106 protein-coding genes and 1 tRNA gene (1 of these 107 only partly in view) are annotated in these 111705 nt (G+C 68.6%); 44 read left to right on the top strand and 63 right to left on the bottom strand.

All coding sequences use genetic code 11. The features are described 5' to 3' along the window. Positions 1-453 precede the first annotated feature (453 nt). From ABIB15_RS08370 to ABIB15_RS08385, 4 genes are all read right to left on the bottom strand, one after another. A complete protein-coding gene (locus ABIB15_RS08370) occupies positions 454-1296 on the bottom strand; it encodes an anti-sigma factor (protein WP_354476859.1) in 843 nt (280 codons plus the stop codon). After that, positions 1286-1906, bottom strand: coding sequence for an RNA polymerase sigma factor (locus ABIB15_RS08375; protein ID WP_354477132.1), 621 nt, complete (start codon positions 1904-1906; stop codon positions 1286-1288). The genes ABIB15_RS08370 and ABIB15_RS08375 overlap by 11 nt, the downstream gene beginning before the upstream one ends. A gap of 78 nt (positions 1907-1984) precedes the next feature. Continuing rightward, entirely contained in the window at positions 1985-2617 is a 633-nt protein-coding gene (locus ABIB15_RS08380) for a class F sortase (protein ID WP_354476861.1), read from the bottom strand. A gap of 43 nt (positions 2618-2660) precedes the next feature. Next, positions 2661-3491, bottom strand: a complete 831-nt coding sequence (locus ABIB15_RS08385) for a DUF4397 domain-containing protein (RefSeq protein ID WP_354476863.1) — start codon at positions 3489-3491, stop codon at positions 2661-2663. Between the two features lie 159 nt (positions 3492-3650). On the opposite strand from ABIB15_RS08385, the gene ABIB15_RS08390 reads away from it, so the two are divergent. Genes ABIB15_RS08390 through ABIB15_RS08400 form a run of 3 tightly spaced genes read left to right on the top strand, consistent with a single transcriptional unit; the run spans position 3651 to position 5944 of the window. Further along, complete coding sequence (locus tag ABIB15_RS08390; protein ID WP_354476865.1) at positions 3651-4553, top strand: VOC family protein; 903 nt, start codon at positions 3651-3653, stop codon at positions 4551-4553. Next, positions 4550-5281 (top strand): SGNH/GDSL hydrolase family protein, encoded by a 732-nt coding sequence (locus tag ABIB15_RS08395; RefSeq protein WP_354476867.1) that lies wholly within the window; start codon positions 4550-4552, stop codon positions 5279-5281. The genes ABIB15_RS08390 and ABIB15_RS08395 overlap by 4 nt, the downstream gene beginning before the upstream one ends. A 30-nt stretch (positions 5282-5311) precedes the next feature. Beyond that, positions 5312-5944: a nucleoside/nucleotide kinase family protein gene (locus tag ABIB15_RS08400; protein WP_354476868.1), complete on the top strand. Its 633-nt coding sequence runs from the start codon at positions 5312-5314 to the stop codon at positions 5942-5944. Positions 5945-5965: 21 nt separating this feature from the next. Here the strand turns inward: ABIB15_RS08400 and ABIB15_RS08405 are convergent, their stop codons facing one another. After that, on the bottom strand, positions 5966-7138 hold the full coding sequence (locus tag ABIB15_RS08405; protein ID WP_354476870.1) for an AI-2E family transporter: 1173 nt from the start codon (positions 7136-7138) through the stop codon (positions 5966-5968). Between the two features lie 140 nt (positions 7139-7278). Here ABIB15_RS08405 and purS point away from each other — a divergent pair, with 140 nt between their 5' ends. Together purS and purQ are read left to right on the top strand one after the other, a co-directional pair. Beyond that, a complete protein-coding gene (gene purS, locus ABIB15_RS08410; RefSeq protein ID WP_354477135.1) occupies positions 7279-7581 on the top strand; it encodes a phosphoribosylformylglycinamidine synthase subunit PurS in 303 nt (100 codons plus the stop codon). Beyond that, the gene (gene purQ, locus ABIB15_RS08415) at positions 7581-8276 is read left to right on the top strand and encodes a phosphoribosylformylglycinamidine synthase subunit PurQ (RefSeq protein WP_354476872.1); all 696 of its coding nucleotides are present in this window, start codon (positions 7581-7583) and stop codon (positions 8274-8276) included. The genes purS and purQ overlap by 1 nt, the downstream gene beginning before the upstream one ends. A gap of 279 nt (positions 8277-8555) precedes the next feature. Here the strand turns inward: purQ and ABIB15_RS08420 are convergent, their stop codons facing one another. The 3 genes from ABIB15_RS08420 to ABIB15_RS08430 form a co-directional block, all read right to left on the bottom strand. After that, on the bottom strand, positions 8556-9863 hold the full coding sequence (locus ABIB15_RS08420) for an MFS transporter (RefSeq protein WP_354476874.1): 1308 nt from the start codon (positions 9861-9863) through the stop codon (positions 8556-8558). Between the two features lie 268 nt (positions 9864-10131). Further along, complete coding sequence (locus tag ABIB15_RS08425; RefSeq protein WP_354476876.1) at positions 10132-11610, bottom strand: catalase; 1479 nt, start codon at positions 11608-11610, stop codon at positions 10132-10134. A gap of 51 nt (positions 11611-11661) precedes the next feature. Continuing rightward, entirely contained in the window at positions 11662-12132 is a 471-nt protein-coding gene (locus tag ABIB15_RS08430) for a Fur family transcriptional regulator (protein WP_354476878.1), read from the bottom strand. Between the two features lie 42 nt (positions 12133-12174). On the opposite strand from ABIB15_RS08430, the gene purL reads away from it, so the two are divergent. Next, complete coding sequence (gene purL / locus ABIB15_RS08435) at positions 12175-14553, top strand: phosphoribosylformylglycinamidine synthase subunit PurL (RefSeq protein ID WP_502908928.1); 2379 nt, start codon at positions 12175-12177, stop codon at positions 14551-14553. A gap of 312 nt (positions 14554-14865) precedes the next feature. Here the strand turns inward: purL and ABIB15_RS08440 are convergent, their stop codons facing one another. From ABIB15_RS08440 to ABIB15_RS08475, 8 genes are all read right to left on the bottom strand, one after another. Next, entirely contained in the window at positions 14866-15192 is a 327-nt protein-coding gene (locus ABIB15_RS08440) for a chorismate mutase (protein ID WP_354476882.1), read from the bottom strand. Positions 15193-15251: 59 nt separating this feature from the next. Then, positions 15252-16031 (bottom strand): amino acid ABC transporter ATP-binding protein, encoded by a 780-nt coding sequence (locus ABIB15_RS08445; RefSeq protein ID WP_354476884.1) that lies wholly within the window; start codon positions 16029-16031, stop codon positions 15252-15254. Next, positions 16018-16677: an amino acid ABC transporter permease gene (locus ABIB15_RS08450; protein ID WP_354476886.1), complete on the bottom strand. Its 660-nt coding sequence runs from the start codon at positions 16675-16677 to the stop codon at positions 16018-16020. The genes ABIB15_RS08445 and ABIB15_RS08450 overlap by 14 nt, the downstream gene beginning before the upstream one ends. A 49-nt stretch (positions 16678-16726) precedes the next feature. Continuing rightward, on the bottom strand, positions 16727-17545 hold the full coding sequence (locus tag ABIB15_RS08455) for an amino acid ABC transporter substrate-binding protein (protein ID WP_354477138.1): 819 nt from the start codon (positions 17543-17545) through the stop codon (positions 16727-16729). Between the two features lie 90 nt (positions 17546-17635). Then, positions 17636-18298 carry a GNAT family N-acetyltransferase gene (locus tag ABIB15_RS08460; protein ID WP_354476888.1) on the bottom strand — a complete coding sequence of 221 codons (663 nt, stop codon included), beginning with the start codon at positions 18296-18298 and terminating at the stop codon, positions 17636-17638. Positions 18299-18421: 123 nt separating this feature from the next. Continuing rightward, positions 18422-20944, bottom strand: coding sequence for an ExeM/NucH family extracellular endonuclease (locus ABIB15_RS08465; RefSeq protein WP_354476889.1), 2523 nt, complete (start codon positions 20942-20944; stop codon positions 18422-18424). Positions 20945-21084: 140 nt separating this feature from the next. Continuing rightward, the gene (locus ABIB15_RS08470) at positions 21085-22371 is read right to left on the bottom strand and encodes an adenylosuccinate synthase (protein WP_354476890.1); all 1287 of its coding nucleotides are present in this window, start codon (positions 22369-22371) and stop codon (positions 21085-21087) included. An 89-nt stretch (positions 22372-22460) separates the two neighbouring features. Beyond that, a complete protein-coding gene (locus ABIB15_RS08475; RefSeq protein ID WP_354476892.1) occupies positions 22461-23510 on the bottom strand; it encodes an NADP-dependent oxidoreductase in 1050 nt (349 codons plus the stop codon). 53 nt (positions 23511-23563) lie between these two features. Between ABIB15_RS08475 and ABIB15_RS08480 the strand changes: the two genes are divergently transcribed. Then, the gene (locus tag ABIB15_RS08480; protein WP_354476894.1) at positions 23564-24226 is read left to right on the top strand and encodes a TetR/AcrR family transcriptional regulator; all 663 of its coding nucleotides are present in this window, start codon (positions 23564-23566) and stop codon (positions 24224-24226) included. Next, on the top strand, positions 24223-24432 hold the full coding sequence (locus ABIB15_RS08485) for a hypothetical protein (protein ID WP_354476896.1): 210 nt from the start codon (positions 24223-24225) through the stop codon (positions 24430-24432). The genes ABIB15_RS08480 and ABIB15_RS08485 overlap by 4 nt, the downstream gene beginning before the upstream one ends. Positions 24433-24687: 255 nt before the next feature. Here the strand turns inward: ABIB15_RS08485 and ABIB15_RS08490 are convergent, their stop codons facing one another. The 3 genes from ABIB15_RS08490 to ABIB15_RS08500 are packed head-to-tail and all read right to left on the bottom strand — an operon-like array spanning position 24688 to position 26697. After that, complete coding sequence (locus ABIB15_RS08490; RefSeq protein WP_354476898.1) at positions 24688-25113, bottom strand: DUF3151 domain-containing protein; 426 nt, start codon at positions 25111-25113, stop codon at positions 24688-24690. Positions 25114-25129: 16 nt separating this feature from the next. After that, the gene (locus ABIB15_RS08495; protein ID WP_354476900.1) at positions 25130-25771 is read right to left on the bottom strand and encodes a TrmH family RNA methyltransferase; all 642 of its coding nucleotides are present in this window, start codon (positions 25769-25771) and stop codon (positions 25130-25132) included. 26 nt (positions 25772-25797) lie between these two features. Next, positions 25798-26697, bottom strand: a complete 900-nt coding sequence (locus ABIB15_RS08500; RefSeq protein ID WP_354476902.1) for a TerC family protein — start codon at positions 26695-26697, stop codon at positions 25798-25800. Between the two features lie 93 nt (positions 26698-26790). Between ABIB15_RS08500 and ABIB15_RS08505 the strand changes: the two genes are divergently transcribed. Further along, a complete protein-coding gene (locus ABIB15_RS08505) occupies positions 26791-27621 on the top strand; it encodes an HAD-IIA family hydrolase (RefSeq protein ID WP_354476904.1) in 831 nt (276 codons plus the stop codon). 30 nt (positions 27622-27651) lie between these two features. Here ABIB15_RS08505 and ABIB15_RS08510 read toward each other — a convergent pair whose 3' ends face one another. Further along, a complete protein-coding gene (locus tag ABIB15_RS08510) occupies positions 27652-28968 on the bottom strand; it encodes a hypothetical protein (protein ID WP_354476906.1) in 1317 nt (438 codons plus the stop codon). Continuing rightward, positions 28968-29516, bottom strand: a complete 549-nt coding sequence (gene pyrE / locus ABIB15_RS08515) for an orotate phosphoribosyltransferase (protein WP_354476908.1) — start codon at positions 29514-29516, stop codon at positions 28968-28970. The genes ABIB15_RS08510 and pyrE overlap by 1 nt, the downstream gene beginning before the upstream one ends. Positions 29517-29639: 123 nt before the next feature. Here pyrE and ABIB15_RS08520 point away from each other — a divergent pair, with 123 nt between their 5' ends. Next, positions 29640-30476: an exodeoxyribonuclease III gene (locus tag ABIB15_RS08520; RefSeq protein ID WP_354476910.1), complete on the top strand. Its 837-nt coding sequence runs from the start codon at positions 29640-29642 to the stop codon at positions 30474-30476. Positions 30477-30496: 20 nt separating this feature from the next. Here the strand turns inward: ABIB15_RS08520 and ABIB15_RS08525 are convergent, their stop codons facing one another. After that, entirely contained in the window at positions 30497-31417 is a 921-nt protein-coding gene (locus tag ABIB15_RS08525; protein ID WP_354476912.1) for an AEC family transporter, read from the bottom strand. Positions 31418-31532: 115 nt separating this feature from the next. On the opposite strand from ABIB15_RS08525, the gene ABIB15_RS08530 reads away from it, so the two are divergent. The 3 genes from ABIB15_RS08530 (at position 31533) to ABIB15_RS08540 (ending at position 34680) form a co-directional block, all read left to right on the top strand. Continuing rightward, the gene (locus ABIB15_RS08530; protein ID WP_354476914.1) at positions 31533-32348 is read left to right on the top strand and encodes an alpha/beta fold hydrolase; all 816 of its coding nucleotides are present in this window, start codon (positions 31533-31535) and stop codon (positions 32346-32348) included. A 148-nt stretch (positions 32349-32496) separates the two neighbouring features. After that, a complete protein-coding gene (locus ABIB15_RS08535; RefSeq protein ID WP_354476916.1) occupies positions 32497-33903 on the top strand; it encodes a DUF6421 family protein in 1407 nt (468 codons plus the stop codon). 111 nt (positions 33904-34014) lie between these two features. Then, positions 34015-34680 carry an SDR family NAD(P)-dependent oxidoreductase gene (locus ABIB15_RS08540; RefSeq protein WP_354476918.1) on the top strand — a complete coding sequence of 222 codons (666 nt, stop codon included), beginning with the start codon at positions 34015-34017 and terminating at the stop codon, positions 34678-34680. Between the two features lie 188 nt (positions 34681-34868). Here ABIB15_RS08540 and ABIB15_RS08545 read toward each other — a convergent pair whose 3' ends face one another. After that, positions 34869-35918 (bottom strand): zinc-dependent alcohol dehydrogenase family protein, encoded by a 1050-nt coding sequence (locus ABIB15_RS08545; protein ID WP_354476919.1) that lies wholly within the window; start codon positions 35916-35918, stop codon positions 34869-34871. 102 nt (positions 35919-36020) lie between these two features. Between ABIB15_RS08545 and ABIB15_RS08550 the strand changes: the two genes are divergently transcribed. The 4 genes from ABIB15_RS08550 to ABIB15_RS08565 all read left to right on the top strand — a co-directional run bounded on the left by ABIB15_RS08550 (position 36021) and on the right by ABIB15_RS08565 (position 40017). Continuing rightward, positions 36021-36905 carry an ABC transporter ATP-binding protein gene (locus tag ABIB15_RS08550; protein ID WP_354477141.1) on the top strand — a complete coding sequence of 295 codons (885 nt, stop codon included), beginning with the start codon at positions 36021-36023 and terminating at the stop codon, positions 36903-36905. Next, positions 36902-38014: an ABC transporter permease gene (locus tag ABIB15_RS08555; RefSeq protein WP_354476921.1), complete on the top strand. Its 1113-nt coding sequence runs from the start codon at positions 36902-36904 to the stop codon at positions 38012-38014. Before ABIB15_RS08550 ends, ABIB15_RS08555 begins: the two co-directional genes overlap by 4 nt. Before the next feature lie 670 nt (positions 38015-38684). Beyond that, a complete protein-coding gene (locus tag ABIB15_RS08560) occupies positions 38685-39734 on the top strand; it encodes a threonine aldolase family protein (RefSeq protein ID WP_354476924.1) in 1050 nt (349 codons plus the stop codon). Between the two features lie 37 nt (positions 39735-39771). Continuing rightward, positions 39772-40017 carry a putative acetyltransferase gene (locus ABIB15_RS08565; protein WP_354476926.1) on the top strand — a complete coding sequence of 82 codons (246 nt, stop codon included), beginning with the start codon at positions 39772-39774 and terminating at the stop codon, positions 40015-40017. An 86-nt stretch (positions 40018-40103) separates the two neighbouring features. Here ABIB15_RS08565 and ABIB15_RS08570 read toward each other — a convergent pair whose 3' ends face one another. Next, a complete protein-coding gene (locus tag ABIB15_RS08570) occupies positions 40104-40775 on the bottom strand; it encodes a haloacid dehalogenase type II (RefSeq protein WP_354476929.1) in 672 nt (223 codons plus the stop codon). Positions 40776-40978: 203 nt separating this feature from the next. Between ABIB15_RS08570 and pgi the strand changes: the two genes are divergently transcribed. Then, positions 40979-42619: a glucose-6-phosphate isomerase gene (gene pgi / locus ABIB15_RS08575; RefSeq protein ID WP_354476932.1), complete on the top strand. Its 1641-nt coding sequence runs from the start codon at positions 40979-40981 to the stop codon at positions 42617-42619. Between the two features lie 40 nt (positions 42620-42659). On the opposite strand, the gene ABIB15_RS08580 is transcribed toward pgi, so the two are convergent. The 11 genes from ABIB15_RS08580 to ABIB15_RS08630 all read right to left on the bottom strand — a co-directional run bounded on the left by ABIB15_RS08580 (position 42660) and on the right by ABIB15_RS08630 (position 59987). Further along, the gene (locus ABIB15_RS08580) at positions 42660-44729 is read right to left on the bottom strand and encodes an acyltransferase family protein (protein ID WP_354476935.1); all 2070 of its coding nucleotides are present in this window, start codon (positions 44727-44729) and stop codon (positions 42660-42662) included. A 94-nt stretch (positions 44730-44823) separates the two neighbouring features. After that, complete coding sequence (locus ABIB15_RS08585; RefSeq protein ID WP_354476938.1) at positions 44824-47016, bottom strand: ATP-dependent Clp protease ATP-binding subunit; 2193 nt, start codon at positions 47014-47016, stop codon at positions 44824-44826. 381 nt (positions 47017-47397) lie between these two features. After that, on the bottom strand, positions 47398-48321 hold the full coding sequence (locus tag ABIB15_RS08590; RefSeq protein WP_354476942.1) for a MetQ/NlpA family ABC transporter substrate-binding protein: 924 nt from the start codon (positions 48319-48321) through the stop codon (positions 47398-47400). A 125-nt stretch (positions 48322-48446) separates the two neighbouring features. Continuing rightward, positions 48447-49214 (bottom strand): methionine ABC transporter permease, encoded by a 768-nt coding sequence (locus ABIB15_RS08595; RefSeq protein WP_354476944.1) that lies wholly within the window; start codon positions 49212-49214, stop codon positions 48447-48449. Further along, complete coding sequence (locus tag ABIB15_RS08600) at positions 49211-50278, bottom strand: methionine ABC transporter ATP-binding protein (RefSeq protein ID WP_354476947.1); 1068 nt, start codon at positions 50276-50278, stop codon at positions 49211-49213. Before ABIB15_RS08600 ends, ABIB15_RS08595 begins: the two co-directional genes overlap by 4 nt. Positions 50279-50887: 609 nt before the next feature. Further along, the gene (locus tag ABIB15_RS08605; RefSeq protein ID WP_354476950.1) at positions 50888-52384 is read right to left on the bottom strand and encodes an HNH endonuclease signature motif containing protein; all 1497 of its coding nucleotides are present in this window, start codon (positions 52382-52384) and stop codon (positions 50888-50890) included. Between the two features lie 132 nt (positions 52385-52516). Then, complete coding sequence (locus tag ABIB15_RS08610; RefSeq protein WP_354476953.1) at positions 52517-54400, bottom strand: glycoside hydrolase family 35 protein; 1884 nt, start codon at positions 54398-54400, stop codon at positions 52517-52519. A gap of 3 nt (positions 54401-54403) precedes the next feature. Continuing rightward, a complete protein-coding gene (locus ABIB15_RS08615) occupies positions 54404-55516 on the bottom strand; it encodes a class I SAM-dependent methyltransferase (RefSeq protein WP_354476956.1) in 1113 nt (370 codons plus the stop codon). Between the two features lie 4 nt (positions 55517-55520). After that, entirely contained in the window at positions 55521-56924 is a 1404-nt protein-coding gene (locus ABIB15_RS08620) for an LLM class flavin-dependent oxidoreductase (protein WP_354476959.1), read from the bottom strand. Positions 56925-57097: 173 nt separating this feature from the next. Continuing rightward, the gene (locus tag ABIB15_RS08625; protein WP_354476962.1) at positions 57098-58477 is read right to left on the bottom strand and encodes an LLM class flavin-dependent oxidoreductase; all 1380 of its coding nucleotides are present in this window, start codon (positions 58475-58477) and stop codon (positions 57098-57100) included. 316 nt (positions 58478-58793) lie between these two features. Beyond that, positions 58794-59987 carry an ROK family transcriptional regulator gene (locus ABIB15_RS08630; RefSeq protein WP_354476965.1) on the bottom strand — a complete coding sequence of 398 codons (1194 nt, stop codon included), beginning with the start codon at positions 59985-59987 and terminating at the stop codon, positions 58794-58796. Between the two features lie 147 nt (positions 59988-60134). Here ABIB15_RS08630 and ABIB15_RS08635 point away from each other — a divergent pair, with 147 nt between their 5' ends. From ABIB15_RS08635 to ABIB15_RS08650, 4 genes are read left to right on the top strand one after another with little or no spacing between them, the layout of a single operon-like run. Then, positions 60135-60905, top strand: a complete 771-nt coding sequence (locus ABIB15_RS08635; protein ID WP_354476968.1) for a sugar phosphate isomerase/epimerase family protein — start codon at positions 60135-60137, stop codon at positions 60903-60905. Then, positions 60902-62026: a Gfo/Idh/MocA family protein gene (locus ABIB15_RS08640; RefSeq protein WP_354476971.1), complete on the top strand. Its 1125-nt coding sequence runs from the start codon at positions 60902-60904 to the stop codon at positions 62024-62026. Before ABIB15_RS08635 ends, ABIB15_RS08640 begins: the two co-directional genes overlap by 4 nt. A 41-nt stretch (positions 62027-62067) precedes the next feature. Next, positions 62068-63192, top strand: a complete 1125-nt coding sequence (locus tag ABIB15_RS08645; protein WP_354477144.1) for a Gfo/Idh/MocA family protein — start codon at positions 62068-62070, stop codon at positions 63190-63192. A gap of 12 nt (positions 63193-63204) precedes the next feature. Then, on the top strand, positions 63205-64203 hold the full coding sequence (locus ABIB15_RS08650; RefSeq protein WP_354476975.1) for a sugar phosphate isomerase/epimerase family protein: 999 nt from the start codon (positions 63205-63207) through the stop codon (positions 64201-64203). Between the two features lie 24 nt (positions 64204-64227). Here ABIB15_RS08650 and ABIB15_RS08655 read toward each other — a convergent pair whose 3' ends face one another. The 5 genes from ABIB15_RS08655 to dnaK all read right to left on the bottom strand — a co-directional run bounded on the left by ABIB15_RS08655 (position 64228) and on the right by dnaK (position 70941). Further along, entirely contained in the window at positions 64228-66660 is a 2433-nt protein-coding gene (locus ABIB15_RS08655; protein ID WP_354476978.1) for an ATP-binding cassette domain-containing protein, read from the bottom strand. 393 nt (positions 66661-67053) lie between these two features. Then, the gene (locus ABIB15_RS08660; RefSeq protein ID WP_354477146.1) at positions 67054-67470 is read right to left on the bottom strand and encodes a heat shock protein transcriptional repressor HspR; all 417 of its coding nucleotides are present in this window, start codon (positions 67468-67470) and stop codon (positions 67054-67056) included. A gap of 8 nt (positions 67471-67478) precedes the next feature. Next, positions 67479-68471 (bottom strand): DnaJ C-terminal domain-containing protein, encoded by a 993-nt coding sequence (locus ABIB15_RS08665; protein WP_354476981.1) that lies wholly within the window; start codon positions 68469-68471, stop codon positions 67479-67481. Positions 68472-68478: 7 nt separating this feature from the next. Next, positions 68479-69087, bottom strand: coding sequence for a nucleotide exchange factor GrpE (locus ABIB15_RS08670; protein ID WP_354476984.1), 609 nt, complete (start codon positions 69085-69087; stop codon positions 68479-68481). A 3-nt stretch (positions 69088-69090) separates the two neighbouring features. After that, positions 69091-70941 carry a molecular chaperone DnaK gene (gene dnaK / locus ABIB15_RS08675; RefSeq protein ID WP_354476987.1) on the bottom strand — a complete coding sequence of 617 codons (1851 nt, stop codon included), beginning with the start codon at positions 70939-70941 and terminating at the stop codon, positions 69091-69093. Between the two features lie 211 nt (positions 70942-71152). On the opposite strand from dnaK, the gene ABIB15_RS08680 reads away from it, so the two are divergent. The 3 genes from ABIB15_RS08680 (at position 71153) to ABIB15_RS08690 (ending at position 73805) form a co-directional block, all read left to right on the top strand. After that, positions 71153-71950: an isocitrate lyase/PEP mutase family protein gene (locus ABIB15_RS08680; RefSeq protein ID WP_354476990.1), complete on the top strand. Its 798-nt coding sequence runs from the start codon at positions 71153-71155 to the stop codon at positions 71948-71950. A gap of 43 nt (positions 71951-71993) precedes the next feature. Next, a complete protein-coding gene (locus ABIB15_RS08685; RefSeq protein ID WP_354476993.1) occupies positions 71994-72182 on the top strand; it encodes a hypothetical protein in 189 nt (62 codons plus the stop codon). 93 nt (positions 72183-72275) lie between these two features. Then, complete coding sequence (locus ABIB15_RS08690; RefSeq protein WP_354476996.1) at positions 72276-73805, top strand: hypothetical protein; 1530 nt, start codon at positions 72276-72278, stop codon at positions 73803-73805. 7 nt (positions 73806-73812) lie between these two features. Here the strand turns inward: ABIB15_RS08690 and ABIB15_RS08695 are convergent, their stop codons facing one another. The 4 genes from ABIB15_RS08695 to ABIB15_RS08710 are packed head-to-tail and all read right to left on the bottom strand — an operon-like array spanning position 73813 to position 77991. Further along, positions 73813-74880 (bottom strand): ABC transporter ATP-binding protein, encoded by a 1068-nt coding sequence (locus tag ABIB15_RS08695; RefSeq protein ID WP_354476998.1) that lies wholly within the window; start codon positions 74878-74880, stop codon positions 73813-73815. Further along, on the bottom strand, positions 74877-75830 hold the full coding sequence (locus ABIB15_RS08700; protein WP_354477001.1) for an ABC transporter permease: 954 nt from the start codon (positions 75828-75830) through the stop codon (positions 74877-74879). The genes ABIB15_RS08695 and ABIB15_RS08700 overlap by 4 nt, the downstream gene beginning before the upstream one ends. A 7-nt stretch (positions 75831-75837) precedes the next feature. Then, positions 75838-76716 (bottom strand): ABC transporter permease, encoded by an 879-nt coding sequence (locus tag ABIB15_RS08705; RefSeq protein WP_354477004.1) that lies wholly within the window; start codon positions 76714-76716, stop codon positions 75838-75840. A 15-nt stretch (positions 76717-76731) separates the two neighbouring features. Further along, positions 76732-77991, bottom strand: a complete 1260-nt coding sequence (locus tag ABIB15_RS08710; RefSeq protein WP_354477007.1) for an ABC transporter substrate-binding protein — start codon at positions 77989-77991, stop codon at positions 76732-76734. Between the two features lie 126 nt (positions 77992-78117). Here ABIB15_RS08710 and ABIB15_RS08715 point away from each other — a divergent pair, with 126 nt between their 5' ends. Further along, positions 78118-78834: a TVP38/TMEM64 family protein gene (locus tag ABIB15_RS08715; RefSeq protein WP_354477009.1), complete on the top strand. Its 717-nt coding sequence runs from the start codon at positions 78118-78120 to the stop codon at positions 78832-78834. After that, positions 78827-79462 carry a CDP-alcohol phosphatidyltransferase family protein gene (locus ABIB15_RS08720; protein ID WP_354477011.1) on the top strand — a complete coding sequence of 212 codons (636 nt, stop codon included), beginning with the start codon at positions 78827-78829 and terminating at the stop codon, positions 79460-79462. Before ABIB15_RS08715 ends, ABIB15_RS08720 begins: the two co-directional genes overlap by 8 nt. 35 nt (positions 79463-79497) lie before the next feature. On the opposite strand, the gene ABIB15_RS08725 is transcribed toward ABIB15_RS08720, so the two are convergent. Continuing rightward, the gene (locus tag ABIB15_RS08725; RefSeq protein ID WP_354477014.1) at positions 79498-80934 is read right to left on the bottom strand and encodes a dihydrolipoyl dehydrogenase family protein; all 1437 of its coding nucleotides are present in this window, start codon (positions 80932-80934) and stop codon (positions 79498-79500) included. A gap of 60 nt (positions 80935-80994) precedes the next feature. Here ABIB15_RS08725 and ABIB15_RS08730 point away from each other — a divergent pair, with 60 nt between their 5' ends. The 4 genes from ABIB15_RS08730 to ABIB15_RS08745 all read left to right on the top strand — a co-directional run bounded on the left by ABIB15_RS08730 (position 80995) and on the right by ABIB15_RS08745 (position 84448). Beyond that, positions 80995-81633: a class I SAM-dependent methyltransferase gene (locus ABIB15_RS08730; RefSeq protein ID WP_354477016.1), complete on the top strand. Its 639-nt coding sequence runs from the start codon at positions 80995-80997 to the stop codon at positions 81631-81633. A 53-nt stretch (positions 81634-81686) separates the two neighbouring features. Then, positions 81687-83117, top strand: a complete 1431-nt coding sequence (locus ABIB15_RS08735; protein ID WP_502908930.1) for an MFS transporter — start codon at positions 81687-81689, stop codon at positions 83115-83117. 6 nt (positions 83118-83123) lie between these two features. Next, the gene (locus ABIB15_RS08740; RefSeq protein ID WP_354477019.1) at positions 83124-83816 is read left to right on the top strand and encodes a CDP-alcohol phosphatidyltransferase family protein; all 693 of its coding nucleotides are present in this window, start codon (positions 83124-83126) and stop codon (positions 83814-83816) included. A 185-nt stretch (positions 83817-84001) separates the two neighbouring features. After that, entirely contained in the window at positions 84002-84448 is a 447-nt protein-coding gene (locus ABIB15_RS08745; protein ID WP_354477022.1) for a MarR family winged helix-turn-helix transcriptional regulator, read from the top strand. Positions 84449-84574: 126 nt separating this feature from the next. On the opposite strand, the gene ABIB15_RS08750 is transcribed toward ABIB15_RS08745, so the two are convergent. From ABIB15_RS08750 to ABIB15_RS08775, 6 genes are read right to left on the bottom strand one after another with little or no spacing between them, the layout of a single operon-like run. Further along, positions 84575-85453 (bottom strand): prenyltransferase, encoded by an 879-nt coding sequence (locus ABIB15_RS08750; protein ID WP_354477025.1) that lies wholly within the window; start codon positions 85451-85453, stop codon positions 84575-84577. Further along, a complete protein-coding gene (locus ABIB15_RS08755; protein ID WP_354477028.1) occupies positions 85450-85848 on the bottom strand; it encodes a lycopene cyclase domain-containing protein in 399 nt (132 codons plus the stop codon). The genes ABIB15_RS08750 and ABIB15_RS08755 overlap by 4 nt, the downstream gene beginning before the upstream one ends. Further along, on the bottom strand, positions 85845-86186 hold the full coding sequence (locus ABIB15_RS08760) for a lycopene cyclase domain-containing protein (RefSeq protein WP_354477031.1): 342 nt from the start codon (positions 86184-86186) through the stop codon (positions 85845-85847). The genes ABIB15_RS08755 and ABIB15_RS08760 overlap by 4 nt, the downstream gene beginning before the upstream one ends. Positions 86187-86190: 4 nt before the next feature. Further along, positions 86191-87792, bottom strand: a complete 1602-nt coding sequence (gene crtI / locus ABIB15_RS08765) for a phytoene desaturase family protein (RefSeq protein WP_354477034.1) — start codon at positions 87790-87792, stop codon at positions 86191-86193. Beyond that, the gene (locus tag ABIB15_RS08770; RefSeq protein ID WP_354477037.1) at positions 87789-88670 is read right to left on the bottom strand and encodes a phytoene/squalene synthase family protein; all 882 of its coding nucleotides are present in this window, start codon (positions 88668-88670) and stop codon (positions 87789-87791) included. The genes crtI and ABIB15_RS08770 overlap by 4 nt, the downstream gene beginning before the upstream one ends. Continuing rightward, on the bottom strand, positions 88667-89737 hold the full coding sequence (locus ABIB15_RS08775) for a polyprenyl synthetase family protein (RefSeq protein ID WP_354477040.1): 1071 nt from the start codon (positions 89735-89737) through the stop codon (positions 88667-88669). Before ABIB15_RS08775 ends, ABIB15_RS08770 begins: the two co-directional genes overlap by 4 nt. A 22-nt stretch (positions 89738-89759) precedes the next feature. Here ABIB15_RS08775 and idi point away from each other — a divergent pair, with 22 nt between their 5' ends. Further along, positions 89760-90305 carry an isopentenyl-diphosphate Delta-isomerase gene (gene idi / locus ABIB15_RS08780; protein ID WP_354477042.1) on the top strand — a complete coding sequence of 182 codons (546 nt, stop codon included), beginning with the start codon at positions 89760-89762 and terminating at the stop codon, positions 90303-90305. 74 nt (positions 90306-90379) lie between these two features. On the opposite strand, the gene ABIB15_RS08785 is transcribed toward idi, so the two are convergent. Beyond that, positions 90380-91096 (bottom strand): prolipoprotein diacylglyceryl transferase, encoded by a 717-nt coding sequence (locus tag ABIB15_RS08785; RefSeq protein WP_354477045.1) that lies wholly within the window; start codon positions 91094-91096, stop codon positions 90380-90382. Positions 91097-91248: 152 nt separating this feature from the next. Next, positions 91249-91851, bottom strand: coding sequence for a dCTP deaminase (gene dcd / locus ABIB15_RS08790; protein WP_354477048.1), 603 nt, complete (start codon positions 91849-91851; stop codon positions 91249-91251). Positions 91852-92238: 387 nt separating this feature from the next. Here dcd and ABIB15_RS08795 point away from each other — a divergent pair, with 387 nt between their 5' ends. The 8 genes from ABIB15_RS08795 (at position 92239) to ABIB15_RS08830 (ending at position 100572) form a co-directional block, all read left to right on the top strand. Continuing rightward, the gene (locus ABIB15_RS08795) at positions 92239-93147 is read left to right on the top strand and encodes a hypothetical protein (RefSeq protein ID WP_354477050.1); all 909 of its coding nucleotides are present in this window, start codon (positions 92239-92241) and stop codon (positions 93145-93147) included. A 185-nt stretch (positions 93148-93332) separates the two neighbouring features. Next, a tRNA-Gly gene (locus tag ABIB15_RS08800) sits at positions 93333-93406 on the top strand. 89 nt (positions 93407-93495) lie between these two features. After that, positions 93496-95880, top strand: a complete 2385-nt coding sequence (cofG, locus tag ABIB15_RS08805; protein ID WP_354477053.1) for a 7,8-didemethyl-8-hydroxy-5-deazariboflavin synthase CofG — start codon at positions 93496-93498, stop codon at positions 95878-95880. Beyond that, on the top strand, positions 95877-97412 hold the full coding sequence (locus ABIB15_RS08810; protein ID WP_354477056.1) for a flavin-containing monooxygenase: 1536 nt from the start codon (positions 95877-95879) through the stop codon (positions 97410-97412). Before cofG ends, ABIB15_RS08810 begins: the two co-directional genes overlap by 4 nt. Before the next feature lie 116 nt (positions 97413-97528). Then, positions 97529-98452: an aldose 1-epimerase family protein gene (locus ABIB15_RS08815; RefSeq protein ID WP_354477059.1), complete on the top strand. Its 924-nt coding sequence runs from the start codon at positions 97529-97531 to the stop codon at positions 98450-98452. A 64-nt stretch (positions 98453-98516) separates the two neighbouring features. After that, a complete protein-coding gene (locus ABIB15_RS08820; protein ID WP_354477062.1) occupies positions 98517-99344 on the top strand; it encodes an aldo/keto reductase in 828 nt (275 codons plus the stop codon). Then, complete coding sequence (locus ABIB15_RS08825; protein ID WP_354477064.1) at positions 99341-99832, top strand: heme-degrading domain-containing protein; 492 nt, start codon at positions 99341-99343, stop codon at positions 99830-99832. The genes ABIB15_RS08820 and ABIB15_RS08825 overlap by 4 nt, the downstream gene beginning before the upstream one ends. Before the next feature lie 2 nt (positions 99833-99834). After that, positions 99835-100572 (top strand): FadR/GntR family transcriptional regulator, encoded by a 738-nt coding sequence (locus ABIB15_RS08830; RefSeq protein WP_354477067.1) that lies wholly within the window; start codon positions 99835-99837, stop codon positions 100570-100572. Positions 100573-100719: 147 nt separating this feature from the next. On the opposite strand, the gene arfB is transcribed toward ABIB15_RS08830, so the two are convergent. The 4 genes from arfB to ABIB15_RS08850 are packed head-to-tail and all read right to left on the bottom strand — an operon-like array spanning position 100720 to position 103180. Then, positions 100720-101142 (bottom strand): alternative ribosome rescue aminoacyl-tRNA hydrolase ArfB, encoded by a 423-nt coding sequence (gene arfB / locus ABIB15_RS08835; protein WP_354477069.1) that lies wholly within the window; start codon positions 101140-101142, stop codon positions 100720-100722. A 2-nt stretch (positions 101143-101144) separates the two neighbouring features. Further along, positions 101145-101912 carry an SCO1664 family protein gene (locus ABIB15_RS08840; RefSeq protein WP_354477152.1) on the bottom strand — a complete coding sequence of 256 codons (768 nt, stop codon included), beginning with the start codon at positions 101910-101912 and terminating at the stop codon, positions 101145-101147. Beyond that, positions 101912-102463: a DUF3090 domain-containing protein gene (locus tag ABIB15_RS08845; protein ID WP_354477071.1), complete on the bottom strand. Its 552-nt coding sequence runs from the start codon at positions 102461-102463 to the stop codon at positions 101912-101914. Before ABIB15_RS08845 ends, ABIB15_RS08840 begins: the two co-directional genes overlap by 1 nt. 9 nt (positions 102464-102472) lie before the next feature. Then, positions 102473-103180: a histidine phosphatase family protein gene (locus tag ABIB15_RS08850; RefSeq protein WP_354477074.1), complete on the bottom strand. Its 708-nt coding sequence runs from the start codon at positions 103178-103180 to the stop codon at positions 102473-102475. 57 nt (positions 103181-103237) lie between these two features. Between ABIB15_RS08850 and ABIB15_RS08855 the strand changes: the two genes are divergently transcribed. Further along, positions 103238-105616 carry an ATP-binding cassette domain-containing protein gene (locus ABIB15_RS08855; RefSeq protein WP_354477077.1) on the top strand — a complete coding sequence of 793 codons (2379 nt, stop codon included), beginning with the start codon at positions 103238-103240 and terminating at the stop codon, positions 105614-105616. A 63-nt stretch (positions 105617-105679) separates the two neighbouring features. On the opposite strand, the gene ABIB15_RS08860 is transcribed toward ABIB15_RS08855, so the two are convergent. After that, the gene (locus ABIB15_RS08860) at positions 105680-107023 is read right to left on the bottom strand and encodes a permease prefix domain 1-containing protein (RefSeq protein ID WP_354477080.1); all 1344 of its coding nucleotides are present in this window, start codon (positions 107021-107023) and stop codon (positions 105680-105682) included. After that, a complete protein-coding gene (locus tag ABIB15_RS08865; RefSeq protein ID WP_354477083.1) occupies positions 107020-107367 on the bottom strand; it encodes a PadR family transcriptional regulator in 348 nt (115 codons plus the stop codon). The genes ABIB15_RS08860 and ABIB15_RS08865 overlap by 4 nt, the downstream gene beginning before the upstream one ends. Positions 107368-107460: 93 nt before the next feature. Between ABIB15_RS08865 and ABIB15_RS08870 the strand changes: the two genes are divergently transcribed. Beyond that, complete coding sequence (locus ABIB15_RS08870) at positions 107461-107799, top strand: PadR family transcriptional regulator (protein ID WP_354477085.1); 339 nt, start codon at positions 107461-107463, stop codon at positions 107797-107799. Continuing rightward, on the top strand, positions 107781-108623 hold the full coding sequence (locus ABIB15_RS08875; RefSeq protein ID WP_354477088.1) for a permease prefix domain 1-containing protein: 843 nt from the start codon (positions 107781-107783) through the stop codon (positions 108621-108623). Before ABIB15_RS08870 ends, ABIB15_RS08875 begins: the two co-directional genes overlap by 19 nt. A gap of 49 nt (positions 108624-108672) precedes the next feature. Here ABIB15_RS08875 and ABIB15_RS08880 read toward each other — a convergent pair whose 3' ends face one another. Together ABIB15_RS08880 and ABIB15_RS08885 are read right to left on the bottom strand one after the other, a co-directional pair. Beyond that, entirely contained in the window at positions 108673-109389 is a 717-nt protein-coding gene (locus tag ABIB15_RS08880) for a GAF and ANTAR domain-containing protein (RefSeq protein WP_354477091.1), read from the bottom strand. Between the two features lie 94 nt (positions 109390-109483). Then, positions 109484-109984, bottom strand: a complete 501-nt coding sequence (locus ABIB15_RS08885) for a MarR family winged helix-turn-helix transcriptional regulator (RefSeq protein WP_354477094.1) — start codon at positions 109982-109984, stop codon at positions 109484-109486. A 168-nt stretch (positions 109985-110152) separates the two neighbouring features. On the opposite strand from ABIB15_RS08885, the gene ABIB15_RS08890 reads away from it, so the two are divergent. Further along, on the top strand, positions 110153-110539 hold the full coding sequence (locus tag ABIB15_RS08890) for a VOC family protein (RefSeq protein WP_354477097.1): 387 nt from the start codon (positions 110153-110155) through the stop codon (positions 110537-110539). A gap of 129 nt (positions 110540-110668) precedes the next feature. Here ABIB15_RS08890 and ABIB15_RS08895 read toward each other — a convergent pair whose 3' ends face one another. Then, the gene (locus ABIB15_RS08895; RefSeq protein ID WP_354477100.1) at positions 110669-111646 is read right to left on the bottom strand and encodes an aldo/keto reductase; all 978 of its coding nucleotides are present in this window, start codon (positions 111644-111646) and stop codon (positions 110669-110671) included. Further along, on the bottom strand, positions 111643-111705 hold the 3' end of the coding sequence (locus ABIB15_RS08900; RefSeq protein WP_354477103.1) for a pyridoxamine 5'-phosphate oxidase family protein. Its footprint extends 351 nt past the window's final position; only the last 63 of its 414 coding nucleotides appear in the window; its start codon lies beyond the right edge, outside the window; it ends in the stop codon at positions 111643-111645. Before ABIB15_RS08900 ends, ABIB15_RS08895 begins: the two co-directional genes overlap by 4 nt.

Raw genomic sequence — 111705 nt, forward strand, 5'->3', positions numbered from 1 at the left:
GCGAGCATCGACCCGACACGCACACCCAGACGCGGCGGCAAACTGCCCACACCGACACTGACGTAACCCAGGTGCACGGCTGGGCCGGGCAGGGCAGGGCCGGACAGCGCGTGGCGCGGGGCCGAGGAACGCAGGTTCGACACGGTCGCCGCGCGACCCTCGCGACCCGCGCGACCAGCACGGCCCGCACGACGAGCGCGACCAGCGCGACCAGCGCGACCAGCGCGACCAGCGCGATCAGCAAAATCGCCTACCTGCCCACAACGAACGCCGCCGGCCGACCTGCACACCAGGCCGCCGCATCCATCCCTGCCGTCCTTCTTCCGGAGCGACAGCGACCGCAACCCGCGGCCTCACCGGACAACCCGGGCAGGTTTCGACCAGCGCGACCCACCCGACAGGCGCGACGCGCAGCACCAGCCGCGCGACCTGCTCGGCCCGCGGAAACCGGCCTCAGGACTCGAGTGTTCCCCGCACGATCGAGTTGCCCGAATGGTCGGGGTTGCCGTCGAGGGGTTCGTCGGAGACGTCCACGAGCGGATAGTCCTCGAGGTCGATGCCCTCGGGGATCACGAAGCGGCCGCCCTCCCCCTCAAGCACGCCGATGCTCACGAGGGCCGACAGGTCCTCGGAGATCAGCCACACCTCGCGGTACCCGTCGACGTCTGCCTCAGTCGCCATCGTCACGACGACGTTGCGTTCGCCGTCGCCGGACACCTCGACCACCGCCTCGCCCGTCGCACCCGCCCAGTCGGGGAGTGCATCGAGCTCCGCCGCGGCGAGAACCTCGGCCGACGGCCCCTGCTGCAGACCGGCGGTGATGGCGATCCCCCCGACAATGACGACGACGGCCGCCGCCGCAGCCAATGGAATCCACGGCCCGCGCTTCCCCGCACCCCGGTGTCGATTCACGCGCTCGGTTGAGCCGGTGAGGGGCGGCTCGTCGGATGCGCGCGGAACCGCGTGCAGTGCGGGCGCGTCGGGCGCGGATGCTGGCTCCGCTGCGCTCGCAGTGGCCTGGGCCGCAGCATCCGCCCGACGAATCGACTCGGGAACGACGTCGGCCGCGAGGCCGAGGTCCGCGCTGATCCGGCTCCACACGTCGGCGCTGGGAGCCTCGGCGAAGCCGCCAGGGGTTCCGGCGCGCGCGAGGTCAACAACGCGACGCAGCTCGACCACGTCCCGCCCGCATTGTTCACAGGATGCGACGTGCTGCGCATCGGCGTCGGGCACGGTCTCGCCCATCGCCAGCAGAGCGAGCACATCGGGGTCACTGTGGTTCAGTTCACTGTTCATCGTCATTCACCTCCAATCGTGTTCGGAGCCGATCAAGACTACGACGGATATGACTTTTGACGGTGCCGAGGGGCATGTCCAACCGGGCAGCGACCTGGGCATGGGTGAGGTTGTCGTAGAACGCCAGATGCATGACCTTGCGTGGGGCTTCGGGAAGCAGTGCGAGCTCATCGGCGATGACGAGCCGGTCGGCGACATCGTCCGACCAATCGGCCACATCGTCGTCCAATGTCGCGATGACCGCCTCACGGTTGCGGCGGTCGCGGGCCGACTTCGCATGCGCGTCGGCGATGGTGTTTTTCGCGATTCCGACGAGCCACGCGGCCAGCCGCGCGCGCGTCGGGTCGAACGTGTGCCGCCCTATCCACGCCGAAACGTAGACCTTCTGGGTGACGTCCTCCGCCTCGGTCGCGTCGCCGAGGGAGCGGAGGGCCATCCCGTACACAAGCCGCGCCCATCTCTCGTACATCTCCGCAAGCGCACGTTCGCTGCCCGCCACGAACTCAGCGGTCAGCGACGCTTGGTCGTCGTCCTGCAGCAAATCAGTCACGGGGGTCCTGGCGGCTGGTCGATACTGGGCCGGCACCACGATCGAGGTGGTGCTCTCCATCACGGTATCTCCAAATGGCCGATAGACGCCATTCGCTCAGGAGCAGTGCCCGGCAGCGTGACGAGGGCCGCGAACATGTCACTTACCGGCCGGTATGGCGGTGAGGATGATGTTGTCGATGTAGTGACCGGTGCTCGAGTCGAACTCGCCGCCACAGGTCACGAGGGTGAGCCGCGGATCACCGGCCCGGTCGAACACTTCCGCCATCGGAGCGTCGATCTTGCCGACCGACCGCACCTCGGTCACCACGTAGTCGACGGTCGAGCCGTCGCTGCCCGCCACCGAGATGGTGCTCCCCGGCGAGGCGTCCTTCAGCCGACTAAAGGGGCCGATGCCGTCGTGCCGGGAATCGACGTGCGCCGCGATGACGGTGGCTCCGGAGTCGTTGGCAACGCCCGGGCCGAACTTGTACCAGCCGGCATCCGACGCGTTGTCGGGCAAGGCCATGGCGCCGTCGCCGTCGAGGCCCATGGCGTCGATCCGCATGTCGATGTCGAGTTGGGGGATGGACAGCCGCACCGGGGCGACCGTTGCGGCGGCCTGCGTGCTGCCGATGCTCGCATCCCTGGTTGCGATCTCCGGAACGGTTGCCGATGACGATGACGACGGCGACGGCTCCGGCTCCGGTGCCGGTGAGGCGACGGGCGCCTCGGCGGCAGCACAGCCAGCGAGCAGGGGAAGGGCCAGAACAAGGAGTAGTGCTGATCTCATTCCGACCCCTCCGATGCTTTTCATTGTGTGCAGATCCGGTTGCCTAGCGGCGCGCGGCGGTGCGACGGGTGACGAACAGCGCGCCAGCGGCGAGGAGCAGGCCGAACGCTCCGAGGCCGATCCACGTGGTGGACGCCGAGTCGGCTGCTGCTGCAGCGCCGGTCTGGCCCGCGGGGATTCCGGCCGGCGGGGTGTGGAGCCCGTCGATCGTCTGGATCGCGAGTGCGAGCGTGTCGTCCTCGAGGCTGCCGTAGGCGTAGACGATGGTGTTCACGCCTTCCGCGACGTCGACATCGGCCGGGCCGAGCAGAGCCGGCTCGGTGGTGCCGGCGGCGACGACGGATGCCGGAACGACGCCCGCGGGCAGGTTCAGGATCTCCTCGTTGGGGTTCTCGAGGCCCTCGATGACGGGCGTGTCGCCCGCGAGGATGTCGACCGCGGGTGCCGCAGCCACGTGGCGCACGGTAAGGCGGCCTTCACCGGCGGCGGTTGCCGAGATGTCATTCGTGAAGAACCCGGCTGCCGGCTCGCCCGCCTCATCGAGGTGCGCAACGGCTGTGTAGTTGCCGTTCGTCGCGAGCGGCAGGTCGATCGGGCCGAGGACGACCTGGTCGGTGGCCGACGTCGCGTTCGCCGCGGTGATCGCGACGGAATAGGTCGCGGGAGCGAGCATCAGCGGGTCGGTGAGGGTGCCCGGCGCGAAGTCGTCGAGGGTGAGGTCACCGTTCACCCATACGTCAACGGTGACTCCGGGGATGCCGTGGAGCACCGAGAGCTGCGCGTCGCCTTCGGCGGCGGCGGCGGACAGGGGCACCGCGAGTGCTGCGATGAAGACTGCTCCGGCTGCTCCGCCGGCTGCGAGACGTGATTTCACGATGTTCTCCTAACTTGAGCCCGCGTGGGGCGGTGGGATTCGGACTTACATGAACTACTTCCACCCCAAGCCCCGATTTGGATGCACTCGAATGAAAGAATCTGGGGGAACGTGACGACGCCCCGAAATATTGCCTGGTCCCCCGCGGTTGAGCAGGGCATGACAACGGATCACCTGCTCGCCGCCGACACCAGAATGGGCACCGTCACGCTGCTCGTCTCCGACCTCGATGCGATGACGCGCTGGTATCGCGACGCGGTGCTGCTCGACGTGATCTCCGCGGCCGGTTCGACGGTCGCGCTTGGCCGCGGGGCCACTCCTCTCGTCGTGCTCGAGCATGCGCCCGACCTGACCCACGCATCACAGCGCTCGGCGGGACTGTTCCACACCGCCATCCTGTTCCCGACGAGGGCGAGCCTCGCGGCATCCGTCTACTCCATCGCGACCGCCACGCCCGGGGCATTCACCGGCAGCGCCGACCATCTCGTGAGCGAGGCCTTCTACTTCGACGACCCCGAGGGCAATGGGGTCGAGCTGTATTTCGACCGTGCCCGCTCCGACTGGAACTGGACCGACGGGCAGATCCAGATGGCGACCCTGCCCCTCGACCCGAACGCGTACCTGCGCGCGAACCTCGGCGAGGGAGCATCCGCCGGGGCCGACATCGCCCGTGCCGGGATTCCCGCGGACGACGCGCCCGCCGCGGTCACCACCGTCGGCCATGTGCACCTCCGGGTCGGCGACGTCGCCACCGCGCGCGAGTTCTACGTCGACCGGCTCGGCTTCGAGGCGACCGCGCAGTTCGGCGACCAAGCGCTGTTCGTGAGCGCGGGCGGATACCACCACCACATGGCCATGAACACGTGGAACAGTCGCGGCGCGGCCCCGCGCACGAGAGCGCTCGGGCTCGGGGTTGTGAACATCGTGGTGCCGGATACCGACGGACTCGGCGCCCTCGAGGAGCGGCTCACGCGGTTCGGGCACGAGGTCGGCCACGACGGGCAGACGCTCAGCTTCGACGACCCGTGGCGCAACCTCATCAGGGTAACCTCGGCGACGTGAAGCCCTTTCAGTTCACCCGCCTGGCGGCGCTCCCCCTCGCGCCAGTGCTCGTGACGCAGGCGCGGCAACTGCGCAGGGACACCCCGCGGCTTCCGGATGCTGCGCTGCCGTGGACCGGATCCCACCAGGGCCCCGACCCGCTGCGCCTCCTCGTGCTGGGCGACTCGACCGCCGCCGGCGTCGGTGCCAAAACCCAGGACGAGGCGCTGCCGGGCTGGATCGCTCACGAGATCGCCGAGCGCTGGCGGCGGGGCACCACATGGCGCGCGATCGGTGAGAACGGCGCGACCGCGAGAGACGTGCTCGACCGGTTCGTCGGCGCGGCAGCATCCGTTCCCTTCGACCTCGCACTGTTGACCATCGGCGCGAACGACGCGCTCGGCCTGCGCTCCCGCGCGGCGTTCACCCGCGATGTGCGGGCGATCGTGCTGGCCCTGCGTGCGGCGTCGCCCGGTGCCGCGGTGCTCGTGTCGCTCATGCCCCGGTTCGACCGCTTCGCACTACTGCCCGAGCCGCTGCGTGCGACCCTCGCCCGGCACGCCGGGAGCCTCGACATGGGCGCGCGCCTGGCCGTGCGCGACCTGGAGGGTGTTGTCGCGATTCCGACGCCGCCACCGTATGTCGAGGGCTTCTTCGCGAGCGACGAGTTCCACCCGAGCTCGCTCGGCTACCGGTTGTGGGCACAGTTCGTGTTCGACTCCGCACCCGGGCTGGACTTCAGGCGGTAAGCCGCGGCGCTCACCCGGCAGACTGGTGCCATGGCGATCCTGCGCAGCATCGATGAGATCTCAAGCGTCGTCACTGCGGGCACCCCGCGGACCGCGCGCACCATCGTCGGCATCGTCGGATCCCCGGGCGCGGGCAAGTCCACCGTGGGCGAGGCACTCGTCGCGAGGCTGAACGCCCGCTTCGCGAGCGCCCAGCTCGTGTCGATGGACGGGTTCCACCTTCCGCAGTCCCGGCTCGTCGAGCTCGGCCGGCGAGACCGCATGGGCGCCCCGGACACCTTCGACATCGACGGCTTCGTGGCGCTGCTCGAGCGACTCCGTGCCGACGCGGGCCCGGTCGCTGCTCCGGGCTTCGACCGCGACTGGGAGGAGGCCACGCCCGGCACCGTCCCGATCGCCGACGACCGCCGCGTCATCATCGTCGAAGGCAACTATCTGCTCCATGATCGGGACGGCTGGCAGCGTGTCGCGCCGCTGCTCGACCTGGCCCTGTTCGTGGGGGTCGAGCGTGACATCCGCCTGGCCCGGCTGATCGCGCGGCACGAGCGGTACGGCAAGTCGGCGGCGGACGCTGCGGCCTGGGCGCTCGGCCCCGACGAGGCCAATGCGCAGCTGATCGAGCGCACCGCTGCGCGGGCCGATCACGAGGTCCGGCTGGCCTGACGCCGGTGGGCGCCGGGCGACTCACCTCGCGTCGAGTGCGCGCGAGCCCCTCTTCGCCGCGGCCGCGGGCTGGCGCTCCCTCACGCGGGCGAGATCCGTGGCCGTCAGCGGCTCGTTCCACGACTTGATGATCGCCCAGGCGACTGCGGCGATCGGAACCGACAGCAGGGTGCCGACGATGCCGCCGAGAATGGTGCCGGCGGTCAGCGCGAGCAGCACGACGAGCGAGTACAGCTTGATGGTCTTGCCGAGCACGACGGGCTGCAGGAAGTTGCCCTCGAGCTGGTTGACCGCGATCACCACGACGAGAACCCAGATCGCGGCCGTCACGTCCACGGTCACGAGCGCGACGAGCGCCGCGATGACGCCCGAGAGCGTTGCACCGACGATCGGGATGAACGCGCCGATGAAGACGATGACGGCGAGCGGCAGCGCGAGTGGCACCTGCAGGATCACGAGTGCGAGCCCGATGAAGAAGGCGTCGACGAAGGCGACGATCGCGGTGCCGCGCACGTACCCGCCGAGCGTCTCGACAGCGCGCGAGCCCGCGCGCTCCGCCTTCACATGCTTGACCGGGGTCAGCGGCTTGATCAGGAACGCCCAAATCATCGGTCCGTCCTTGGTGAAGAAGAACAGAACGAAAAGTCCCAGCACGATGCCGGTGATGACCTCGATCACCGTCGACACCCCGGCGAGGGCGCCCGATCCGAACTGGCTGCTCGTCGCGAAGTCGATGATCGCCTCGCGGGCGTCGTCGATCTGCTGCTGGTCGATCGGCAGGGGCCCATCCTCGATGAACGCGATGATCTCGTCGATTCCAGTGCTGACGGATTTCGTCAACTCGTCGAACTGCGACTGCACCCCGACGACCGCGACCGTGACGATGCCACCGAACGCCGAGACACCGAGCAGCAGCGCGACGACGGCGGCGACGACGCGCGGCATCCATTTCGCGAGCAGCGCGACGAGCGGGCTCAGCGCCGATGCGAGAATCAGCGCGATGATCACCGGGATCGCAACAAGCTTGAGCTGAATAAACGAGTACACCGCCGCGATGGACAGCACGAGCAGCAGCAGAACCTGGGCGGCCCGGATCGCGGCCCTCCCGAGCGAGTCGCTCCAGAGCCGCGTGGGCGCGCTCGTGAGCGCGGCTGTCGCATCCTCAATCTGGATGCTCCGTGATTTCCTGAACATTCCGCCCCTCTCGGTCAGGTCTTGACATTACCCGTTGAGGCCCGCGCCACGTGGTAGGCGGCCCCACAGCATCCGGATTCGGCACCGGCGACGCGGTAGACTTGGGTTTCCAATTCCCACGAATGCCTCTGGAGTCATCGGTGCCCACAATCGTCGTCGAGGTCATGCCCAAGGCCGTTCTGCTCGATCCCCAGGGCAAGGCCGTCGCCGGCGCCCTGCACCGTCTCGGCAGATCGCGCTTCACCGACGTGCGGCTCGGCAAGCGTTTCGAGATCGCCTTCGAGGGGGATGCCGATGAGGCCGCCCTCGCCGAGGTGCGCGAGCTCGCCGAGACGATGCTCTCCAACTCCGTCATCGAAGACGTCGTGAGCGTGCACTTCATCGGATCCGGGTCGCAGACCGACGGCGCCCACGTGGCCGGAACGCCCATCGAGGCATCCTGATGCGCATCGGCGTCGTCACCTTTCCCGGAAGCCTCGACGACAGGGACGCCCAGCGTGCCGTCCGGCTCGCCGGTGCCACCCCCGTCGCCCTCTGGCACGGCGAGCACGACCTGCACGGCGTCGACGCCATCGTGCTGCCCGGCGGCTTCAGCTATGGCGACTACCTGCGCGCGGGCGCGATCGCGAGCCTCTCGCCGATCATGGCCGAGGTCATCGCGGCCGCTAATCGCGGCGTGCCGGTGCTCGGAATCTGCAACGGCTTCCAGATGCTCGCCGAGGCGCACCTGCTCCCGGGCGGCCTGATCCGCAACGACCACGGCACGTTCATCTGCCGCGACCAGAAGCTGCGGGTGGAGAACACCTCCACCGCGTGGACGAACGGCTACGCGCCCGGCACCGAGATCACCATCCCGCTGAAGAACGGCGAGGGCGGATTCGTGGCGGATGCCGAGACGATCGCCCGCCTCGAGGGTGAGGGGCACGTCGCCTTCCGCTACCTCGGAGTGAACCCGAACGGCTCGATCAACGACATCGCCGGCGTCACGAACGCCCGCGGCAACGTCGTGGGCCTCATGCCGCATCCGGAGCACGCGATCGAGGAGGGCTTCGGGCCCGACACGGATGCCGCGATGCGCTCGGGCACCGACGGCCTGACAATCTTCACCTCCGCGATCGCGGCGCTCGCGGCGATCTGAAAGCAGCCGCCCTTCGCAGTCCTGTCATCATTCAGGAGTTGAAGGTGTGAGCAACCAGTTCACCGGACCGTCGTCGCGCCGGTCGCTGTCATCATTCAGGAGTGACTGGCTGGCGACCACCGAGTGGGCGCAACAATGCTGCGTTTCTCGCGGAATCGGTGTGGCGGGAGGGGTCGGATGCTCGAAATCCCAGCATCCGCACGCCGACCCGGCCGTCACTCCTGAATGACGAAAGGCGTCACCCGGCTGTCACTCCTGAATGATGAAAGGACGGGCGAACTACTCCGCGAGTTGATCCACCGCCACCTTCTGCGTCGGTACCCGTGCAACGAGGCCCGCCCCCACGATGACCGAGAGCACGAGCACTCCTGCCGCCCACGCGAGGCCCGAGTAGCCGATGAGCGCGAGCACGGGACCGGCGAGCGCCCCGCCCCCGGCCCCCGACAGGCTCATGATGAGGTCGGTGCGCCCCTGGATTCGGGCACGGGCAGGACCGGTCACGAGATCGGCGACGAGCGCAGAACCCGAGACGGTCGCGGCACTCCAGCCGAGGCCCAGGAAGATGAGCCCCATCGTCACGAGCGTCGGGCTCTCGGCACCCACCGCCACCGCCACGAGCGCGACGATGAACATCGCCTGCCCGATCAGGATCGTTCGGATGCGCCCGCCGCGGTCGCTGAGCCAGCCGAACAGCGGCGACAGCGCGTACATGCCAGCGATATGAAGGCTGATGGTCAGGCCCACGATGGTGAGCGACGACCCCATGTTCGTCAGGTGAACCGGCGTCATCGACATGACCGAGACCATGACGGCGTGACTGATGGCGATGGCGCCGATCGCGAAAACGAGCAGGGTGCGGGAGCGGGCGGCGGCGGATGCGAGGGCCTGCGCCTCCGACGGCGTGTGCGGCTCGGCGGGGCCGTTGAGTTCGGCCGCGGCCGAGTCGGCGTGGTCCTGCGCGCGCTGCACGTCCCGGCTCACCAGGTACGGGTCGGGACGCAGCCCGGTGAGGTACACGACCGCCGCGGCGACCTGTGCGAGCACGGCGATCGCGAACGACCCGGTGAGCGGCGGCATGCCGAACGCGTCGGCCACGAGCTCGCCGGGCCCGAACAGGTTCGGGCCGAGGACCGCGCCGATCGTCGTCGACCAGACCACGAGGGAGAGGTCCCGTCCGCGCCGTTCGGGGCTCGCGACATCCGTCGCCGCGAACCGGGACTGCAGGTTCACCGCGGTGCCGACGCCGAGCAGGCCGAAGCCGATGAGCAGCAGCGGGAAGCTCTCGAACGCGGCCGCGATCACCGTGATGACCGCGCCGGCCGCGGAGGCCAGCACGCCCGTGGCGAGTGCGGGTCGGCGGCCGAGGCGCTGGGCGAGGCGGGCCAGCGGGATCGCGGCGGCCGCGGCCCCGAGGGTCGAGAGCGTCGCGGCCGAGCCCGACCAGGCATCCGATCCGGAGATCTGCGCGGCCAGCACCGCGCCGATCGCGAGGGTCGAGCCGATGCCGATTCCGCCGAGGATCTGCCCGGCGACGAGAACGCGCACCGTGCGGCGCTGCAGCGCGACGAGGTCGGTAACGGCGGTCATGATCGGGCGGCGGGGTGGGCGGGAATGGTCACTATTCACTCTCGCACGTGCGGGACGGATGCGCAGCCGGTTTCGGGAGGTGATGCTCTCGGCGCAGCGGGGTTTCGACACGGCCGAGGGCGGCCTGCTCAACCGGCAGAGACATCAGTCGCGCGCACGCTGGTCACTCCCGCGGGTGCGGCTCAGCCGCGGGCGTGAACAACACCCGCATCAGTCGGCAGAGGGCCCGCCGCAGACGCGACGGGGGCGGGCCCTCTGACCACTGCGGCTACCGGGCGTCGACCGCGACCGGAGCGGTCAGGTTCGCCCGCAGGCTGGCCCCGAGCTCCGCGTCGACATTGGTCCAGTACTGGATCGCACGCTCGCGGATGCCGGCATCGACGACTCCGCCGACCGCACCGCTGATCGTGTCGAGGAAGCGCGCCTTGGCCTCGGCGTCGAACACGTCGCGGTACAGCGTTCCGGCCTGGCCGAAGTCGTCGTCCTCGGCGTGCAGCGCCGCGGCGGAGCGCATCAGCTCGCCGTCGTTCTCGAACGATCCGGCTCCTGCGGCCGCAGCATCCGCCACCGCACCGCCGCGCGAGTTCGGCGCGTAGACGGGCTCCGAGGCGGGCTTGAAGCCGTGCCTCGTCGCGCCGTCCTGGGCGTAGGAGTTCACGGGCGAGATGGGCGCATTGACCGGCACCTCGGCGTAGTTCGCGCCGACGCGGTAGCGCTGGGCGTCCGGGTAGGAGAACACGCGGGCCATGAGCATCTTGTCCGGGCTGATGTCGACGCCGGGCACGGTGTTCGCGGGCGAGAACGCGGCCTGCTCGATCTGCGCGAAGAAGTTCTCCGGGTTGCGGTCGAGCGTGTAGGTGCCGACCTTGATCAGCGGGTAGTCGGCGTGCGACCAGACCTTGGTGAGGTCGAACGGGTTGAAGCGGTAGTTCTTCGCCTCCTCGTACGGCATGACCTGCACGTGCATGTCCCAGGAGGGGAAGTCGCCAGCGTCGATGGCGTCGGACAGGTCGCGGCGGTAGAAGTCCGCGTCGGCGCCCGCGATGAGCTCGGCCTCGGCCCCGCCCATCTCGACGTTGCCTTGGTTGGACGTGAAGTGGTACTTAACCCAGAAACGCTCGCCCCCGGCGTTGATCCACTGGAAGGTGTGCGACCCGAAGCCGGGCATCTCGCGCCACGAACGCGGCAGGCCGCGGTCGCCCATGAGGTAGGTCACCTGGTGCGAGGACTCGGGCGAGAGCGACCAGAAGTCCCACTGCATGTCAGGGTCGCGCAGCCCGGTGCCGGGCAGGCGCTTCTGCGAGTGGATGAAGTCGGGGAACTTGATGCCGTCGCGGATGAAGAAGACCGGGGTGTTGTTTCCGACGATGTCGTAGTTGCCCTCGGTCGTGTAGAACTTCAGCGAGAAGCCGCGCACGTCGCGCCAGGTGTCGGGGCTGCCCTGCTCGCCGGCGACGCTCGAGAAGCGCTGCAGCATCTCGGTGGTGGTGCCGGGCTGCAGGAACGCCGCGCGGGTGAACCGCGAGATGTCTTCGGTCACGACGAAGTGGCCGAACGCTCCGCCACCCTTGGCGTGAACGACCCGCTCCGGGATGCGCTCGCGGTTGAACTGCGCGAGCTTCTCGACCAGGTAGCGGTCGTGCAGCGCCGCGACGCCGTTCGTTCCGACGGTGAGCGAGTGGTCGTCGCTCGCGACCGGGGTGCCGGTCTGCGTGGTGGTGGCACGGGCGGTGGTGTCCTCTGACATGAATGTCCTAACTGTGGTGGTGGGGCAGAGTGGAAGAGGGAGTGGGCGGGGCTACCGCACGGGCGGGGCGGATGCTGCTCGCGCAGCTCCCGCACGCGCCTGGCACCTCGGGCAGAGACCCCAGAAGGTGACCTCGGCGGCCTCGATGACGAAGCCGTGGCTGGCTGACGGGGCCAGGCATGGGGCCGCGCCGTGCACGCAGTCGATGTCTTCGACGGCCTTGCACGAGGTGCAGACGACGTGGTGGTGGTTGTCGCCGATCCGACGCTCGTACAGGGCGGACGACGTCGCCGGTTCGATGCGGCGCAGAATGCCCGCGGTCGTGAGGGCACCGAGCACGCCGTAGACGGCCTGCAGCGAGGTGCCAGGCAGTTCACGGCGAACGGCTGCGAACAGGGAGTCGGCGTCGGAGTGCGGGGCACGCTCGACCGCCAGCAGAACGGCCAGCCGCGGCGCGGTGACCTTGAGCCCGGCATCCCGCAGCAGCTCTCTCGGAGCGGGGGAAATGTGGGTCGAAGTCATCTCTGCCAGTCAACCACTTGTTTTGAGTAAACCAAAATTAGGATGCTACGCGCCCCCAGTAGAATCGGCAGGTACGGCACCCACCGATCTAGGAGTCCTGTCCACGTGAGCGCAGCCGCAAACACCCCCACACGTCCCGCCCCCGACTCCGTCGCGAACGCCGAGGCCACCCCCGACAAGGAGCAGCCCTATGGCGCGCTCGGCCTCAAGCCCGACGAGTACGCGGCGATCCGCGAGATCCTCGGCCGGCGCCCGACGAGCGGCGAGCTCGCGATGTACTCGGTCATGTGGAGCGAGCACTGCTCCTACAAGAGCTCGAAGAACTACCTGCGCCAGTTCGGCTCGAAGACGACCGAGAAGATGCGCAAGAACCTGATGGTCGGCATGGGCGAGAACGCTGGCGTAGTCGACGTGGGCGAGGGCTGGGCAGTGACGTTCAAGATCGAGTCGCACAACCACCCGTCGTACATTGAGCCGTTCCAGGGCGCGGCGACCGGCGTCGGCGGCATCGTGCGCGACATCATCTCGATGGGCGCCCGCCCGGTCGCGGTGATGGATGCGCTGCGCTTCGGCGCGATCGACTCCCCCGACACGGCGCGCGTCGTGCACGGCGTCGTCTCGGGCATCAGCTTCTACGGCAACTGCCTCGGCCTGCCGAACATCGGCGGCGAGACCTACTTCGACTCGGTCTACCAGGCCAACCCGCTCGTCAACGCCCTCGCGGTCGGGGTGCTGCGACACGAGGACCTGCACCTCGCCAACGCGCGCGGCGTCGGCAACAAGGTCGTCCTCTTCGGTGCCCGCACCGGCGCGGACGGCATCGGCGGAGCATCCATCCTCGCCTCCGACTCGTTCTCCGAGGGCGGCCCGACCAAGCGCCCCGCGGTGCAGGTCGGCGACCCGTTCGCCGAGAAGGTGCTCATCGAGTGCTGCCTCGAGCTGTTCGCGGGCAAGCTCGTCGAGGGGATTCAAGACCTTGGCGCCGCCGGCATCTCCTGCGCCACCTCGGAGCTGGCGTCCAACGGCGACGGCGGCATGTTCGTCGAGCTCGACAACGTGCTGCTGCGCGACCCGTCGCTCACCGCCGAGGAGATCCTCATGTCGGAGAGCCAGGAGCGCATGATGGCGATCGTCACACCGGAGAAGCTCGAGGGCTTCCTCGCGGTGACTGCGAAGTGGGACGTCGAGACCAGCGTGCTCGGCGAGGTCACCGACACCGGGCGCCTGATCATCAACTGGCGCGGCGAGGAGATCGTCAACGTCCTGCCGCGCACGGTCGCCGTCGACGGCCCCGTCTACGACCGCCCGGTCGCGTACCCGGCCTGGATCGACGCGCTGCAGGCCGACACGGCATCCGCTCTCCCCCGCCCGACGACTCCCGACGAGCTGCGCTCGCAGTTCCTCGCCCTGCTCGGCAGCGCGAACCTCGCCGACAAGAGCTGGATCACAGGCCAATACGACCGGTACGTGATGGGCAACACGGCCCTGTCGTTCCCGGACGACGGCGGAATGGTGCGCGTCGACGAGGAGTCGGGCCTCGGCTTCGCGGTCGCGACCGACGCCAACGGACGCTACTGCCAGCTCGACCCGTACCAGGGCGCCCGGCTCGCGCTCGCCGAGGCGTTCCGCAATGTGGCCGTCACCGGCGCAACCCCGGTCGCCGTCTCGGACTGCCTCAACTTCGGCAGCCCGGAGAACCCCGAGGTCATGTGGCAGTTCTCGAAGGCCGTGGAGGGGCTGGCGGACGGATGCATGGAGCTCGAGATTCCCGTCACCGGCGGCAACGTCTCGTTCTACAACCAGACCGGCGACGTGCCGATCCATCCGACGCCCGTTGTCGCGGTGCTCGGGGTGATCGACGATGTCGGCCGCCGCATTCCCTCTGGGTGGCAGGACGAGGGCGACAACATCTACCTGCTCGGCACCACCTCGCTCGAGCTCGACGGCTCGGCCTGGGCCGGCGTCATCCACGACCACCTCGGCGGACGCCCGCCCGCGGTCGACCTCGCCGCGGAAATGAACCTCGCCGCGCTGATCCAGGCCGGCGGTGCGGGCAGCCTCATCGCCTCAGCGCACGACCTCGCCGACGGCGGACTCGGCCAGGCCCTCGCCGAGGCCGTGATGCGCTTTGGAGTCGGTGCCCGCGTGTGGCTCACCGAGATCGAGTCGCGCGACGGAGTAGACACCGCCACGGCGCTGTTCAGCGAGTCGACCGGCCGCGTGATCGTATCGGTGCCGCGCGAGGACGACGTGAAGTTCCAGGGACTGTGCGAGGGGCGCGGCTATCCGGTGCTTCGCATCGGCGTGACCGACAAGTCGGGCGAGCTTGAGGTGCAGGACCACTTCACCGTGTCGATGGAGCAGTTGCGCGCGGTGCACACGGCGACGATGGCAGAGCACTTCGGGGCGCTGCTCGGCTGAGGCCCCGGCTGCCGGCCGCTGCGCTGCTGGCTTCCATTATTCAGGAGTGATGGGGCGGTGATTCCGCATCTGCGGCATCCTGAATCAAAAACTGCCGTAAATGCGGCTAGTTTCACCGGTCAGTCGCTGCCGCGCCCGTCAACTCCTGAATGATGAAAGGGATGCTGAGGGCTGGCTTTCATTATTCAGGAGTGGCTGAAAGCCAACGCCGCAAATGCGGTCAGCCGAGGCCGTCACCGCCGCATTTGCAGAAGCAGGGCTCCGCCTCACCGTCAGTTCAGCCACCAACTCCTGAATAATGAAAGAGAAGCTTCAGGGGCGGTGGATGTCAATCGAACCGGTGCCGGCGATCTCCTCGTGATGGTGGATGACCTCCGCAACGATGAAGTTCAGAAACTTCTCGGCGAAGGCCGGGTCGAGCCGCGACTCCTCGGCGAGCGCCCGCAGCCTCGCGATCTGCACCGCTTCGCGGGCGGGGTCGGATGCTGGAAGCCCGGCGGTCGCCTTGAGCCAGCCGACCTCCTGGGTGAACTTGAACCGCTCCGCGAGCAGGTGCACGAGGGCCGCGTCGATGTTGTCGATGCTGCGGCGCAGGCTCTGGAGCTTCTCGGCGCTGTCGAAGGTTCCCGGATCCGTCATGGGTCAAATCTAGGGCACGGCCCCCAGCCGCCGCGAACGGCGGGGTCGCCTCGCGCCACTCAGAATGGGAACAGCAACCGGTTCAAGAACTGCTTCGTGCGCTCCTGGGTCGGCGCCGTGAACAGCCGCTCGGGAGCACCTCGCTCGACGATGACCCCGCCGTCGAGGAAGAGCACCTCGTCGGCGACCTGGCGGGCGAAAACGAGCTCGTGCGTGACGATGACCATCGTCCAGCCCTCGTCGGCAAGCTCCTTCATGACGGTGAGCACATCGCCGACGAGCTCGGGGTCGAGCGACGATGTGGGCTCATCGAACAGCAGGAGTTGCGGGCGCAGCGCGACGGCGCGCACAATGCCGACCCGCTGCTGCTGACCGCCAGACAACTCGAACGGGTACGCGTCGCGCTTGTCGCCGAGGCCGACCCGCTCGAGCAGCGCCAGGGCCTCCGCCTCGGCATCCGCCCGCGCCCGCTTCTGCACCACGATCGGGCCCTCAGTGACGTTCTGGAGCACCGTCAGGTGCGGGAACAGGTTGTAGTGCTGGAACACCATCGCCGAGCGGTCACGCAGGGCGAGCCGCTTCCCTACCGGCACGGGCAGACCGAAGTCGATCTCGACCTCCCCGCCGGCCACCGAGATGGTTCCGGCGTCGGGCTGCTCAAGACCGTTGAGCGAGCGCAGCACCGTCGTCTTACCCGATCCGGACGGACCGATCAGCACGAGCACCTTGCCGGCATGAAGGGTGAAGTCGATCGAGCGCAGCACCTCGTGGTCGCCGAACGACTTGGCGAGCCCGCTCACCTCGAGCAGCGGAGCGGATGCTGGTTCAGTGGGCGACATAGCGGTCGAGCCTCTTCTCGATTCGGGCCTGCGCGGTCGACAGCACCAGGCTGAACACCCAGTAGACCAGTGCCGCTTCCATGTAGATCATGACGAACTCCTGGCTGAACGCGGCGATCTTCTGCGCCTCGCGGAAGAGCTCGGTCACGAGGATGAGCGACGCGAGCGAGGTGTCCTTGACGAGGCTGATGAACGTGTTCGACAGCGGGGGCACCGACACCCGCGCGGCCTGCGGCAGGATGATCCTCCGCAGCGTGGTCGTGCGAGACATGCCGATCGTGTGCCCGGCCTCCCACTGCCCCTTCGGCACCGACAGGATCGCGGCCCGGATCACCTCGGCCGCGTAGCCTCCCACGTTGAGCGAGAAGGCGATCACGGCGCTCGGCCAGGGGTCGATCAGGAGGCCGAGCGACGGCAGCCAGTAGAAGATCACGAACAGCTGCACGAGCAGCGGGGTGCCGCGGATGACCGAGACGTAGAACCGGGCGAGCGCCGACAGCACGCGAATGCCGGAGATGCGGGCGAGCGCGACGAGGAGCGCGATCGCGAGGCCGATCGCGAACGACGCGATCGACAGCGGAATAGTGCCGAGCAGGCCGCCGCGCACGATGGGCCAGAGCGAGGCCCAAAAAAGTTCCCAGTCCATTCAGCGGTTTCTCTTGCGATCGATCCGCGCGTTGCCGCGGAACCCCAACCTACTCGCTGACGTCCGAGCCGAAGTAGCTCTCCGAGATAGCGGCGAGCGTGCCGTCGGCCCGCAGCTCGGCGAGCGCCTCGTTGATCGCGGCGGCGAGGTCGTCGCTGCCCTTGGGCAGCGCGAAGGCGTTGAGCGAGGCGTCGTCGGTCTCGTCGACGATCTTCAGCCCGGTGTCGCCCTCGGTCTTCTCGAAGTCGAGGAAGGTGAGCTCATCGTTGACGGTCGCGTCGACGCGGCCCTGGCTCAACAGCTCGGCGGCCTGCGCCCAGCCCTCGACGGCCTCCACCGTGGCGCCGTAGCCCACAGCGACCTCGTACCAGTTGCTCGTGAGCGACTGCGCGCTCGAGAATCCGCTGAGGTCGTCGAAGGAGGCGATCTCGGTGTTCGAGTCCGCGACAATGAGCACGCCCGGCGACACCGTGTACGGCTCGCTCATCGTGTAGGCGGCCTCACGCTCGTCGTTGATGGAGACCTGGTTGGCAATGATGTCGAAGCGTCCGGACTGGAGGCCGGCGAAGATCGCGTCCCACTGGGTCTCTTCGAAGCTGACCTCGACGCCGAGCTTCTCGGCGACGGCCGTGACGACCTCGATGTCGTAGCCGGTGAGCGCGCCGGATCCGCCCTCGTGGTAGCTGAACGGGCGGTAGGTTCCCTCGGTGCCGACGACGAGCTCGCCGCGCTCCTGCACCTCGGCGAGCGTGAGCCCGTCGGATGCCTCGGCACCGGCATCCGGTGCACCGCTCGCCCCGGTCGAGCAGGCGGCGAGGGAGACGGCGATGGCGGCGGCGCCGACGGCGGAGAGGAGCTTCTTACGCAGGGGGAATCCTTGATGAGTCACTAGGGCTATAACCGGCGGCAGTGCGCGGTATTCCGCTGTCCGAGGATCGTATCCGAATGAGTCGTCGTGTTACGGATGCTGCGGAGCCGCGGTCGGCATGCTCCGGTAGAGCACCGGGCGGCCCTCGTGCGCGGCGAGCCTCTCCTCGAGCAGGGCGCGCACGTGCGGCCAGTCATCGATGACGATCGAGAACACCGCGCTGTCGCGCCACGAGCCGTCCGCGCGTGGAAGGTGCCGGCGGGCGATGCCCTCGAACGTCGCGCCGAGCCGGGAGATTGCCGCACGGGAGCGCTCATTGATGGCATCGGCGAGGATCTGGATGCGCCCGAAGCCGTGCCCGAATGCGAGCCCGAGCAGCAGGTACTTCGCCTCGGCGTTCACCGCGGTGCCCCACACGCGCGGGTCGTACGCGGTCCAGCCGATGTGTGCGAACTCCCGCTCCGGCGCGAAATCCGACAGGGTCGTCGTGCCGACGAGCTCGCCGTCGTGTGGCCCGCCGACGACGGAGACCCCGTAGACGTTGCCGTTGTCCCAGTCGTAGTAGGTCTCCGCCCACTCGAGGAAGCCAGCCTCCGTGTCGCGGTAGCCGGCCGGTCCGCCGCCGTAGCCGCTCGCGAAGACGATCGGATGCCCGATGGCCGCGAAGAGGGCGGGCAGGTGGGCGCGCGTCATCGGCTCGAGGCGAATGAATCGCCCCTCGAGCACGGAGGGCAGGGGCCGTTGCGCGGTCATCAGTGAATTCTCCCACCCTGGCGTCCGGCACCGAGCATCCGCCACCGCCGCACCACGCCGGGAACAGCGGCAGGGCCGCCGACCCGAACGTCGACGGCCCTGCGCGTGTCGCTGCGACTCGGTTTACTTGACCGGCTTGACCGGCTTGACCGGCTTGACCGGCTTGATCGGCTTCGGTCGGTCGATCGCGAGCCCGACGAGGATCGGGTCGTGGTCGGAGGACCGGAACGCGTCCGGAGCGTAGAAGAGCGTCGCGTTGTAGTTGTAGCGGCTGTACTCCAGCGCAATCGACTCGACCGAGTTGATGTTCCAGATGTCGACATCGGTGACGCTCGCCGCCGCCTCCGCGTTCGCGAAGACGTGGTCGAGTGATCCGATCGCGCCGTCGAACGAGTAGGTTTCCTCGCCCGTCGTCGAACCGAGGTCGACGTATCCGGCCTCGATGAGCACGTCGATCGGGTCTTCCTTGAGGTAGGCGTTGAAGTCGCCACCGAGCAGAACGCGCTCGATGCCGGTCGACACCTTCAGCGACTCGGCGAAGTCGACGAGCGAGACCGCCTGGCGAACGCGCGATCCGTTCGACGCACCCTGTCCATCGCCCGCGTCCACGTCGCCGGCTCCGGTTCCGGAGCCCTTCGACTTGAAGTGGTTGACGATCGCGATGAACTCGCTGCCGCCACCGGCCGTCGCGAGCCGGAACGCCTGGGCGAGGGGCTCGCGCGCGTTGATGAAGGCAACCTGGTCGTCGAGGATGACCGACTCCCCGATCGGCTTGACCGTCGAGCGCTTGTAGATGAACGCCGTGCGGATGACATCCTCATCGGTCGGAACCGCGAGGGGTGACGGCACGAAGGTCCACGTTCCGGCGCCGGCCGCCGCGTTGAGCGCGTCGGTGAGGTCGGAGAGCGCCTGGTCGCGATTCTTGCCGAACGCCGCCGAGTTCTCGATTTCCTGCAGACCGACGACGTCGGCATCCAGAGCGTTGATCGCGGTGACGATCTTCGCCTGCTGGCGCTGCAGATCCTCTTCTTCCGCGGCGCCGCGCGCGGCGCATCCGCGATTCACCGTGACGGGGTCACCCGTGCGGTCGCTGAAGTAGGTGCAGCCGATCAGCTCGTCGCCCGTGGTGGAGAAGTAGTTGAGCACGTTGACGGTGGCGAAGGTGATGTCGCCGCCGACGTTCTCGGGCGCGGCGGTGCGCGTGTTCTCGAAGGTCGCGGGCTGCACCGTCGCCGCGTTGTCGACGGTCAGCTGCTGCGTCGGCTGGAAGCTCCAGGCGCTGAAGCGGTAGTCGAGCACGACGGGGGTGACGAACGTCACCGCTGCGCCGATGCGCACCGGGTTCTCCAGCGACAGGTACGGGAGCGGGATGCCCTTGTTCGCGGTGCTGTTGAAGTTGGTCGTCGATCCGTCATCGAGCGTGACGGCTGCGGCCTGGTTCGCTGCGAGCATCGCGGCGTACTCGGCGCTGCCGGGCTCGACGACCGAGGTGGGCTGCACGAGGGGCTTGTCGCCGGCGGTGAGGACGACCGAACCGAAGAAGTTCGTGTCGTAGTTGTCGGTGACGGTGTAGTCGCCCGCCGGAGCCAGCAGCATGCCCTCAAGCGATTCGCGCTGCACGGCGTCGGAGGTGAGCGCGACGTTGGCCGGAACGGGCGCCACGAAGGGCTCGCTCAGCACGGTGAGTCCGCCGGCGGGCACGGAGAGCTGGGTAAGCCCGAAGAACTCGTCCACCTCGCCCGTGACCCCGACGTAGCTGCCGATGGTCGCCTGCGCGACGGTGGCCGGGGAGTAGACGAAGATGCCGTCGGATGCTGCGCCGAGCGTCGTGCCGGTGCCCGCGGTCTGGAGGTAGTAGCCGTTGTAGCCTCCGGTCGGGAAGCTCGCCGTGACGACACCGCTGGTCTTTGCGATCGTGCCGTCGAATGCGCTTGCTGCGCCGGTGCCCTGGATCTCGGCGATCGTGCGGGTCGTGGGGACGGGCGGTTCCGGGTCCGGACCGCCACCGGTGCCGGCCGCGTTGGTCGGGGTCGGGGCTGCGGTGGTGAAGTCGGCGGAGTTGACGTCGGTGTCGACGCCGTTGGTGCGGTTGAGCGAGAGGATGACGGATGCCGCGGTCGCGCGGGTCGTCTCGAAGGTATTGGAAGTCCCGTAGCCGAGCAGGTCGGCAATGGCGGGATCGTTGAGGATCGACCCCGTGGGCGGCGCGGTGAGGGTCGCAGTGCCGTTTACGAGGAAGAGGGTTCCGCCCCCGGCCGCCACATTGATGGCGCTGGCGACGAGGTCCGGGGTGGGCAGCTCGGCACTGGGGGTGTTGTTGGAGCCGCCCTGAATCAGGTAATAGCCACCCGCAGCGATCGAGCCGGTGAGTGCCACATTGGAGCTGGGGTTCGCTGTTGCGGTCGCTGCCCGATACTGGATCGAGAGACCGGAGAGGCTGATCGCGGCGTCCGTCGGGTTGTACAGCTCGACGAACTTGCGGGTGTACGTCGCGCCGGCGCTGCCGCCGTTGAGGTAGGCCTCATTGATGACGACGCCGGTGCCGGCCGTGTTGGCGATGGCGGGGGCTGCGGCCAGGGGTGTGGCTACGAGGGCAAATCCGAGGAGGGCGGCCAGGCCCATTCTCGATCGCTTGTGAACAGGCATGTAACAGGTTCCTCCATCGGTCGACACGGACGCGTGAGATCTCACCTAAGACAGCAAATGTGTCTCCGAGGTAAATTTACGTCGCCTGTCGCCCAAACGGGGGGTAATCGTTACAAAGTTTTCATTTTTGGCTCGCGGGCTCAGTCGAGCAGGTCGTGCCTCACGATGATCGCGTCGCGGCCGGGCCCGACGCCGATCGCGGAGATGCGCGATCCGCTCATCGCCTCGACCGCGAGCACGTAGGACTGCGCGTTGACGGGGAGATCCTCGAAGCGACGGATGCCGGTGAGGTCGTCGGTCCAGCCCGGGAACTCCTCGTAAATCGGCACGGCGTGGTGGAAGTCCGACTGTGAGACCGGCACCTCCTCGACGCGCACGCCGTCGACGTCGTAGGCGACGCAGACGGGAATGGTGGCGAGCCCGGTGAGCACGTCGAGCTTGGTCATCACGAAGTCGGTCACCCCGTTGATGCGGGCCGAGTAGCGCGCAATCGGGGCGTCGTACCAGCCGGTTCGGCGGGGCCGCCCGGTGGTGGTGCCGAATTCGAATCCGGCCGACCGCAGGAACTCGCCCGATTCATCGAACAGCTCGGTGGGGAACGGGCCGGCGCCCACGCGGGTCGTGTAGGCCTTGACGATGCCGATGACGCGCTCGATGCGGCCCGGGCCGATGCCCGACCCGGTGGAGGCGCCGCCCGCGGTCGAGTTGCTCGAGGTGACGAACGGATAGGTGCCGTGGTCGACGTCGAGCATCGTGGCCTGGCCCCCCTCGAACAGCACGATCTTGCCGTCGTCGAGCGCGCGATTGAGCTCGAGGGCGGTGTCGCCCACCATCGGGCGCAGGCGCTCCGCATAGGAGAGCAGGTTCTCGACGATCTCATCGACCATGATCGCGCGACGGTTGTAGACCTTCACGAGCAGGTGGTTCTTCTGATCGAGGGCCGCCTCGACCTTCTGCCGCAGGATGTTCTCGTCGAACAGGTCTTGGATGCGCAGGCCAACGCGGTTGATCTTGTCCGCGTAGGCGGGTCCGATGCCGCGGCCGGTCGTGCCGATCTGCTTCTTGCCGAGGAAACGCTCGGTGACCTTGTCGAGGGTGCGGTGGTACTGCGTGATGATGTGGGCGTTGGCGCTCACCCGCAGCTTCGAGACATCCACCCCCCGCGCGGTCAGCGCCTCGAGCTCGTCGAAGAGCACCTCGATATCGATGACGACACCGTTCGAGATGACCGGGATGACCCCGTCGGTGAGGATGCCGGACGGCAGCAGATGCAGCGCGTACTTCTGGTTGCCGATCACGACCGTGTGGCCGGCATTGTTGCCGCCGTTGAACTTGACGACGTAGTCGATGCGACTGCCGAGCAGGTCGGTGGCCTTGCCCTTGCCCTCGTCGCCCCACTGGGCTCCGATGATCACGATTGCTGGCACGAGGGATCCCTTTCGAAGAGATGAACTGGGGATTACACCTCAGTCTACCGGCGGGGCCACTCGGACCCCGCCGGAGGCATCCACGGGGGTTACATGCCGGTGCGCACGACCATTTTTCCGGTGTTCTCGCCACGCAGCAGGCCGAAGAACGCCTCGATCGCGTTGTCGATGCCGTCGACGACCGTCTCGTCGGAGACCATCTCTCCGGATGCGAGCAGCGGGCCGACCTCGGCGGCGAACGCGGGCGCGTGCTGCTGGTAGTTGCCGATCGTGAATCCCTCGAGCCGCAGCCCCTTCGTTGTGATCATCGACAGGTTGCGCGGGCCGGATGGGGCTCGCGTCTCGTTGTACATCGAGATCGCGCCGCACATCGCCGCCCGGCCGCCGTCGTTGAACGAGTACAGCGCCGCCTCGAGGTGCTCCCCGCCGACGTTGTCGAAGTAGACGTCGATGCCGTCGGGGGCGGCGGCCGCCAGCTGCCCGGCGACGTCGCCGTTCTTGTAGTTGAACGCCGCGTCGAAGCCGTACTTGCCGGTCAGCAGCGCCACCTTCTCGTCCGAGCCCGCGCTGCCGATCACACGCTTCGCGCCGCGCAGTCGGGCGAGCTGGCCGACGGCCGACCCGACGGCGCCGGCAGCGCCCGACACGAACACGGTGTCGCCCGGCTTCATGTTCGCGATCACCAGCAGGCCGACCCACGCGGTCAGGCTCGTCATGCCGAGGGCGCCGAGGAAGGCCGACGACGACACTCCGGGCAGCTCCGTCGTGGGGGTGAACGCCGCGGCGTCGGCCTGGGCGAGATCTCGCCAGCCGAGGAAGTGGCGCACGAGGTCGCCGGCTGCGAGCGTGTCGGAGCGGGACTCGACGACGCGGCCGACCGCACCGCCGGTCATGGTCTCGCCGAGCACGTACGGCGGGGTGTACGACGTGACGTCATTCATGCGTCCGCGCATGTAGGGGTCGACGGAGACGAACTCGTTGCGCACGCGCACCTCGCCGTCGGCGAGCTGCGGCAGCTCGATCGCGGCGAGTCGGAAGTCGTCGGCGACGGGCCAACCGGAGGGGCGCCGGATCAGCTGCCACCCGCGGCTCATGGTCGGGACGAACGAGACGGGGGCCTGCTGGTTCGTGGGGGTCATCCCGTGAGCCTATTATCTTGCACATTGTTGTGCAAGATCGCTAGGCTTCGATGATGTCATCCGTCTCCCGCCCCGCTCCTCGACAGGTCCGGCGCGATGCGCTGCTCAACCGGCTGTCCATCCTGCAGGCGGCCGTGAGCGTGCTGTGTGTCGACCCCGACGCCGGGATGGATGCGATCGCCGCGGAGGCGGGCCTGACCCGCCGCACCGTCTACGGACACTTCCCGACGCGCGACCACCTCATTGAGGAGATTCTGGCCACCGGAGCGACTCGCATCGCGGCAAGCCTGCTGCCCCTCGACGACACGGACCCGCGCGCGGCCATCGCCACGATCGGCTCGCGCCTGTGGGGTGAGGTCTCGCACGTGCGTGCCACCGCGGTGCTGGCGGTGCGCGGCCCATACAGCGCGCGCATCGCCGAGGTGCTGCGGCCGTTGCGCGAGGTGCTGGAGCGCGTCGTGACGGCGGGCGTCGCATCCGGATCCTTCCGCCAGGACGTGCCGGGCGCGATCCTTGCGCGGCTCATCGAGGGCGCCGCACTCAACGTGCTCGATGAGGCGACCCGCCTCGGGCTCACCTCGGCCGAGGGCCACCGGCTCGTCGTCATCACAACGCTGTCGTGTGCCGGGCTCGGCTGGGAGGATGCCGCTCGCTACGTCGGCACTCCCCCGCCCGGCGACGCAGCCAGCGGAGGAGAATGGGAGAATCGGGCATGACCTCGAGCCAGAACCAGCCCAGCCGATTCCGCATCGTCGCCCCGTGGATCGTGGGCGGGGCGGCGAGCGTGCTCGCCTTCTTCTACGCGATCCGCCTCGCCCGCGACCCGTCCGAGGCGGTCTCATGGTTCGGGTTAGTCTGCTTCGCCATCGCCGCTGCGGGCAGCATCTACACGATCGTCGCGGAGCGCCGCTCCCGCCGATAACACTCCTTTCATTATTCAGGAGTTGGAGGTGTCAGCAGACGGTGCACCCGGACTTTCGGGCGCCCACCGCTTTCATCATTCAGGAGTGATCTGCTGCCGACCCATGAGCGGCCGCAGGAATGCTGCGTTTCTCGCGAAAATGGTGCGCGGGGAGGGGCCGGATGCTCGAAATCCCAGCATCCGCCCGCCGGCCCGCCTGCCACTCCTGAATGATGAAAGCTGCTGCTTGCCTGCCACTCCTGAATAATGACAGCGTCAGTGCTCGGGGTGCTCCGCCTCGATCGCAGCAGCCGCCGTCGGGTCGGACTCGGCGAGCAGGGCACCGAGACGCTCGACCTCGTCCTCTTCGCCGATCGCATCCGCCGCCCGCTGCAGCGCGTAGAACGCACGCAGCACTCCGCGGTTGGGTGCGTGCGACCACGGCACCGGGCCGTGTCCCTTCCAGCCCGCCTTGCGCAGCGCGTCGAGGCCACGGTGGTAACCGACCCGCGCGAACGCGTATGACTCGATCATTTTTTCGGCGTTGTAGGCGTTGTTTGACAGGAGCGCCCACGCGAGCGGCGAGGCGGGGTGCGCGACGACGACGTCGGCCGCATCCAGCCCTGTGTTTGCGATGGAGGCGAGCACGTCGGGCTCTTCCGGTAGAAGCGTGTCGGCGGGGCCGAGCAGGTTGGTCGTCATGTTCCCACGGTACCGCTCAGTGCGGGAAGCGCACGTGCTGTAACACCCAGGCGTGCATCGCGACCGCCGCCGCCGCGGAGGCGTTGATGCTGCGGGTGGAGCCGAACTGGCTGATCTCGACGGTGTCGGCGGATGCCGCGAGGGCAGCATCCGACAGCCCCGGGCCCTCCTGCCCGAACAGCAGCACGCACGCGGCCGGGAAGGCGAAGGTTTCGATGATGACCGAGCCGGGCACGTTGTCGATCGCCACGATCGGCAGCGCGGCAGCTGCGGTCCACTCGGCAAACGTCTCGACGGTGTCGTGATGCATCACGTGCTGGTAGCGGTCGGTCACCATCGCGCCGCGCTTGTTCCAGCGCTTGCGCCCGATGATGTGCACGGTCTCGGCGCCGAACGCGTTCGCGCTGCGCACGATCGAACCGATGTTCATGTCGTGCTGCCAGTTTTCGATGGCCACATGGAACGGGTTCCGGTGCTCGTCGAGGTCGGCGACGATGGCCTCCATCGTCCAGTACCGGTACCGGTCGATGACGTTGCGGGAGTCGCCGCGCGAGAGCAGATCCGGGTCGTACCGAGGGTCGTCGGGCAGCTCGCCGACCCACGGGCCGACGCCCTGCGTGGTCAGTTCGATCGAGGGCGCTGGCTTGTCTGGATGCACGGGGAGAGGTTACCGGCCCGGGCGGATCAGCCGAGCCCGGCCGGCTCCTGGTGGCCGTCGGTCTGGGTGATCGTGCCCGTGACCGGCTTGCGCGAGAGGCTGACAGCACCGGCATCCGGACCCGACGACGTTGCGGCCGCGACGGCCGCGTGGTCGTCGGCCTTGGAGTAGGCGTGGCGCAGGTGCACCGGCTCGATCGGTCCGCGGCGCTTCTCCTGGCGGGCCTTGGCTGCGAGGTTGAGGGCCTCGACGATGATCGCGAAGGCCATCGGGCCGTAGATCAGCGCCTTGTCGATCTTGACGTCGAACCCGTCGGCGATGAGGAAGACGCCGATCAGCACAAGGAACGCGAGCGCGAGCATCTTCACGGTGGGGTGCCGGTTGACGAAGGCGAAGATGTACTTCGCCGAGAACAGCATCACGGTGAACGAGGAGACCACCGCGACGATGATGACGAGCAGGTTGTCGACCATTCCGACGGCGGTGATGACCGAGTCGAACGAGAAAACGATGTCGAGCACGAGGATCTGGGCGATGATCGCGCCGAACGTCACCGTCTTGACCCGGCCGCTGCCGTGCGACTCGGCGCCCTCGAGTTTCTCGTGGATCTCGGTGACCGCCTTGTAGACGAGGAACAGCCCGCCGGCGATGAGGATGAGGTCGCGGCCGGAGAACCCGTTGCCGAAGAGAGTGAACACGTCGTCGGTGAGGGTGATGATCCAGGATGCCCCGAACAGCAGCCCGATCCGGATGAGCATGGCGAGAGTGAGCCCGAGGTTGCGGGCCTTCGCCTGCTGCTCGACCGGGAGCTTGCTCGCCAGGATCGAGATGAAGATCACGTTGTCGACACCCAGCACGATCTCGAGAACGAAGAGGGTGACGAAGGCGATGGCCAGATCGGGGGTCAGTTCAAAGGAGAGATCCACCCGATGATTCTAGAGGACGCGGATGCCCTGCTTGCTGCGAGCTGGACCCACGCGCGCCACCCGATCGAAACACGCGGTCGCTACGATGTGGCCATGGCCAAACGCGACGAAATCGAATGCTGGCTCACCGACATGGACGGTGTGCTCGTACACGAGAATCAACCTCTGCCCGGCGCTGCGCAACTCCTGCAGCAGTGGCGCGACCAGGGCAAGCCGTTCCTCGTGCTCACCAACAACTCAATCTTCACGCCGCGCGACCTGAGCGCGCGGCTGAAGGCATCCGGCCTCGACGTTCCCGAGGAGTTTCTCTGGACCTCCGCGCTCGCCACGGCGGACTTCCTGGCATCGCAGAGCCCGGGTGGCTCCGCGTTCGTGATCGGCGAGGCCGGCATCACCACTGCACTGCACGAGGCCGGCTTTGTGATGACCGACACCTCCCCCGAGTACGTCGTCGTCGGCGAGACGCGCAACTACTCGTTTGAGGCGATCACCCGCGCGATCAGGCTGATCCTCGCGGGCGCCAGGTTCATTGTGACGAATCCGGATGCGACGGGACCGTCGGCCGAGGGGCCGCTGCCCGCGACGGGTGCCGTCGCCGCCCTCATCAGCAAGGCGACCGGCAAGGAGCCCTACGTCGTCGGCAAACCGAACCCGATGATGTTCCGCTCGGCGATGAACAAGATCGGCGCGCACTCGGAGAACACCGGCATGATCGGCGACCGCATGGACACCGACATCGTCGCGGGCATCGAGGCCGGGCTGCACACGATCCTCGTGCTGACCGGCATCAGTGACCAAGCCGAGATCGACCGCTACCCGTTCCGCCCGGACGAGATCCTGGGCGGCGTCATCGACCTCGTCGACGCCGAACCGTTCACGGTCGGGATCGACGACGACCTGATGCCAGAGGAGCCCCTGGTCTAGCGTCGGCGGGCCTCGCGCGTCTGGTGGCAGTCAGACGGAGCGGGTGAGCCCCACGGCGTCGGCGAAGAAGGCGCCCCTGTCGAGTGCGCCGGTGACGGTCGCGGCATCCCCGCGCTGGGCGAGCACGAAGATCAGCACGACGCCCAGCACGACGACCAGCACGATGCCGGCGAGCAGCAGTATCTTCTGCGTGCGCGAGGATGAGGCCTTCATTCTGGCTTCGCGATTCGCAACCGACTGGGCGCGGCCGGCGAGAGCGGGGCCGTCGGGCGTGGGCAGCACCGGCACGTCAAACCGGGGCGTGCCTGTGGCGCGAACGGGATCGGCCGCGCCGGGAACCTCCGGCGGCACGACGGAGAAGGTCGGGGCGAACGGCGCGTGGGGGTCGACGAGGTCGTCGATTCCGTCGTCGTGGGGCTCGTCTACTCCGGCCTGGATGGGGGCGATGTCATCGCGCGTCGCCTCCTCGCGGGCGGCTTCCTCGCGGGCCGCGGCCTCGCGCGCGGCGCGGCGCGGCGACGGGGCGTCGAGAACCTCCGAGATCGACATGCCGGGGCCTGTGGCGCCATCCGCCTGAGTGGGCTCGGCCACGGGCTGGCGTGCGGAGACCGCGAGCGGCTCGCTCCCAGGCTGCGTCGTGCGCGAAATCGCCGGCGGCGGCGGATAGAACGGGCGGGCGGGCGGGGTGGGCGCGGCCGACGCGGCAGCGGACACTGGCGCCGCGGCGGCGGCTGCAGACACCGGTGCCGCTGCCTGCGGGGCGGCGCCGTTCGGCTCGGGCGTGGAGACCGCCGCGGCGGCAGTCGCGGCGGGATCGGCCGCGGTCGGAGCGGGCGGATCAGCCGCTGCCTGCGGGGCGGGCCGTGCGGGCGTCGGGGCCGGGAAGAACGAGGCGGGCACCACCGGGTCGGGCTCACGCTCGATCGGGGGCTCCTCTGCTGCTGGGGCGGGCTGCTCGACTGGTGCGACAGGGCCGGCGGTCGGCCGTAACCCCCACGTGAAGGGTGCCCCGGTCGTCGAGACGGGGGAACCTGCGCGGCGCATCGGCTCGGGTGCGGGCTCGGGCTCGGGCTCGGGCTCGGAGACGACCGGCTTGGATGCTGCGGCCGGCTCGCGAGCGACGGATTCGGATGCGGCGGGCTCGGGAGCGGAGTCCGTAACAGGAGGTTCGGGTGCGGAAGCGACTGGCAGCGATGCAGAGACGGCGGGTACAGGCGTTGTCAGCACGGTCGAGTCGGCGGCGTCGGCATCCGCAGCATCCGTTCCCGCGTTCTCGTCGTCGATTTCGTCGTCGTCGCTGAACTGGGCGGTCAGCCAGTCGTGGGGATCTTGATCTTGTCGGTTCATCAGTCGAGTCCCAGGTCTGCGAGGCCGATCGCGGAGTAGTACGGATATCCCGCGGCCTCGATGATTTCTTTGGCGCCGGTGTTGCGGTCGACGACGACGGCAACAGCGACGACGATCGCGCCGACTTTGTTCAGCGCGGCGATCGCGGCGAGCGGGGACCCGCCGGTCGTGGAGGTGTCCTCGAGCACGATGACGCGCTTGCCCTCGAGGTCGGGGCCCTCGACCTGCTTGCCCCTGCCGTGGTCCTTGGGCTCCTTGCGCACGACGAACGCGTCATAGGCCAGCCCTCGAGCCGCGCCCTGATGGAGGATGGCGGCGGCGACGGGATCGGCCCCCATCGTCATTCCGCCGACGGCGGCGACATCGGGGATCTCGGAGATCAAGTCGATCATGACCTGGCCGATGAGCGGCGCGACGCGGTGATCGAGGCTCACCTTGCGGAGGTCGACGTAGTAGGTGGCCTTCTTGCCACTCGTCAGCGTGAAGTCGCCGTGAAACACGGCCTCTGCCGAAATTGCGTCGATGAGTTTGGCGCGCGCGTCTGTCACGACACTCACATTAGACGAGAGGGTGAGGGTCCGCTCGAATCCTGGCGCTCGGGCACCGGCTCGGCGCTCCTCGTGCGGGGCTCCCTGGGCCGGGTGCGGAAGGGCCTCCGGTAGCGTTAATGCATGCGAGTAGCGACCTGGAACGTCAATTCGATCCGAACGAGAGTCGGTCGCGTCGTCGACTGGCTCGTGCGCGAAGACATCGACGTGCTCGCGATGCAAGAGATCAAGTGCAAGGAGAGCCAGTTTCCCTTTGCGCCGTTCGACGAGGCGGGCTACGACGTCGTGCTGCACGGCCTCAACCAGTGGAACGGCGTCGCCTTCGCGAGCCGCCTGCCGCTCGAGGACGTCGCGCGCGGATTCGACTCCGCACCCGGCTTCGGCAAGCCCGACGAGAGCGGTGCGCTGCCGCAGGAGGCACGCTCGCTCGGCGTGACCGTGAACGGGGTGCGGCTGTGGAGCCTGTACGTGCCGAACGGGCGTGAGCTGAGCGATCCGCACTACCCCTACAAGCTCGACTGGCTCGCGAAGCTCGCCGCCGAGACGGCGGGCTGGCTCGCCGAGCATCCGGAGCAGCCGCTCGCCCTGATGGGCGACTTCAACATCGCTCCGCTCGACACCGACGTCTGGGACATCGCGCTGTTCGAAGGGAATACGCACGTGAGCCAGCCCGAGCGGGACGCCTTCACGGTGTTCGAGAAGGTCGGCCTCATCGACGCGCTGCGCACGCGCGGGGTCGAGGGATACACCTACTGGGACTACCAGCAGCTGCGCTTTCCGCGCAACGAGGGCATGCGGATCGACTTCGTCCTCGGCTCACAGGGCTTCGACGACCTCGTCACCGCGGGTCGGATCGACCGCAACGAGCGCAAGGGCGATGCGCCCAGCGACCACGTTCCCGTCGTCGTCGACCTGGACCTCGGCAGCCTCGAGGACGACGACCGCCCGATGATCTTCTAGCCCAGCCGGGCGGATGCTGCTCAGCTGAGCAGCAGCGCGACCACGAGCAGGACGGGCACCGAGCCGATCGTCGTGATGAGCACCGTGTCGCGCGCGATGATCTCGCCGCGGTCGTACCGCTGGGAGTAGTTGAACACGTTCTGTGCGGTCGGCAGCGCCGCCATCACGACGATCGCGAAGAGCTGGTCGTCGTCGAGGCCGAACGCGAAGCGGCCGAGCATCCACGCCAGGAGCGGCATGACCGCGAGCTTGATCGAGGAGGCGAGGATCACGTCGCGGCGCTGCGTGCCCGCGGCGAGCGCGCGCTGCCCGTGCAGCGACATCCCGAACGCGATCAGCACGACCGGCACCGCGGCGGCACCGACCAGGCGGAAGGGCTCCATGACGGCATCCGGCAGCTCCACCCGCGTCGCCGACAGGATCGCGCCGAGCGCCGAGCCGATGATGATCGGGTTCCGCAGCGGCTGCGACAGCACCCGGGCAGCCGAGGTGCGGCCGCTCGTGGCGACGTCGAGGATCGTCAGCAGGATCGGGGTGAAGACGATGAGCTGGAGCATGATCACCGGGGCGACACTCGCCGCGTCGCCGATCACGTAGACCGCGACGGGAATGCCGATGTTGTTCGCGTTGACCCAGCCGGACGCGGCGACGCCGATCGCCCCCTCCGGCAGCGGGCGCCGCCAGATGGCGAACGCGACGACCCCGTAGATGAGGAACGAGGTGACCGCGGTGATCGCCGCCACGACCAGCAGCGACGAGAAGAGCACCTTCACGTCGGCATCCGCGAGCACGGTGAAGAGCAGGCACGGGGAGAGCACGAAGAACACGATCCGGCTGAGCACGAAGCGCGCGTGCGGGCCGAGGATGCCGGTGCGGCCGACGATGTAGCCGACGGCGATGACCGAGCCGATGATGCCGAACCCGGTGAGCACCCCCTGCATGATCCCCCTTCGACGCGTTGGCTCCGGCTCCAGTCTGCCGCAGCGGGGTGGCCTGCCAGCGCCGCCGCGCAAATCTTCCTCGCGCGGCTCCCGCCAGCCGCGATACCCTCGACGCGTGCCAGAACTCGACGTCAACGGAGCCGTCCTCTACTACGAGACGCACGGCCACATTTCCGACCCCGCCATCCTTCTCATCCATGCGGGGGTCGCGAACCTGCGCATGTGGGACGGTCTCGTGCCGATGCTCGACCGCGATCACTTCGTCATCCGGTACGACACGAGAGGGTTCGGCAACACCTCCACGCGGGACGTCGAGTTCTCCGACCGGGACGACGCACGCGACCTCCTCGACCACCTCGGCATCGCCCGGGCGACCGTGATCGGATGCTCGCGAGGCGGCGGGATAGCGATCGACCTCGCCCTCGAGAGCCCCGACCGCGTCGCTGGCCTCGCCACGATCGGCTCGGGCCCGAGCGGCTTCCCCGACCTCGAGCCCTCCGATCGGGAGCACGAGATTCTCGACGCGATGGACCGCGCCTTCGTCGCCGAGGACTGGGCTGCGCTCAACGAGCTCGAGGTGCGCCTCTGGTCGATCGGCCCGACGAGGGACCAGGCTCGGCTCGACCCCGACTTCGTCGAGCTGGCCTACTCGCTCAACCGCTCCAACCTCGCCAGGGTCGGCGAGCGGCCCCGGCCCGAGCACCTCGATCCGCCGGCGTTCGACCGGCTGGTCGACCTGCGGATGCCGGCGCTCGTCACGGTCGGCGAGAGCGACGTCACCGAGGAGCTCGCGGCCTTCGAGTTTCTCGTCGCTACGATCCCGGGGGTGACGAGCGCGCGCTTCGCCGATGCCGCCCACCTGCCGAGCGTCGAGCGCCCGGAGGCGTTCAATCGGGTGCTCGGCGGATGGCTCGCGCTGCACGAGCTCTGACAAAGCGCACGGACGGCCGTCGACTCCTCCTCCGACGCACGTTTCGAGCGCCGATCACAAGCAAATAGCGCGGACCTGTCGTTAGGCTCGAAACGACGGGCGTTTTTGTTGCGCCCGGGCCGCAACTCACGAGGATCGGAGGTCTTCCATGTCAGAACGCCACAACAGCAGCACAGCAATCGTCGGGGAACCCGAGGTTCTCGAAGACGAGGCCGGCATCACGGCATCCGAGCTCATCGCGCACCCGGCCTGGCAGCAGCTCAAGGCGGCAGCGATCGCCCTGCAGGCTCACCAGCTGAAGGACGGGAGCATTCCCGACGAGACTGCCCACCCGCAGGCCCGGGCCCTCGTCGAGACGATCCGCCGCAGCGTGATCCACCTGGCACCGCTGTTCGCGCACGACGCCGCCTACCTCGCGGCGCTTGACGACGACTTCGGCAAGTGGGAGGCGAGCGGATTCGGGGTTCCCGACTTCCTCGACGCACTCACGGCGTTCCAGCCGCAGCACAACCGCGTGAACGGCATGAGGCACCTCGTCGTGTTCCCGATGGTGACCCAGAACGGCAGCAGCAGCCGCTTTGTCGAGGCGGTGCTCATCGAGGTCATCTGGCCCGAGTTCGTCGCCGAGCTCGAGGGCGGCGAGTACTCGAACAAGCTGTTCGTGCCGATCCGGTTCCTCGACTTCACCCCCGGTTACGACACGAATTCGGCCGTGCTGTTCCCGGAGACGGTCGCGATGCGCGAGATCCCGACCTTCACCTGGGGGGCGATCTTCGCCGACCGCGAGGCCGCCCGGTTCCGCCGGGTCGTTCGGGAGGCGGCATCCGTCACGCGGCTCGAACTGCCGGACGACGCGGCGGCACTTCTCGACGACCAGCGCCTCGCCGAAGACACCTTCGTGATGTGGGATCTCATCCACGACCGCACGCACATGCGCGGCGACCTGCCGTTCGATCCGTTCATGATCAAACAGCGGATGCCGTACTTTTTGTACTCCCTCGAGGAGCTGCGCTGCGACCTCACCGCATACCGGGAGGCCGTGCGGATCTCCCGCGCGGAGGACACGGATGACGTGACGCGCGAGCACGCGAAGCTGGTGCAGTACGCGGTGCTGTTCGACCGCATCTTCCGGTTCGCCCTCACGGGCAGCCGGGTGCGCAACTACGACGGCGTCGGCGGGCAGCTGCTGTTCGCGTGGCTGCACCAGCACCATGTGCTGCACTGGACCGACACCCGCCTCACGATCGACTGGGCCGACGTGCCCGACGTGATCGTGGCGCTTGGCGCGAAGATCGACGAGCTGTACTGGCGTTCGATCGACCGCCCCAAGGTCGCGCACTGGCTCGCCGCGTACGACCTGGTGGCGGCCACACTCACCCCGCATCCGGCCTCGAAGTGGGCGACGCGCGACCTGCCGCTCGACGGCCCGGCAAAGGCACTCACGGATGCCGTGCTCGACGATGAGTTCCCCCTCTCGATGTTCTACGAGGCGCTCTCGAAGAAAATGGCCGCGGTGATCGAGTCGACCGCGGGGATCACGGCGGAGAGCGCGTAGCGGGTTTCCGTGAGGGGACTTCGGCATTAGGCCCGAAGGCCCCTCACATCACCCGGCGCGATGGCTACGCTCGGAACACGCACTTCTGAATCTGAATCGAAGGTGGAGAAGATGTCGAACGTGACAGGAACGGATGCCGGGGCTCGCGGGGTCTTCGGCCGCACAGTGATCGTCGCCGGCGCGACAGGCGAAGCGGGCCATGCCGTGTGCGCGGCGCTGGCCGAGGCCGGAGCCAACGTCGTGGCAGTGGGGTCGAAAATGGACAAGCTCGCCGGCGTGCGCGCCGGGCACCGATTCGTCTGCGATCTCGCCGACGGCGATGCGGTCGAGGAGTTCGTGCGTGCTGTCCACCACGAGGTCGGCTCGGTCGACGGCCTCATCCACCTTGTTGGCGGCTGGCGCTCCGGGCACGCGGATCGGGACTGGGTCTGGCTCGAGGAGCGGATCATGACGACGCTGCGGCACACCTCGACCGAGTTGCGCAACGACCTCGGGGCGTCGGAGGCCGGCCGGCTCGCGATCGTCAGCTCGACCGCCGTCGACAAGCCCACCTGGGGCAACGTGAACTACGCGACCCTCAAGGGTGCCGCCGAGACCTGGGTCGCGTCGATCGCGAGCGCGTGGGTGAAGCCGGGCAACTCGGCCGCCGTGACATTTGTGGTCAAGGCGCTCGGCGACGAGGAGGGCTTCACGCCCGTCGAGGTGCTCGCGGAGCGGGTCGTTTCGCTCTGGGACGCGCCCGCCTTCGTGCTCAACGGGCAGCGGATCCGGCTGTAGCGGCTGGCCGGACGCATCCGGCAGCACGGCAGCCCGGCAGCACGGCAGCACGGCAGCACGGCAGCACGGCAGCACGGCAGCACGGCGAGGGTACGCGAAATGGCTGCTCTCCGGCATCCGGAAGCACCATTTCATGTACTCTCACCGCAGATGAGCGCCAATGCGGGTTTGTGCGCGCGGAGAGTGCACTAGGGCCGCAGCAGCGCCTTAGTCGCGCGGCGCTCGTCCATCGCGGCGTACGCCTCCGCCACATCGGCCAGCGGCAGCTCGAGGTCGAACACCGGGCCGGGGTTGAGGGTGCCCGCGAGCACCTCGGGCAGCAGTTCCTCGATGTAGTTGCGCACCGGCGCGACCCCACCGTTCACTCCGACGTTGGTGCCGAAGAGGCGGCGGATGGGCAGCTCCGCGCCGCCGTTCGGCACGCCGACATAGCCGATCATGCCACCGGGACGCGCCGAGCGAATCGCCTGGTCCATCGATTCCTTGGTGCCGACGCACTCGAGCACGCAGTCGGCGCCGATCCCGTCGAACAGGGCCTTCACGCGCTCGACGCCCTCGTCGCCGCGCTCCTCGATCACATCGGTCGCACCGAACTCGCGGGCGATCGCCTGGCGGTCGGCGTGCCGGGACATCGCGACGATGCGCGAGGCACCGAGGCGGCGCGCGGCGAGGATCGCGCAGAGCCCGACCGCGCCGTCGCCGACCACGATCACCGTGCTTCCGGGCCCCACACCGGCCGACACGGCCGCGTGATGGCCGGTGCCCATCACGTCGGAGAGCGCGAGCAGGCTCGGCACGAGCGCGGCGTCCGGCTGTTCCGGCGTCGCGGCGAGGGTGCCGTCGGCGTGCGGCACCCGGACGAATTCGCCCTGGGCGCCGTCCGCGAAGCCGCCCATCCGGTCGCTCTGGCCCCACCAGCCGCCGTGCAGGCACGACGTGCTCACCCCATTGCGGCAGTTCGCACAGGTCATGTCGCAGTCGTAGAACGGGGCAATGACGAAGTCCCCGACCTTGATGCGCGCGACATCCGGCCCGACCTCCTCGACAACGCCGACGAACTCGTGACCGATGCGGCTCGGCTCGTCGGTGGGAGTCACGCCGCGATAGGGCCACAGGTCCGAGCCGCAAACGCAGGCCGCGACCACCCGCACGATTGCGTCTCCCCCGGTGCTCAATCCCGGGTTCGGCACCTCCTCGAGTCGCACATCGCGGGCGCCATGGATCACAGTTGCTTTCATACTGAGAGCCTAGACAGGCGCGCCTGAGCGTTGGTCTCCACGACATCCTCCTCGCCTAAAGTTGAGGGAACACGACGTTGAGGCAACACGATGGAGACGCGGATGCTCGAGGTGCGCGGGGTGGGCCGGTCCTTCGGCGAGCGGCAAGTGCTGCACGACGTCACCTTCGACGTGCGCCCGGGTCGCATGACCGGATTCGTCGGCAGCAACGGCGCGGGCAAGACCACGACGATGCGGATCATCCTCGGGGTGCTCAGCGCGGATGCCGGAACCGTGCGCCTCGACGGCGACGACCTGCTGCCGGAGGACCGGCGCCGGTTCGGCTACATGCCGGAGGAGCGCGGCCTGTACCCGAAAATGCGCGTCGCCGAGCAGCTCGTCTACCTCGCCCGGCTGCACGGACTCGACCCGGCGCGGGCTAAGCGCAACACCGCCGACCTGCTCGACCAGCTCGGCCTCGGCGAGCGCGCGGGCGACACGGTGCAGAGCCTGTCGCTCGGCAACCAGCAGCGTGCGCAGATCGCCGCGGCCCTCGTGCATGATCCAGAGGTGCTCGTGCTCGACGAGCCGTTCTCCGGGCTCGACCCGATCGCCGTCGAGACGGTGCTCGCGGTGCTCAAGTCCCGGGCGGATGCCGGTGCGCCGGTGCTGTTCTCCTCACACCAGCTCGACATCGTCGAGCGACTCTGCGACGACCTCATCGTGATCGCCGACGGCAGCATCCGCGCCACGGGCTCGAGGGAGGGACTGCGCGAGGAGCACTCCGGGCAGCGCTATGAGCTGCTCGTGGCCGGCGATGCCGGCTGGGTGCGCGAGGTACCCGGTGTGCGCGTCGTCGAGTTCGCCGGCAGTCGTGCCCTGTTCGACGTGGATGCCCCGCTGATCGCCCAGGACGTGTTGCGCCGGGCGATTGCCGCCGACACCGTCAGCGGCTTCGCGCGCAAGCGTCCGTCGCTCGCCCAGATCTTCCGGGAGGTCATCCGATGACTGCGCAGAGCACGCCCGCACCGCGCGCGCAGCTGCCGGCGGCGCGCGTCATCCGCCTCGTCGCCGCGCGGGAGGTCATCGCGCGGCTGCGCAGCCGGAGCTTCCTTGTGTCCACCGGCATCCTGCTCGCCATCGTGCTCGGCTCGATCGTGGTCGGCGGTATCGCGAGCGCGAACGCCGAGCTGCCGAAGGTCGCCATCCAGCGCTCGGTCATCAACGCGCTGCCCGACATGTCGGGATACGCGCAGACACTCGTGAGCGAGGTGTCCGAGGTGGAGCAGCTCGTGCGCGCCGGCGAGGTGGACGCCGGGATCGTCTCGAACTCGGAGGTCTCACCCCTCGGGATCACGGTGATCGGCCTCGACTCCGCGCCCGCCGGCCTGATCGCGCAGCTCAGCGTCGCGCCCGACGTGCGCATTCTCGAGCCGGCCGAGCAGGATCCGTTCTTCGCCTACCTCGTCGCGCTCGGCTTCGGCCTCGTCTTCTTCCTGTCCACGATCACCTTCGGCTCGACGATCGCGCAGAGCGTCGTCGAGGAGAAGCAGACCCGCGTCGTCGAGCTGCTGCTCGCGACGATTTCCGCGCGGTTGCTGCTCGCCGGCAAGGTGGTCGGCAACAGCATCCTCTCGTTCGGGCAGACGCTGCTCATCGCGCTGTTCGCGTCGATCGGGCTGCTCATCACGGGGCAGAGCTCCGTGCTCGCCGAGGTCGGCCCGTCGGCGGCGTGGTTCGTGGTGTTCTTCGTGTTCGGGTTCGTGCTGCTCGCCTCGATGTTCGCGGCGGCGGCCTCGCTCGTGTCGCGGCAGGAGGACCTCGGTGCCGTGATCTCGCCCGTCACGACGCTCGTGATGCTGCCCTACTTCGCTGTGATCTTCTTCAATGACAACCCGACGGTGCTGGCGATCATGTCGTACATCCCGTTCTCGGCACCGGTCGGGATGCCGATGCGACTGTTTCTCGGCGAGGCGCTGTGGTGGGAGCCGCTCGTGTCGCTGCTCGTGCTCGCGGTCACCACAGCGTTCGTCATTGTGGTCGGCGCGCGGATCTACTCGAACGCGCTGCTGCGCACCGGCACTCGGGTGAAGCTGGGCGAGGCGCTGCGCGGGTGAGACGGGGCTCTGGTGCCGTTCGGAGGCTGAGTGTCGCGTTGGTCGCACCGGTCAGCAGGAGAATCTGCAACACGCCGGCTCGTCCTGCCGAACGAGACGGCGTGGTGCGGAAACTCCTGCGTTGAGTGCCGCGACCGGGTGGGTGCCGGCGTGCCAGCATCCGCCGGTCCGTCACTAGCGGAACAGGACGGATGCTGAGCGTCCACCGCGCCCGCAGCCGCAGACAGCCAGGCGAGAAGAGAGCCAGGCGAGAAGAGACGCTCGGCAGGAGAATCTGCAACACGCCGGCTCGTCCTGCCAAACGAGACGGCGTGGTGCGGAAACTCCTGCGTTGAGTGCCGCGACCGGGTGGGTGCCGGCGTGCCAGCATCCGCCGGTCCGTCATTAGCGGAACAGGACGGATGCTGAGCGTCCACCGCGCCCGCAGCCGCAGACAGCCAGGCGAGAAGACAGCCAAGCGAGAAGACAGCCAGGCGAGAAGAGACGCTCGGCAGGAGAATCTGCAACACGCCGGCTCGTCCTGCCAAACGAGACGGCGTGGCGCAGAAACTCCTGCGTTGAGTGCCGCGACCCGGTGGGTGCCGGCGTGCGCCACAACACCAGCATCCGCACATCGCCGCACGGGAGGTTTCCGGACGAGGCGACCAGCGGCGAATGGGACACTAGTGTCATGACCCAGCTTCACGACACGACGTACCGCGGCTTCGCCTCCGACAACTACGCCGGGGCGCATCCCGAGGTCATCGCCGCGATCGGCGCCGCGAACGGCGGCCATCAGGTCGCCTACGGCGAAGACGTCTACACGGCCCGCCTGCAGGAGGTGATGCGTGGACACTTCGGCGAGCAGGTCGAGGCGTTCCCGGTGTTCAACGGCACCGGTGCCAACGTGCTCAGCCTCGAGTCGATCCTTCCTCGCTGGGGCGCCGTCGTCTGCACCGGGAACGCCCACATCCACACCGACGAGAATGCCGCGCCCGAGCGCATCGCGGGGCTCAAGCTGCTGACCGTGCCGGTTTCCGACGGCAAGCTCACCCCCGAGCTCATCGACACCGAGGCGTGGGGCTGGGGCGACGAGCACCGCGCGCAGCCGCTCGCGGTGAGCATCACGCAGTCGACCGAGCTCGGCACCGCCTACACGCCGGCCGAGGTGCGCGCCATCGCCGACCACGTGCATGAGCGCGGGATGACGCTGCACATGGACGGCGCCCGGCTCTCGAACGCCGCCGCGTCGCTCGGGGTGCCGTTCCGGGAGTTCACGACCGATGCCGGCGTCGACATCCTGAGCTTCGGCGGCACCAAGAACGGGCTGCTGTTCGGCGAGGCGGTCGTGGTGTTGAATCCGGATGTCTCGCAGGGCCTGATCTACCTGCGCAAGATGAACATGCAGCTCGCGTCGAAGATGCGATTCGTCTCCGCGCAGCTCATCGCGCTGCTCGAGGGCGACCTGTGGCTCAGGTCGGCGTCGCACGCGAACGCCATGGCGCAGCGGCTGCGCGCCGCCGTCGAGGGTATCGACGGCGTCACGCTCACGCAGCAGACGCAGGCGAACGCGGTCTTCGCGATCCTGCCGGCCGGGGTCGCCGACCGGCTGCGCGAATCTTTCCGGTTCTACGACTGGGACCCGGCCACCCGCGAGGTGCGCTGGATGTGCGCCTTCGACACCACCGAGGCCGACATCGACGCCTTCGCCGCGGCGCTCACGCGCGAGCTCGCGGCGTAGCGGCAGCCGCGTCAGTCCAGGCAGTCGGGTCGGTCCGGTGAGCGCAGACGCCGCCCGGTTCGTGTCGGGCACCACGCCCGGCACCCGGATCGTCGTGCGCTACCGCATCGACGGCATGATGACGGATGCACTCGGTCCTCTGGTCCGGGTCGACGACACGAGCTGTGTCGTCGAGACGAAACGGGGCCTGGTCGAGATCCCTCTGACCGACGTCGCCCTGGCCAAGGCGGTTCCGCCGCCGCCCGCGCGGCGCCGGCCGCGGGCTGACGGCGAGCCCCGCTGAGGCGCGCTGAGCCGCGCTGACCCGCCGCATCCGTCACATCCGTCACCCGGCCCCGCCGCATCCGTCACCCGGCCCCGCCACATCCGTCAGTCGACCAGCGCGGCCAGCCCGTCGATGCCCGTCACGACGTGGTCGGGGGCGGCGAAGTAGCTCGGGTAGGTCGCCCCGCTGCGGTTCACCCACGCCGTACGGAGGCCGGCTAGGGATGCGCCGTGGATGTCCCAGGGGTGCACGGCGACGAGCAGCATGTCGGCCGGCGCGGCCCCGCAGCGCACGACGGCGTGGAGGTAGGCCGCCCGGGCGGGCTTCCAGACCGGGGCGTCTTCGACGGTGAGGAAGGCCTCGAACTGGTCGGCCAGCCCGGCGTCGCCGAGCAGCTTCTGGGCGATCTGGGCCGAGCCGTTGGTGAGCGTCACGAGCCGATTCCCCGCCGCCCCGAGCGCGCGGATGCCGTCGGCGACGTCGGCGTGCAGGCCCAGCTCCCGGAATCCGCCGAGGATATGGGCGACCGCATCGCCGGGCTCGCGGTCGAGAGGAAAGCCGGCGAGCCGCGTTCGCAGCAGTTCCGCGGCGATGGTCGCGAACGGGGCGCTCGAGCCGGCGGCGGCGAGCGCGAACCCGTCGCGGAGGAGCGCGGTGAACCACTCGCCCGCGAGCTGCGGCGGCGCGCCAACGTCGCCGAACCTCTGCGCGAGCGGCGCCATGTCACTCAGGGTCTCGTTGACGTCGAACACAATGACGGCGGGGCGTGAGGGCATGTGGAACTCCGATATTCGATGCGCGGTCGGAACCCGAACGGCCCCCGACCACTCCATCCTCTCCCACACCCGCGAGAGATGTCGGGCGAGCCCGCGCGCCCGACGCCGAGGACTGGCAAGCTGGTGCTTGACGCCCGCCGAACGCCGCGGGCGCGAATCGGATGCCGACGGCGACAGCTACCGGCACGGGAAAGGTGACAGCGATGTCGAAGCCAGAGACGACAGCGGTGCAATCGCGACCCGAGTGGGAGGCGCTGGCGCGTCATCACGAGCAGGTCGCGGGAGACAGCATCCGCGCCCTCTTCGACGCCGACCCCGCGCGCACCGACGCCCTCACGTTCGAGTCCGCCGGCCTCGTGCTCGATGCCTCGAAGAACCTGGTCACGACCGAGACCATCGGCCTGCTCTGCGATCTGGCCCGGGCGACCGGCGTTCCGGAGCGCATCGAGCAGATGTTCTCCGGCGACCGCATCAACGTCACCGAGGGCCGGTCGGTGCTGCACGTGGCATTGCGCGCGGCACGCGGCGAGAGAATCGTTGTCGAGGGCGAGGATGTCGTCGCACCCGTGCACGCGGTGCTCGACGCGATGGGCGACTTCGCCGACAGCATCCGCCATGGGGACTTCCGCGGACACACCGGCAAGCGCATCCGCGCGATCGTGAACATCGGCATCGGCGGATCGGACCTTGGCCCGGCCATGGCCTCCGACGCCCTCGCCGCCTACAGCGACCGCAACCTCACGCTGAAGTTCGTGTCGAATGTCGACGGCGCCGACATCGACGAGGCGCTGCTGCACCTCGATGCCGAGGAGACGCTGTTCATCGTCTGCTCGAAGACGTTCACGACCCTCGAGACCCTCACCAACGCGCGCACAGCCCGCGATTGGCTGCTTGAGCGCCTCGGCGACCCGGCGGCGGTCAAGAAGCACTTCGTCGCCGTGTCGACGAACGCCGCCGAGGTCGCCGCGTTCGGCATCGACACCGCGAACATGTTCGGCTTCTGGGACTGGGTGGGCGGCCGCTACTCGATGGACTCCGCCGTCGGCCTGTCGCTGCTCATCGCGATCGGCCGCGACGGCTTCGCCGACCTGCTCGCCGGGTTCCGCGCGATGGACGAGCACTTCCGCACCACACCCCTCGAGCAGAACCTGCCGGTGCTGATGGGCCTGATCGGGCTCTGGTACAACAACTTCTGGGGCGCCGAGACCCACGCGGTGCTGCCCTACAGCCAATATCTGGCTCGCTTCCCGGCCTACCTGCAGCAGCTCGACATGGAGAGCAACGGCAAGTCGGTGGGCCTCGACGGCGAGAGCGTGCAGGTGCAGACCGGCCCGATCGTCTGGGGCCAGCCCGGCACGAACGGGCAGCACGCGTTCTTCCAGCTCATCCATCAGGGCACCAAGCTCGTGCCGTGCGACTTCATCGGCTTCCTGCGCCCCGTTCGCCTGGTCGGCGACCATCACGCACTGCTCATGGCGAACATGTTCGCCCAGACCGAGGCGCTCGCGTTCGGCAAGTCGCTCGAGGAGGTGCTCGCGTCGGGGGTGGATGCTGGTGTCGCACCGCACCGGGTGTTCCCCGGCAGTCGCCCGACCAACACGATTCTCGCGCCGACGCTCACCCCGTTCGTGCTCGGCCAGCTGATCGCGCTCTACGAGCACAAGGTCTTCACCCAGGGCACCGTGTGGGGCATCAATTCGTTCGATCAGTGGGGCGTGGAGCTCGGCAAGGTGCTTGCCGGCCGGATCGCGGACGATCTCGCGGCGGAGGACGACTCGGCCCTCGACCACGACCCGTCGACGAACGCGGCCATCCGCCGGTTCCGGGAGGCTAACGCCAGCTAGCGCGGAGTAGGGGTGGGCACAGCACGCAACCGCTCCCCCGCTATCGCGCGATCGCCGCGGTGATCGCCTCGCCGATGAACGGGCCCATCGTGCCCGCGAAGGTCACCGTGAGGTGGTCCTGGTCGCGGTAGACGTTGGCGCCGGCGATGACGACGAAGCACTCGTCGGCCGAGCAGAAGGTGTCGGTGAAGTCGAGAAGGGTGACCCCGGGGGTCGCGGCCGCGGCGATGGCGAACGGGTCCTCCTCGGAGAGCACATCCTCGCGCGGCACGGCGCAGTCGGCGGCATCGCCCCGCTGCAGGCACTTGTTCGGGTCGTCGGGGAGGTCTGGGTTGTCGACGATTGTGACGATCGGAGCACCCTGCGCCTGCGTCGTCCACGCGTCGGCGTAGCCGTCGGCGGCCGCGCGCACGGGGTCGGCCGCGACGATCGGCGTGGCCGCGATCGCTGCCGTGAAGATCGCGTCGTAGGGTTCGACCTCGGCGAGCTCCGCGGCGAGGTTGTCCTGGAAGGCCGCACAGGAGGAGGTGAACGCCGCGCTCGGGCCGCCGACCTCCGCCGTCGTCCACGGGCACGCGCCCTTGAGGTAGGTCGTGAGCGCCCATCCGTTCTCCTCGGCGAGATCGATCATCGCCTCGATGTACTGGTACGCGTGGCTGTCACCGATGAGCGCGACGCGCGGAGCGTCTGCATCCGTCGCTCCGAACTCGCAGCCGACGACGGCGGAGTCGTTGAGCTGCACGAAGCACTCGTCGCGCGTGGGGCCGTCGGCGTTGCCGAAGCCGGGGCTCGGAATCACGGATGCCGCGAGCTCGGGGTTCTCGCACCCGGTCGACGACGCGGCGCCGAAGCACTCCGGCGGGTTCTCGGCGATCTGTTCGAGCTGGGTCGCGGCGGCCTGGTACCTGGGGTTCTGGATCGCGAAGGTTCCCGCGACGAGCAGCGCGGTGAGCGCCATCGCGCCGAGCGACCAGGCGTAGGTGACCCGCGGGCGGCGGGAGGTGAGGTAGGTCCAGCCTCGGGCGGGATCCTCGACGTACTTCTTGGTCAGCCAGGCGAGCACGAAGCAGGCAAGGAACAGCGCGATGCGGTTGAGGGTGCCAAGGCCCCAGCCCGGAATGAACGGCGCGATGACGATGAGCGGCCAGTGCCACAGGTACAGCGAGTACGAGATGTCACCGATGAAGCGCTGCAGACGGCCGCCGAGCATCCGTCCGACATCGAACCAGCGCTCCTGCCGGTCGGAGACGATGATCGCAGCGGTGCCGAGCACCGGAAGCAGGGCGAAGTAGCCGGGGAACGGGGTCTCGCGGTCGTAGAAGTAGCCGGCGTAGAGGATCGCGGCGAGTCCGGCATAGCCGATGACGTTGGACAGCACCGCGCCGCGCGGGCGGAACTTCGGCAGCAGCGCGAGGAGCGCGCCGACGCCGAACTCCCACACGCGGGTGAAGGTGACGAAATAGGCCTCGGCCGGGTTCGACGCCGTGTAGAGCACGGAGGCGACGAGCGAGAGCAGGCTGACGCCGGCCACGACCGAGAACAGGAAGCCCCACTGCTTGCGCACGAAGTACTTGGCGCCGAGCCAGGTCGCGCCGAGCAGGATGAGCGGCCAGAAGACGTAGAACTGCTCCTCGAGCGAGAGCGACCAGTAGTGCTGCACGAGCGACTCGTCACCGGCCGCAAGGTAGTTCACGGAGCCCGCGGCGAGCGCCCAGTTCTCGACGTAGAAGGTGCTCGCGAGGATCTCGCGGAGGGAGGCGACCATGCCCGACAACGGCAGCAGGAACAGCGTTGCGAGGGTCGAGAAGATGAGCACCGCGATCGACGCGGGCAGCAGTCGGCGGGCGCGCTTGGCCCAGAACGCGGGGAGCGCGATCGTTCCGGTGCGCCGCAACTCGCGGGTGAGCTGGCCGGTGATGAGAAATCCGGAGATGACGAAGAAGATGTCGACGCCGATGTAGCCGCCGGAGAGGCGGCCCGGCCAGAAGTGGTAGACGACGACGAGGAGCACCGCGATCGCGCGCAGCCCCTGGATGTGCGGCTGGAAGTGCGCCGGGGCCCTGGGGGCGACGAGGGGCTCGTCGCGCGCGGCGACTCGTGTGTCAGACATCGCTCGTCAGGGTACCAGCCCCATGGCGCGATCAAGGATCGGGCCGCGCCCACCACGCCGCATCCGCCAACCTCCGACGAGCGGCGCCGCTGCGCTACTCCAGCGTCTCGACCGCCTCGATCTCGGTGTGCGGCGGCACGGTCTCGTCGGCCTTGGCGACGGCGAGGCCGTCTCCCCGCAGCTTCACGAGAACGGTGTCGCCGTCGCGGATCTCGCCGCTCAGCAGCGCCGTTGCGAGCTGGTCGTCGATCTCGCGCTGCATGAGCCTGCGCAGCGGACGCGCCCCGAAGAGCGGATCGTAGCCACGCTCGGCGAGCCAGGCACGGGCATCCGGGGTCACAGCGAGCTCGAGCCGACGGCTCGCAAGCCGGCGGGAGAGCTTGTCGATGTCGAGCTCGACAATCTGGCCGAGGTCGGCACTGGTCAGCGACGAGAAGATCACGATGTCGTCGAGGCGGTTGATGAACTCCGGCTTGAACGCCGTGCGCACCATCGCGTGCACCGCCTCGTGCTTCTCCTCCACACTGAGCGCCGGCTCGATGAGGAACTGGCTGCCGAGGTTCGAGGTGAGGATCAAAAGCGTGTTGCGGAAGTCGACCGTGCGCCCCTGCCCGTCGGTCAGGCGCCCGTCGTCGAGCACCTGCAGCAGAACGTCGAAGACCTCCGGATGCGCCTTCTCGACCTCATCCATCAGCACCACCGAGTAGGGGCGGCGACGGACCGCCTCGGTCAGCTGCCCACCCTGCTCGAAGCCGACGTAGCCGGGAGGGGCGCCGAGGAGTCGGGCGACGGAGTGCTTCTCGCCGTACTCGCTCATGTCGATGCGGATCATCGCCTTCTCGTCATCGAAGAGGAACTCGGCGAGGGCCTTCGCGAGCTCCGTCTTGCCGACGCCGGTCGGGCCGAGGAAGAGGAAGGATCCGGTGGGGCGGTCGGCGTCGGAGATGCCCGCCCGGGAGCGTCGCACCGCATCCGACACCGCACGCACGGCGGCCTTCTGCCCGATCAGGCGTTTGCCGAGTTCCGCCTCGAGGTGCAGCAGCTTCTCGGTCTCGCCCTGCAGCAGGCGTCCCATCGGGATGCCGGTCCAGGCTGCAATCACGGCGGCGATGTCCTCGGCGGTGACCTCCTCGCCGACCATCGGATCCTCGTCGGGGACGTAGTTCTCCGCCTCGCGCAGCTCGCGCTCGATGATCGGGATCTCGCCGTAGAGCAGCCGGCTCGCCTCGGTGAGGTTGCCGTCGCGCTGGGCGCGGTCGGCCTGCATCTGAAGCTCTTCGGCGCGCTTCTTGAGATTTCCGATGCGGTTGATCGCGGTTTTCTCCTTGTTCCAGCGTTCCTCGAGTCGCTCGAGGTCCGAGCTGCGGACGGCAAGGTCCTCGCGCAGCTTCTCGAGCCTGGCCTTCGACGCGTCGTCCTTCTCGCGCTTCAGGGCGAGCTCCTCGATGCGCAGCCGGTCGACGCTACGGCGCAGCTCGTCGATCTCGACGGGGGCCGAGTCGATCTCCATCCGCAGGCGGCTCGCCGCCTCGTCGATGAGGTCGATGGCCTTGTCGGGGAGCTGGCGTCCGCTGATGTACCGGTTGGAGAGGGTCGCGGCGGCGACGAGCGCGGCATCCGAGATCGGCACCTCGTGGTGGCTCTCGTAGCGCGGGTTGAGTCCGCGCAGGATCGCGATCGTGTCTTCGACGCTCGGCTCGCCGACGAACACCTGCTGGAAGCGACGCTCGAGCGCGGCATCCTTCTCGATGTACTGCCGGTACTCGTCGAGCGTCGTGGCGCCGATCAGTCGCAGCTCGCCGCGCGCGAGCATCGGCTTGAGCATGTTGGATGCTGCGACCGAACCCTCACCGCCGCCCGCGCCCATGAGGGTGTGCAGCTCGTCGACGAAGGTGATGATCTGGCCCTCGGCGGCGTTGATCTCCGCGAGGACGGCCTTGAGGCGCTCCTCGAACTCGCCGCGGTATTTCGCGCCCGCGACGAGCGCGGCGAGGTCGAGGGACACGAGGCGCTTGCCCTTGAGCGAGTCGGCGACGTCGCCGGCGACGATCCGCTGGGCGAGACCCTCGACGACGGCGGTCTTGCCGACGCCGGGTTCGCCGATAAGCACCGGGTTGTTCTTGGTCCGGCGGGTCAGGACCTGACTGACCCTGCGGATCTCGGCATCCCGCCCGATCACCGGATCGAGCTTGCCGAGCCGGGCTATCTCGGTGAGATCGACGCCATATTGCTGCAGCGCCGTTTTCTGTTCGTCGTTCGATCCGGGTGCGCCCTGCATGTTGGCCATGAATCGCCTCTCCCAAAGTTGAGTTGTATCGACTCAAGTTTAGGCGTGGTTCTCGCGGAAGCGCGACCCCTTGCGCTCGCCCACAGCGAACGCTCGCTTTCATCATTCAGGAGTTTGAGGGCCGGGCGGCTGTCATTATTCAGGAATTGGCCGGGCGGACGGCTGTCATTATTCAGGAGTCGGTGGGGTGGACGGGGCGGATGTTGCTGGTGAGGCAGCATCCGGACGCACTGGGGTCATATTGGCCCCAAACTCCTGAATTGTGAAAGTCTCACCGAACCCAAACCCCTGAATGATGAAAGCTTGTTGACCCCGGAACTCCTGAATGATGAAAGACGAGGGGGCCGGATGCTGGCGGCATCCGACCCCTGGCCAAAGGCGTTACTTCGCGTCGAGCGGCAGCAGGATGCCCTTCACCGACGGGTCGGTCGCGAGGAACTCCTGCACGGCCGGGTCCTGAAAGGCCGCGACGAGCTTCTGGATGTTGTCGGTGTCGGCGTAGTCGCTGCCGATCGTGAGCTGGCCGGCGAACTCGTCCGGGGCGGCGGGGGCGAAGATCTGCTGCTGGAGCGGGATCTTCGCGGCGAGGTAGTACTCGGTGTAGCCAGCGGCGGCGTCGATGTCGGGCAGCGCGCGCGACTGTGCGGCGAAGTCGAGCAGCACGAATTTCAGGTTCTTCGGGTTGGTCGCGATGTCGTCCTGGGTCGCGGTGCCGGCCGTCGCGCCGTCTTGGAGGGTGATGAGCCCGGCGTTCTCGAGCAGCCAGAGCCCCTGGGCCTCGTTCGCGGGGTCGGAGTAGAGCGAAATGGTGGCGCCATCCGGGATCTCCTCGACGCTGCCCCACTTCTCGGACCACAGCCCGAAGCCCCAGCGGAAGACCGGCGTCGCCGCGGTCTCACGGAAGTCGGGGTTGGCCTCGAGCACCTGACTCAGCCAGAGCTTGTGCTGGTAGATCGTGCCAGCAACCTCACCCTCGCTCACCGCGCGGTTGATGGTGTTGCTGTCGGAGAGACCCTTGAACGCGACCGTGATGCCGTAGTCGGCCGCCACGTTCTCGGCGACGAACTCGACGAGCGCCTGCTCGGCCGCGTTGCCCTCCGCCGTCGCGATCACGAGCGTGGCGCCCGCGACCTCGTTCGGCGAGACGCTCGGGATGAGCTGCGGGATGCCGATCGCGGCGGCGACGGCGACGGCGGCGACCGAGGCTCCGGCGATCCACGGCCAGCGGCGGCGCTTCTTGAGCTCGAAGCCGTGCGGCTCGTCGGGGTTCTGCGAGGTGGGCCTGGTGATCGTGTCCTGGGACATGGTGGTTCCTTTCGACGTGCTGTGGGGTTGTTTCAGGGGACGAACGAAGACTGCGAGGGCGTGCGTGGTCGACGGAGGCCCGGTTGGGGGCTCCGAGGGTGATTCGGTCGGAAGCGTCCCCGCGCTCAGGCGGGGACGGGCATCGCCTTCGCTCGCCTTGACGGGCGGTCGCGGGAGTGCGGCGTCGCGAGCCGAACGAGCCGGTCGCCGAGCAGCTGCACGGAGGCGACCGTCGCGACGAGGATGATGATCGTCGCGAGCATGACCGTGTTATCGAAGCGCTGGTACCCGTAGGTCACGGCGACGTAGCCGATGCCGCCGGCGCCGATCGTGCCGGCGATCGCCGAGTACTCGATCATCGCGATCGTGTTGATGGTGAGTCCGCCGATGATCGCCGGCAGCGCCTCGCTCAGCTGCGCGGTGCGGATGATCTGCAGCGGCGACGCCCCGGACGCCCTCGCGACCCGCACGAGTGTGGGCGGCACGCCGCGCAGCGAGTTCTCGACGATGCGGGTGAAGAACGCGATCCCAGCGATCGCCATCGGGACGACCGCCGCTGCAATGCCGATGTTGGTTCCCGTGATGAAGCGTGTGAACGGCACGATCGACGCCATCAGGATGAGGAACGGCAGCGACCGGCCGATGCTCACGATCCAACTGATCGTCTGGTGCAGTGCGGGGTTCTCGAACAGGCCGCCGGGGGCGAGGTTGTGCACGAGGGCGCCGAGCGGCACCCCGAGGAGCACGACGATGACCATGACGATGCCGACCATGATGAGGGTGTCGAGCAGCGCGGGGAACACGAGTGCCGGGATCTCGGGGATCGGTACGTTGTTGCCGGTCGGCAGCGCGGCGCGGATGCCGGTGGCAAGCGAACTCAGCGGCGCGCTCACGCGACACGCTCCAGCGCGGGCGACGACTCAGCGGTCGGGACCGCGGCATCGACGGAGATCGCAGGCACAGCAGCATCCGGGCGATCGGGCACCGGACGGGCGTCGAGCCCGAGCTGGCGGGCGGCAGCCACGAGCCGGACGGGGTCGACCGCGCGCACGCCGATGCTCGCGTGTCCGACGGTCTGTCCGGCGACGGTCTCGATCGACGCGCCGAGCACGGAGACCGGGGCGTCGAGCTCGCTCGCGAGGCGCAGCACCCAGTCGGCCGGTACCGCGGCGGAGGTGTAGCTCAGGAACCAGTGCGTCTCGCCGTGCTGCGGTGCGGCGTGCGGGCGGGCCGGGCGGAGGGCGCGGCCGAGGGCGGATGCCGGGTCGCGCAGCAGGTCGACGATGCGCCCCGACTCGACGATGTGGCCGTGGTCGAGGCGGGCGACGGCATCGGCGACCTGCAGCACGGTGTCCATTTCGTGGGTGATGAACAGGATGGAGAGATCGAGGTCGTCGCGGAGCTCCTTGAGCAGGGAGACGATGGATGCCGTCGACTCGGGGTCGAGGCCGGATGTCGCCTCGTCGGAGAGCAGCACCTGCGGCCGCAGCGCGAGGGCCCGGGCGATGCCGACGCGCTGGCGCTGTCCGCCGGAGAGCTGGTGCGGGTAGTGCCCTGCGCGGTCGGAGAGCCCGACGCGGTCGAGAAGTTCGGCGACGCGGCGCTTCGCCTCGGCCGACGTCACGCCGAGGTACTCGAGCGGCAGCGCGACGTTCTGGGCGGCGGTGCGGCGGCTGTAGAGGCCGTCGGACTGGAAGATCGTTCCGATGCGTCGGCGGGCCGCGCGCAGCTGGCGCTCGCCGAGCCGGGAGAGGTTCTCGCCGTTGACGAGCACCGAACCGGAGGTCGGCCGCTCGAGCAGGTTGACGCACTGCGCGAGGGTGGACTTGCCGGCGCCGCTGGGTCCGACGACGGCGAAGATCTCGCCGGCGTCGACGCGGAAGTCGAGCCGGTCGAGGACGACGGTCGCGTGGGCGCCGTGACCATAGACCTTGGTCAGTTGTTCGATGCTGATCATGGCCGTGAGCCTATTGTCGGCTCGGCGCGGGCTCCTAGCCGCGACGAAACAGTGTTGCGTCGCGTGACGGCGTGTGACGGGAATGGCTTCTGCTGGGTGAGCTGGTCGCGTGGTTGAGCTGGTCGCGTGGGTCGTGCAGTCGTGCCGCGACCGCGTCGAACCCGGCCGGGATGAGCGGGTTGCCTGGGTTGTGCGGGTTGACTTGCGTCATCGTGGTGCGGTGGCCTGAGCATCCGCCCGCCGCACCACACCGCTAACCCCCGGCACCATCAGGAGCCACAACGCGTGCTCTCAGCAGTGCCCTGCACTCGGCGCGCCGAACTTCGGGCCGACGGTGCCCCATCACGCCGAGAGTGCCCGTTCGAACAGGCACACTCGGCGCCAACAGGCACACTCGGCACCGCCGACGCGCGGGCAGCCACCTCCGCGCTGAGAGTGCCCGTTCGAACAGGCACACTCGGCACCAATAGGCACACTCGGATCTCGACACGGCCGCGCGCGGACTGCTTAATCGGTTTGGTCGCTGCTGGTGGAGAACTTCGAGCAGGTCGAGCAGGTCACGCAGGTCGAGCAGGTCGCGCAGCGGCCGTGTCGAGACCCCGCCGCGGCTCAGGTCAGTGCCGGGGCGGGCAGCTTGCCGCCGCGCCGCGGTGTGCGGGTCGGGTCGATTCTCACGGGTGGGATGAACCAGGGCACGTTGTCGATGACCTGCACCGTCCACCCGTTGTGGATGACGTGGTGGTGACCGGTGCACAAAAGGATCCCGTTGTTCAGGTTCGTTTTCCCGCCGTGCGACCACCAATGGATGTGGTGCGCCTCCGTGTAGGAGGGCGGACGCCCACAGCCGGTCACCGCGCAGCCGGCGTCGCGTTCGGCGAACGCGATCCGCTGCGCCTTTGAGAACAGCCTCCGGCCGACGCCGAGGTCGAGGACCTCGCTCTTCCCGCCAAGGACCGCTGGGATCAGTTCTGCGTCCGCGGCGAGGATCCGGGCGGCACCGGCGGTGATGGGTTCCTCGACGCCGTCCAACTGCGCCGCGCCGAGTCCTGACTCGAGCTGCTCCAACGTCATCCGGATCACCAGGGTGGTGTGCGGGAGGGTTCCGGGTGCGGTGGTGCAGCCCATCATGTGCCGGGCGACATCGATCAGGGCGTCGGCGGCGATCCGCGGGATGGTGCGCAGGTCGGCAAGCTCGACATGATCGGCCGAGCACGCATCGCGGTCAACGCCCTCGTTCCCGTGGCTGTGGCCACCCGCGGGCTCGGCCTCGAAGCGCACCGTGCGCAGGGCGTCGCCGACCATCGCGTCGATCATCGTCCGCACGTATCCGGCACCGAGCGGGTCGAGGTCGATCGTGCACCGCTCCAGCCCGTTGCCCTGCTTGCTCCAACGCAATGACCTCAGCGCGATCAGCGCCTCCTCCCGTGGTGCGACCCCGTCGGTATCGAGCGCGTCACGCCAGGAGATCGCGAGCTTCCGCACCGTGTCCGCTGGATGGGCGGCGGCGAACTCGACCAGCTCCGACTCTGCCGCGACCAGATGCTCGGGCAGGGCGCGTGGGGCGGCCTGGGTCAGGTTGGTGATGATCGCCTGCGCCGCATCCACCTGCACCGCACCGGTGTTGACGGCGTCGGCGACGAGAGGGAACGGTGCGGGGAGCCGCTCCCCGAGCAGGGACACCGGTGCGGTGGTGGATTCGCCGAGGCGGACCGTCTTCCCGGCCTCGGCCAACGTCACACGGCCGAGGTCGGTGATCAGCGCCGCGGGAGAGGTGTGTCCGGAGGACTTCGCCAGACCGCCCTGACCCAGGGACGGGCGGGAACGGACGCTCAGTTCACCGGCGGCCCGGATCAGGAGGGCGTCGACCTGGCGTTTCAGGTCGTAGCCGGACTGGATCGCCCGCAGCAGGCCCGCGTCGGACATGGTCTCCACATCCAACTGGGCGGAAGCCACAACGACCGCTTCGCCGAACGCGCCCATGGTCGCATCGGGAGCGCCGGCATCGGGGTGTTCGCCGACCTGGTCGCCGAACCCGGTGAGCGCACCAGCCCACACCGACGCGAACGCAGAAGCGCTGTCGATGAGCGGATCGGTTGTCTTGGACATACCCACATACTGACAGGCGCCACCGACATTCATGCGGACACCAAACAACACCCTGATCTGGGGTATTGCCTGTGGACAACCCTCCCGGAACAGGCCCTGTGGAGGAGGACTTGGGCGGCCCAGCAGGCCCGGTCAGCTCTCGGTGTGCCCGAGATCGAGGCCCCGGACGAAGCGCATCGACGGCTTCGCGATCGCGGTCAGCTCCAAGACCATGACCTCGTTGCGTCCGTCGCGCACCAGCGGTCCGGGCACGACGAGGGTGTGCTGCGGGCCGCGGCTCCAGTAGCGTCCGAGGTTGAAGCCGTTGATCCAGACCACGCCCTTGCCCCAGTGGCGCGTGTCGAAAAAGAGGTCAGTTCCCTCCGAGCCGTCGAATTCCGCCAGCGCGAAGGACGGACCGGCGATCAGCCGGGCGTCCATGTCATCGCCCTGCCGCAGCACCGCGGCGACCTCCTCGATGCGGCCGAGGTCGAGGGGCGCGATGTCCCACTCCCCCAGCGGCTCTCCGTCGAGGGTCGCGGGGCCGATGAGGCCCTTCGGTTCACCGATCCGGTCGCCGTAGTTGACCCGGCCCTGGTCCTCGACGAGCACCTCGAGCCGTGCGCCCACGGGGATGCTGATCGAGGTGTCGTGCTGGTCTCGCGACAGTACGCCGCCCGGTGAGCCATCCACGAAGACCTGCGCCCGGTCGCGCACCTCGGCGAAGGTGAGCACCGAACGAGCGCCAGCGACATCCGGCGAGCGTTGCGGCAGCTGAACCCGGTACAGCGCGAAGCCCGAATACTGCCCGGCGTCGTCCATCGTCGGCAGATCCGGGTGCCGCGAGAACTCACCGAGAAGCCCGACCACCTGACTCAACGGCACCGATGCCCCGAGCGGCACCTCGAAGGCGGGCACACCGGCATCCGCCCCCGCCGGGTTCGACGCCGCGTCCCCGGCGGGCGACGGCTCCGACGCCGCCCCCGCCGGGTTCGACGCCGCGTCCCCGGCGGGCGACGGCTCCGACGCCGCCCCCGCAGACTCCACCCCCGGCACCGGCGCGTACCGGGCGATCACCTCGCGGAACGCCCAATACTTCTCCGTCGGATGCCCGGCCTCGTCGAGGGGCGCGTCATAGTCGTAGCTCGTCACGATGGGCTCGTAGGTGCCCTTGTCATTGGCGCCGTTCGTGAATCCGAAGTTCGTGCCGCCGTGGAACATGTACAGGTTCACGGATGCGCCCGCGGCGAGCAGGTCGTCGAGCTCGCGGGCGGCATCGGCTGCGGACGTGGTGTGGTGGTGCGCGCCCCAGTTGTCGAACCAGCCATCCCAGAACTCGGCGCACATGAGCGGGCCGGTGCTCTGGTGCTGGCGCAGCGTCTCGAGCCGGTCGGTCGCGCGCGACCCGAACGAGGCGGTCAGGTGCAGCCCGGGCAGGCTCCCGCCTTCGAGCATCCGGTCGGTCGGCTGGTCGATGGTCGTGAGCGGAACGGTGATGTCGCCCGCCCTCGTCAGGTCGGTGAGCGCCTGCAGGTAGAGCTTGTCGGAGCCGTAGGCTCCGTATTCGTTCTCGACCTGCACGAGGATCACCGGTCCACCGCGATCGATCTGCAACTCGGCCACGATCGGCAGGATCCGGGCGAAGTAGCGCTCGACGGCCGCGAGGAACCGTGGCTCGAACCGGCGCACGCCCACCTTGGAGTCGCGGAATAGCCACGCCGGAAGTCCGCCGTTGTCCCACTCGGCGCAGATATACGGGCCGGGGCGCACGATCGCGTACATCCCCTCGGCCGCCACGAGCTCGAGAAAACGGCGCAGGTCGAGGCCGCCGCCCAGGTCGAAGCGGCCCTCGACGGCCTCGTGCGCGTTCCAGGCCACGTAGGTCTCGATGGTGTTGAGTCCGAGAAGCCTGGCTTTGTGGATGCGGTCGGCCCAGAGGTCCGGATGCACGCGGAAGTAGTGCAGCGCCCCGGAGAGCACCCGGAACGGCCGCCCGTCGAGCAGGAAGTCATCGGCGCCGATGGCGAACGAGGGCACGGCTCAGCGGGTCGAGACGGTGACGGTGAACTTGGCGTTGCGGCCGACCTGCCGGGTGGCGCCGACCGCGCGGGTGAGCGCGGCCCGGTAGGACAGGTGCGAGTTGAACACCGTCCACAGCTCGCCGCCGGGCTTGAGCACCCGTGCGGCCTCCTCGAACAGCTTGAGGGCGACTCCCGGATGCACCGCCGACCCGACGTGGAACGGCGGGTTGAGCAGCACGAGATCCGCGCATCCGTCCGGCTGAGTGGACAGGGCGTCGTCGCGCACGACGGTGAACGGCAGGTCGTTGGCGAGGGCCGTGGCGCGGGCGGATGCGACGGCCGCGGCGGACTCGTCGGTCGCGAGAATCGCGAGGCCGGGCCGGGCGCGGGCGAGGGCGGAGGCGAGGATGCCGGTGCCGCAGCCGAGGTCGACGGCGGTCACGGCATCCGGCTTCATCTCGCGCAGGAAGCCGAGCAGGTAGCGCGTGCCGATATCGAGCTTGGTGCTGGCGAACGCGGCGCCGTGCGCACAGACCCAGAGCCCGAGGTCGTCGTGGAATTCGCGCGCCGGGTAGGTGCTGTCGCCGGGTGCGGGCAGCCGGGAGATGATGACGCGGGACTTCTGCCGTCCGAGCGAGGCGCGCACGTCGCCGAAGTGGCGGGCGTAGACCTCGTTCATGGCGATCGACATGTGCTTGAGCCGCCCGCCGCCGATCACGGTGACCTCGGGGTGGGCGAAGCGCGCGATCGCCCCGGCGATCTCGTCGAGGGCGGCGAGGCTGCGCGGGAGCTGCATGAGCACGACGCGGGCGCCGGAGAGCAGCTCCTCGCCGAGCTCGTGGTTGGTGTGCTCGCCCTCGAGCCCGGTCGTCGTGGCGTTGTGGGCCAGTGCGAGCTCGCCGCTCAGGGGATCCTGGTGTACCCGCACCGCCGTCGCGTCGTGCTGCGCGATCGCCCCGAGGGTCAGCGCGCCATAGTGGTCGCCGATGACCACGACCTCCCCCGTTCCGGCCGACGCGAGATGCGCCGCGGCCTCGTCGAGGATCAGACGGTCGCTCGCGTCGACGGCGAAAAGGTTCTCCGCCTCGACGTCGGGGTAGCGCCGGAGGGCGTCGAAAGAGAACTCTGGCACCCCACTACCCTAGGGGCGCGGCCTCCAGGAGGTTGCGCCCGCCGCGGTACCTGGCCCCGTGGTGCTCCTCGAACAGGCGCGCGTTGCCGGCTCCGAACAGCCGCTCACGGAAGGTCGACTCCTCGTACTCTGTGCGGTACAGACCCCGGCGCTGCAGCTCGGGAACGACGTATTCGATGAAGTCCTCCGCGGTGCCGGGGGTGAGGAACTGGCGCAGGTTGAAGCCGTCGAGGCCGGTGTCGCGCACCCAGCCCTCGATCGCATCCGCCACCTGGACCGGGGACCCGGCCACGTAGAAGGGCCCGCGATCGAACCGGGTGACCTCCTCGAGCGCCTGCCCCACCGTCGTGGTGGCGGTGTACTGCCGGCGACCGGACTGGGCGTTGTCGCGGCCCGCCTTCGCCTCGGCGCGCAGGATCTCGGAGATCACAGCATCCTTCGGGTAGGCGGCGAGGTCGATTCCCGCACCGCCGGCGTGCGCGAGGTAGCCCTCTGCGCTCGACAGCGACCGGAAGTTCTCGGCCTTGCGCTCGGCGTCGTCGCTGTCCCTGCCGACGATGATCACCGCGGAGGCGTAGGTCTTGATGTGGCTCTCGTCGCGGCCGAGCAGCTGCGCCTGTCGGCGGATGTCGGCGACGTTCTCGCGGTAGACATCCAGGTCGCGGCCGCCGACGAACACGCCCTCGGCGTGCTTGGCGGCGAAGGCCCGCCCCCGGTCGGAGCTGCCGGCCTGGAAGAGCACCGGGGTGCGCTGCGGCGACGGCTGCGACAGGTGCGGGCCGGCGACGGAGAAGTGCCGGCCGACGTGGTCGATCGCGCGCACCTTCGCCGGGTCGGTGTAGACGCGACGCTCCCGGTCGATGATGACCGCGTCGTCGTCCCACGAGCCCTCCCACAGCTTGTAGAGCACGTCGAGGTACTCGTCAGCGAGCTCGTACCGGTCGTCGTGGCCGACCTCGTCGGCGAGGCCGAAGTTGCGCGCGGCATTCGGCAGGTACGAGGTGACCACGTTCCAGCCGAAGCGCCCCTTGGTGAGGTGGTCGAGGGTACTGGCACGCCGGGCGAAGGCGAACGGGGGCTCGTAGGTGGTCGAGAAGGTCGCGGCGAAAGCGAGGTACTTGGTGACCGCGGCCATCGCCGGGATCACGAGCAGTGGATCGTTGCTGGGAATCTGCACGGCCTCGCGCAGGGCCGTCTCCGGGCCGTCGCGGTAGCCGTCGTACGCGCCGATCACGTCGGCGAGGAACACCGAGTCGAACAGTCCCGCTTCGAGCAGCTTGGCCTGCTCGATCCAGAAGTCGAGGTCGTTGAAGCGGTGCCGGGTGTTCGCGGGGTGCACCCAGAGTCCGTGGGAAATGTGCCCGACGGTGTTCATCTCGAACAGGTTGAAGCTGATCTGATTGCTCATGGTTGGTGAGGGGGCCTCTCTTCGGACGTGATTTCAACTGTTACGTCACCCAGAGTCACACGCCGCGGCTCCCGCGGGCGTTATTCACCCATGCGGGTGTAATCGCACCCGCATGAGTGAACAGCATGCGCGCGAGCGCGGGAGCGGCCGGCCCCTCTCGCGTCACTGGGGCGTCAGACCGCCGCCACGCCCACCCGGTAGTTCGCGCCGCGGTGCTCGTCAGGCAGGCGGTCGCCGCGTCCGTGCAGCTTCTGCCGCAACGTGCCCTCCTCGTACTCGGTCGGGTAGGAGCCGCGCTTCTGCAGCTCCGGGACGACGAAGTTCACGACGTCCTCGAAGGTGCCGGGGGTGATCGCGTAGGCGAGGTTGAAGCCGTCGACATCCGTCTCCTCGACCCACTCCTCGAGCTGGTCCGCGATCTCGCTGGCCGAGCCGACGATGAACGGGCCGAGCCCGCCGATCGCTCCGGCGCGGGCGATGTCGCCCACGGTCCACTCGCTGCCGTCATCGTTCGCGGCCTGGAAGTTCGCCACCGTCGACTGGATCGCGTTGCTCTGGACGTTGCCGATCGGCTCGTCGAGGCCGTACGCCGAGAGGTCGACGCCCATCCATCCTGACATGAAGACGAGGGCGCCCTCCTCGCTCGCGTAGCTGAGGTAGTCGAGGTACTTGGCCTGGGCCTTCTCGCTTGTCTCATCGGTGATGATCGTGAGGAGCGTGTAGATCTTCGCCGAATACCGGTCGCGGCCGGCGCCCTCGAGCGCATCGCGCAGCTTCTTAACGGTCTCCTTGAGCACGGGCTTGGTCGACGCGGCGACGAAGATCGCCTCGGCGTTGCCTGCCGCGAACGCGATTCCACGGCTGGATGCGCCGGCCTGGTAGATCACGGGAGAGCGCTGCGGGCTCGGCTCGGCGAGGTGGATTCCGGGAACCTTGAAGTGCTTTCCCTCGTGGCCGATGTGGTGCACCTTGCTCGGGTCGGTGAAAACGCCGGTCTCCCGGTCGCGCACGACGGCGTCATCCTCCCAGGAGCCCTCCCACAGCTTGTAGAGCACCTCGAGGTACTCGTCGGCGTGGTCGTAGCGGTCGTCGTGCTCGAGCTGGTCTTCGTTGCCCATGTTGCGGGCGGCCGAGGGCAGGTAGCCGGTGACGACGTTCCAGCCGACACGGCCGTTGGTGAGGTGGTCGAGCGTCGACATGCGGCGCGCGAAGGGGTACGGATGCTCGTAGGCGGTGCCCGCGGTGACCCCGAAGCCGAGATGCTCCGTCACGTAGGCCATCGCCGGGATCACGAGGAGGGGATCGGCGACGGGAATCTGCGCGCCGTTGCGGATCGCGGCCTCGTTCGTGCCGCCGTAGACGTCGTAGGTGCCGAGCACGTCGGCGAGGAAGATGCCGTCGAAGCGGCCCTTCTCGAGCAGTTTGGCGAGCTCGGTCCAGTAGTTGAGGTCGGTGTAGCTCGCGGACCGGTCCTCTGGGTGGCGCCAGAGCCCGGAGGACTGGTGGGCGACGCAGTTCATGTCAAAGGCGTTGAAGCGAATCTGTCGGGGCATACGTTCCATGGTGGGGCCCGTGGCGGTTTCGCGCCCGTCCGGCCGCAACACGGCGTCACACTCGCGCCGGCCGCTTTCATTATTCAGGAGTCTGGGGGCCGGGGGGGGCGGTCATTATTCAGGAGTCTGGGTGCCAGGCGACTTTCACTATTCAGGAGTCGGCGGCTGACAAGTCACCATTCCCGACTGGGATGCCGCCGAGCCCGCAGCATCCGTCCCCTGCGCCCCACAAACTCCTGAATAATGAAAGCCACAATCAGCAGTCACTCCTGAATAATGAAAGCCACAATCAGCAGTCACTCCTGAATAATGAAAGTCAGGCGGAGACCTGCCGCTCGACCGCGTCCGCGCTCAGCACGGCCTGGATCACCATCATCGCGGCGCCGAGCACGCCGGCGGCATCCGTCGCCCGCGACGCCACGATGCGCAGCTGCGCCGTCGACAGCGGCAGGGAGCGCTGGTAGACGACCTCGCGGATGCCGGCCAGCAGGTGCTCCCCCGCGGTCGCCAAACCGCCGCCGATCACGATGATCGACGGGTTGAGCAGGTTCACACAGGTGGCGAGTACGGTGCCGATGTCGCGGCCGGCCTGGCGCACCGCTGCGATCGCCGCCGGGTTGCCAGCCCGCACGAGCTCGACGACATCGCGGACCGTGGATGCCGGGACCCCGCGCTCGCGCAGGCCCGCGGCGATGGCCGGCCCGCCGACGACGGCCTCGAGGCATCCGGTGTTGCCGCAGCGGCACACCACGTCGTCCGCGTGCGGCACCCGCACGTGGCCGAGGTCGCCGGCCGCGCCGACGGCGCCGCGCTGCAGCTGCCCGCTGCTGATGATGCCCGCCCCGATCCCTGTCGAGGCCTTCACGAACAGCAGGTTGTCGTGCTCCGGCCACTCGGTCGCCTGTTCGCCGAGCGCCGAGATGTTCACGTCGTTGTCGACGAACACCGGTACCTCGAGCTGCTCACGCACATAGCCGGCGACGTCGAAGCCGTCCCAGCCGGGCATGATCGGCGGGCTGATGGGGCGTCCGGAGGTGTGCTCGACGGGACCAGGCAGGCCGATGCCGATCCCCGCGAGATCGCCGACGGGGCGGCCGTTCGCCGCCAGGACCTCCCGCACCTGGGCGACGGCCCAGTCGAGGACGACCCGCGGGCCGGCGGCGATGTCGAGCTCGCTCCGCCGGCGGTCGAGGATCGTGCAGGCGAGGTCGGTCAGGGCGACGACGCCGTGGGTGGCACCGATGTCGACGGCGAGGACGACCCGGCCGCCGGGATTGAAAGCGAACCGTGACGGCGGCCGCCCGCCGGACGACGCCGCCTCGCCCACCGCGGCGACGAGCCCCGAGGCGAGCAGCAGGTCGACCCGCGCGGCAACGGTCGAGCGGGCAAGTCCGGTGATGATCGCGAGCTCGGCGCGGGTGCGCGGCCTGCCGTCGCGGAGCAGCTGGAAGAGGTCGCCGGCGCGCGAGGAGCCGGCCATGGCGGCCGGGGCCGGGGCGAAGGGCGACATGGCTCAGTTCTAGCACCTTCTGCGCGCGGCATGATGGCTGGATGCCGAATTGCAAGCGACTTTTGTTTGACAATCGACAGAAGTAGGAACAGGCTTGCACCTGCCCCGCGACGGCCGGGCACACCGATGTGCATCAAGGAGATCCCCGTGTCAGACCCCCAGGCCTATTCCGTGCAGCTCTACTCGGTGCGCGACGCACTCGAGGCCGACCTCGCCGGCACCATCGCGAAAATCGCGGCAATCGGATTCACCCGGGTCGAGCCATACAACTTCGTCGCCACGGCCGAGCTCGGTGCCGCGCTCCGCGCCAACAGCCTCACGGCGCCCTCGGGCCACGCCCCGCTGCTCACCGACGACCAGCACGAGATCTTCGCCGCGGCCCGCGACCTCGGCATCGGTACCGTCATCGACCCGCACCACCCGGCCGAGAACTGGACGAGCGTCGACGACATCGAAAAGACCGCGGCCGAGCTCAACGCCGCGGCGGCAGTCGGCGCCGAGTACGGAATCCGGGTCGGCTACCACAACCACCAGTTCGAGATCGAGAACCGCTTCGACGGCCGCACCGGCCTCGAGGTGCTCGCCGAGAACCTCGACCCCGCCGTCGTGCTCGAGGTCGACACCTACTGGGCGGCCGTCGGCGGCGAAGACCCGGTCGAGCTGCTCGCGCGCCTCGGCGACCGCGTGCGGTTCATTCACATCAAGGACGGCCCGGTGAACATGGACAAGGACGCCCAGCTGCCCGCCGGCCAGGGCAACATCGCCATCCGCGAGGTCATCGCCGCGGCATCCGCCCTCGAGGTCGGCGTCGTCGAGTTCGACGCGTACGCCGGAGACATCTTCGAGGGGCTCGCCGAGAGCCTCGCCTTCCTCACGGCCGAACCGTCCGACACAGGCACGAGCGCGGTCAGCGCATGAGCCGCACCGGACCCGTCGGCGTCGCCCTCATCGGCGCCGGCGTCATCAGCGCGCAGTACCTCGACAACCTCACGAGCTTTCCCGACGTCACGGTGCACGTCATCGCCGACCTCGTCGAACAGGCCGCGGCCAGCCGCGCCGCCGAGTACGGCATCCCGGTGCACGGCGGAATCGCCGCGGCCCTGGACCACCCCGACGTCGAGATCGTCATCAACCTCACCATTCCCTCCGCCCACGTCGAGGTGGCCCTCGCCGCCGTCCGCGCCGGCAAGCACGTGTGGAGCGAGAAGCCGTTCTCGCTCGACCGCGAGAGTGGACGGATGCTGCTCGCCGAAGCATCCGCCGCGGGCGTGCGCCTCGGCTGCGCGCCCGACACGTTCCTCGGCGCCGGCCTGCAGTCCGCCCGCCGGATGATCGAGCGCGGTGACATCGGCACCCCGCTCACCGGGATCACGATGTTCCAGGCGTCCGGGCCGGAGGCCTGGCACCCGAACCCCGCGTTCCTCTACCAGGACGGCGCCGGCCCGCTGTTCGACATGGGGCCGTACTACTTCACCGCCCTCGCCCAGACATTCGGCTCGGTCAGCCGCGTCGCCGGGATCGGCTCGAAGTCCCGGGCCACCCGCACGATCGCGACGGGCCCGAAGGCCGGCGAGGTCTTCGACGTCAACGTTCCGACCTCGGTCGGCGCGCTCGTGCAGTTCGCGAGCGGACAGTCGGCGCAGAGCACCTTCAGCTTCGAATCGCCGCTGACCCGGATGGGCTTCGTCGAGATCACCGGCACCGAGGCGACGCTCTCGCTGCCCGATCCGAACCACTTCGGCGGCGACCTGCGCATCCGTCGGGCCGGCGACACGGAGTGGACGACCGCCCCGGCCACCGGGTCGACGGCCGGCCGCGGCGTCGGAGTGCTCGAGATGGCCCGCGCCATCCGCGCGGACCGTCCGCACCGCGCGCAGGGCGAGCTCGCCTTCCACGTGCTCGACACCATGCTCGCCGTGGCCGAATCGATCGAGACAGGCGCCTTCGTCGACGTCGCGAGCCGCATCGACGCGGTTCCGGCCCTGCCCGAGGACTGGGATCCCACCGCATCCACGCTGTCCGTCGGGTCCACCGCGTGACCGGCGCGCCCCTCGGCGTCGCCGTCATCGGCTACGAGTTCATGGGCAAGGCGCACTCGCACGCCTGGCGCAACGTCGGCGCCATCTTCGACGCTCCCGCGATCGAGCGTCGCGTGCTGGTCGGCCGGAACGAGGAGCAGGTCGCCGCGGCGGCCGTCCGCCTCGGCTGGCAGGAGCACTCGACCGACTGGCGTGCGGTGATCGCACGTGACGACATCGACATCGTCGACATCTGCGCCCCCGGTGCTCTGCATGCCGAGATCGCGGTCGCGGCGCTGGCCGCCGGCAAGCACGTTCTCGTCGAGAAGCCACTGTCGAACACCCTCGACGAGGGCGAGGCGATGGTCGCCGCGGCGAGCGCCGCCGCCGCGCACGGCATCCGGTCGATGGTCGGGTTCAACTACCGCCGCGTGCCCGCACTCGCCCTCGCCCGCCAGCTCATCGCGGACGGCCGGCTCGGCGAGGTGCGCCAGGTGCGCGCGAGCTACCTGCAGGACTGGCTCGCGGATGCCGATGCCCCGATGTCCTGGCGCCTGCGCGCCGAGACGGCCGGCTCCGGCGCGCTCGGCGACATCGCCTCGCACGCGATCGACCAGATCCACTTCCTGCTCGGCGAGGGAGCCTCGGTGAGCGACGTCTCCGGCCGGCTGCACACCTTCGTCGATACCCGCCCCGGCCCGTCCGGCGACGAGCCGGTCACCGTCGACGACGCCGCCTGGGCCACACTCGGGCTGACCGGCGGGCCGGTCGGGGCCGGCGCGATCGCCTCCGTCGAGGCATCCCGCGTCGCGCTCGGCGCGAAAAACGCCCTGCGCATCGAGGTGTACGGCAGCCGCGGCAGCCTGACCTTCGACCTCGAGCGGCTCAACGAGCTGAATCTCTTCGACGGGGACGACAGCGCCAAGACGCGCGGCTTCCGGCGCATCCTCGTCACGGAGCCCGAGCATCCGTACGTCGGCTCCTGGTGGCCGGCCGGCCACGTGCTCGGCTGGGAGCACAGCCACACACACCAGATCCGCGACTTCCTCGTGGCAATCGCGGAGGGGACCGCCCCGTCGCCGTCGTTCGCCGACGGCCTCGCCGTGCAGCGGGTGCTCGCCGCCGTCGAACGCAGCGCCGCCGACCGCGGTGCGCGGATCGACCTCGCCGCGCCCACCACCATTTAGGAGAATCGTTCCATGCCTCGCAACTTCACGCTCTTCACCGGCCAGTGGGCCGACCTCCCGTTCGAGAAGGTGGCCGAACTGGCTGGCCAGTGGGGCTACGACGGACTCGAGATCGCAGTCTCGGGCGACCACCTCGACGCCTGGCGCTGGGACGACGACGCCTACATCCAAGGCAAGCTCGATATTCTCGAGCGCAACAACCTCAAGGTGTGGGCGATCTCGAACCACCTCACCGGACAGGCCGTCTGCGACGACCCCATCGACTTCCGGCACCAGGCGATCGTCGGCCCGCGGGTGTGGGGCGACGGCAAGTCCGAGGGAGTGCGCGAGCGCGCGGCCGAGGAGATGAAGCTCACCGCGAGGCTCGCCCAGCGGCTCGGTGTCGGCACGGTCGTCGGCTTCACCGGGTCGTCGATCTGGCAGTACGTGGCGATGTTCCCGCCCGTGCCGGCCGCGATGATCGAGGCCGGATACCAGGACTTCGCCGACCGGTGGAACCCGATCCTCGACGTCTTCGACGAGTGCGGCGTGCGGTTCGCGCACGAGGTGCACCCGTCGGAGATCGCCTACGACTACTGGTCCACCGCGCGCACGCTCGAGGCGATCGGGCACCGGCCGGCGTTCGGGCTCAACTGGGACCCGAGCCACTTCATGTGGCAGCAGATCGACCCGGTGGCGTTCATCTCCGACTTCGCCGACCGCATCTACCACGTCGACTGCAAGGACACGAAGATGCGGATGGGCGGCGGCCGCAACGGCATCCTGTCGTCGCACCTGCCCTGGGGCGACCCGCGACGCGGCTGGGACTTCGTCTCGGCCGGGCGCGGCGACGTGCCGTGGGAGGAGAGCTTCCGCGCCCTGACGGCGATCGGCTACAGCGGACCGATCTCGGTCGAGTGGGAGGATGCCGGGATGGACCGCCTGCGCGGCGCCCCGGAGGCCCTCGCCTTCGTGAAGTCGTTCGACTTCGAGCCGCCGACGTCGTCGTTCGACGCCGCCTTCAGCCAGTAGCCGTGTTCAGCACGTAAACCGCGTTCAGCCGATGGCCCGGGCGAGGTAGGGGGCGGTCACGCTGTCCGGATGCCGCAGCAGGTCGCCGGGGGTGGCCTCGGCGACGACCGTGCCGCCGCGGTCGCCGCCGGCCGGCCCGAGCTCGATGACCCAGTCCGAGGCAGCGACGACGTCCATGTTGTGCTCGACCGCGATGACGGTGTTGCCGGTCGCCGTGAGCGACTCGAACACCTCGACCAGGTAGCGCACGTTGGCGGGATGCAGCCCGCCGGTCGGCTCGTCGAGCACGAAGATCGTGCCGGCGCGGCTCGGCCGCTGCAGCTCGGTGGCGAGCTTGATGCGCTGCGCCTCGCCCCCGGAGAGCTCCGTGGCGGGCTGGCCGAGGGTCAGGTACTCGAGGCCGACGTCGGTGAGGGCGTCGAGGGCGCGGCGCACCGGCGGCACCGCGGCGAAGAACTCCCGCGCCTGCTCGACGGTCATGCCGAGCACCTCGGCGATGTTCACGCCGTCGTAGCGCACCTCGAGGGTCTCCGGGTTGTAGCGGGATCCCGCGCAGGTAGGGCAGGGCGAGTAATTGTCCGGCATGAAGACGAGCTCGATGCTGATGAACCCCTCGCCCTTGCAGGTCGGGCAGCGTCCACCGTCGACGTTGAACGAGAATCGGCTGGCCGTGAAGCCGCGCGCCTCGGCATCCGCGGTCCTCGCGAACAGCTGGCGCACGGTGTCGAACAGGCCCGTGTAGGTCGCGAGGTTCGAGCGCGGCGAACGTCCGATGGGCTTCTGGTCGATCGAGATGATGCGCTGCGGGGATGCCTCGACCTCGTTGTGCGCGTCGACCCGCTCGATGATGTCGGCCAGCAGCGACGACTTGCCCGATCCGGAGACCCCGGTGATCGTCGTCATGACGCCCATCGGGATGCTGACCGACACGTTCCGCAGGTTGTTGCGGGAGAGGTTCTCGAGCCGCCGCCACGACTCGGGCGTGCGCGCCTCGCGAGGCCTGGGCCCTGACGCGGGGAACATGAACCCCGCCGTGACAGAGTCCGTGACGTGCTCGAGGGCGTGCGGCGGCCCGCTGTGCACGACCCGGCCGCCCTCGGTGCCCGCGCGCGGGCCGACGTCGACGAGCCAGTCGGCGCGGCGGGCGATGTCGAGGTCGTGCTCGACCACGAAGAGGGAGTTGCCGGCGGAGATGAGCTGCCGCAGGGCCTCGTAGAGTGCCGCGGCGTCGGCCGGGTGCAGGCCCGCCGAGGGCTCGTCCATCACGTAGAGCACCCCGAAGAGCCCCGACCTCAGCTGGCTCGCGAGCCGGATGCGCTGCAGCTCCCCCGGCGACAGGTCGACGCTCGACCGGTCCATCGACAGGTAGCCGAGCCCGAGGCGCACGATCGCCTCGACCCGCACCCCGAGATCCCTGACGAGCGCGCGGGCGGCGGATGCGGCGGGCGCGCCGTGCTCGTCGGCGCCGTGCGCTTGCGCATCCAGTCCGGCATCGAGCACCTCGCACAGCCGGGAGAGCGGCATCGCGACGAGTTCGGCGATGTCGTATCCGCCGAAGCTGACCGCGAGGGCAGCCTGTCCGAGCCGCTTGCCGCGGCAGGTGGGGCAGGCCCCGACCACGATGTACGGCTCGAGGCGCTGCCGCTGCGACTCCGACTCGGTCTTGGCGTAGTTGCGCATGAGGTAGTTGCGGGCGGAGTACCAGGTGCCGTTATAGGGCCGGTCGTTGCCGCCCTCGCGCACATTGACGCGCACGGTCGGCTCCTCGTCACTGAAGAGCAGCCAGTCGCGGTCCTCCCGGGAAAACTGCTGGAACGGCAGGTCGATGTCGTAGCCGAGTTCGCTCGCGATGCGCCGAAAGTTGACGCCCTGCCAACCCCGGTTCGCCCACACGGCGATCGCGCCGTCGTTGATCGACAGCGTCGGGTCGGGCACGAGCAGCTCCTCCGTCGTGCTGCGGCCGACGCCGAGGCCGTGGCAGGTCGGGCAGGCGCCGGCGACCGTGTTCGGCGAGAAGGCGGCGGCCGGCAGGTGGGCGGCCCCGGCTGGGTAGCTCCCGGCCCGACTGAACAGCAGCCGCAGCACGTCGGAGAGGGAGCTGATCGTGCCGAGGGACGACCTCGAGCTCGTACCGCCCCGGGACTGTTTGAGCGCGACCGCCGGCGGCAGGCCGTCGAGCGAGTCGATTTCGGGCGCACCGACCTGGTCGATGAGTCGGCGGGCATACGGGGCGACCGACTCGAAGTACCGGCGCTGCGCCTCGGCGAACACCGTACCGAACGCGAGCGACGACTTGCCCGACCCCGAGACTCCGGTGAAGACCACGAGGCAGTCGCGTGGAATGTCGACGTCGACGCCGCGCAGGTTGTGCTCCCGGGCGCCGCGCACCCGCACCCAGCCGGAGGACCCCTGGGGCAACGGATGCTCGCGGGCGGGGGACGAGGTCGATTCGGGCATCCGTCCACCGTAGACCCGGTCGCCGGGGCATCCGCCCTGCGGCCGGTGGCTGTCATCATTCAGGAGTCAGGCGGCGCGGTGGCTGTCATCATTCAGGAGTCAGGCGGCGCGGTGGCTGTCATCATTCAGGAGTGACCGGTGCCGGCAGCATCCATCATTCAGGAGTCCCGGCGCGCAGGCCGCGGCCATCTGGGACCAGAGTGGCGGACGAGGCCGCCGTTGCGGTTTCGGCCCCCGGCGAGCTGGCTGGTGGGCCAGACCTCCTGAATGATGACATCTCCTGACCGCCCACACTCCTGAATCCTGAAGCCAGCTCGCCGCCCAGACTCCTGAATGATGACAGCCAGCCGGCTGGCCAACTCCTGAATAATGAAAGCAGAAACGGCCGGGGCGTCAGTCGAACAGCACGGGCCGCCAGACGACGAGCTCGTTGCTGCGCTGCGCTCGGGTTCCGGCGGGAAGTGAGATCACGTAGCCGGACTCCTTGGCGGCGAACACGCGCCGCCCCGGCCGGTTGAGCATCTCGTCGGCGAGCGCCGACTCGAGCTCGCGCACCCGCGCCGCAAGCTGCGCCACCTGGTCCTCGAGGGTCAGAATGCGCCGGATGCCCTCGAGGTTGAGACCCTCCGCCGTGAGCCGGCCGACCTCCCGCAGCTGCTCGACGTCGCGCATCGAGTAGCGGCGGGACTTGCCGGCCGTGCGGTCCGGGCTCACGAGCCCGAGCCGGTCGTACTGGCGGAGGGTCTGAGGATGCATGCCCGCGAGCTCGGCCGCCATTGCGATGGCAAAGATCGGGGTATTCACATCCATCACGGGCCTCAGATCTTCGCGCGGTCCAGCAGGTCGAGACGCGGGTTCTCCTGCGGGAGCGCGGCGGCGAACTCGGCGAGCGCCTTCTCCGCCGCAGCGTTCAGGTGCGACGGCACTGCGACCTGCACTGTCGCGAGCAGGTCGCCCGTTCCCTTGGCGGTCTCGACGCCGCGACCCTTGATCCGCAGCACGCGGCCACTCGGGGTGCCGGGGGCGACGCGCAGTCGCACCGGCTCCCCGCCGAGCGTCGGCACCTCGATCGTCGCGCCGAGGGTCGCCTCGATGAACGTCACCGGAACGTCGACCCGCAGGTTCATCCCGTCCCGTTCGAACACCGGATGCTTGCGCACCGACACTGTGAGCACGAGGTCGCCGGGCTGTCCGCCATCCGGACTCGGTTCGCCCTTGCCTCGCACGCGGATCTTCTGCCCGTCCGAAACGCCCGCGGGCACCTTGACGTTCAGCGGCCGGCCGTCGGACGGCTGCAGGCGAATCGTGTCGCCCTTGATCGCCGTGGCGAAGTCGAGAGCGGTGGACGCCGTGTAGTCGCGCCCCTTTGTCGGCGCACCAGTTCCGCGGAAACCGCCGGTCGACTGGCCGAAGCCACCGCCGCCGAACAGCCCGCCGAACAGGTCGTCGTAGCCGGCGGCGCCAGCACCAGCGTTGGTGTAGGTGGGTCGCTGGCCTCCCCCGAACATCCCGCCGAAGACGTCGTCAAATCCGCCGCCCTGGCCGCCACCTCCCGCCGTGAAGCGGGGGCGCCCGGGTCCCATCGCCCGCATCTGGTCGTACTCGGCCCGCTGTTCCGAATCGCCGAGCACCGCGTTGGCCTCGCTGATCTCCTTGAACTTCGCCTCGGCGGCGGCATCGCCCGGATTCGCATCCGGGTGATACCGCCGCGCGAGCTTGCGGTACGCCTTCTTCAGCTCGGCAGCCGAGACATCCTTCGCGACGCCGAGAATGGCGTAGAAGTCCTTATCGAACCAGTCCTGGCTAGCCATACGATTCCTATTCGGCAGGAACGTGAACGGCGACCTTGGCGGCGCGGATGAGGCGGTCGCCGAGGGCGTAGCCCGGTTCGATGACGTCGGCCACGGTGTTCACCGTGACGTCGGGAGACGGCAGCTGCACGAGGGCCTCGTGGAAGTTGGGGTCGAAGGGCTCGCCCTTCTCGCCCACCTGACGCAGCCCGTACTTCTCGAACCCGCCGCGCAATTTCTGCGCGACGAGGGCGAGCGGGGTGCCCTCCACGAGGTCGCCGTGGCTCTCGGCGCGAACCAGATCGTCCATCGCGGGAAGCAGCGAGCGGAGAACCTCCGCGATCACCGCCTCACGGTTGGCCGCCCGGTCGCGCTCGACGCGCATCCGGAAGTTCACGAGCTCGGCCTGGGCCCGCTTCATGTCGTTCCGCATGTCGGCGATGAGGTCGCGTTCGGCCTCGGCCAGAAGGTCGACGTCTTCCTCGCTCAGCGAGGTCTCGACATCGGCATCCTCCGCCTGGATGAGGTCGTCCACTCCCTCGACCACGGCGGTATCGCCGTCTTCCGACTGCTGCTCCGGAGCCGTCTCGGGCTCGATCGGCTCGCCATCGTGGGGGTTCTGCTTCTCGTCTGACATCTGCTACTTCTTTTCTGGCTCGTCGTCCACGACCTCGGCGTCGACGATGTCCTCGTCGCTGCCGTTGTCGGCGGACTCGTCGGCCGGGGCCTCCGGAGCTGCCTGGCTCTGTGCGTAGAGCGCCTGGCCGATCTTCTGCTGCGACTCGCTGAGCTTGTCGAACGCGGTCTTGATGGCCGCATCGTCCTCGCCGGCGAGCGCGCTCTTGAGCGCGTCGACATCCGCCTGCACGTCGGTCTTGACGTCGTCCGGCAGCTTCTCGTCGTTCTCCTTGATCAGCTTGTCGGTGGAGTAGGCGAGCTGCTCGGCCGTGTTGCGGGTCTCGGCCGCCTCACGGCGCTCCTTGTCCTCGGAGGCGTGCTCCTCGGCCTCGCGCACCATGCGCTCGATGTCTTCCTTCGGCAGCGACGAGCCACCGGTGATCGTCATCGACTGCTCCTTGCCGGTGCCCTTGTCCTTGGCGGACACGTGCACGATGCCGTTGGCGTCGATGTCGAAGGTGACCTCGACCTGCGGGATGCCGCGCGGGGCCGGGGCGATGCCCTGAAGCTCGAACGTTCCGAGGTTCTTGTTGTCGCGGGTGAACTCGCGCTCGCCCTGGAAGACCTGGATCGCGACGGACGGCTGGTTGTCGTCGGCCGTCGTGAAGGTCTCGCTGCGCTTGGTCGGGATGGCCGTGTTGCGCTCGATGAGCTTGGTCATGATGCCGCCCTTGGTCTCGATGCCGAGGCTCAGGGGGGTCACGTCGATGAGCAGAACGTCCTTGCGCTCGCCCTTCAGCACGCCGGCCTGGAGGGCGGCGCCGACGGCGACGACCTCATCCGGGTTGACGCCCTTGTTGGCTTCCTTGCCGCCGAGCAGGCTCTTCACCATTTCGGCGACGGCGGGCATGCGGGTCGATCCGCCAACGAGCACGACGTGGGCGATGTCGCCCACCGAGACTCCGGCTTCCTTGATGACGTCCTGGAACGGCTTCTTGGTGCGGTCGAGGAGATCCTTGGTGAGATCCTCGAACTTGGCGCGGGTCAGGGTCTCGTCGAGGTTGGCCGGACCGTTCTCGGTGAGCGAGAGGTAGGGAAGCTGGATCGTCGTCGACATCTGCGACGACAGCTCCTTCTTCGCCTGCTCCGAGGCCTCCTTGAGGCGCTGGATCGCGATCTTGTCCTTGGACACGTCGACGCCGGTGGTCTCCTTGAACTTCTGGATCAGGTAGGCCACGACGCGGCCGTCCCAGTCGTCGCCGCCGAGGCGGTTGTCGCCTGCGGTCGAGCGCACTTGGATGGTGGAGAACTCGTCGTCCTTGCCCACCTCGAGCAGGCTCACGTCGAAGGTTCCGCCACCGAGGTCGAAGACGAGGATGAGCTCGTCTTCCTTGCCGCGGTCGAGGCCGTAGGCCAGCGCGGCGGCGGTGGGCTCGTTGATGATGCGGAGCACGTTGAGTCCGGCGATCTCGCCGGCATCCTTCGTCGCCTGGCGCTCGGCGTCGTTGAAGTACGCCGGAACGGTCACGACGGCGTCGGTGACGGGCTCGCCGAGGTACTGCTCGGCGTCGCGCTTGAGCTTGCCGAGGATGCGCGCCGAGATCTCCTGCGCCGTGTACTTCTTGTTGTCGATGCTCGTGGTCCAGTCGGTGCCCATGTGGCGCTTCACGCTGGAGATGGTGCGGTCGACGTTGGTGACGTTCTGGCGCTTCGCGGTCTCACCGACGAGCACCTCGCCATCCTTCGTGAACGCAACGACGGACGGGGTCGTGCGGAAGCCTTCGGCGTTCGCGATGACGGTCGGTTCTCCACCTTCGAGAACGGCCACAACCGAGTTGGTGGTTCCGAGGTCAATTCCTACTGCTCGAGCCATGTGCTCAGTGCTCCTTCGTGGTCGGTCGCGAGGTACGCGGGGTAGTTGAGCCTCGCTGTGTCAAGTTTGCAGGGACCTCTGACGCCTGTCAAGTCGGAAGCGAAAAACTTGAGTCGACGCGGCTCAACTCACAGGTTCGCGGAGCCGACCCTTTCCTGTGAACCTCCTCCATCGGGTAACTATCCGGGCTCACCCTCGGTTAGGTGGAAGCATGACTCACGAAACCAATGTCCAGAAGGCCGAACTCCTCCGCTCGCTCCACGTGCCGGGCACCCCGCTCATCGTCACCAACGTCTGGGACTCGATCACGGCCCGCATCGTCGCCGCCTCCCCCGGCGTGAAGGCCCTCGCGACGGCCAGCCACTCGGTGTCCGAGGCGCACGGCGTGCCCGACGGCGAAGGTCTCAGCGTCGACCAGGCGATCGCCGCAGCAGCGCTCATCATCCGCTCCGTCGAGCTTCCCGTGAGCGTCGACTTCGAAAAGGGCTATTCGCCGGATGCCGCGGGCGTCGAGGCCAACGTCGCCCGGCTCATCGAGGCCGGGGCATCCGGGATCAACATCGAAGACAGCCGCGGCAAGCCGAAGGCACCGCTGTTCGATCTCGATACCGCCGTCTCGCGGGTCGCGGCCGTGCGCGCCGCGGCCGACAAGTCGGGCGTTCCGCTCGTCATCAATGCGCGCGTCGACGCGCTCGCCGGCACTCCCGACGACTGGAACGACGCGATCGTGCGCGCGAACGCCTACCTCGCGGCGGGCGCCGACGTCGCCTTCGTGCTCGGGCTCGGCACCGAAGACAAGGTCAAGCGCGCCCTCGACGAGATCGACGGCATGATCTCGGTCATCTCCAACCCGGCCTCCGTGCCGCTGAAGCGCCTGGCCGAGCTCGGGGTCTCCCGCGTCAGCTTCGGGCCGGGCACGATGGGCCTCTCCCTCGCCCACCTGCAGCAGGCCGCGACCCAGCTCACCGCGCTGGGCGACTACCCGGCGGAGCTCGCCTTCACGTTCTAGGTTGGGCCAGGATGCTCCGGGCCGCGCGGCGTAGGCTGCGGGCATGTTCTCCCCCGGATTGCTCGGTGCCGCTGCCTCCACCGCAGCGGCACTCGGAGCGTCACCGACGCGCGACGAGCGCAGCGCGGGCGTCGGCGGCGGACTGCTGGCGGTCTGGATCATCCTCGACCTCATCGTGCTCGCCGTCTGCGTGTACGTCGTTCGGCGGCGGAAGCCCTCCGACCGCGGTTGACGGGTCTGACGGGGGCGGATGCTGCCCGTCCCCGCATCCAATCCGATTCCCAGCCCGGTTCCGAATAGGCTTCACAGAGGCCGTGTGTCGAGCATGGCCAGATCCCGCGTGGACCTCGCCGACGAGGCCAGCACGACGAAAGCGATCACGATGTCCGCAGCCCAGTCCCTTCGTGCTTTTGAGCTTGCGACCCGGCCGATCCACCCCCACACGCGCATCGCTCTCGATAAGCGCTGGGCCGACCTGCCCGAGCACGTCAAGACCGACAACCAGCTGCTCGGCCGTTGCGCCGTCGGCTGCGAGGGCACCCACGGGGTGTTCCCCAAGTGCGATCTGACCTGCTCGCCCTGCTACCACTCCGCCGACGCCAACAAGGTGCGCATCGACGGCGAGCACACCCTCTCCGAGGTGCACGAGCAGATGGAGTTCCTGCACCAGGTGCGCGGCCCGCGCGCCCACGCACAGCTCATCGGCGGCGAGGTGAGCCTGCTGCCGGCGAAGGACCACGCCGAGGCGCTGCTGACCATGCGCAAGTTCGGCCGTGAGCCGATGTCGATGACCCACGGCGACTTCTCCTACGACTACCTGCTCGACGTGGTGCTCGACGAGAACGGGCAGCCGCGCTTCAAGAAGGTCTCGTTCGCCGCTCACTTCGACTCGCTGATGCGCGGCCGCCGCGGTGCCGTGCGCCCCCGCAACGAGGCCGAGCTGAACCCGTTCCGCGAGACCTTCGCGAAGATGTTCGTCGACCTCAAGAAGCAGCACGGGGTCAGCTCCTACCTCGCGCACAACATGACCGTGACGCCCTCCAATGTCGGCGAGGTCGCGAGCGTCACCCGCGACGTGCTCGACATGCCCTACGACATGATGTCGTTCCAGCCCGCCGCCTTCATCGGCGACGACCGCCGCTGGAAGGAGGACTTCACCGAGGTCACCATCGACGCGGTCTGGGACCAGATCGAAGAGGGTGCCGGGCACAGGATTCCGTGGAAGGCGACCCAGTTCGGCGATCCCCGTTGCAACCGGTCGACCGTCGGGATGCGCGTCGACGGCCGGTTCGCCGTTCTGCTGGATGCTGACGACCCGCGCGACATCGCCGCGCGCGACCGGTTCCTCGACCACTTCGGCGGCATGATCTTCGGCGACATCCCGAAGCACATCCTCACGATCAAGATCATCCGCGCGATCGCCGGCCACCCCGGCGACATCCCGCCGCTCATCGGGCTCGCACGCCGGGTTGTCAAGCGCGCCGGAGGCGTCGGCAACATGATCCGCGCGGCTCGAAAGGGCAAGCTCGGCTTCAAGACCTTCGTTGTGCACAACTTCATGGATGCGGCCGAGGTCGCCCCCGCCTGGGCGCTCATGGAGCAGGGCATCACGAGTGACGACCCGAAGATCAAGGAGACGCAGGAGCGCCTCGGCTCGTGCATGTACGCCATGAGTCACCCCGAGGACGGCCGCACCGTTCCCGCCTGCACCCAGCATTCGGTGCTCGACCCGATCGAGAACATCGGGCTGCGCAAGCTCCTGCCGCTCATCGGCCGCAGCGCCGCCGACCCGGCGATCGTGTCGCGTCCGGATGGCCTGACGGCCGTGCGCTCGACCGGCAAGGCGAGCCAGTAGCGTACGGCTACGCCCGCACGGCCGAGACCGCCGCTGGCGGGAGCGACACCGCCACCCGCGACCCGGCCTCGACGCCGTGCCCGGGCGGCAGCTCCGCGTTCAGCTCGACTGAGTCGGCACCCGCGGCGCCGAACCGGATCGTGAGCAGCCGGCGCGGGCCGAGATTCCGGATGCCGGTGACGACACCCACAACCCCGTCGGAAGCCGCATCCCCGCCGAGCGCACGCACGCCGACCGCCTCCTGCCGCACGACGAGAGTCGCGGCACCCTCAGAATCATCGCGCCCCGCATCCAACGGAATACTCCCCAGCGCCGACACGTGAAGGCCGCCCACGACCATCCCGGGAACCTCGTTGAGCCCGCCCATGAGCCGCGCGACTCGCACTGACACGGGGCGGTTGTAGACGCCATCGACCGTGTCGTGCTGCAGCAGCTCGCCCTCGTGCAGCACGGCGATGCGGTCGGCGACCGCCGACGCCTCATCGCGGTCGTGGGTGACGAGCACAATCGTCGGCGACAGTGCGGAACGGATGTCGTCGATGAGTGCGTGCATGTCGGAGCGCAGCTCGGGGTCCAGAGCACTGAACGGCTCGTCGAGCAGGAGCACGCGTGGCCGCGCCGCGAGCGCCCTGGCGATCGCGACGCGCTGCTCCTGCCCGCCGGAGAGTTCCCGCACCGACCGGCGCCCGTAGCCGCCGAGCTGCACCATGTCGAGGTAACGCTCGGCGTTGCGCCTGGCCGCCGCGCGCGGCACCCCGGAGACCCGATCGGCGAAGGCGACGTTGTCGAGCACGCTCAGGTGGGGGAACAGCAGCGGCCGCTGGAACACCATTCCCATCCCGCGCCGCTCGGGGGCGAGGCCAGCAACAGCGACCCCGTCCACGAGCACCTGGCCCGAGGTCACCGGGTCGAGGCCGGCCATGACGCGCAGGATCGTGCTCTTTCCGGAGCCGCTCGGTCCGAGGATCGCGGTGCACGAGCCCGCGGCGACATCGAGGGTCACGGCGTCGAGCGCGGGCGCGTGCTCATCCGAGAAGCGCTTCGACACGGCGTCGAGGAGCAGGTGGGAGGTCATCGGGTGGCTCCAGGCTCGTACAGTCGGGACCGTGCGGAACGCGGGTCGATGGAATCGGGGCGGCCCCGGCGGGACCCGGCGCCTCGGCGGCCGGCGAAGCCGAGTAGCAGGAGCAACGCGAGCGGGGGCAGGATCGCGGTGAGCGAGAGGATCGCGACGGCCGAGTCGTTGCCGATGCCGGCGGCGCTCGAGGCGATCACCAGCGGGAGGCTCACGACGGCGCCGCCGCCGATGATGACCGTGACGATGTAGTCGCTCCAGCCGACGAGGAACGCAAGGAACGCCGCCCGGGCGAGGGCGGGGGCGACGAGCGGGATGTGCACCCGCCAGAGCACGGTCCACGGCGAGGCGCCGAGGGTGCGTGCCTCCTCCTCGAACCGGATGTCGTGGGCCGCGTAGGCGACGCGCATCGCGAAGGTCGTATAGGGCAGCGCGATGACGACGAGCACTAGTACGAGGCCGACGAGCGGTGGCACATAGGCGCGCAACAGCACCACGTTCAGCCCCATGACGGCGGCGAAGGGCGGCAGGGCGATCGGCGCGAGCAGCACGAGACCGACGGCGCGCGGCCAGCGCACCGTGCCCATCGTGAGCGCCCGCGCTGCCGCGGCTCCGAGCGGCGTCGCGATCGCGGCGACGACGAGGCCGAGCGCGAACGAGCGCCAGAAGGCGGGCACGGCACCCTGAGCGATCGCCGACTCGATGCCGTCGGTTCCCCACACGGTCGGCAGCACCGCGGGGAACGACCATCGGTCCGCGAAAGCCCACAACGCGAGCGGGACGAGCGGCACGAGGAACCAGAGCGCCAGCAGTGTCGCACTGAGCACCCGGCCGACGCGGCCGGCGCCGCGTGAGTCGGTCAGCCGGGAGCCGGGGTCTCCGGGAAGGCGCAGCCGGCCGGCAGCCGGCCACTGGGGTTCGGCGGTGAGGGCACGGGCCTGGATGCTCATCGCGCGCTCACCGCCACAGCGCCGTGCGGCGGAGGGCGAGGAAGGCGATCGCGACGACGGCGAGCGAGATCGCGGTCGTGACGACCGCGACTGCGGCAGCCTCGGGGCGGGCGGTGAGGGTGATCGAGTCGAAGAGCCGCAGCGCCATGACCGGCAGCGGTTCGGGGTAGCTGCGCCCGAGCAGCCAGGCGACCTCGTAGGAGCCGAGGGTGTACACGAACACGATCGTCGACGAGATGACGAGGGCGGGCAGGCAGAGCGGGATCATCACGAACCGCAGCCGCTTGAGGCGTCCGGCGCCGAGCAGTGCCGCCGTCTCGTCGAAGCTCGCGACGCGGGTGGCGAGGGTGCCGGCGACAACGAGCGCGACGAAGGCGGACTCCTTCCAAGCGTACTCGGCGACAACGGCAACCCACCACGGTCCGCCGACGAACCGGGGCCAGGCATCCGCGTCGATGCCGAGCAACCGGGGCAGCAGGCCGGAGTCGGCGAGGAGCAGCCCGATCGCCGCGGCGCCGACGAGGTGCGGCACCGTGACGGTCGCGGCGCTGATGGTGGCGACGATCCGCCCGCCCCAACGGCCCGAGACGATCGCGAGGGCCGCGGCGAAGCCGACCACCGCCGCGATCGCGGTGGAGGCCGTGGCGATGCCGAGCGACACCCCGATCGACACCGGCAGCGCTCCGGACTGCGCCGTGTAGGCGTCGAGGCTGAGCCGCACCGGGCCGATCAGCGGCAGCAGCCCGAGGCTCTGCGCGACAGCCGCGCCGATCCCGCCGCCGAGCACAAACAGGGCGGGGACGACGGCGGGCAGCACGAGCAGTGTGCCGCGCAGCCCCGGCCGCCCGCCGGCAGCCGTACGGCCGGGAAGCGGCGCGAGACTCATGCGTGGACCGGTCGCCTAGCGGGCGCCGAGTACTCTCGTGCGCCAGCCCTCGTCGAGAGGCGGCACCCACGCGGCGGACAGCTCGGGGTTCGCGTTCTTCGACAGGATCTCGTAACTCGGCACGACGGGCGACTCGGGCAGCGCGTCGAACAGCGCCTGCTCATCGGATGCGAGGGCGTCGTAGTCGAGTACCGTGAACTGGCCCCACGCCTCAGGGTCGGCCTTCGCGACCTGCTGCTCGACGGAGAGCGCGGTGTTCGCGACGACCATCGCGCCGGCCCGTGACTCGGCGTTGGACGGCAGACCGAGGAAGCTGGCGTTGCCGACGGTCCCCTCGTCGAGAGTGAGAATTTTCGTGCCGGCGGGGTAGACGCCGCTCGCGACGAGGTCGGTCAGGGTGGCCGGGCCGTAGGTCATCGTCATGTCGACCTGCCCGTCGGCGTAGAGCTGGTTGAGCTCGTCGGAGCTCGCCGGGTAGGTGTCGCCGCCGCGCCACAGCGAGGGGGCAAGGTCGACGAGCTCCTCGTAGAGCGCCGGGGACAGCTCGTCGAACGATTCCTGGTCGTACGCGAGCGGCACGTTCTCGTAGCCGCCAGAGACGCTGTAGAGCACCTCCCGGGTGAACACCGACCCGGTGAAGTCCGGCGGGGCGGGGTAGGTGAAGCGTCCCGGATGCGCGCGCGCCCAGTCGAGCACGCCCGCAACGCTCGTCGGCGGGTCGGCGATGACGTCGGAGTTGTAGGCGATCGTGAACTGCGCCTTGTGCCAGGGCACCTCGCATCCGTCGACGGGGGTTCCGAAGTCGTCGCTCAACAGCGGGTCGTCGGACGCGGTCTTGTCCATGTTCGGCAGCAGGCTCGTCCAGTCGCACAGCCACGCCCCGGCCTCCTTGCCGGTGGAGAAGTTCGCGCCGTTGACCCAGATCAGGTCGACCGTGCCGTCGTCGGTGCGGCCGGCCTGCAGTTCGGAGAGCACCCGGTTGAGGGCATCGGCGGTGTCGGTGACGGGAACCCGCTCGAGCGTGACGCCCTGGTCTGCGACGGCGGGGGCGAGCACGTCGTCGATGTAGGCGTTGCCCTGCTCGTCGCCGCCGTACATCCACAGCTGCACGGTCTGGCCCTGGGCGGCGCCCACGACCTCGTCCCAGCTGGCGAAATCATTCGTGGCGGCCACGGAGTCGGGCGCGGAGCATCCGGTGAGGGCGAGGAGGCCCGCAGCGGCGATGATCGCCGCCCCGCGCTTCAGCGGGGGTCGACGAAAGGAAGGGTGAGTCACGGCGTTGGGCTCCTTGGAGGTGATAGTCGGTCGTTACGGGTGCTCATGCGTGGTGCTAGACCGAACAGATCACTCGGATACAGTAAGCCACTCCAGTGGTTTTCTGAGGTTCGGCGGAGGTTCGACATGAACGACCGTGGCGCCACGACCGCTCGCCGACGGGCCCTCGTGAAGCTCGCCGCCTTTGTGGTGTTCGTAGCCGTGGCCGTTTTGGTTGGGGTGGTCGTGCCGCTGCCCGGCCTGGACGAGATCCGGTCTTCTGCTGATGCCGCTGGCTGGCCCGGCGCGGTCGCCTTCGCCGTCGGTTACGGCCTCGTCACCCTGACCCCCGTGCCGAAGAATGTGCTGAGCATCGCGGCGGGGGTCGTCTGGGGCTTCGCGTTCGGTGCACTGCTGGTCTACCTGGGCGCGCTTCTCGGCGCGGCGCTCGCGTTCGCCATCGGTCGCGGCCTCGGCCGCGAGGCAGTCGAGCGGTTCACCGGGGCGAGGGTCGAGCGCATCGACGCGCTCCTCCGGCGGCGCGGCCTCGTGAGCATCATCGGCGTGCGCCTGATTCCCGTGCTGCCGTTCACCGCGATCAACTACGCCGCCGGCCTCACGTCCGTGCGTCGCCGCGACTACGCGCTCGGCACGGTCCTCGGCATCATCCCCGGCACGCTGGCCTTTGTCGCGGTCGGCGGCGTCGGATTCGAGCCCGGTCCCGGCCTCTACATCGCCCTCGGCACCCTCGGCGCGTTGAGCGTCGCGGGTGCGATCGTGGGGATTCGGATGCGCCGGCGCGGCGCTTCGACTCCACCTCAGACCCCGACCCCGACCCCGACGAGGGGAGCGCCGGATGCTTGACTCCCGTGTCCGCCGCCTGATCGACACTCCGCTCACCTCGGTCGCGTCCGCGATCGACCGGCCCTGGATCAGCCCAGACCGCCTCACCGTTGCCGGACTCGTGCTCGGGCTCGCGAGCGCACTTGCCGCCGCCCTCACCCTGTGGTGGCTGGCTCTCGTGCTGTGGCTGGTCTCCCGCATCCTCGACGGGCTCGACGGGTCCCTCGCCAGGCTGCGGCGCTCGCGAGAGGGCGCAGCAGCCGGCGGCGCGGGTGAGGCGGGCGGATTCCTCGACATCGTCTGCGACTTCGTCGTCTACGGCGCGACCGTGTTCGGGGTGGCCGTCGGAGCCAGCGCCGCATTCGACGCGCCCTGGTGGCCGTTCGCGCTGGTGCTGCTCGCCTACTACGTGAACGGCACGGCGTTCCTCGCGTTCTCGTCGATCGCCGAGCGCACGGGGCGACGCATCGACGACGGGCGCTCGCTCTCCTTCCTCGGTCGCATCGCCGAGGGGACCGAAACGATCGTCGTGCACAGTGTGTGGCTCATGGTGCCGTTTATCGCGTGGCAGATCGCCGCGGTGTGGGCCGTGTTCGTGGCGGCGAGCGCCGCTCAGCGCATCATCGTCGGCTATCGCAGCCTGGGCTGAGCCCCGCCGGCCCGCGTGTCGAAACCCCGCCGGGCTCAGCGCAGCCGCCACCGCCGCAGTCGCCGCAGCGCGTTCGTCGCGACCTTCGTCGCGCCCTGGTTGAGCCGGGCCCGCACGTCGGCGACGGCGGCGTTCCAGACGGCGTCGCTGAAGGTCGGATACGCGTGAGTCGTCGACGCGATGTCGCTCGTCGTGAGGCCGCGGGAGATCGCGAGGCTCACCTCGCCCAGGCTCTCCCCCGCCCGCGGGCCGACGATCGTCGCGCCGCGAACCCGCCCCCTCTTGTCGACGAGCAGCTGCGTGTAGCCTCCGGTCGCCCCCTCGGCGATCGCTCGGTCGAGGTGTTCGTGCTCGATCGTACGGGCGATGAGACCCTGCGCGGCAGCATCCGCCTGGACGGCGCCGACCGAACCGACCTCCGGATGCGTGAACGTCACCCGCGGCACCGCGGCGGAGTCGATCGTGCGCGCCAGCCCGAGCACCGCGTTTGAGGCCGCGATGCTGCCATTGACCCCGGCGGTGTGGGTGAACTTCGGTAGCGGGGTCACATCGCCGGCCGCCCAGATGCGCGGGTTAGAAGTGCGCAGCCGTGCGGTGACAACCACGTTGCCGGCCCCGTCGAGCTCGACCCCGGCCCGGTCCGCATCGAGAGATCCCGTGTTGGGCGCCCGGCCGATCGCGGCCAGGATCGCGTCGAACTGCAGGACATTGCCGTCATCGAGGCTGACCGCGCCGCCGAGGCCGCGGCCGTCGCCGGAGAGCGAGGTGGCCTCGCGTCCGGTGAGCACGGTGACCCCGTCAGCCTCGAGCGCCGCCCGCACGATCGCGCTCGCGCGCGGCTCCTCCTTGGCCAGCAGCCGGTCCCCGCGGTGCACGAGCGTCACGGCCGACCCGAATCGTGCCATGGCCTGCGCTATCTCGCATCCGATCGCCCCGCCGCCGAGCACGACGAGGCGTTCCGGCAGCTCGGTGAGGTCCCACACCGTCGCGCTCGTGAGCACCTCGACGCTGCCGATCCCGTCGATCTTCGGCACCGCGGGCGAGCCTCCCGTGGCGATGATGACCTGCCCGAATTTGATCTCCCGCCCGCCGACGGCCAGCGACCGGGCGCCGGTGAAGCGGGCGTGTCCGCTCAGCACCTCGACCCCGGCGAGCGCGAGAACCTCGGGCGAGTCCACCGGGGCGATCGTCTGCATCGCGCCGTGCACGTGCCGCATGGCCGCGGCGAAGTCGAGCTCCACGGCATCCGTCTCCACCCCGAGGTGCGGGGAGTTGCACGCAATCGTGAGGGCGGATGCCGCGGCGATGAGCGACTTCGACGGAACACAGCCGGTCCAGAGGCAGTCGCCGCCGAGGCGGTCGCCCTCGATCAGCAGCGTCTCTGCGCCGAAGCTCGCGGCCGTGCGGCTCGCGACGAGCCCCGCAGAGCCTCCACCGATAACGACCAGTTCCCATTCAGCGCGTTCTCCCATACTGGGCAGCGTAACCGCCCGATCTGTGCGGACTTTCAAGCGGGCGCGGGGGAACGAATGATGAAACGGTATACGGCCGGGGCGCGGCTCTACGACGTGCTCTCCGGCGAGCGCCTCGTCTATCGCGCCGGGCGGGTCGCCGGCATCGCCGCGCTGCGGCTCGGGCGCGGCGACATCGTGCTCGACCTCGGCTGCGGAACCGGGCTCAACCTGCCGCTGCTCCTCGATCGGGTGGGTGCGGACGGGCACGTGATCGGCGTCGACCGCAGCCCCTCGATGCTCGCGGTCGCCCGCGACCGAGTGCGGAGCAATGGCTGGTCCAACGTGTCGCTGCTCGAAGCAGACGTGCTGTCGCTCGACCCGGCGCAGATCACCTCGATCACGCTGCGCGAGGGCGGCCGGCCGAAGGTCGACGCGGCGTTCTCGACCTATGCGATGAGCGTGTTCGACGACTGGATGCCGGCGTGGACGCTCATCCGCGACGTCGTGCGGCCCGGCGGACGAGCGGGGATCGTCGATATGGCGCTCCCGACCGGCGCCGCGGCGGTCTTCGCCCCGCTCGCCCGGCTCGCCTGCGCGGCCGGAGGCGCCGACCTCGCCGCGCGGCCGTGGCGCGCGCTCGAGCGGGAAGCGGCGGATGCCGAGCACACCGTGCACCGGGGCGGGCACATCCACGTCGTCACGGGAACTCTCCCCTGATTCAGGAGCGGCGCATCCCCCTCCGTTCGCCCGGGCGCACTAGCCTCTGAATCATGAGCGACCCTTCATCCGCTGACGGCACCGCGCCGGAGCCCCCCTTCCCCTCCGATGACGATGCGGTCAACACGGTGGGCCAGAGCCTCATGGACGACACGCCCGTGCCGAAGAGCCGGGTGCGGGCGTGGGCGCTGTGGGACTGGGGTTCCGCCTCGTTCAACGCCGTCGTCACGACCTTCGTCTTCAGCACCTACCTCGCGAGCAGCCTGTTCTTCGATCCCGAGATCCTGGCCGGCCAGGGCGAGCAGGCGGCGGAGGCCGCGAGCGCCCGCGTCGTCGCCGGGGCCCTGACGATCGCCGGGGTGCTCATCGCCCTCCTCGCACCGATCCTCGGGCAGCGCTCCGACGGCTCCGGACGGCGCAAGCTCTGGCTCGCCATCAACACCGGCCTCGTCGTGCTGGCGATGGCCGCGATGTTCTTCGTCGCGCCGGTGCCGGGCTACATCTACCTCGGCGCCGCGCTGCTCGCCGCCGGAAACATCTTCTTCGAGTTCGCGAGCGTCAATTACAACGCGATGCTCGTGCAGGTCTCGACGCCCGCCACCGTGGGCCGTGTCTCCGGATTCGGCTGGGGCATGGGCTATGTCGGCGGGATCGTGCTGCTCGTGCTGCTGCTCGTCGTCTTCATCGGCGGCGTCGCCGGCATCGGCAGCGGCGGCCTCATCGGCCTCCCCAGCGGGAGCGACGGCGGCAGCCTCGACATCCGAATCGCGATCGTCGTCGCCGCGCTGTGGTTCGCGGTCTTTGCGCTCCCCGTGCTGATCGCGGTGCCCGAGATCCCCGCGCGGGTGCGCGAGAACCGGGTGAGCTTCTTCGGCAGCTACCTGCTTCTGTTCCGCACCATCAGGCTGCTCGCGAAGAAGAGCCCGCAGGTGCTCCTCTTCCTGCTCGCGAGCGCGGTGTTCCGCGACGGTCTCGCCGGGGTGTTCACCCTCGGAGCCATCATCGCCGCCCAGGTCTTCGGCTTCAGCTTCGCCGAGGTGCTCATCTTCGGCGTCGCGGCGAACGTGGTCGCCGGAATCGGCACGTTCATCGGCGGCTACCTCGACGACAAGGTCGGAGCGAAGGCGATCATCATCGCCTCACTCGCGGGCCTGGTGATCGCCGGATCCGCGGTGCTGTTTGTCGGCGACGGGAAGTCCGGGTTCTGGGTCGCCGGGCTCTTCCTGACCCTCTTTGTCGGCCCGGTGCAGTCGTCGAGCCGCAGCTTCCTCGCCCGGATCACCCCTCCCGGCCGCGAGGGCGAGATCTTCGGCCTCTATGCCACCACCGGCCGAGCGGTGAGCTTCCTCGCGCCCGGCCTGTTCGGCCTGTTCGTGCTGGTGACGGGCGACACCCGGTTCGGCATCATCGGCATCGTGCTCGTGCTGCTCGCGGGCCTGCTCCTCATGCTGCCGGTCAAGCCGCGGCCCGCCCGCATCGATTAGCCGCGGATGCCGGCTCAGCAGGATCAGATCAATGCGGCCACCAGCCGCGAGGCGAGCAACTCGCTGCTCGCCGTCCTGAGTGACGGCAGGTGGCGGCCGAGCGCGTGGGTGTGCTTCATCGCGCTCGCGACACTGCGCTCGGTGCACCAGGCGCGGATCAACCCGCGACCGCTGCTCGAGTCGACGCTGATCCACGTCGTGATGGGTGCTCTCTCGAACCGGCGCGGACTCGTCTGGGTCGCCGTCAGCTGGATCATGGCGGTGACCCACCTGGGCATGATCGGCGGCCGGCGGTCGATCGGCATCCCGAATGCGCTCACGCTCATCCGCGGCAACCTGCCGGCGCTCGAGGGCCGCCTCGGCCGGTCGCTGCCGGTCATTTCGCTCGCCACCGACTTCGCCGATGGCAAGATCGCGCGCGCCACCGGCACGGTCACCTCGTTCGGCACCCAGGCGGACTTCCTCGCCGACACCGCCTTCTGGACCTGGTTCATCGTGCGCCACGAGCCCAGTCGCGCGGTGAAGGCGCTGACCTTCGCCGCGTGGTCCGCGCCCGTGGTCGCGATCGCGGCGGCGAGCGTCACGAAGGGGCGGATGCTGGATGTGCCCCGCTCGGCCTGGCTCCGGCCCGCCGCCGCGATGGAGGTCTTCATCGGCATCCGGGCGATTCTGCGGCTCTTCCCCCGCCGCGGGCACTGACTCTTTCATTATTCAGGAGTCAGGCCGGCCGGCCGGCGGTATTCAGGAGGCGAGGCGGGCGTGGACGCCGATTTCGCGCGCTGAACACGGTGGGACGGCGGATGCTGGCGCCATCCGCACATTTCTATCGACTTTGCCACTGTCCACTCCTGAATAATGAAAGCAGGATCTCGTACGCTGGGCGTATGACTGATCAACGTCCGATCGGATACTGGCTCAAGCTCGTGGACCGCCTCATCGACGAGCACTTCGACGGCACGCTCGACGAACACGGGGTGACCCGGCGGCAGTGGCAGCTGCTCAACCTGCTCGGTCGCGGCCCGGCGACGCGGGACGAGTTGAACGATGCGCTCTCCCCGTTCCTCGGCACCGACGGCACGACGGCGGGCGAGATCGACGAGCTCGTCGAGAGCGACTGGGTGGCCGCGTCCCCGAGCGGGTTCGCGCTGACCCCGCGCGGCGAGACGGCGTTCGAGCGCATCTCGGAGGTCGTCGCCCGCATCCGTGCCGACCTCTCGCAGGGGCTCGGCGACGAGGAGTACAACGTCACGGTGCGATCCCTCGAACGAATGGCTGGCAACCTCGGCTGGACTGAGCCGGGCGACCGGCGCGCGGAGTCCCCCGCGGGCTGAGCAGCAGACCCTCCGGCAGTTGCGCGGTCGTTGTTCAGTCGCGTGCCTGCGATTACAACCGCGTGACTGAACAGCACCCGCGCGGGCGGCTAGCCCGGGCCGAAACAGGGCCACCGGCGCGCACCGCTACAGCAGCACCCACGCGATCAGCAGCATCGTCACCACGAAGCCGCTCACGAAGTTGAACCAGAGGAACCGCTTCCAGCCGCGGTTCGCGCTGCCGGCATCGGCATCCGGGATCGACCAGAACGGCAGCACGCTCAGCGCGTAGGGCAGCGCGAGCACCGCCGCGATCGCGCCCGGCAGCCCGATCGTCAGAAGCAGGATGCCGGCGAGCACGTAGGCGACGAACGCCAGCCGCACCGTCGCGCGTGCTCCGATCACCGTGGCGGTCGATGCGATGCCGCCCTCGCGGTCGGCCACCACATCCTGCACCGCTCCGAACGCGTGCGACGCGATACCCCAGAGGAAGAACGCGACGAGTATCGCCACGAGCTGCGGCGTGAAGGCCGCGCCTACGACCACCAGGCCGAACACCGCGGGCGAGACGAAGTGCGTGCTCGAGGTGAGCGAGTCGATGAACGGCCGCTCCTTGAACCGCAGCCGCGGCGCGGAGTACGCGATGACCGCGAACACGCTCACCGCGAGCACCAGAGAGGACAGCGGCGAGCCGACGGCGAACAGATATGCCAGGAACGGAATGTTCGTCGCGACCGCGGCGACCAGCGTCGTCCGATGCACCCGCGGGTCGAGCAGCGCACCCTCCACGCCGCCCTTTCGCGGGTTGCGCAGGTCGGACTCGTAGTCGAAGACGTCGTTGATGCCGTACATCGCGAGGTTGTACGGAATAAGGAAGTAGATCGTGCCGAGCACGAGCAGCAGGTCGATCTCGCGCGTAGTCACGAAGTACGCCGCCGCGAACGGGAATGCGGTGTTCACCCAGCTGAGCGGCCGCGACGACACGAACAGGCTCTTCAGCACGGTCGTGGAGCGGAGTGCGGTCATGCGTCCCCTCCCGACGGCGAGGCCGACGCGGGATCAGCCCGGGCGGATGCCGAGCCCGACGTCACCGGAAGCAGCGCCCACAGCGACGGTAGCAGCACCACCGCGGCCACCGTGTAGGCGAAGTCCTCGAGCGGCGCGATGCCGATGAGCGCGCCGGAGATGAGGGCCTCGTCGTAGCCGACCAGGCCGACGCCGATCATGATGTTGTCGAACACCGCGGTCATGACCAGCAGCAGCGCCGCGGTGATGCCGGCGGCGGGCCAGGAGACAGCGGGCCGGCCGACGCAGCGCTGCCCGGCACCACTGGCCCCCGACCGGCGGCCGCCCAGGCTCGCGAGCATCGCCACGACACCGACTGCGGCGAGGAAGAACGCGTTGAGCGCCCAGTAGGTCACGACGCGACCCCACGCCGGTCGGTCGGCATCCGCCCCAGCATCCGTCCCGCCGCCGCATACGCGTTCATCGTCAGGTAGCAGAGCAGGGCGAGGAAGAAGACCTCCTCGATGGGGAGCTCCGGCGCGATGACCAGGCCGGTCATGAACGAGGTCTCGCCGCGGTAGAAGATGCCGAGCCCGATGCCGAGCACGTCCCAGACGAGGAAGAACACGACCCCGGCCGCGAGCACTACGGCGGCCCGGCGCGCATCCGCCCAGAAGAAGAGGCCGAAGCGGCGGTCCAGCACGACCATGCCGGTGAGGGCGATGGTGAGCGCTGTGAGGTAGAGGATTCCCACGCGGCTAGCGGAGGTCGGATGCCGGAGCCGGCGCCACGAGCGAGCTGATCAGCGGCTCGGGCAGCGGCTCGGTCGACACGTCGCCGCGCAGCCGCTTGAGCAGCACCTCCGAGCTGATGAGGCACATCGGCAGGCCGATGCCCGGAATCGTGGACCCGCCGACGAAGTAGAGGCCGTCGACCTTCTTACTCACGTTGCCGGCCCGGAACAGGGCGCTCTGCTTCAGGGTGTGCGCTGGCCCGAGGAGGGTGCCGCGCCACGAGTTGAGGTCGTCAGCAAAGTCGCCGGGGCCCATCGTGCGGCGCACGACGATGCGGTCGGCGAGGTCGGGGATGCCGGCCCAGCTGGCGATCTGCTCGATCACGTGGTCGGCGGCGGCTTCGATGCGAGGGTCGCCGTCGCCGTCGATCTCGCCGTGCCCGATCGTCGGGTCGGACGGGATGGGCACGAGCACGAAGAGGTTCTCATAGCCGGGAGGAGCCACCGACGGGTCGACGCCACTCGGCTTGCAGACGTAGAGCGAGGCGGGGTTCGGGATCGAGGGGGTATCGCCGAAGATCGCGTCGAAGCCCTTCTTCCAGTCCTTGGTGAAGAGCAGGTTGTGGTGCTCGAGCTCGGGCAGCCTGCCCTCGACACCCAGGTAGAGCAGCAGCGCGCCGGGGCCGGGGGTGCGCTTGTCCCAGTATTCCTGCGGGTAGGTCTGCAGCTCGCGTGGCAGCAGCGTGGTCTCGGTGTGGTGCAGGTCGGCGGCAGACACGACGATGTCGGCCTCGAGCGCTTGGGGCGCACCCGCGGCATCGGTGTATTCGACACCGGCGGCCGTCGGCTTGCCGGGCTGGGAGGTGTCGACGAGGATGCGGGTGACCCGCGCGCCCGTGATGACCGTGACGCCCTCCTCGCGGGTGAGCTCCTCGATGCTGTCGATGAGCTTGATCAGCCCGCCCATCGGATAGAGCACGCCGTCGGCGAGGTCGAGGTGGCTCATCAGGTGGTACATGCTCGGCGTGATGAAGGGCGAGGAGCCGAGGAACACGGCCGGGAAGCCCAGGATCTGCCGCAGACGGTCGTCCTTGACGGTCTTGGCGGCGAGCGTCGACAGCGGCTGCAGCAGCAGTCGCGCGAGCTTGCCCAGGCGGGAGAGCACGTCGCCCCGCAGCAGCGGTCGCAGGTCGGCGAAGCTCGTGTAGAGGAAGCGCTTCTTGGCGATCTCGTAGGTGTCATAGGCCGAGGCGAGGTACTTCTCCATGCGCGCCCGCGAACCGGGCTCGATGGCCTCGAAGATCTCGAGGTTCTTCTCCCGGTCGGAGGTGATGTCGATGGACTGCTGCCCCTCGAAGAGCACCCGGTAGCCGGGGTCGAGGGTCACGAGGTCGAGCTGCTCCGCCGCGCTCGTGCCGAGCAGCTTGTAGAAGTGGTCGAAGACCTCAGGCATGAGGTACCAGCTGGGGCCGAGGTCGAAGCGGAAGCCCTCGTGGTCCCACGATCCGGCGCGGCCGCCGACCTCGTCGCGGCCCTCGAGCAGGGTGACCCGGTGGCCCTCGCGCGCGAGCAGCGCCGCGGAGGCGAGACCGCTGATCCCTCCGCCGATGACGATGATGCGGTTCATCTGGCAACCCTTTCAATTCGTGGCACTCGGCCCGATGCGGCGACGGCCGCGATCCTCAGTTTCACCGGGTTCGGCACGCGCACCCGGGTTCGCACGAGCCGGTCGGCCGGTGTCGCTCGCAGTCTGGCAGACAGTTCCGCGAAAAGGCCCTGAGCCAGCGCCACCGCGCGCCGGGACGATCTCGGCAGCATCGGGATAACGCTCGCGGAGACGGCCAAGTCGTCGTCGATGTCGTCGAGCAGGCGCACCTTGTCGGCCTCGGTGAACGAGGCGACGTCGACGCCCGGGAAGTAGCTGCGGCCGAGTTGCTCGAAGTCCGCGGCGAGGTCGCGCAGAAAGTTGACCTTCTGGAAGGCGGCACCGAGCCTGCGCGCGCCGGTGACCATGGTTGCCTCGTCCTCGGCGGTCACGTTCACGCCGTCGAGGAAGGCTTTGAGGCACATGAGCCCGACGACCTCGGCCGATCCGTAGACGTAGGTCTCGAAGCTCGCCTGGTCGTGCTCGGTCGCGCTGAGGTCGGCGCGCATCGACGCGAAGAACGGCGCGGTCAGCTCGGTGCCGAACCCGGTGTCCCGCGCGGTGAGGGCGAAGGCGTGCACGACGAGGTTGGCGCTGTAGCCGGTGAGCATGGCCTCGTCGGTGTCGCGCTCGAGCTCGTCGAGGATGCGCGCGACGGTGCCGCGGTCGGCACCCGCCGCATCCGCCGCCCCATCGACGATCTCGTCGGCAATCCGCACGAGGGCGTAGATGTTCTCGACGTGCTGGCGCACGGCCGGGCCGAGCAGCCGCGATGCGAGGCCGAACGAGGTGGAGTAGCGGCGGATGACGATGCCGGCGGTCTCCTCGGCGACGCGGTCGTAGAGCGAGTCGCGCGTCACTTGACCCTGCGCAGCACGTCGCCGGCGACGGACTCGAGCTCGGCCCGCAGCGGCGCGGGGATCTCCGGGTCGTTGATCGTGATCAGCGCCCGCGCCACGTATTCGCGGGCGAGGCTCTCGGTGAACTCCCGGCTGCCGGACACCTCGAGGGCGGAGCGGATGCGGGTGGCCTCGGCGATGCTCAGGTCGGCCTTGCCGACGAGCGGGCGAATCTCGGCCCACTGCGGCGTGCTCGTGGCGTGGGCGATCAGCACGGTGCGCTTGCCCTCGCGAAGATCGCCGATCGTGGACTTGCCGGTCTGCTCCTCGAGGCCGAACACCCCAAGCAGGTCGTCGACGATCTGGTAGGCGATGCCGATCTCGCAGCCGTACCGGCCCAGCCGGTCGACGACGCTCTGGGGCGCCCCGGCGAGCACCGCACCGGCCTGCAGCGGCGCCTCGAACGAGTACACCGCCGTCTTGAGCCGCTCCATGTTGAGCACCTCGTCGGCCGTGGGCATCGTCGCCGCGATGGAGAAGTCCACGTCGATGAGCTCGCCGGCGGCCGAGGCGAACAGCGCGTCGTCGAGGATCTCGAGCAACCTGCCCCGGATGCCCTCGTCGACGCCGCTCAGGTCGATCAGCCGGTAGGAATTGAACAGGGCCAGATCCCCCGCGATGACCGCCGCGGACATGCCACGGTGCTCGGCGGTTGGGATCGGGATGCCGGCGGTTGTCGCGATGTCGCGATAGCTGCCTGAGACGTTGGGGATTCCGCGGCGGCTGAAGTCGCGGTCGATGACGTCGTCGTGCACGATGAGGGCGGTGTGCAGCAGTTCGAAGGCGGCGCCGACGTAGGCGGCGGCGTCGGCATCCAGCCCGCCGAGGCCCTCGTAGGCGGCCATGACCATGCGGGGCCGGAACCGCTTTCCGCCGGATGCGCTCAACTCGAGCTTCTTCCAGAGCCCGGCGTACTCGGCTCCGAATTTCGCGGCGCGGTTCTTGGATAGGCTGAAGAACCGATCGAGCACGGCGTCGACCTGAGCCTGCCTCTCCATCGAGAGGTCGTGCAGCCGCTGTGCGTTCACTCAATTAGGGTATCTGACCAGCATGACCGCAACGACAGAGTACGTAGTGCTGCTAGGCGACGACGGAACCCCGCTCGGAACCGCCGACAAGGCGACCGTGCACACGACCGACACTCCCCTGCACCTCGCCTTCTCCTGCCACGTCTTCGACGCCGACGGACGGGTGCTCCTCACCCGTCGCGCGCTGTCGAAGCGCACGTGGCCCGGCGTCTGGACGAACTCGTTCTGCGGGCATCCGGCCCCCGGCGAGGCTCAGGAGGAGGCCGTCGCCCGTCGCGCCCAGCGCGAACTCGGCATCACGATCTCGGCCGTGAGCCCCATGCTGCCCGATTTCCGGTACCGCGCGGTGGACGCGTCCGGCATCGTCGAGAACGAGATCTGCCCGGTGTTCTCGGCCGTGACGACGGATGCCGTGGACCCCAGCCCCGACGAGGTCGCCGAGTGGGCGTGGCTGCGTCCCGACGAGCTGCGCGCTGCTGTCGAGGCCGCGCCGTTCGCCTTCAGCCCGTGGCTCGTGCTGCAGCTGCAGCAGTGGCCGAAGCCGGAGGCGGCGCGCGACCTGCCCTAGCAACGAGCTCCCGCGAGGTTCTCGCGGTCTGTCACGCTCGCGCGGTCGTGGAAGCTCCAGCGGTCCTTGAGGCTCTAGCGGTCCTTGCCGCCGTTGCCGTTCGACTGGGCGGGAAGTTCCTTGGCGGGCTTCTCGGCATCAGGTGCGGACTTCGGCTGGTCGGGTGCCGCCTCGGTCGGATCCTCGACGGGAGCGTCGCCGGAGCCGTCCGCCGGTTCGTCGGCCGGGCCGTCGGAAGGCTGGTCGGCGCTCTCGTCCTCGCCGCTCTCGTCCTCGGCGCTCTCGGGGTCCTTGGCTTTCTCGGGCTTGTCCGCTTTCTCTGGCTTGTCGGCCTTCTCGGACTTCTCCGCCTTGCCTGGCTTCTCCGCCTTGCCGGCGATCACGGTGTCGCAGTACGCGTCGATGCCGCCTTCCACGTCGTCGAAGGCCTTGTATGCGGTGGAGTTCTCGGAGAGTCCACCCTTCGTGTACGCGGTGCAGAGACCGAAGGCGGCCGAGCCGGTGACATCAGGGCCCGTGGCCTCGTCGTCGATGGCGCCGTCGTCGTCGATCGCGTCGTCGTCCGTGGCCTCGCCGTCGGCATCCGTCTCGTCGTCGAGATCGTCGAGATCATCGTCGACGGGCGCGTCCCCGGGCTCAGGCGCACCCAACACCACATGCGCGCTCTGCTGCAACGGGTCTGGCAGGACTCCGGCGAAGGCGGCCATCGCCGTGCCGCCCGTTGCGACCAGCGAGCCGATGAGCACGCCGAACGCGAGTTTGCTGGTGACGAGCGAGTTGAGATCGCGCATAGCCCCTCCGATGCTTGTCTGAGCAGGTGAGATTCGGGGATCTGGCCGCTGACCTTAGATGTTGTCCGAGAGTAGCCAACTTCGCGGCGCGCCGGAATGGCCCAGCCGAGGTTGGCGGCGTGCGGGCTACCCCCAGTGCGGGGGCGCACAGATCAGTCGAGCTGGCTCTCGTCCTGGTCGAAGGTGTTGCTGCGGTGGAAGTTCTGGAACGACCTGGATGCCGTCGGGCCGCGCTGTCCCTGGTACCTGGAGCTGTACGCGGCGGAGCCGTAGGGGTGCTCGGCGGGCGAGCTCAGGCGGATGAAGCACAGCTGCCCGATCTTCATCCCGGGCCACAGCTTGATCGGCAGGGTCGCGACGTTGCTCAGCTCGAGCGTCACGTGCCCGCTGAAGCCAGGGTCGACGAAGCCCGCCGTCGAGTGGGTCAGCAGGCCGAGCCGACCGAGCGAGCTCTTGCCCTCGAGGCGCGCGGCGAGGTCGTCGGGCAGTGTGACCTGCTCGAAGGTCGAGCCGAGCACGAATTCGCCCGGATGCAGGATGAACGGCTCATCCGGCTTCGCCTCAACGAGCCGGGTGAGGTCGGGCTGGTCCTCCGCAGGGTCGATGAAGGGGTACTTGTGGTTGTCGAACAGCCGGAAGTAGCGGTCGAGGCGCACGTCGATGCTCGACGGCTGGATCATCTCGGGGGCGTAGGGCTCGAGCGAGACCCGTCCCGCATCGAGTTCGGCCTTGATATCCCGGTCTGAGAGGAGCATGCGGCAATGGTACCGGGCTGGGACGGGGTGGACTCGCGGGGGCCGTGCGCACGGTCAGTCGTTGCAAAGCCCGCCGGGTGAGCAGGTCGCGCAGCGACCATGTCGAAACCCGCCTGCGTGGGTTCGCGCGGTCACTCGCGCGGTCCCTGTTCACTCGCGCGGGTGCTGTTCACGACGCGCGGGCCCCGCTGTCCGCTCGCGCTGGTGTTGTTCACTCATGCGGGTGTAATCGCACCCGCGCGACTGAACAGCACCCGCATGATCGGCGGCCCGCGCGCCGCATCGCCCCGCAGCATCCGCTCCTCCCCCTCTGCGCTCGATTCGAGCGGGGGCACAGCTCACCAGGCGACTGCCCGCAGTGGCCCGCTGGCGACCACGCTCCTTCGCATGACCACCCTTCTCGATCCGCTCGTCCTCGTGCAGCGCGACCGTATCGACCCCCGCAGCCTCGCGAGGGACGTCGACCGCGGCCTGCGCATTCGCGTCAAGCGCGGGGCCTACTACGACGCGCCGGAGTGGCAGGCGCTGACCGACCGGCAGCGCCACCGCATCCGGATCGAGGCCTTCGCGGCCTCCCATCCCGGTCTGGTGTTCTCGCACTACTCGGCGGCCGTGCTGCACGGCATCCCGTTCATTGGAGGCGTGCCCGATGTGGTTCACGTGGTCTCCGACCGCGCAAATGGCGGCCGATCCGAGCCCGGCCTCGTGCGGCACGGCCTCGGCATCACTCCGGCCGAACTCACCGAACTGGGCGTCCTGCGCGCCGAGACCCCCGTGCGAGCGGTCGTCGGCCTCGCGGTGCTGCAGCCATTCCGCCTCGCGGTTGCACCCGCGGACCACGTGCTCCACACAGCCTCGATCGAGTCGCTCCAAGCCGGCCTCGAGCTTGCCAATCTCGGGCATGGCTTCGCGAAGGCGCGGCGCGTCATCGAGTTCGCCGACGCTCTCGCCGCCAACCCGGGTGAATCCCTCAGCCGGGCGGTAATCCACGAGCTGGGGTTCCCCGCTCCGATGCTGCAGGTCGAGCATACGACCGCGCTGGGGCATCGGTACTTCACCGATTTCGAGTGGCCGGGCTGGCGGCTGGCCGGCGAGTTCGACGGCAAGCGCAAGTACCTCAAACCGGAATATCTGGGACGGATGACACCGGGCGAGGCGGTCGTCAAAGAGAAGCGTCGCGAGGATGAGCTCCGAGCCGGGGGCCTGAACTTCGCCAGATGGGACTGGACCGATGCGCTGTCGGGACACTTACTGAGAGACATCCTTCTCATGGCTGGACTCCCCCGGCGCTCGTGAGCACTTCGCGTGGATCATTGGCGCGTTCGCGGCGGTTGCCCTCGGCGACAACGTGTGTCGCGCGGGCATCGTTCACTCGCGTGCATGCGGTAACCACCGCGCCAGCGAAGAGCGACCGCACCACCGGTTCGCCCGCCCCGGAACCCGCGGGGTACGATGTGACTCGAGCCAGCCCAGCTGGCCGCGCGAGTGTAGTTCAGTGGCAGAACTTCAGCTTCCCAAGCTGATAGCGCGGGTTCGATTCCCGTCACTCGCTCCACTTGTCAGTTCTTGATGCAGTAAACTTCGGACGAATCTAGTAGTGGGCCTGGCTTTGGGCTGTCGGTGATCGACTTCCAAAGGAGAACTGTGTCTGCAACCGCGATTAGCATCTCGGAGCCCACTCGTTCGATCGAGTCTCCTCGGAAAACTGCTGAAATTCGACAGGCCCTCAGCCGTGCTGAAGCTGGCGGCAGCCTGAGTGCCATCGACGCTGAAACGCTGCTGAACGCTCGAGATGATGAACTGGATCGACTGCTTCAGGTCGCGAGCAGTATTCGTGATTGCGGCCTTGAATCAGCGGGGCGCCCTGGCGTGATCACATACTCGCGCAAGGTCTTCGTTCCGCTGACCCAGCTGTGCCAGGACCGCTGCCACTACTGCATCTTCGTCCAGACCCCGGGCCAGCTGGTGAGAGCCGGCAAAGCGCCGTATATGTCGCCCGAGGAAATACTCGAAGTGGTTCGAGCCGGCGCCGCGCTTGGGTGCAAAGAGGTTCTCTTCACCCTGGGAGACCGCCCCGAGAATCGCTGGCCTGCGGCACGCGAATGGCTTGACGACCACGGCTATGACTCGACGCTCGATTACATGCGGGACATGGCGATCCTCGTTCTGGAAGAGACAGGTCTGCTGGCTCACCTCAACCCCGGCGTAATGACGTGGGCTGAGATGCAGCGGCTCAAGCCGGTTGCGCCATCGATGGGGATGATGCTGGAGACCACCGCCACCAGGCTGTGGTCCGAGAAGGGCGGCCCGCACTATGGGTCTCCCGACAAGGATCCGGCGGTGCGACTGCGCGTTCTTGAAGACGCGGGTCGCTCGAATATCCCCTTCACGACCGGGGTGTTGCTGGGCATCGGGGAGAACAACTCAGAACGCGTCGATGCCATGTTCGCAATTCGTGACTCGGCAGAACAATACGGCCACGTGCAGGAAGTGATCGTGCAAAATTTTCGCGCGAAGCCAGCGACGGCAATGATGCGCGCGCGCGACCTCGCAACTCAGGAGTATGTGGCGGCCGTCGCGGTCACCCGGCTCGTGCTGGGTGCCGGATCTCGCATCCAGGCGCCGCCGAATCTGACCGACGCGAACGAACTCGCGTTGCTGGTTCGCGCCGGCATTGATGATTGGGGCGGGGTCAGTCCACTCACCCCAGATCACGTCAACCCGGAGCGGCCGTGGCCGCAGATCGACGAGCTCGCACGGCTGACCGCCGAGAGCGGCTTCGAACTGCGCGAGCGTCTCACGACACATCCGCATTACATTCGCGCGGGCGAGCCCTGGATTGACCCACGGATTGCGCCGCATGTGCGCGCGCTAGCCGACCATGACACAGGAATGGCCCGAGAAAATGTGCGGCCGGCCGGCCGGGCGTGGACGGCGGAGTTGTCCACGCCAGCCAGAGAAATTGCGATCAGGGATTCGATCTCAAAAAATCCGGAGATCGCTCATATCCTGCGCGCGGCCGAAAATGCTCCGGCAGGCTTGGTCGACCACGACTATGTCACCCTGTTGGGCGCCAGTGGAACAGACCTGGACGCACTTACCGCCGTCGCGGACGCACTGCGCAGGGAGACGGTGGGCGACACGGTTACGTACGTCGTCAATCGAAATCTCGACTCGTCACTGTTCCCGGCGCGACTCTCTTCTGGGATGATCGACGATCTCGTCGATGAGGCAACACAGCTGGGTGCCACCGAGATCTGCATTCAGGGTGCGATCGATCCGGCGCTCCCGGGAGCGACTTATCTCCAACTGATCAGGAGAATCAAGTCACGGAACCCTGACCTTCATCTGCACGCCTTCCGACCGATCGAGATTCTGGACGGCGCGTCACGTTGTGGCCTCACACCGGGCAAGTTTCTTGAGTCGCTCCTTGACGCGGGAGTGAGTTCAGTTCCGGGCACCGGCGCACGGATCCTCAACGACGACATTCGTCGAAAGCTCTCGGGTGGGAGCGAGCTTTCGGTCGCCGCGTGGACGGGCCTGGTCACGGCTGCGCATGGCGCTGGGCTCCGGTCAACCGCGACGATGGTCTACGGGCACATCGAGTCGCCAGCCGACCAGGTTGCACATCTTCGAGCACTGATTCGGATCCAGGATGAGACGGGAGGATTCACCGAGTTCATACCCATTCCGTTCGTTCCGTCTGACTCTCCCGCAACACTCAGAGCGATCACGCGGCCTGGACCGACGATCGACGAAACGAGAGCGCTGCATGCGGTGGCCCGGCTAATGCTGACCGGAAGGATCGACCACATCCAGGCCGCCTGGACGAAGCTCGGTATTCTTGGTAGCCAGCAGGTATTGCAGGGTGGGGCGGATGATCTCGGCGGCGTCCTTCTCGATGGAACTCTTTTCCCCGACGCCGGTCCGGAAGCCGGTCGGGTGCTCACAGTGCGGGAAATCGCCAGGGCGACATCCGAGATTGGACGTTCGACTCGGCAACGGACGACCACGTACGGCACAGCATGACTGTGCCGGAGGACGTCGGCCCCGATAACGTGCGGGGAGAAGACGTGAATGGTGTCGATATTGAAGTTGCTGTTCTCGGCGCGGGCTTCGGCGGACTCGGTCTGGGCATTCAACTGGCCCGCCGGGGATTCGAGTCTTTCCTGATTCTGGAACGCGCGGCCGACATTGGGGGAACCTGGCGCGACAACACCTACCCCGGGGTTGCCTGTGACATCCCGTCCCACCTGTACTCCTTCTCGTTTCGGCAGAAGCCCGACTGGTCACGCATGTTTCCTTCCGGGTCGGAGATACTCGCGTACTTGCGGGATTGCGCGCGAGAAGAAGGCCTCCTCCCGCACCTCCGGTTGGAGACCGAGGTTCTCGACGCACGCTGGATAGAACCAGATGAGCGGTGGCAGATCACGACAACCCGCGGCGTTTGCACCGCTCGAGTACTTGTGGTGGCGGCCGGACGGCTGTCCGACGCCAAGATTCCCCGGATCGACGGGCTTGAGAGTTTCTCCGGTCACGTTTTTCATTCGAGCCGGTGGGACCATGCGGTGAGTCTGGCGGGAAAGCGCGTCGGCGTTGTGGGAACCGGCGCGTCCTCCATTCAGATCGTTCCGGCCGTCACCAAATCTGCGCGCGAGGTGGTGGTCTTTCAACGCAGCGCCGCCTGGGTGGTGCCCCGGCCCGACCGCGCTTACTCAGCCGCCGAGCGGCGCCTGTTCAGCAGCGACACCCGGATTCTCGACGATTCACGCTCCCAAATTTTCTCCCACGCGGAAGAGGCGTTCGACGAGCGTCTGGGCATCCCCGAGAAGATTGATGCGCTTCGCGCGCGCGCAGCCCTCAACCTCAAGGAGAGCGTCCCGGATCTTAAGCTGCGCGCGCAACTGACGCCGGATTATGAAATCGGATGCAAGCGGGTGCTGCTCTCCAACGAGTACTACCCTGCCCTTTCGTCCAGCCATGTGAGCGTCGAGACTTCAGCTTTGGCTGCGGTGACCGGCACTACGGCCATCGCTGCCAGCGGTAACACCCACGACCTCGATGTCATCGTCTTGGCCACCGGGTTTCATACGACACGGCCGCCTTTTGCCGACCGAATCCTCGGAAAATCAGGAGTGCGACTCTCCGAGCACTGGTCGAACGGTATGACATCGTTTGCGTCGACCGTCGTTCACGACTTTCCGAACCTATTCGTCATCGACGGACCGAATGCGAGCCTCGGGCACAATTCGGCCATTTACATGATCGAGACGCAGATTGATTACATCCTGGGAGCGCTCGACTTCCGTGCAGCGAACGGTGGGGTGGTCCTCGAGGTAACGCACGCGGCGGAACAGGAATACACCCAGATGATCGACAAGATGAGCCGGTCGACCGTGTGGCTGACGGGCGGATGCACGAGCTGGTACGTCGACGATCGCAGCGAACGACTGACTCTGTTGTGGCCTGGACCGGCTCGAGCGTTCAGGGAAACAAATGGGAGCTTCCAGCCATCCGCCTACAAGATTTCTGCCAACGCCGCGTGCGGCGTACCCTTCTAACCGAGTCTGCGGCATTTGTGGGTAATGCAGACCCCTGACGGGGACCCGTGCCGTCACCTAGTCTCAGGCCCCACCCGACTCGGCGTGACCGAGGTTTCCGATATCCTCAACGTCTCATGACTTCACCCATTTCCGGCACCCAGTTTGTTTTGAAGGCGGGGGGCTACGAGGCAGTTGTCGCGAGCGTCGGCGCCAGTCTGCGATCGTTCACCTTCGGAGGCAGGGACCTCGTTGTCCCATTCCGTGAGGACGAGCTGCGCCCGTTCTACAGCGGGGCAATCCTGGCACCGTGGCCAAACCGGGTTGTGGGCGGGCGGTACACCTTCAATGGTTCACCCCAACAACTGCCGATCACCGAGGTTGCCCGTGGGCATGCTCTGCACGGACTTGTCGTCTGGGCAGACTTTGAGGAAATTGAGTCCAGCGACACCTCGGTGAGAATGACAGCGTCCATCACCGCCCAGGACGGGTACCCCCATCAGCTCAACATCTACGCGGACTACCAGTTGGATGCTGCAGGACTTCGAGTCACCGTCAGGGCCGAGAACAACGGAACCTCAGCGACCCCCGTCGGGCTCGGCTCACACCCCTATCTGGTGGGAGGTCCGGGACTGGTCGACGATTGGACGGTCGAGATCCCGGCGAACGAGGTGCTTCTGGTTGACGAGTTGCTCGTCCCGACGGGACTCAGCCATGTGTCTGGCAGCGTTTTCGACTTTCGCGAGGAGCGCCTCATCGGCGACACCTTCGTCGATCACGCCTACACGTCACTGATCGCCAGCTCTGACGGCTTGCGCCGGGTACGCCTGCTCGGACCGGACCGCTCGGGAGTCGAGATGACGTGGGGTGCCGAGCTCGACTGGCTCCAGATCCACACCGCCGACCGCCCCGACATGACCTCGCGAACCGGACTCGCAGTTGAGCCCATGACCTGTGCACCGGATGCGTTCAACTCCGGCACCAACCTCCTCACACTCGACCCAGGAGCATCCACCTCGGCCAGCTGGACCATCGCCGCGTGTCGGGCAGACCTCAACTAGAGGCTCCAACGGGGACGGTCGACACGGGCCGCACCCTATTAGTAATACTGATAGCTTGAGGCCTATGAGCATCATTACCCTCAACAACGGCGTCGTGATTCCGCAGGTCGGGTTCGGCGTATTCCAGATCCCGCCGGCCGACGCGCAGCGGATGACCGAGGCGGCGCTGTCCGCCGGGTACCGCCACATCGACACGGCTGCGGGATACCAGAACGAGGAGGGCGTGGGCAGTGGGGTTCTGCGCTCGGGCATTCCCCGTGAGGAGATCTTCGTGACAACGAAGCTCTGGAACGCCGATCAGGGCTTCGAGAACGCACTCGCCGCGTACGAGACGAGTCGAAGCAATCTGGGTCTGGACTACATCGATCTCTACCTCATCCATTTCCCCGTTCCGCAGCGGCGGTTGTACCAGGAGACCTGGAAGGCGCTCGAGAAGCTCTACACCGAGGGTGCAATCCGGGCGATCGGGGTGTCCAACTTCAAGTTCCCCTATCTGGACCGCCTCCTCGCTGGCGCCGATGTCGTGCCCGCGGTGCACCAGATCGAGGTGCACCCGACCTATCAGCAAGCGGAACTGGACGCCCTCACCCGCAGCCACGGCATCGCCGTCGAGGCATACAGCCCGTTGGGCCGCGGCGCAGACCTCACGGCACCGACCATCGTCGAAATCGCGGCGCGCGTCGGTGCCAGTCCAGCCCAGGTCATTATGAAATGGCATCTGGAGCGAGGTCGGATCGCTTTACCGAAGTCCGCATCCGTCGAACGCCTCACGGAGAACCTCCGCACCGACGGCATCGAGTTGACCGAATCCGACCTCACCGCGATCGAGGCCCTCGAGCAGGGCCTTCGCACCGGCGAGGACATCGAAACCTTCGACATCCCCGAACGATGACATCCAGCGCCGAGGTCATCGCCCGAGTCGAGGCCGACGAGAAACGTCTCGTGTTCACAACGTTCACCGCGGATGACGCCTTCCGGCTGGGCATCCTGATGCGCGAGCTGGCGCTGGCGCGCGGGCACGCGATCACCATCGATATCGCCCATGGCGACCAGCGGCTGTTCCACACCGCGCTCCCTGGCACCTCCGCCCACAACGCGAAGTGGATAGAGCGAAAGAAGAACACCGTGCGCGAGTGGGCGGCGAGCAGCTACGCCGTCGGGCTGCGGTTCCCTATCCTCGATCCTCCGTTCGCTCTTGAGAACGCGCCGTGGATGAACCCGCAGCAGTACTCCGGCAGTGGAGGAGGTTTCCCGATCGTTGTCGCGGGAGCCGGGCTTGTGGGCACGATCGCTGTCTCTGGCTTGCGTCACGACCTCGATCACGCCTTCATCGTCGACGCCCTCACAGCGTTTCTCGGGGTCGATCCGGACACCCTGTGACCGTGGGAGGCGAACCTGGTCCGGCCCGCGATGACGGCCAGGGAAGCGCGGATGCCGCCCCGAGGCTGTCGCTGCACGCCACCGTTCTCGACGTGGTCGGGTCCGAGATAGTCGCGGGCACCCTGCGCGAGAACACCACCTTGAACGTGGAGGAGTTGCGCGAGCGCTTCGGCGTCTCACGAACAGTGATCAGGGAGACCCTCCGTTCTCTCCAGGCGCTGGGATTGGTGCGCGCACGATCCAAGGTGGGCACGCAGGTCAACCATTCGAGCTCCTGGGCACTGCTCAACCCGGCGATCATCCGGTGGCGGGCCGCGACAGGTTATCGCGATCAAATGGTCGAACTGCTGCAGGTGCGGCGTGGGATCGAGGCGACCGCGGCGCGTCTCGCCGCCGCCAATATGACCGACGACGAGATCGCCCGACTGGTCGAGCTGAGCCGCACGCTGGCCACAGCCGCGGAGGCGAACGACGGCGAGACATTCCTGAACGCAGACACCGCCTTCCACCGCCTCCTTCTCGAGGGCAGCGGCAATCCGGTGATCGCACAGTTCGCGGAGGTGGTCACCGCGGCATTGCGAACACGCGATCACGCAGATCAGCCCCTCATCATCGAGACCACCGCTCGTGGGCTGGCTCTCCACACTCGACTTGCCGAGGCGATCGCCTCCCGCGACGTCGAGCTCGCAGAGCGCTTGGCAACGGCAATCGCCGACACGACCCTCTCCGAGTTCACCTGACGACCCGACCCGTGTGAGTCGTATGCCGTCCTCACACCTGATTTCAGCCATTGCATGACGGGAACCGCCACCGTCGAGAAACCGTTCGGCGAAGAGAATGTCCAGTTCCTCGCCGACGCGACACGTGATTCACCAGAACGCGACGGGCTACTCGGTGGGCGGCCGCCGCCGGTTCTGCTTTGTCGCCGACCGCTGGCCCTTGGCGGCCAGCCGGCGGCGGTTCGACCCGCGCGTCGGTTTGGTCGGCCGGCGCGGAGAAGCATCCGGGGCCAGTCCCGCCGCGACGAGATCGGCGAGCTTGGCGAGGGCGATCTCCCGGTTGCGCAGCTGGGAGCGCTGCTCGGAGGCGCTCACGGTGACCACCCCGTCGACCAGGCGGCGCGCGAGACGGCCGAGGAGCAGCATCCGCTCACTCTCGGAGAGCACCGCCGAGTCGGCGATGTTCCAGAAGAGTTCGACACGGCTGTCCGAGGTGTTCACGTGCTGACCACCGGGCCCCGACGACCGCGAGAACCGCCAGCCCAGTTCCGCAGCGGGAATCGTGAGCGAGGGCGACACTTCGAGGTCCATGGTCAGAACAGAGGCCAGGGCACCGCGGGCATGCCGCCGCGCGGTGCAGGGAACCGGCCATCGGAGCGCAAGCCGTCGCAGCGTTCGGCCAGGGCCGCGAGCTCGTGACTACCGAGCAACCCGGCGAGCGCATCGCCGAGCTCGCCGTCGAGGTGCGCACACACTCGGTCGATCCCGTCGAGCTCGTCGGCGGTAAGAGATTCGCCCAGCCACCCCCAGAGCACGGTGCGCAGCTTGTGCTCGGCATGGAAGGTGAGCCCGTGGTCGACCCCGTGGCGGTGGCCGTCCGCCATCGCGAGCACGTGGGCGCCCTTGCGGTCGGCGTTGTTGACGACGATGTCGAACACGGCCATCCGACGCAGAGCCGCGGAGTCCTCGTGAATGAGCGACACAGCCCGGTCGTTCTCGTCGGTGCCGTCGAAGACGTGACGCCACCCCTCGTCGGGCACGTCCTCGGCGGCGACCAGGTCGACGGCTCCCTGATCCGGGTCGGCGTCCTGCCACAGTTGCACCATCCCGCGGCCGAGGGGACCCTCCCGCAGCCAGGTTCGGGGCACCACGTTCCAGCCGAACGACTCCGAGACCAGATACGCCGCGACCTCCCGGCTGGCGAGATCGCCGTCGGGGAAGTCCCAGAGCGGACGTTCGCCGGCAATGGGCTTGTAGACGACCGGCACCCCGTCGATGCTACCGAGGAAGGTCGCGTTCGAGGCGGTCGTGATCCGACCGGTGAGGGCGAGCTCACCGTCGGCGGGCGTGGCCTCCGGCATCACCAGGGCGAGTCGGGCAGGGTGCAGGCGTGACCGTCCACGTCCACAGGGTTCGCGCAGAGCGGGCAGAGCGGCCGCCCGGCCCCCACCACCTCTCGGGTGCGCTTCGCGAATGCCCGCGCGGTGCCGACAGGCATTCGCACGAGCAGCATTTCCGCCGGCTCCATGACGACCATCTCAGGATCGCCATCCTCCGTCAGTACGATCGGGTACGCCTCGATCACGACCTGCGCCGTTGTGGGATCCCAGCCCAGGCTCATCGCGCCGGCCCGGAAGTCTTCCTCGACTGGATGCTCGAGCGGGTCGTTGTCGACGAGCTCGATGGGTGTGTTGGTCGGGATGCTGAACGGATTGCCGTCGCCCGCCATCAACTGGTCGAGAATCTCGTCGATCTTCTCCGCGAGCAAGGCCGACTGCTGTTTTTCCAGACCGACGCTGACGATCTTCGCCCCGGTGCGCACCTGGAAGTAGAACGTGCGGGACCCGGGGGTGCCGACGGTGCCGACGACGACCCGGTCGGGCCAGGCGAACTCATGGACGATTGTGGGCATGCCGGTATTTTACGAGCGCGCGCGCTGCGGTGCCTGAGTGCCAGCACCGCCTCCGACCGGCGCGTCGCCGGCGGGGGCGGCGGCGGCCAGCCAGGAGAGGTCGCCTGCATCAGTGTTGGTGGCGTGCACGCTGGGGCGGCCGGTCCCGTAGCGCACGATTGAGACCGATGCGGGCCCGACATTGATGCGCTGGAACAGGTCGAGGTGCATACCGAGCGCGTCGGCCAGGATCGACTTGATGATGTCGCCGTGGCTCACCGCCACCCACACCGCGCCGGGGCCGTGCTCGGCCTCGAACGCCGCGTCGTGACGCCGGATCGCGGCCACCGACCTCGATTGCATCGCCAACAGCGACTCGCCGCCGGGGAACACCGCGGCGGACGGCTGCGCCTGCACCACCGACCACAGGGCCTCCTTGGCCAGCTCGCCGAGGGATCGGCCCTGCCACTGCCCGTAGTCGCACTCGGTAATGCCCTCCTCGACCGGCGTGACGAGCGAGCCGGTCTGGTGGTCGAGGATCAGCTGCGCGGTCTGCCGACAGCGCTCCAGGGGGCTCGAGACCACCCCGACGAGCGGCACCACGGCCAACCGTTCGCCCGTGACGGCCGCTTGGGCGCGCCCGATTTCGTCGAGCAGCACCCCCGGGGTGCGCCCCGCCAGCGTGCCGTCGGCATTCGCGGTGGTGCGCCCGTGCCGCACGAGGATTACTGTGGCCATGCCGACCAGCCTAGACACTCGGTCCCGCGGCAGACCCGGGTAACGCAGGGAGACACCATGAGCACCGACACGCAGTCGCCGACACCACACACCGCCGACACCCACGGCCTGATCCGCGTGCAGGGCGCCCGCGTGAACAACCTCAAGGACGTCACCGTTGAGATCCCCAAGCGCCGATTGACGGTGTTCACCGGCATCTCCGGATCGGGAAAAAGCTCGCTCGTGTTCGGCACGATCGCCGCGGAGTCGCAGCGGATGATCAACGAAACCTACAGCGCATTCCTGCAGGGATTCATGCCCACGCTCGCCCGGCCCGATGTCGACGTGCTCGAGGGCCTGACGACGGCGATCATCGTCGACCAGGAGCGGATGGGGGCCAACGCCCGCTCCACCGTCGGCATGGCCACCGACGCCAACGCGATGCTGCGCATCCTCTTCAGCCGGCTCGGGCAACCGCACATCGGCTCACCCCAGGCCTTCTCCTTCAACGTCGCGTCGATCAGCGGGGCCGGAGCGGTCACTCTCGAGCGCGCGGGACAGACGGTGAAGGAGCGGCGCAGCTTCAGCATCACGGGGGGAATGTGTCCGCGGTGCGAGGGCATGGGCAGGGTGAGCGACATCGACCTGTCCGCGCTGTACGACGACTCGAAGTCGCTGAACGAGGGGGCCCTGACCATACCCGGGTACTCGATGGACGGGTGGTACGGGCGCATCTTCCGCCGCTGCGGCTGGTTCGACCCCGACAAACCGATCCGCGACTTCACCACCAAGGAACTGAAGGACCTGCTCCACAAGGAGCCGACCAAGATCAAGGTCGAGGGGATCAACCTGACCTACCTGGGGCTGATCCCGCAGCTGCAGAAGTCGTTCCTGTCGAAGGATGTCGACGCGTTGCAGCCGCACATTCGCGCCTTCGTCGACCGCGCGGTCACCTTCGCCGCCTGCCCTGAGTGCGGGGGCACCCGGCTGGGCGAGGGCGCCCGGTCGTCGCGGATTGCCGGTCTGAACATCGCCGACGCGTGCGCGATGCAGATCAGCGACCTGGCCGGGTGGGTGAGCGCGCTCGAGGAACCGACGGTCGCCCCGCTGCTCGCCGCACTGCGGCAGTCCCTCGACTCGTTCGTCGAGATCGGGCTCGGCTACCTCTCCCTCGACCGGCCGACCGGCACACTGTCCGGCGGCGAGGCCCAGCGCACCAAGATCATCCGCCACCTCGGCTCGTCCCTCACCGATATCACCTACGTCTTCGACGAGCCCTCGATCGGCCTGCATCCGCATGACATCCAGCGCATGAACGAGCTTCTGCTGCTGCTGCGCGACAAGGGCAACACGGTGCTCGTCGTCGAGCACAAGCCGGAGATGATTGCCATCGCCGACCACGTCATCGACCTCGGCCCCGGCGCCGGCGCCGCGGGCGGCACGGTCTGCTTCGAGGGCACCCTCGACGACCTGCGGGCCAGCGACACCCTCACCGGCCGGCACCTGCACGACCGGGTGGCCCTCAAGCCGGCGGTGCGCACGCCAACGGGCGCGCTCGAGATCCGCGGCGCCACAGAGCACAACCTGGAGAACGTCGACGTCGACATTCCACTCGGCGTGCTGGTGGTGATCACCGGCGTTGCCGGGTCGGGCAAGAGCTCGCTGGTGCACGGGTCGATCCCTCCCGGCGCTGGGGTGGTGTCGATCGACCAGGCGGCGATCCGCGGCTCCCGGCGGAGCAACCCGGCGACCTACACGGGAATGCTCGAGCCGATCCGCAAGGCATTCGCGAAGGCCAACGGGGTGAAGCCCGCGCTGTTCAGCTCCAATTCCGAGGGCGCCTGCCCCAACTGCAATGGCGCGGGAGTAATCTACACCGACCTGGGGATGATGGCGGGCGTCGCCACGACCTGCGAGGTCTGCGAGGGGAAACGGTTCGAGGCCTCTGTGCTCGAGTACCGACTCGGCGGCCGCGACATCAGCGAGGTGCTCGCGATGTCGGTGACAGAGGCGCGGGAGTTCTTCGGCGCCGGCGCCGCACGCACACCGGCCGCGCACGCCGTGCTGGACCGGCTCGCCGACGTCGGGCTCGGCTACCTCAGCCTGGGCCAGCCGCTCACCACGCTGTCCGGCGGCGAGCGCCAGCGGCTCAAGCTCGCCACCCGGATGGGCGAGAAGGGCGGCACGTACGTGCTCGACGAGCCGACCACCGGCCTGCACCTCGCCGACGTCGAGAATCTGCTCGGCCTGCTCGACCGGCTCGTCGACTCCGGCACGTCGGTCATCGTCGTCGAACACCACCAGGCCGTGATGGCCCATGCCGACTGGATCATCGACCTCGGCCCGGGCGCGGGTCACGACGGAGGGCGAATCGTGTTCGAGGGCACCCCCGCCGACCTCGTCGCCACTTGCTCCACGCTCACCGGAAAGCACCTCGCGGCCTACGTCGGCTGCTGAACGCGGGAGACGCGCACCTCTCGCGAGTTGCCCAGGAACGCTGTGTTCTGGGCGCTGTGCGTCTCACGCGAACCCGAACATCGGCGGCAGGGCGAGCACCACGACGGCGACCCACGCCGCACACACCGGCAGGTACCCGGTCTGCCACCGCTCCACGCGAACGGCCTGACCTCGCCCGGTCAGAAGGCGCACGGTGAGCCACGTCGTAACGGCGAGGTTCACGAGCAGCACCAGGTTCAGCCCGAGTGCCGCCACCCGGTTGGCGGTGAACCCGAACTCGCCGACCCGCTCGAACATCGAGGCGAGAACCAGCACATCGAGCGCGATCGCGGCGACGACGGCGACGAGCCGCACGGCATCCATCGCGCCCGCGCCGCTCGCGCTGTCCGGAGCGGAAATGCCGTAGACGACGAGGCTGAGCACCACCAACAGGAGCAGGTCGAACACGAACAGCAGGTCGCGGTCGAACTCCCGCCCGACGCCGACAACCCCGTAGACGACGGCGGACCCCAGCAGCATGACGGCAAACAGTGGAGTGAAGATCGCGGTGAGCACGGGGGCGAGGTTCTCGATGACGCTCTTCTTCTCCTCCACAAGCCAGCCCGCGACGATGACTGCCCCGGCTGCACCCGAGGGAAGAACCCAGGTGATCACCTGCTCGAGCGCGCCGGGAGCGATCGGGGTGAGTACGGCGGCCGTCAGCCCGAGGAGCACGCCGCCGCCGAGGGCGATCAGCGCGTAGTAGATGGCCCACTCGCCGGTGAAGCGGATGAAGTCCATGCGGCGGGCGGATGCTCGGATGTCGCCGCCCACGTAGGCGGCACCGACGACGAACCACAGCGCGACGGGCAGGTGGATGGCGACAAGCACGTCGGTGCTCGCGCGCTCCGCGAAGGGGAAGAGATTCACGGCGAGCGCCAGTACCGCCACCACCGCGACGAGCACGAGCACCCGGCGCACCGGCATCCGTCTCACCACGGCAAAATAGGCCGCGAGCACCGGCAGCACGAACAGGCTGATGTCGCGGACGAACCACGCCTCGCTCGCGCCGGGGATGGCGGTCAGCATCCGCGCGATCTGGATCAGCACGGCGGTGAGGGCCGCGAAGGCGAGCATCGTCACGATCGGCCGGGGCCGCCCGGCGCCCGTGCCCGGCATTGCAAGTTGCTTCCACAGCCTGTCGCCGTGCTCGCGGGCGAACTCGGCAGTGATCTGGTGAACCTCGCCGAGCCGCTTGACCGCGATGAGGAACGCCTCGTCGCCGGCCAAGCCCACTGCCTCGAGGTCGGTGATCTGCTCGCGCAGGTGTCCCTCCAGTTCGTCGGCGTCGCTATCCGCGACCGCGCCGCCGTGCAGGACCGCAGCACGCCACTCGCCGATCCGGCTCTCGACCAGGTTCACGGTCATGCTCCGGCCGGTGACGCGGCCTGTCCCCAGAGCCCGCCGAGGGTGCGGTTTGCCGTGGCCCATTGCTTGCGCTGTTCGACCAGCTGGGCGCGCCCGGCCTCCGTGATCTCGTAGTACCGGCGCCGCCTTCCCTCCGGAGACGCTCCCCACTCGGCACCGATATAGCCGAGCCGCTCCAGGCGGTGCAGCAGCGGGTACAGCATGCCGTCGGTCCATTCCACGTCGCCCGCGGAGAGCTCGCGCACGCGTTTGAGGATCGCGTAGCCGTAACTCGTGCCCTCCGAGAGGATGGCGAGCACGAGCGGGGTCGCCATCGCGGCGACGAGGTCCTTGTCGATGTTCACGGGCCCACCCTATACCTTGCACCTCTAGGTACATAGAGATTCTAGGTAAAGAACCCTTTACACCTAGCATCACTAGGCGTAGCATCACGTGGCATGAACAGTGAAGCGCTCAAGGGTCATCTCGACCTGTTGGTGTTGTCCGTCCTCGCTGACGGACCGCTTCACGGCTACGCCCTGATTGACGAGTTGCGCAGCCGCAGCGGCGAGGTGTTCGACCTCGCCGAAGGCACGGTCTATCCCGTCCTCCACCGCCTCGAACTCGCGGGATCACTCAAGAGCGAGTGGACGGTCGTAGCCGGCCGCCGACGCCGTTCCTACCGGCTCACCCGTTCCGGAGGCGCGCGGCTGCAGCAGCAGCGCGAGATGTGGAACACATTTTCCTCAACCGTCAATTCCGTGCTCCGGAGCAGACCGTGGCCTACTACCCCCTGATCAGGGACTATATGTTCGTCTTCGACGAAGCCGTTCACACGCGGTCGGACGCAGCCGACCTGAGCGATGAGCTGCACGACCACCTCATCGAGGCGACCGACCGGATGCGCGCATCCGGACTCGATCTCGAGACGGCGCAGCGCACCTCGCTCAACCGATTGGGCGATCCAGCCCTGCTAGCCAGAATGATCTCTGCCGTACCGGCGAAAGGATCCACCATGTACGCGTTCTTCACCCGCGGCACCGACTTCTTCACCTTGGCGGCCGGCGTGCTCTGGGCCGCATCCGCGATCGCGATTCCGCTGACCCAACCCGGCGTCTTGCCAATCTGGACCCCGAACACCTACACGATTGCGATTGTCTTGATCAGCGCGGCAATCGTGGCATCTTCCCTGGCACTGATCGCCGTGCACATTCGGCTCTCAGGACGTCTCGTCACGCTGGCCGTGACGGTCGCGGTCATCCTCGCGCTGGCGGTCAGCAGCAGCTTCTTTGTCGGCTGGTTCTTCGCGAGTTGGCTGATCCTGCTGATGACGGCGACGACAATGACCTTGTCGCGCGCGTGGGACACACCAGTCGGCGCGGGGCTCGCCGGCCGACTGCTTCTCGTTGTGTGGCCGCTGATCGCGCTTGTCACGCTCGTCGGCTACGTGGCAATGACGAGCATTGGCCTCGCGGTCCGGTCGTCCAGCGTCGACCTCTATGTTGCCATTGCGCTCCCCATTCTGTGCCTCACTTACACGGCGGGAATGCTGGCGCTCCGACCGCGCCTGCGCACCGCAACGCCGGCGGACATCAGTCGAGGCCCGCTGATCACCGCGTGACGCCTCCTCACCGGTCGGGCGTTCTGCCACCCATCGCTCACAGGGGAGGTCATCGCAGAGCCAGGCGGCGCGTCACGACCTGATCGGCGACCTCCCGCAGACCCGTGCCGTTGCGGCGGGCGTAGTCCCGCAGCAGCAGGAACGCGTCGTCGACCGCAATCCCGTGCTCGTGCGCGAGGAAACCTTTGGCCTGCTCGATGACTATTCGACTCCCCAACGCCGACCTCATCTGCGCGGCCACGTTATGGCTGGAGGAGATCGTCCTGTGCTGCACAATACCGATCGCCGCCACCCGTGCGAGCGCGATCGAGACCGCAGAATCGCACGCGCTCACCGGTCCACTCTGATCGAAATACAGGCTCAACCCGCCCAGCGTGGTGCCCCGCACCCGCAACGGCACCGCATGCACCGCCCGGAAACCCTGGCTCGCCGCCACGAGGGCGAACTGGGGCCACTCGTCGTGTGCGGCTGCAATGTCGGGCACCGGTACCGGCTCTCCCGATCGGATGCTCGCCAGGCTCGGTCCTCGACCGGCATGCCGCTGCGCTGAATCGCTGTCTCTGGCCCGCATGCTGGTTGCTGCCGCAACGTGGAGGCCGCCGTCCGGGTCCGCGAGCAGCACGCCGGCATCCGTCGCGCTGGTGAACGCAACACAGGCCCGCGCAAGTTCGTCCACCACGTCCATCGCGTCGTAACCGGCCCTGAGCGAGTCGGCAAGCGTCACGAAGGCTTCACCCAGTGCACCGGCGTCTGTCTGAGTACCCATCTCCGCAGAATAGCCTCCGATTGACGACTCCCCTGCCGACTTGACAGCTCAGATCCGCCCGTGGGCCGATCGGCAGGCGTGGTCGGCGGCGCCGTCACGCCCCGCTATCGGTGGCCAGTTTGCGCAGAAGCGCCACAAGCTGCGTCTGCTCCTGCCGCGACAGCGACTGCAGCTCGGTCGCCTCGCTCTCGACGAGCGCGATCATCGCCGAGTCCACGCGTTCGGCGCCTTCCGCCGTGAGGCTCGCGAGGTTGCTCCTGCCGTCGCGCGGATTGCCCTTGCGCGCGACGAGCCCGCGCACGGCCAGATTCTCGAGCCGGTTCGACATCGCCGCACTCCCGATCATGGTCGCGTGCACAAGCTCGGCCGGGCTCATCTCGTGGGGCGGATCGGAGCGACGGAGAGCGGCGAGCACGTCGAACTCCCACACGCTCAGGCCCGCGCTCTGGAAGGCATTTCTGCGTAGCCCGGTGAGCTTGTGCGCGACCCGGCGCAACCGTGACATCACGTCGAGGGGCGAGAAGTCCACGTCGGGCAGGCGGTCGGCCCACGCCGTGATCAGCAGGTCGACCTCGTCGTCCTCACTGCCTGGCATGCTGGTCCCTCGCCTCCCGGTGCATTCCCTCACGTTACCGCTGGTCAGCGGCCGCCGGCAGAGCAGGGCGTCACGCGTGGTGCCGTCGCTCACGCGCCGGGCTCGATTAGTCCCATGGACACTGGACACGCTCACCGCGTCCGAGTAATGATCGGTGCGGAGGTAACCATGGAGGCGACGGAGATCCTGCAGGTTGCCCAGCACGCCGACGACCTCGACCGGGCCTCCGCGTTCTACGAGGCACTGCTCGGCGGGCCGCCCGCGGCACGGTTCGATCCGCCCGGCCTGGTGTTCTTCAACGTCGGGATCTCCCGGCTGCTGCTCGAGGCAGGCGCCCCCTCCGCGCTCATCTACCTGCAGGTCGACGACGTCTACCGCGCGGTCGAATCACTGAGGGCGCGGGGCGTGGAGATTGTGAGTGAGCCGCACATCATCTTCAGCCACACCAACGACACCCTCGGCCCGGCTGGAACCGACGAGATGATGGCGTTCATCCGAGACAGCGAAGGCAACACCGTCGGCCTCGTGAGCCACGAGCCGCGGCACGACCCCTGAGGTGCCCTGCAGCACGAGGTCGTGCACACCTCTGCATCCGCCCTGATCTCTTTTCCTGGCTCAGCCGTTGACCACATCAAGGACGAGGACTGGGCCGCGATCGTTGACCTCCTCTGATCTCCCGGGCGCCTAGAATCCTTCCGCGTGCCGGGGAAGGTAGGGTGCAGCGAGGAGGTCGAGTTCCTCACCGGTGAGCACGAGGTCGACCGACGCGACGGCATCCTCGAGGTGCTGCGGCTTGGTGGCTCCCACGATCGGAGCCGTCACCGCCTGCTGCTGGCGCACCCAGGCGAGCGCGACCTGAGCCCGGGAGACCCCGCGCGTGGCGGCCACCGCCGCCACGGCATCCGCGATCTTGCGATCGCCCTCCTCGTGCTGCCCATAGAGCGTGCGGCCGAACTCGTCGGTCTCGCTGCGCGCGGTTCGCTCGTCCCAGTCGCGGGTGAGCTTTCCGCGGGCGAGCGGGCTCCATGGCAGCACGCCGACTCCCTGGTCGAGGCAGAACGGGTGCATCTCGCGCTCCTCCTCGCGATTGATGAGGTTGTACTGGTCCTGCATCGACACGAACCGGGTCCACCCGCCGAGGTCGGCGGTGTACTGGGCCTTCGCGAACTGCCACGCCCACATCGACGAGGCCCCGATGTAGCGGGCCTTGCCGGCCTTGACCACGTCGTGCAGCGCCTCCATCGTCTCCTCGATCGGCGCCTCCGGGTCCCAGCGGTGGATCTGGTACAGGTCGACGTAGTCGGTACCGAGCCGCCTGAGGCTCGCGTCGATCTCGGTCATGATCGCCCCGCGGGAGAGGCCGGCGCCACCCGGCCCCGTGCGCATCCGTCCATGCACCTTGGTCGCAATCACGACCTCGTCGCGGGCGGCGTAGTCGGCGAGCGCCCGGCCAACAATCTCCTCGCTGCTGCCGTCGGAGTAGACGTTGGCGGTGTCGAAGGTCGTGACGCCGGCCTCGAGCGCCTGCTTGATGAAGGGGCGGCTCGCCTCCTCGGGGATAGTCCACTCGTGACCGCCGCGATCCGGTTCGCCATAGCTCATGCAGCCGAGCACGACGGCGGAGATTTCGAGGCCGGAGTTGCCCAGGCGCAGGTATTTCATGGATTCAGCCTTTCGATCGCGGGGCCCGGCACCATTCCGGACGAGCCCATCAGTGTGAC

Source organism: Marisediminicola sp. UYEF4 (assembly GCF_040546025.1).
GTDB lineage: Bacteria > Actinomycetota > Actinomycetes > Actinomycetales > Microbacteriaceae > Marisediminicola.

Excerpts from the sequence above, each read along its gene's own strand:
- crtI (WP_354477034.1), bottom strand. The coding sequence starts at position 87,792 with ATGAACCGCATCATCGTCATCGGCGGAGGGATCAGCGGTCTCGCCTCC.
- ABIB15_RS08545 (WP_354476919.1), bottom strand. The coding sequence starts at position 35,918 with ATGAAAGCAACTGTGATCCATGGCGCCCGCGATGTGCGACTCGAGGAG.
- ABIB15_RS08870 (WP_354477085.1), top strand. The coding sequence starts at position 107,461 with ATGAACAGTGAAGCGCTCAAGGGTCATCTCGACCTGTTGGTGTTGTCC.
- ABIB15_RS08855 (WP_354477077.1), top strand. The coding sequence starts at position 103,238 with ATGAGCACCGACACGCAGTCGCCGACACCACACACCGCCGACACCCAC.
- ABIB15_RS08645 (WP_354477144.1), top strand. The coding sequence starts at position 62,068 with ATGGGCAAGGCGCACTCGCACGCCTGGCGCAACGTCGGCGCCATCTTC.
- ABIB15_RS08600 (WP_354476947.1), bottom strand. The coding sequence starts at position 50,278 with ATGATCAGCATCGAACAACTGACCAAGGTCTATGGTCACGGCGCCCAC.
- ABIB15_RS08550 (WP_354477141.1), top strand. The coding sequence starts at position 36,021 with ATGCTCGAGGTGCGCGGGGTGGGCCGGTCCTTCGGCGAGCGGCAAGTG.
- ABIB15_RS08680 (WP_354476990.1), top strand. The coding sequence starts at position 71,153 with ATGACTCACGAAACCAATGTCCAGAAGGCCGAACTCCTCCGCTCGCTC.
- ABIB15_RS08580 (WP_354476935.1), bottom strand. The coding sequence starts at position 44,729 with ATGTCTGACACACGAGTCGCCGCGCGCGACGAGCCCCTCGTCGCCCCC.
- ABIB15_RS08425 (WP_354476876.1), bottom strand. The coding sequence starts at position 11,610 with ATGTCAGAGGACACCACCGCCCGTGCCACCACCACGCAGACCGGCACC.
- ABIB15_RS08720 (WP_354477011.1), top strand. The coding sequence starts at position 78,827 with ATGCTTGACTCCCGTGTCCGCCGCCTGATCGACACTCCGCTCACCTCG.
- ABIB15_RS08700 (WP_354477001.1), bottom strand. The coding sequence starts at position 75,830 with ATGAGCATCCAGGCCCGTGCCCTCACCGCCGAACCCCAGTGGCCGGCT.
- ABIB15_RS08660 (WP_354477146.1), bottom strand. The coding sequence starts at position 67,470 with ATGGATGTGAATACCCCGATCTTTGCCATCGCAATGGCGGCCGAGCTC.
- ABIB15_RS08850 (WP_354477074.1), bottom strand. The coding sequence starts at position 103,180 with ATGGCCACAGTAATCCTCGTGCGGCACGGGCGCACCACCGCGAATGCC.
- ABIB15_RS08590 (WP_354476942.1), bottom strand. The coding sequence starts at position 48,321 with ATGTCCCAGGACACGATCACCAGGCCCACCTCGCAGAACCCCGACGAG.
- ABIB15_RS08605 (WP_354476950.1), bottom strand. The coding sequence starts at position 52,384 with ATGTCCAAGACAACCGATCCGCTCATCGACAGCGCTTCTGCGTTCGCG.
- ABIB15_RS08420 (WP_354476874.1), bottom strand. The coding sequence starts at position 9,863 with ATGACCGCCGTTACCGACCTCGTCGCGCTGCAGCGCCGCACGGTGCGC.
- ABIB15_RS08795 (WP_354477050.1), top strand. The coding sequence starts at position 92,239 with ATGACCACCCTTCTCGATCCGCTCGTCCTCGTGCAGCGCGACCGTATC.
- ABIB15_RS08810 (WP_354477056.1), top strand. The coding sequence starts at position 95,877 with ATGACTGTGCCGGAGGACGTCGGCCCCGATAACGTGCGGGGAGAAGAC.
- purQ (WP_354476872.1), top strand. The coding sequence starts at position 7,581 with ATGCGCATCGGCGTCGTCACCTTTCCCGGAAGCCTCGACGACAGGGAC.
- ABIB15_RS08815 (WP_354477059.1), top strand. The coding sequence starts at position 97,529 with ATGACTTCACCCATTTCCGGCACCCAGTTTGTTTTGAAGGCGGGGGGC.
- ABIB15_RS08560 (WP_354476924.1), top strand. The coding sequence starts at position 38,685 with ATGACCCAGCTTCACGACACGACGTACCGCGGCTTCGCCTCCGACAAC.
- ABIB15_RS08785 (WP_354477045.1), bottom strand. The coding sequence starts at position 91,096 with ATGCGCGATCTCAACTCGCTCGTCACCAGCAAACTCGCGTTCGGCGTG.
- ABIB15_RS08540 (WP_354476918.1), top strand. The coding sequence starts at position 34,015 with ATGTCGAACGTGACAGGAACGGATGCCGGGGCTCGCGGGGTCTTCGGC.
- ABIB15_RS08695 (WP_354476998.1), bottom strand. The coding sequence starts at position 74,880 with ATGACCTCCCACCTGCTCCTCGACGCCGTGTCGAAGCGCTTCTCGGAT.
- ABIB15_RS08460 (WP_354476888.1), bottom strand. The coding sequence starts at position 18,298 with ATGACCGCGCAACGGCCCCTGCCCTCCGTGCTCGAGGGGCGATTCATT.
- ABIB15_RS08820 (WP_354477062.1), top strand. The coding sequence starts at position 98,517 with ATGAGCATCATTACCCTCAACAACGGCGTCGTGATTCCGCAGGTCGGG.
- ABIB15_RS08665 (WP_354476981.1), bottom strand. The coding sequence starts at position 68,471 with ATGGCTAGCCAGGACTGGTTCGATAAGGACTTCTACGCCATTCTCGGC.
- ABIB15_RS08390 (WP_354476865.1), top strand. The coding sequence starts at position 3,651 with ATGACAACGGATCACCTGCTCGCCGCCGACACCAGAATGGGCACCGTC.
- ABIB15_RS08745 (WP_354477022.1), top strand. The coding sequence starts at position 84,002 with ATGACTGATCAACGTCCGATCGGATACTGGCTCAAGCTCGTGGACCGC.
- idi (WP_354477042.1), top strand. The coding sequence starts at position 89,760 with ATGACCGCAACGACAGAGTACGTAGTGCTGCTAGGCGACGACGGAACC.
- ABIB15_RS08890 (WP_354477097.1), top strand. The coding sequence starts at position 110,153 with ATGGAGGCGACGGAGATCCTGCAGGTTGCCCAGCACGCCGACGACCTC.
- ABIB15_RS08485 (WP_354476896.1), top strand. The coding sequence starts at position 24,223 with ATGACCTCGAGCCAGAACCAGCCCAGCCGATTCCGCATCGTCGCCCCG.
- ABIB15_RS08440 (WP_354476882.1), bottom strand. The coding sequence starts at position 15,192 with ATGACGGATCCGGGAACCTTCGACAGCGCCGAGAAGCTCCAGAGCCTG.
- ABIB15_RS08510 (WP_354476906.1), bottom strand. The coding sequence starts at position 28,968 with ATGAACCGACAAGATCAAGATCCCCACGACTGGCTGACCGCCCAGTTC.
- ABIB15_RS08370 (WP_354476859.1), bottom strand. The coding sequence starts at position 1,296 with ATGAACAGTGAACTGAACCACAGTGACCCCGATGTGCTCGCTCTGCTG.
- ABIB15_RS08685 (WP_354476993.1), top strand. The coding sequence starts at position 71,994 with ATGTTCTCCCCCGGATTGCTCGGTGCCGCTGCCTCCACCGCAGCGGCA.
- ABIB15_RS08525 (WP_354476912.1), bottom strand. The coding sequence starts at position 31,417 with ATGCAGGGGGTGCTCACCGGGTTCGGCATCATCGGCTCGGTCATCGCC.
- ABIB15_RS08380 (WP_354476861.1), bottom strand. The coding sequence starts at position 2,617 with ATGAGATCAGCACTACTCCTTGTTCTGGCCCTTCCCCTGCTCGCTGGC.
- ABIB15_RS08750 (WP_354477025.1), bottom strand. The coding sequence starts at position 85,453 with ATGACCGCACTCCGCTCCACGACCGTGCTGAAGAGCCTGTTCGTGTCG.
- ABIB15_RS08475 (WP_354476892.1), bottom strand. The coding sequence starts at position 23,510 with ATGACCCCCACGAACCAGCAGGCCCCCGTCTCGTTCGTCCCGACCATG.
- ABIB15_RS08715 (WP_354477009.1), top strand. The coding sequence starts at position 78,118 with ATGAACGACCGTGGCGCCACGACCGCTCGCCGACGGGCCCTCGTGAAG.
- ABIB15_RS08845 (WP_354477071.1), bottom strand. The coding sequence starts at position 102,463 with ATGCCCACAATCGTCCATGAGTTCGCCTGGCCCGACCGGGTCGTCGTC.
- ABIB15_RS08520 (WP_354476910.1), top strand. The coding sequence starts at position 29,640 with ATGCGAGTAGCGACCTGGAACGTCAATTCGATCCGAACGAGAGTCGGT.
- ABIB15_RS08555 (WP_354476921.1), top strand. The coding sequence starts at position 36,902 with ATGACTGCGCAGAGCACGCCCGCACCGCGCGCGCAGCTGCCGGCGGCG.
- ABIB15_RS08895 (WP_354477100.1), bottom strand. The coding sequence starts at position 111,646 with ATGAAATACCTGCGCCTGGGCAACTCCGGCCTCGAAATCTCCGCCGTC.
- ABIB15_RS08570 (WP_354476929.1), bottom strand. The coding sequence starts at position 40,775 with ATGCCCTCACGCCCCGCCGTCATTGTGTTCGACGTCAACGAGACCCTG.
- ABIB15_RS08445 (WP_354476884.1), bottom strand. The coding sequence starts at position 16,031 with ATGTCGCCCACTGAACCAGCATCCGCTCCGCTGCTCGAGGTGAGCGGG.
- ABIB15_RS08735 (WP_502908930.1), top strand. The coding sequence starts at position 81,687 with ATGAGCGACCCTTCATCCGCTGACGGCACCGCGCCGGAGCCCCCCTTC.
- ABIB15_RS08505 (WP_354476904.1), top strand. The coding sequence starts at position 26,791 with ATGGCCAAACGCGACGAAATCGAATGCTGGCTCACCGACATGGACGGT.
- ABIB15_RS08465 (WP_354476889.1), bottom strand. The coding sequence starts at position 20,944 with ATGCCTGTTCACAAGCGATCGAGAATGGGCCTGGCCGCCCTCCTCGGA.
- ABIB15_RS08705 (WP_354477004.1), bottom strand. The coding sequence starts at position 76,716 with ATGAGTCTCGCGCCGCTTCCCGGCCGTACGGCTGCCGGCGGGCGGCCG.
- arfB (WP_354477069.1), bottom strand. The coding sequence starts at position 101,142 with ATGGACCTCGAAGTGTCGCCCTCGCTCACGATTCCCGCTGCGGAACTG.
- ABIB15_RS08375 (WP_354477132.1), bottom strand. The coding sequence starts at position 1,906 with ATGGAGAGCACCACCTCGATCGTGGTGCCGGCCCAGTATCGACCAGCC.
- ABIB15_RS08880 (WP_354477091.1), bottom strand. The coding sequence starts at position 109,389 with ATGGGTACTCAGACAGACGCCGGTGCACTGGGTGAAGCCTTCGTGACG.
- ABIB15_RS08630 (WP_354476965.1), bottom strand. The coding sequence starts at position 59,987 with ATGTCGCCCTTCGCCCCGGCCCCGGCCGCCATGGCCGGCTCCTCGCGC.
- dcd (WP_354477048.1), bottom strand. The coding sequence starts at position 91,851 with ATGCTCCTCTCAGACCGGGATATCAAGGCCGAACTCGATGCGGGACGG.
- ABIB15_RS08825 (WP_354477064.1), top strand. The coding sequence starts at position 99,341 with ATGACATCCAGCGCCGAGGTCATCGCCCGAGTCGAGGCCGACGAGAAA.
- ABIB15_RS08640 (WP_354476971.1), top strand. The coding sequence starts at position 60,902 with ATGAGCCGCACCGGACCCGTCGGCGTCGCCCTCATCGGCGCCGGCGTC.
- ABIB15_RS08670 (WP_354476984.1), bottom strand. The coding sequence starts at position 69,087 with ATGTCAGACGAGAAGCAGAACCCCCACGATGGCGAGCCGATCGAGCCC.
- dnaK (WP_354476987.1), bottom strand. The coding sequence starts at position 70,941 with ATGGCTCGAGCAGTAGGAATTGACCTCGGAACCACCAACTCGGTTGTG.
- pgi (WP_354476932.1), top strand. The coding sequence starts at position 40,979 with ATGTCGAAGCCAGAGACGACAGCGGTGCAATCGCGACCCGAGTGGGAG.
- ABIB15_RS08535 (WP_354476916.1), top strand. The coding sequence starts at position 32,497 with ATGTCAGAACGCCACAACAGCAGCACAGCAATCGTCGGGGAACCCGAG.
- ABIB15_RS08625 (WP_354476962.1), bottom strand. The coding sequence starts at position 58,477 with ATGCCCCGACAGATTCGCTTCAACGCCTTTGACATGAACTGCGTCGCC.
- ABIB15_RS08730 (WP_354477016.1), top strand. The coding sequence starts at position 80,995 with ATGAAACGGTATACGGCCGGGGCGCGGCTCTACGACGTGCTCTCCGGC.
- ABIB15_RS08585 (WP_354476938.1), bottom strand. The coding sequence starts at position 47,016 with ATGGCCAACATGCAGGGCGCACCCGGATCGAACGACGAACAGAAAACG.
- ABIB15_RS08885 (WP_354477094.1), bottom strand. The coding sequence starts at position 109,984 with ATGCCAGGCAGTGAGGACGACGAGGTCGACCTGCTGATCACGGCGTGG.
- ABIB15_RS08400 (WP_354476868.1), top strand. The coding sequence starts at position 5,312 with ATGGCGATCCTGCGCAGCATCGATGAGATCTCAAGCGTCGTCACTGCG.
- ABIB15_RS08450 (WP_354476886.1), bottom strand. The coding sequence starts at position 16,677 with ATGGACTGGGAACTTTTTTGGGCCTCGCTCTGGCCCATCGTGCGCGGC.
- ABIB15_RS08620 (WP_354476959.1), bottom strand. The coding sequence starts at position 56,924 with ATGAGCAATCAGATCAGCTTCAACCTGTTCGAGATGAACACCGTCGGG.
- ABIB15_RS08725 (WP_354477014.1), bottom strand. The coding sequence starts at position 80,934 with ATGGGAGAACGCGCTGAATGGGAACTGGTCGTTATCGGTGGAGGCTCT.
- ABIB15_RS08430 (WP_354476878.1), bottom strand. The coding sequence starts at position 12,132 with ATGACTTCGACCCACATTTCCCCCGCTCCGAGAGAGCTGCTGCGGGAT.
- purL (WP_502908928.1), top strand. The coding sequence starts at position 12,175 with ATGCTACGCGCCCCCAGTAGAATCGGCAGGTACGGCACCCACCGATCT.
- ABIB15_RS08650 (WP_354476975.1), top strand. The coding sequence starts at position 63,205 with ATGCCTCGCAACTTCACGCTCTTCACCGGCCAGTGGGCCGACCTCCCG.
- ABIB15_RS08740 (WP_354477019.1), top strand. The coding sequence starts at position 83,124 with ATGCCGGCTCAGCAGGATCAGATCAATGCGGCCACCAGCCGCGAGGCG.
- ABIB15_RS08690 (WP_354476996.1), top strand. The coding sequence starts at position 72,276 with ATGGCCAGATCCCGCGTGGACCTCGCCGACGAGGCCAGCACGACGAAA.
- ABIB15_RS08480 (WP_354476894.1), top strand. The coding sequence starts at position 23,564 with ATGTCATCCGTCTCCCGCCCCGCTCCTCGACAGGTCCGGCGCGATGCG.
- ABIB15_RS08655 (WP_354476978.1), bottom strand. The coding sequence starts at position 66,660 with ATGCCCGAATCGACCTCGTCCCCCGCCCGCGAGCATCCGTTGCCCCAG.
- ABIB15_RS08405 (WP_354476870.1), bottom strand. The coding sequence starts at position 7,138 with ATGTTCAGGAAATCACGGAGCATCCAGATTGAGGATGCGACAGCCGCG.
- ABIB15_RS08490 (WP_354476898.1), bottom strand. The coding sequence starts at position 25,113 with ATGACGACCAACCTGCTCGGCCCCGCCGACACGCTTCTACCGGAAGAG.
- ABIB15_RS08840 (WP_354477152.1), bottom strand. The coding sequence starts at position 101,912 with ATGCCGGAGGCCACGCCCGCCGACGGTGAGCTCGCCCTCACCGGTCGG.
- ABIB15_RS08860 (WP_354477080.1), bottom strand. The coding sequence starts at position 107,023 with ATGACCGTGAACCTGGTCGAGAGCCGGATCGGCGAGTGGCGTGCTGCG.